We start from the raw sequence: 112619 nt of genomic DNA, 5'->3' as shown, positions 1-112619 counted from the left end.
CGTGCGCACCGCGCCTTCTCCTGCGATTGCTACGTCCTTGTCATCGAAATAGTCGGCAGGCCAGACATACATGCGTTTAGTGCCTTGCAGCACGCACATGAAGGTGCTTGCCGCGTCGGTATGAATTCCGCCCGGGGTGCGGGCATAGCGGCCGGTGAAGATATCGAGATCGATTTCGTCCATCGGCAGGCCGGTTAGCGGCAGCAGGCCATGAAGGAAATCCCGTGCCCGAAACCACAGCATCGGACTATAGCTTTGAAGATTGAAGTGGGTGAAGCAGAGCTCGTCAACATCCGGTTCGGCGATGATGCGGTCGACATAGTCTTCAACGGTGGTATCGCCATCGGCAATGAAAAAGCGCTGATACTCCAGCTCTGGCCGCCGACCATTGATCCAGATGCCGAAATTTGTCGACTCGCCGGCGCGCCATGCGCTGGCCGCTGCTTTTAATGCAGGTACGATGTCGCACGCTGCATTGGCCGGATCGGAAAAAGCGCCGTGGAAAACGCCGGGGCGCTTCTCCCAGTTATCGCGGTGAAAAGCTCGCCAGAAGTCATTTACATCTGCCTGCTCGACAACCTGGTGTCCCTGCGCACTGCCCATTACGTTTCTCCCCACCAAACGTGCCCTTATTTTAGCACACTGCAAACGATGATGCAGACGCGAACTACCGCGTTTCGGCAAATACTCAAGAAACGATGCAAGCCTCGGAGATGCCCAGCTAGCATCTTCCCCACTGGAGCTTGGGGCACCCTACACGCCGTTGCTTACGTTTGCTCCGTTCAGCAACGACATACGCTGATATGAGCCGAGGAAGAGCGAGGATATGTGCTTTTCTTGATTAATCAACTGGAACAACGATAGTTGTCTCAGATGTCCTCCGGATCGACCTCATCCAGTGCCGCCTGTATCTCCGTCAAACAGGTTCCCACGTTCGTAACCGGGAGGTCTAGTTTGACTGCGATTTCCTCTCGCGTCATGACCTTGGCATACCGCAGCCACAGAACATGGAGCAGGGTTTTCCGATCCGTTTCCGGTTTGCCTGGCCAGTCACCCAGCGGTTTGGTGTCTTCGGCAAAACAAATGTGCTGCCGTGACGTCTGCGGGATGGAGTAGATAATCGGCTGGTTGGTCATAACAAGTTCATTCCTTTGAAAGACACAGCCAAACCGCGGGCAACGATGATATGGTCATTGATCTCGATCCCCAGGGGCTTTGCAATATCAACGAGCTGGGCTGTCATTTCGATATCGGGGCGGGACGGAGTGGGGTCTCCGGATGGATGATTGTGCACCAGGATGAGGGCAGAGGCCTGGAGTATGAGCGCGCGCCGCATCAGCTCCCTCGGATAAACGGGCGTGTGGTCGACGGTCCCTTCCTGCATCACTTCATCGGCAATGACCCCGTGCTTCTTGTTGAGGAACAGGCACCGGAACTGTTCAATCTCCAGATAGCCCATCGTAGCCTGAATGTAGTCGATCACTTCGGACCAGCAGTCCAAAACACGGCGTTCGGTGATCTCGGCGCGGGCACTTCGGACAATGCATTGCCGAATTGCAGAAAGCGTGTCGGCCAGCACAGGCCCAACACCAGAAAACTCCAAAAGCCGGTGCCGCGGTGCATTGAGCAACTCGGGCAGCGATTGGAATTCGCTCAGCAATCGCTGCGCAATGGTCTCCGCATGTTCCCACCTGTAGAGCGGTACAAGAAGGAGAGTTATGATCTCTAAATCGGTCAGAGCGTCGGGGCCGACCTCCCGGCACCTGAACCGCAGCTGCTCCTTGGCATGGTTGAGATCGATGACTGGTTGTAAGGCCAAACTCCTTGAGCCGGGCTCGTTCCCCCCACTGGACACGTGACACACTCCACTCTGATTGCGACCTATGGTGGTGCTTATGCACTTTTTATTCAATTTATCGGTGTATATTGCCTCAAATTTTCAGATTAACAACCCAAAATTGTTTGCGTGGTTGCAAAGCGATGCGTCATGTTAGAGCCAACCTGTTGGGATTATCTGTGTTCACATATCTCCGGTAGGCGGGTCGAATGGAAAAGGTTTCTCCGCGCGGTATCATGCAATGATTGATCAAAAAGACGTCCGCCTGGAAAACTTCATTGTGGCTCTTAAACGTCTTCACTTGGCGCAGGTGCAGCTGGCAAACTTCCAGGACCGATCGAAGGCCGACATTCGACAGGAACGCCACAAGTCCGCGGAATACAGCATCTCCTGGCTGGAAAGGCTTGAACAGGATCTACCCAAGCTCCAGCAGGAATTGGCCGCCGCGTTTGGCGAACTGCACCCGCGGCTCCAGGCAGACCTGGAAAAGATCATCTGCGAGGACACCGGAGTGCCCCACCTCCAGCATTAACGATGCTGATATTCTATTCATGATTGCAATTATAGCCTATTTATTGACAATAGGTTGCAGTCGCGCGCCAATCAGGTTTGCGTATTCGATGAATAATTTTTGTGGGGGGCACATGTCCAACAAACTCGAGCCGGGATACATGGTCTTTGAGGTTTTTGCGCTTGAGGTCTACCGGAAGGATCCCGAGCTGTTTTCCAAGTCGTTGGAGATGGCCCGGAAGAACGTAGTTTTCGCGCTGAAGCATTGTGCGAGAGAAGAGCGCGCCGGGTTGGAGGCCCAGCTGCAGGCCGTCGACAGCCTCCATGGACTCGCGGGTCTGATGAAGCTCCTGGCCAAGGACAAGCCGGAGGATCTTCCGGATCTCGGACTGGATAATATCCGGATTTAGAGGGGCACGCCTTTGACGAAAATTGCGAACCGGACCGACGATATCGCAGATATATGTTCTGCCCTACAGGCGCTTCCGAACCGGCTTGGTCCAGGTGTTGAAAGTTGGTCCACCTGGACCACTGAGGTCCGGCGAACGCTTACCGCACTGGGGCACGCCAAGGGGTATTACGTCGCTGGTGATGTGGGGATCGGCTCAGACTGGGGTGAGTGGGGCTTCGATCTGTGTTGGAGAAACTACGGTGTCGGCTATGCCAAGGGCGCCAAGTTAAAGGGTACGTCCCTTTTGTCGGTCCCGCTCGCCTGTGAGAGTGAATGGGGCGATTGGGGCGCAGTGGAAGATGACTTTGAGAAACTGCTGCAATGCAGTGCAGATATTCGTTTGATGATCTCTGCGCCAAAAGATCAAGCCGAGATGGATAGCTGGAATGAAAATCTGATCAGGGGGATCAAAAAATACAGGCGCGGAGCCTGGTCGGATCTCTATGTACTTGGCAGCTTTCCAAGCAGTCCGTGGGGCTTTTTTTATGTGGTTGTCAATGGATCCGGGGAGGTCTTGGGGGAGGTTGCCCCAGAGAGCCTTGCCCCAGAGAGCCTTGCCGATTGTTAAGGGTGTACCCCGTTTGAACGGAAGTTGGTCCGGATAGCCGGCATCGACTGCCGATCCATAAACTGCTGACGAAACTTTTTAGGTCTCGAAGGGAGCCGTGAATGAGTGCAGACACTTCAAATGAGAAGGCCTCTCCAAGGGCAGAAGCTTTGCAAGAATATTATTTTCTACAAGGTGAAATAGGACGGTTTGATCAGATTTCACACGGGGTTAAACGTTGGAGCATCACTGTTTGTTTCGCGCTCATCGCAGCGGGTTTTTATCGCCAAACAGCTTGGTTGTTTTTAGTTTCTGCTCTCGCGGCCGTTATGTTTTGGATAACTGAGGCTCAATGGAAAAAGTATCAGCAGATACTAATTCTGCGAATTCAAAATATAGAAGAATACCTGAAATCAGGTCCTGTGGAATTGTATACAGGGCCGCGGATCAACGATCATTTTTACTCAACGCTGGAAGATCCTGGTTATGGTTGGAAATATAGTGTGAAGTTGTTGCGACTGGGAAATGTGTATCTGCCGCATGCGTTGATATTTTTGTTTGCCCTGTTGGTTTTGGTACTTTGTGTGTTTGGACATGTTGAGGCGAGTTTTTGAGCGCCCCGGTTCTCCGTGTTAGCCCATTTTGATTTTCAACCCCGTGACTTCAGTGGGAGCGGACATTGGTTCGCAATACAGCAAAAGTCGGCTCAGAGCCCAAGTTAGACATTGCATTACTCGTATACTGACGGAAATTCCAACATGTGAACTCTCGTGAAAAATAGGGTATGTTTCAACCTTTATTCGTTGGGAACAAGTTCACGCAATTGAAAATAGGATGAATTTTTATGAATATCGGGCGACGAGAATTCATGTTCGGGTTAAGCGCTTCAGTTCTATTGGGAAGCAAAATACCTGCGACAGGCTCGGAAAACTCCAACATTCACATCGTTGACTTAGCCAACGGCTTTTACCAAGATCGCGGCAAGACTCCCAATCCAAAAGAAATTGATAATAGGCACCTTCCAAACCATCCAGACCTATGCACCGTTGATGACGTACGTTTCTTGGAAAACTTACAATCCAAAGGTGTCGATACAATAATTAGGTACTATTCTGACGAAAACAATGCAGGTATAACTTGCAAAAATCTCACCGTTCGTGAGCGCGATTTGCTTCAAGATTTTGGATTTGCAATTTGTATGGTTTATCAATTCGAAGGCAGAAAACGCGGCCGTTACAGAGCTAGCACCGCCAAAAGAGATGCGAAATTTATTCTCCAGAGAGCGACCGAAGTGTTAAATCAGCCCGAAGGCTCTGCCGTATACATCGGGGTTGATGAAGACGCAGACAAGAACCCAGAGAAAGATGTTTTAGATTATTTTCGAATTTTGAATGATGAGGTCCAGGGCAGATTTGACATTGGTATATATGCCCCAGGCAGTCGCTGCAAAGCGGTCAGGGACAATGGCCTAGCCAAGTATTTTTGGGTCCCAGAAGCGCCAGCTTGGGACGGAACCACAGAGTTTATGAACTCTGGTAGCTGGACAATGTATCAAAACAAAACAGAGATGCAAAGAAGCGCCCTTGCAGTCGCAGATGCACGTGACATAAAGCTCGACACTGACCTTATGAATCCGCTGGCAGGCAACACAATTGGTGCTTTCAATAAAGACGGATCGATTAAAACCTATGCCAAGTCAAAAATTGAAATGGTTGCAGCAAAGCGTTTTTGGGTAACAGCCGGAACAGCTAATTTAAGAGAGACCCCCAATGGGAAGCCGATTGGACATATGTGCGTAGCAAGAATGGTTCACGTACTAGGATATCAAGGAAATTGGGCCAAAGTTGATATTGATGAAGATGGAATTGCTGAGGGTTACATTCATAAGAAGCTGCTGCAGCCGCTTTCGAAAAAGCCTTCATATTTTCGTTCTGGATGCAAGCCAATACAGCTATAAACTAGCATCGTTGTTTTAGCATTAAGTTGAGCCATGCTTTATGGCCGCTTTGTCCGGCACAACCGCCATTAATGCAAAGTATTGCGAACGTCCGCTGTTATTGTTTGTAAATTGAATAGAACAATAGGGGATCGGTTTCTGCGGCTGTTTTTTCACCAGTAGCCGTCTAAACTCTGCCTCAACAGCGGCCTTAGTGTCTTCCTGGCCACGGCTGATCGCGGCCTTTCCATTCACAAACCAATACCAATGTCAGCCGCCGTTCTCCGGGTATAAGCGCGCTGAGATGCCGGGCAGCGCGTCCGTTTTTGCGGTCCCGTCGTTGTCCCGATCCGGCCAAGTCTTTTGCCATGTGATGTCGATTGTGCCGGTTTCCTACTCGAAAACGGTGCCGAAACCATTGCAACAAGGTGCGGCGGGCGCGCAAAATTCTTAAGACATTTCAATGCCCGAACTTGTGCTTTTTCGCGAGGTGCGGCGGAGAAATAGCGAAATAAAACAATAAACTAACTTGTACTCCCCAGACTGGCGCCGCACTCCTTTGGACCTGCGGCGCCTTCTTTTTTGGGAAACACCCATGACATCGATCCGTTTGAATGATCCGGCCACCGAACCGGTGGCAGTCGAGGAAATGCGCGCGCATCTCAGGCTGAGTGGCAGCGAAGAGGACAGCAGCCTTTCAGGCTTTCTCAAGGCCGCGCGGACGCATATTGAACAAGCCACCCGGCGCGCTCTGATTTCCCAATCCTGGCGACTTTATCTGAATGGCTGGCCGGTTGGCCGCATTGTCCGGTTGCCCGTGTCACCGGTGCAGTCCGTTGATCAGATCACGGTCTATGATCGCGACGGCAATGCGTCCCAGCTTGGGCCTTCTGATTGGCAGCTCGACCGCTCTGCTCAGCCTGAACGGGTAAAAATCAAGCTTGGGGCCGGGCTTCCCGCCTCCGACATGATGGCAGCGGAAATTGACTTTACAGCCGGATATGGCGTGTCGGCGGCCGATGTTCCTGAAAATTTCCGGCAGGCGGTTCGCCTTCTGGCCGGGCATTGGTTCGAACACCGGGAGGCAGGAACGGACCTCGCGATTACCAGTCTGCCCCAAGGGCTCGACCGGCTGTTATCGACTGTCCGGGTGCCGCTCTTATGAGGGCCGGGGCTTACCGTGTGCCGGTTGTCCTGCAGCGGCCGCTGGAGACGCGGTCCGCTTCGGGGGAGATCACGACAACCTATGAAGCTGCCGGATCTGTCTTTGCCGCGCTTCGCCTGAAAAGCCAGAGCGAGCGTTTTGCGGAGAGCCGGACGGCAAGTTCCAAAACCTGGGAGATCCGCTTGCGGCCCTTTCCCGGATTTTCTGGCGGCTGGCGGGTCCTTTCCGGTACCCGCGTTTTCCGGGTTTTGTCGGTCTGCGATCCAACAGGCCGGAGACGGGAACTTCTGTGTGAGGCAGAGGAGGAAACCACATGAGCCTTTCTTGCGTTCAAACGGCGCTCCGGGCCGGGTTGTTTTCTCTGCTTAAAGCTGATGGCGTCCTGTCCGGTTTGCTCGGGCCGGACCGTATTTTTGAAACACCGCCGCGCGCGGATGCCTTTCCGTATCTTGTTCTTGAAAGCATGGAGACCCGGCCGCTGCTCACAGAGATCGGCGAGGGTATGGTGCATTCACTGGCCTTAAGCGTGTTCTCCCGCAAGCTCAGCCGCGATGAGGCTGCCCAAGCTGCAGGCCGTGCGGCTGAGGTCTTGATGACAGGGCCGGTATCTTTGACCGGAAACAGGCTTGTGAACCTCACCATAACGAGCGTGCTCAGCCGCAAGCTGCGCGGCGGACGGGGATATCGGGCATCGAGTTCTTTAAGGGCGGTCACCGAGCCGCTTACCTGAGATTACCATCTGACAGGAGAACGCCATGGGCGCACAGCGCGGACGCGATCTACTCTTGAAACTGGATGCTGCATCGAACGGCACGTTCGTCACCGTGGCGGGCCTTCGGGCGCGGCAGGTGGCGCTGAATGCCACTACTGTCGACATCACCACATCCGACAGCGCGGGCCGCTGGCGCGAGCTTCTGGAAGGGGCTGGCACACGAGCGGCAAGCCTGTCCGGTTCTGGCCTATTCCGGGATGCGCAAAGTGACACCGCCGTTCGCCAGCTCTTTTTCGACGGGGCGATCCGGCCCTGGCAGGTTATCGTTCCGGATTTCGGAACGCTGGAGGGCCAGTTTCAAATCACCAGCCTGGAATACGCGGGCCGTCATGACGGCGAGATGACATTCGAGTTGGCTCTCTCCTCAGCAGGGCAGGTGAGCTTTACCGCCGTCTGAGGAATGCAATTCGGGGAGGGAATAATGCCAAACAGGTTCCGCGGAGAGATTTCCGCTCAACTCGATGGCCGGACATGGACGCTGGTTCTGACGCTTGGCGCGCTGGCCGAGCTGGAAGCGGCCTATGAGTGCAAGAGCCTTGCTACTCTGCTGCAGCGGTTTTCGCCGGACAGCTTGTCTGCATCCGACATGATCGTTTTGTTGGGGGCTGGCTTGAGAGGGGCGGGCCACGATGTCACGAATGATCAGGTGGCAATGATGCAGGCGGCAGGCGGTGTTGCCGGATTTGCAGCGATCACCGCTGACCTCCTGACGGCTGCCTTTGGTGTCACCTCTACGGAAGACGACGAACTGCTGGCGGAAGTATCTTAATGCTGCCCTGGGCGGATCTCTTGCGGATAACTGCAACGCGCTGGGCTTGGACACCGTCTGAGTTCTGGATGGCAACGCCGCGGGAACTTGAGGCTGTTTTGGGTCTTGGCCACCCGGCGGATGACCTCAAACGATCCGAATTGGAGCAGCTGATCAGAACCAATCCGGACACGGAAACGTGCGGCCGTGCCGACGACCACAAGCAAAGGAGACCTCATGACAGATCGTGACATGGAACTTGATGTCCCGCTGGCGGATCTCGAGGAGTTCCGGACGAAGATGAGGGAGATCGACCGCAGTGCCCAAAACATTTCCCGCAGTCTTGTGGGCGGTCTCAAGTCGGCCCTTGTGGATGGCAAATCGCTTGAAAGCGTCTTCAAGAAGATCGCGCTGTCCGCGTCATCCCGGGTGCTGAACTCAGCGCTCGCGCCTCTGGAAAAGGCAGCAGGCAGCCTCTTCGACACAATTATCCCATTTGCCAAGGGCGGGGTCGTGGGCGCTCCGGCGCTGTTCAATATGGGAAATGGTGTGTCCGGCTTGATGGGCGAAGCCGGTCCGGAGGCGATTTTGCCACTTGCCAGAGGGGCGGATGGGCACCTGGGGGTCAGGTCCGCGGAGGGCGGCCGGTCCCCCATGCCGGCAGTACAGATAAATGTGACTGCGCAGGATGCCGAAAGTTTCCGGCGGTCAGAAGCTCAGGTCTCGGCGATGGTGGCCCGCGCCGTCGGACGGGGACGACGCGGGCTCTAACACCGGCCTGAAAAGGAGGGGCTCAGGAACCGGCGTTTGCCGCAGCCGCAAGCATGGCGGCAATCTGGTCTTTCAGGTGAAGACGCTTCTTCTTCAGGTCTTCAAGAACTTCATCGGATGCAGGTGTCACATCGGTTTCGATGCGGTGCACTTCGCGGTTGATGGTGTGATACTCTTCGGCCAGACGGGCGAAATGGGCATCGGTGGTCTTCAATGTGTGGAGCGCGTCTGCCGCGTCCGGGAATTCTTCATGCAGTTCGTGAGGAACGTGACTCATTCTATTTTGCCTCCTTTAGAGGCCCCCAAGGTGCCGCCGCCAGTTTCCAAACACCTTGAGACAGATCAATCAAAGTCCAATTTGCGACGGAGATTTTCATGGACGCCTTTCTGAATGAGAGTTTTCCGGGAAGTATCGCCTTTGGAGCACTCGGTGGACCCGAGCGGCGGACCGAAATTGTTCCGCTGGCGACCGGCTACGAGACCCGCAATGCGCGCTGGGCTGACAGCCGCCGCCGTTATGATGCGGCAACCGGAGTCCGGTCGCTTGAAGACTTGAGGGCTGTGCTCGCGTTGTTTGAGAAAGCGTGCGGCCGGCTTTACGGCTTCCGCCTGCGCGATCCTTTTGATCATGCGAGTTCAATGGCGGGCAACCCGCCTCAGCCCGTGGACCAATCACTGGGGGACGGAGACGGCAGCACGGTCCGGTTTCCGCTAATCAAGACCTACGGGAGCGGTGATCTGGCCTATCGCCGGGCCATCCGATTGCCGGTGGCAAGCAGTGTGCGGGTAGCCGTGGCCGGAGCAGAACAGACCGCCGGGACAGACTTTGAGGTCGATTCGTCGACGGGAGACATCGTGTTTTCCGCCGCGCCGTCCGTAGGGAATTCCGTCACAGCCGGTTTCCTGTTCGACGTTCCTGTCCGGTTCGACACCGACCGCCTGGACCTCAGTCTGACCCATTTTGAAGCCGGCGACATTCCCTCGATCCCTTTGGTCGAGATCCGGATGTGAGTGCCCGCACAGTTTTGCCCGATCCTATTATCCGTCAGGAGTAGGTGATCTTGTTGGTAAATATCCTGATGATTTGGTGCGGTCTAGAAAAATTTCGGCTGCGGAACCGTAGTGGTTCCGTAGAATTTAAAACGTATACTTGTGTATTTATTTGATTTTATTTGAATTCAACATGAAAATAAATTGTGAAGTCTATATTAATCAGTGTGAACATGTGGTTTAGTTCGAGAAATACTTGTTGTTTCAAGCGCATTAGTTGCGTTTGCTCCACAAAATGATCAACGGTAGTCACGGATCTGACATGAAAACTCTGCCACAGAATCTGGCCGCGCATCTTGCGGGCCGGATCACCACTCTTGCGACCTGCTGGATCGTTACGCGCGCAGATGGCGTCCGGCTCGGGTTTACCGATCACGACCGGGCCTTGAGCGTGGAAGGGGTTGTTTGCCAACCGCAAAATGGCCTTTCACCATCGGCGATGATCGATGGGCCAGAGTTTGCCACCGGGGGCGGGGATGTCTCCGGAACGCTGGAAAGCTCGGCGCTTTTGGAGACGGATCTGGAAGCCGGACTTTGGGACAATGCGGACGTTCGGGTCTTTCTGGTCAACTGGCAGGCGTCATAGGATCATGTTCTGCTGAGGCGCGCCCGCATCGGCGAGGTTGGCCGTGCAGGGTCGGTGTTCCGGGCGGAGCTCCGGGGACTGGCGCATCTGCTGGAAAGCCGGCAGGGGCGGGTGTTCGCCCGGATCTGCGATGCGGATCTTGGCGACAGCCGGTGCAAGGTCGATATGACCAACCCGGCCTATCAGGCAACGGCCACGGTGACAGTTGCCCAACGCGAATGGCTTCGCATCACCGGGCTGGAGGTCTATGCAAATGGCTGGTTCAGCCGGGGCCGGGTCAAGGTCCTGACCGGGCCGCTTGCCGGATTTGCATCGGAGGTTGCCAGTCACCGGCAGGAAGGTGCCGTGTCTGTTTTGTCCCTGTTTCAGCCTGCCCCCGAAGCGCTTTCGCCCGGAACGGAAATCGAGGTCCGTGCGGGTTGTTCCAAGGACCTGGAAACCTGCCGGGCGAAATTTTCCAATCATCTGAACTATCAGGGATTTCCTCATATGCCCGGGAGCGATTTCGCCTTGTCCCATCCAAGCCGGAACACGGGGCTCAACGATGGCAGTGCCCGTGTCGAGTGACCGGGACGAAACGCGCAGGAAGGCGGTGCTCGCTGAGGCGCGCCGCTGGATCGGCACGCCCTACCGCCATCAGTCAAGTTGCCGGGGGGCGGGCAGCGATTGTCTGGGTCTCCTGCGCGGCATCTGGCGCGCGCTTCATGGGGACGAGCCACAGGCGATGCCGCCCTATTCGGCGGACTGGGCGGAGACCGGCGGGCGCGAAACGCTGCTTGAGGCCGGACGGCGCTGGCTTTTGGAGATCGCGCTGGAGGCAGCAAAGCCCGGCGACGTTCTTGTGTTCCGCTGGCGGGACGGCATGCCGGCCAAACATGTCGGCATCCTGAGTGCACCGCTTCAAGCCGCCCCCCGTCTCATCCATGCCTATGAGCGGGTGGGGGTGATCGAAAGCCCGCTGGTGCCAAGCTGGCAACGGCGGATCGCAGCAAGTTTCACTTTCCCGGAGGTACATGACTAATGGCAACGCTCGTGCTTGCAGCTGCCGGAAAGGCCGCCGGGGCCGCCTTTGGTCTGGGCGGATTTGGCGGGGTGATCGGCAAGGCGGCAGGCTCGCTTGCCGGGAATCTGATCGACCAGTCTCTGTTCGGCGGAGGGGCCTCACGGGACATTGAAGGCAGCCGCCTGGCGGATCTGTCCGTGCAATCGTCCAGCGAGGGTGCTTCCATCCCGAAGGTTTATGGCCGGGTGCGCCTTGCAGGGCAGCTGATCTGGGCGACCAACTTTGAGGAAGTTGTCACCACGGAAGAGCAGGGCGGCAAGGCGGGCGGGAGCCGCAGCACCGCGACCGTCACCACCTACAGTTATTTTGCCAATTTCGCCGTGGGCCTGAGCGAAGGAAAAATCGCCCGGGTCGGCCGGATCTGGGCGGACGGCAAGGAGCTGGACACACGGCAAATCACCTTCCGGGTCTATTACGGGTCGGATGATCAGATGCCCGATCCGCTGATTGCCGCACTTCAGGACACGGCGCCCGCCTACCGGGGCACGGCCTATGTCGTCTTTGAACGGCTGGATCTGGAGCCCTTCGGCAACCGCTTGCCGCAATTGAGTTTTGAGGTGATCCGCCCGGTCGAGCCGCTGGAAACCCAGGTCCGGGCGATCACGATCATTCCAGGCGCGGGGGAATTTGCGTATGCGCCGGGTGTGGTGTCCGAGGTGCTGGGTCCCGGCGAACAACGGCCCATCAACCGCCATATGGTCGCGAGCACCTCTGACTGGGCCGAGTCCATCGAGGAACTGCTGGCGCTGTGCCCCAATCTCAAGCGCGTTGCGCTGGTTGTCGCCTGGTTCGGGGATGATCTGCGCGCCGGGACGTGCACTATCCGGCCGAAGGTGGAAGCCAATGGCACGGTCACAGTCGGCGATGTCTGGCGTGTTGCAGGTCTTGAACGGGACGAGGCCGACGAGGTGTCACGCATAGACGGACGGCCTGCCTATGGCGGCACGCCGTCCGACAGCAGCGTGATTGCGGCCATTCAGGATCTGAAGGCGCACGGTCTGGAGGTCCTGCTTTATCCGTTCATCATGATGGACGTGCCACCGGGCAACGGTTTGCCGGACCCTTATGGTAGCGCCGAGCAGGCACCTTACCCATGGCGGGGACGCATCGTTCAGGTGGGCCCGGTTGCGGCGGATGTTGCAAGTTTCGTCGGGACGGCCTCGGCGGCGCATTTTTCCGTCAGCAGCGGCACTGTCACCTATTCCGGGCCGGATGAATGGTCGTTCCGCCGGCATATCCTGCATTGCGCGGCGCTCGCCAAGGCGGCAGGCGGGGTGGAAAGCGTTCTGGTCGGTACGGAAATGCGTGGCCTGTCGCGCGCGCATGCCGGTGGCGGCAGTTATCCGTTTGCGGATCAGCTGCGCTTGCTTGCGTCAGATGTCCGGGCGCTTGTCGGCAGCGACGTCAAAATCTCCTATGCGGCGGACTGGTCCGAATATGGCGCGCATCAGGTCTCTGATACCGAACTGCGCTTTCCGCTCGATACGGTCTGGGCGTCGCCGGAGATCGACTATATCGGCATCGACAACTATCTGCCCTTGAGTGATCTGCGCGACGACGGCGATCCGGACGGTGGCTTCAGCGGCTATGACCTCGCGAACCTGCGCGGCGGCATCAAGGGCGGGGAATATTACGACTGGTACTATGCCAGCAGCGCGGACCGGGCCACAGGCACCCGCACCGCCATCACGGACGGGGCCTACAACAAGGCCTGGGTCTACCGCACAAAGGACATCTGGAGCTTTTGGCAAAATCTGCATTACGAGCGGGTTGGCGGAGTTGAGGACGCGGCCCCGACCGGCTGGGTGCCGCAATCCAAGCCTGTCCGGTTCACCGAGCTTGGCTTTCCGGCCATCGACCGGAGCGCCAACCAGCCGAATGTTTTCGTCGACCCGAAGTCATCGGAAAGTGCGTTTCCGTACTTTTCGCGCGGCTTTCGCGATGATGTCAGCCAGCGCCGGGCGCTCGAAGCCTCGCTCAGCTGGTGGTCGAACAGCCATCCGGAATTTGATGCGGGCGACAATCCCGTGTCTCAAGTCTATGGCGGGCCGATGGTGGATCCGGACGGGATCTATCTCTGGACCTGGGACGCGCGCCCGTTTCCGGCCTTTCCGATGTTCTCCAAGGTCTGGGCCGATGGGGGCAACTGGCGGCTCGGGCACTGGTTGTCGGGCCGGCTCGGCGGCATCTCCATTCAAGGCCTGTGCAAGGCGATGCTCGCCGACTACGGGATCTCGGACGAGGATGTAAAGGTCTTCGGTCTTGCGGGTGGTCTCGATGGATACACCTTGAGCGGCCCTGTCAGCGCCCGCGATGTACTGGAGCCCGTGCTGACAGCGTTCTCAGGTCAAGCCTCGGACCGGGGCACGCATATCGAGCTTTCGACGGTTCTGCCGGAAGCGGTGACCTCCCTTGACGCGGACGGCCTTGCCGATCCGGGGGCGGAGGACAGTCTGCTTTCGCGGACACGGGCACAGGCGAGCGAACTCTCCGCTGAAGTCCGCTTCGGGGCAGATGATCCGGTCAGCGATTTCCGCCGCCGGGTCTCCGCCTCCCGCAGACTGGAGGGCGGCAGCCGCCAGGTGGAAACGCAGATCCTGCCGGCATGCTCCATGCCCGAACCCTTGAGCATAGCGGCAGACCGTCGTCTTCACCGGATCTGGTCGGAACGCGAAAGGCTGTCGTTTGCCGTTGGTCCTGACCGGATTGATCTGGAGCCGGGCGACGTCATTGCCTTGAGCGGCACGCCGGCCGCCACATTTGACCCGCCGCTCACCGTGCGCGTGACCTCCATTGAAGATACCGGGATCCGCCGGATCGAGGCGGTTCGGATGACGGCGGAGCTGTCCCCGGCAGCAGGCGGTCCGGATGCCCCCGGCGGCGGCTACCAGAATTCCGACTTGAGCCCGCCTTATGTCGTGTTTCTGGACTTGCCAAAACTCACGGCCAGCGATCCTGACGATGCCGTGCGCCTTGCGGCCTACTCCAAACCCTGGCCGGGCGGACTGACGGTGATGCGTAGCGCCTCGGAGGCCGGTTTTGCAGCTGTGATGAGCATTCCCGCGCCTGCAAGTATCGGAACCCTGGCCGCGCCGTTGGCACCGGGCCGATGTGGGTGTTTGACCGCGCAAACACTCTGGAGGTCACGCTCCTTGACGGCCAGCTGCAAAGCCGGAGCGAGAGGCAAGTCCTGGCGGGTGCGAACGCGATGGCCGTGCGCTGTCAGTCCGGAGGCTGGGAGATCCTGCAATTTGCCACCGCCGAGCTGACCGGGCCGAAGACCTACAGGCTCAGCTTTTTATTGCGGGGGCAACGGGGGACGGAAGCCGATATGGTGACCGGGGCTGCTTTGGGTGCCGATTTGGTGCTGCTCGCAGAAGACAGGACACCGCTGGTGCCAATCTCCAGCGATCAATCCGGCCTCATCCTCAACTACCGCTTCGTGCCGGAGGGGCGGGCACTAGGCGATTCGGCTGCGGTGGCAGTGAGCCACGCGAGCGCGCAGCGCGCCGCCAGGCCCTTGGCCCCGGTTCACCTCAAGGCCCGGCGGACAGGGGCGGGGATTGTGCTCACCTGGATCCGCCAGACGCGGGGCAGCGGGCTCAGCTGGGAGCAGTCCGAAGTGCCGCTCGGCGAGGAATTTGAATCCTACGCGATCGACATCCTGACAGAGCAGGGGGCGGTTCTGTGCACGCTGACCTCCGGCAGCCCGACCGTCCTTTATCCAAACGCCGAGGAACTTGCCGACTTTGGCGGAACGCTCGGTGAAATCCATTTTGCCGTTGCCCAGCTCTCCCAACGCACCGGGCGCGGTTATGAGCGAAAGGCTGTCCGTCATGTCTGAGACCTTACGTCTTGCCCTCCCGCTTCTGGCGGCCGCCCAGGCTCAGAAGCATGTCACCCACAATGAAGCGCTCCTGACGCTCGATGCCCTCAGCCATCCGGTGGTGCAGTCCCGTGATCTGACTGCGCCGCCTGCCGCCAATGAGGGGGACCTCTTTCTTGTAGCCCCGGGCGCCACGGGAGACTGGGCGGGCCGGGACGGGGAGCTGGCCGAGTGGCGCAATGGGGCCTGGGCGTTTCATGCGCCCTTTGACGGACTCACCATCCATGTGCTGACGGAGGCGCTGGACCTGAAGTTCCTCGCCGGGACTTGGCGGGAGATGGATGGTCCGCTCTCCGAAACGCGCATTCTGGCGCGCGGTGGCTTCGGGGCGCGAAGCGAACACCGGGTGATCGAGGCAGAGCTGTCCGCGCTGTCCGGGGCCTTTGCCGAGACGAGCCTGATCATCCCGAGTCGGGCAGTTGTCTTTTGCGTCTCCACCCGCACAGTGACCGCAGTCACCGGGGCATCGTCCTACGACTGCGGATTATCAGGCGAGTCGTCCAAGTTCGGCGGGTCCTTAGGGATTGCTGCGGGCAGCAGCAATCTTGGCGTTATCGGACCAACGGCGTTTTACGCCGATACCGCTGTCCGGCTTACGGCGAACGGCGGCGGTTTTTCCGGCGGAACTGTGCGGCTTGCCGTGCACTGCTTCTTTCCCGTTGCGCCTGTAGCGTGAGCGATCACAGCAAACACATCACCGCGTCTTTGACTTGAACATCCAATCCGGGAGAAACGCATGAAAGTCAGCGATCAGGGGCTCGCCTTTCTGGCGGCACATGAGGGCTATGTTTCGCGGGGGTATCTGGATCCCGCCGGTGTGGTCACCATTGGATATGGCTTCACCATGCGCAGCCGGATCTTTGCCGGGTGGTGGCGCAAGCGTCATGGCCGCGGGCTAGCGGTCGGGGACAGGATCTCGCGTGATCAGGCCAACAAGCTGCTGCTGACACTTCTGGACGAGGAATATGCACCGCCCGTGCGACAAGATCTTCCCGGCCTGCCGCAAACCCAGTTCGATGCCTGTGTCTCGGTGGTCTACAATCTCGGCAGCCGGGCGCTCTCCTGGCGCTGGGCGCAGCAATTGAAAATGGGCAAGGTCTCTGAGGCCGCCCGCCTTCTGGCGCAAACGGGCCTGACGGCCGGCGGTCAGCGGTTGAAGGGACTGGTCAAACGCCGGACGGCGGAAGCCCGGCTCCTGGAACACGGCGACTATGGTCTTTCGGCTGCCGCAGCACCGCCAGCCCCCGGCAGCGATATCATGGAGCTGCAGCGCTCCTTGAAAATGCTCGGCTTTGATCCGGGGCCAATCGACGGGTTTTTTGGGGCTCAGACCAAGGCAGCGGTCAAAGACTTTCAAAAGGCGTATCCGCCTCTTGCCGTTGATGGCATCCCCGGGCCTGCGACGCGTTCTGCTTTGGCACGATCCATTTCCCTTCGAAACGGCACCGGCCTTGTCGGTATCCTGACACTTCTCACCGGCAGCGGGCTACTTCTGGAAGATCTGTCCGGAGCCCTAGCGGCTTTGATTCTGACCGGTATCCCCAGTCTCAGCGCCATTCTAGTGTGGCTCTGGCAACGCCGCGGCGCGATTTTTCTATGGCTCAAGGAAAACCTGAGCAGTCTTTGAAGATGCTCTAAGCGATTTTTGACAACCTCAGCGATTTTCGGGTCGTGGTCTTCCATGAGATGAGCAAAAATTCCTGAAACCTCCTGACAGGAAGCTGTCAGGAGGGGGCTGATAGGGTGCTTCCTGTAAACGCAATTCAGGAGCATTCCGATGACTTTCAAACCGCAACATTTCAATGTCTGGATGGAAATTCCCGTTTCTGATCTGGACAAGGCGATTGTCTTCTACAACAACGTCTTCCAGACAGAATTGAACCTTGTCACTGATATGGGGCCAAATCCCTTTGCCATGTTCCCGACCAGCGAAGAAAACGGAGTTGCAGGGCATCTTTACCCGGGCAAGCCGGCTGACAAGGGCACAGGTCCGACCATCCACATTGCCTGCCCGGACACTTTGGAAGAAACCATGGAGCGGTTTGCCAAGGCGGGCGGCGAGGTCATTTCCGATCCGATCCCGATTCCGGCAGGCCGGTTTGCCTACGGCATTGATCCGGACGGCAATTCCATCGGCATGTTCGCCGTCAACAGCTAAGGCGGCAACCGCATGAGACGCGCTGACCGCCTGTTTCAGATTGTTCAGTATCTGCGCGGCGGCCGCCTTGTTCGGGCGCGTCAGCTGTCCGAATGGCTGGAAGTCTCAGAGCGGACCATCTACCGCGATATCGCCGATCTTCAGGCCTCGGGCGTGCCCATCGAGGGCGCGGCCGGGGTCGGTTATATTTTGCGTGATGGCTATGATCTGCCACCTCTCATGTTCACCCGCGACGAAATTGTAGCGCTTTTGGCCGGAGCCCGGATCATCCGGGCCTGGGGCGGGGCAGCCATGGCCCGCGCCGCCGAGGAGGCCATGGTCAAGATCGACGCTGTCATCCCGGAGCGGATGCGCGTGCGCCAGAACGAGATCGAAATCCACGCCTTTGCCCCGGAAATGACCGAGGACGTCCGCGCCTTGATCGATTTTCTGGAGCTTGCCGCAGACAACCGCAAGCGCCTGTCGATTTCCTATTCGGACGCCAAGGGGCAGACCTCGGACCGTGTGCTCCGCCCGCTGGGACTGTGGTTTTGGGGCAAGGTCTGGACGCTTGTGGCCTGGTGCGAATTGCGCAATGATTTCCGAATGTTCCGGCTGGACCGCATGGCGGACGTAAAGGACACCGGCGAAAAGTTCCGGCCGGAGCCGGGCACGACCCTCAAAGACTTTTATCGCCTCATGGAAGCGGAAGGCCACGGCAAACCGGATACTTAGAAACAAGGCGTTGCTTACGCATAATCTGCCGGCAGGTTCATCGGGGTGACAATCTGGATATCACTTTCCAGCTGGGACGGCGCCTCCGCGAGCCCGTGGAAGGCGAGACACTGCCGGAACGCCGCCCGCATGTCGCATTTCAGATCATGATAGAGCACGACTGACAGTCTGCTTTGAGCCAGCAGTTCTAGATTGTCCTCGTCCAAATCATGGGCGATGAAAGTGGACGGTTGGATGCCCATGTCGCCCAAAGCGGTAAGGATTGCCCGGTTTCCTCCGCCCATGGAATACACGCCATCAATCCTTCTTTGGGTGACCACCTGCTCTGCTACTTCCTTTCCAGTCGCCGGATTGTGTCCGCCACCGCCGCTGGCATCCAGCAGCTGAATTGAGGGGCGTAATGCGCGCAGCTGCTTGCTGAACCCTTCGTAGCGGTGTTCTTCTCCCTGGAAACTGTGCTGGCTCAGTGTGGTAAGCACAGCTTCTGCGTCGTCCGGAAGCCAGTTGTGCATGAGATAGGCGGCGGTTTGTCCGGCCCGGATGTTGTTCAGGCCGGCATAGGCCAGACGCCTGGATCCAGGATTGTCAGTGAAGACGGTGACTACCGGAATACCTCTATCCGTCAGGGCGTTGATCGCGGCACGAACGAGACCGGTGTCACGGGCTTTCAGGCACACACCCTGACTTCCCCGACGGCCGATCCGTTCCAGTTCCAAAGCGCAATCTTGCGGGCTCAGGGTTTCGAACACATGAAACCTCGGGCGCAGTGCGATGGGTTTGAATTCGCTCAGAACCGCCTCGCTTGCCATTTGGATTTCTCGGCTGAACCGTTTGGGGGCCTCGACAAGTACGTCGATAAACACCCGCCGGCCCCGGGCTGCCAGTTGACCCTCCTGCCGGATCAGCTCCTCGACGGCATCTTCTACTCGGCGTCGCGTCTGGGGACTGACATGGGCCCGGTTGTTCAGGACACGATCCACGGTCGCGGTGCTCAAACCGGACTGAAGTGCAATCTCCTTCACTGGAAAGCGATGTGTCATTTGATGGATTCTTGATGGATAATTGGTCCGTTCGCAAGTCCGTTGACTGGTAAGCTCATCAAAAGATCCAGAAGAGGGAGGACGCAATGGATCAGCAGATAACCCCCACCGGTTACTTCGATGAGACAAGCTGTGATTTGGACGCCTTCGTCGCGTTAACCGGCCGCCAGCTGGATATGGCCGACGTTCCACATGCGGATCGTGTTTTGAAGAATGTTCCCGTCTATCGGATCAATGACCTTCAAAATACACTTCAGGGTGAGAGCACCCGGCGCCGGCTCATGGCGGAGTGGGCGGCAGTGCTCAAGGATCTGTCCGGTGTTCTTGTTCTGGAAGGGGCTTTCCCCGACACGGGGCCGATTGACCGGGCAACAGACGTTTACAATCAGATCATTGCGGAGGAAAAAGCGCAGAGTGGTGGAGGTGCCGACCATTTTGCTGCCGCTGGATCGAATGACCGGATTTGGAACTCGCTGCAAAAACTGTGTCTGGCTGCTCCGGATGTCTTTGCGGACTATTTTGCAAATTACGCGATTGATACGGTTTGTGAAGCCTGGCTCGGCCCGAACTATCAAATGACGGCACAGGTCAATCTGGTCCGTCCTGGTGGCTCTGCGCAACAAGCCCACCGGGATTTCCATCTCGGATTTCAGACCGCCGCCGAGTGTGCACGCTATCCGGCTCATGTGCATGACCTCTCACCGGTCATGACGCTGCAGGGGGCTGTCGCGCATACCGACATGCCGGTCGAGAGTGGACCGACGAAACTTCTACCGTTTTCGCAGCTTTATGGGCCTGGATACGCAGCTTACCGCTTGGATGCGTTTAAGGATTACTTCGAAGACGCCCATATTCAGCTCCCCCTGTCGAAGGGGGACGCGGTGTTTTTCAACCCGGCACTGTTTCATGCTGCTGGGGCCAATACGAGTTCAAACATCCACCGCATGGCAAATCTTCTGCAAATCTCCTCCGCGTTTGGCCGGGCCATGGAAAGCGTAGACCGGATTGCTATGTGCTGCGCGTTATATCCGGTGCTGCTCGACAAAGTTCTGTCTTGGGTGGCTGAAATACGGGCGTTGGAAGCAACGGTTTCTGCCTGTGCGGAGGGGTATTCGTTTCCCTCCAACCTCGATCGTGATCCGCCCGTAGGCGGGCTCGCACCAGAAACCCAGAAACAATTGATGTTGCGGGCATTGGAAGAAAAATGGTCCGGCAGCAAATTCGAGAACGCGCTGATCGAACAAGCAGGACGCCGCCAAGCATAGCTGTGGTGTGAGGTCTTGACCTAATCAGCCGACGCCAGACCATTGCCGATGATCTCGCGGATGAGCTTGCGTTTCATCGCCTCGGCATAGTCATCATACGTGCCGGCGACTTCAACAAATGCACCGGGGCCGCGGATCACCTCGGCATAGTAGTAGTCGACCGGCACTGAATCCGGTCCGGCGACCACCAGACCGTTGACTGTGACACCATCGAAATCGAACGCCTTGTAGGCGCTGTCCGGGCCGAACCCGTCATTGTTGATGCCATCACCTGCGACATCAATGACCTTCCGGCGGCAATGGGCTGGCGCGCGTTTCATCAAAACAGCCGCGTGCCCAAGAGCATAGCCGAGGGCGGTCGGAAACTCCGTGTAGCCGCGGCCGGCTTGCCGGAGAGTGTTGGAAGCGGCAGACGCGGTGGCGCCGTTATTGATAAACCGCCAGCTCAGTTGCTCGACCTGTTGATAGCGGCCGCTCCACTCGAAAGCGGTGACATATATTCCGCCGACCACTTCGATGGCGTTGACCACATCCGGGTCTAAAAACGCATCTGCGAGGCCATTGATCTGGAGTTGATGCTCCCGGGCGTCGACACTGGCGGAACTGTCCATCGCCAACACCAGCGCCACGGAACAGGCCTGCGCCGCGCTGCCAGCTGCCATTTGCATCACGCCTGCGAGGCCGCAAACAATCCCGGCCTTTAGGACCGCTTTCAAACGGTGGCGCGTCTGTCCGCGAGGCGATGCGTTTTTGCGATGAAGTTGATCCATGACCAGGGTAACTGGTTTTCCTGTCTCAAAGAACAAGCATTGTTTCATGTTGCGTTGCAAAATAAAATCCGGCTACACTTGAAGAAATCAAAACAGCCGGGGTACGCTCGGGGCATGTATGCATCCCATGGTTTCTTGAGATCCGACATCGGCGATGTCGATGTGGTCTATCACGACGGCCTATTTCATCTTTTTCATCTCGTTCTGCCCAATCACGACTTCATTGCACATGCCGTGAGCCTGGACGGGATGACCTGGCGGCGTGTGAAAAATGCGCTGTTCGTCGGGGAACCGGGCGATTGGGACGATGACATGCTGTGGACCATGCATGTGACGCCGGATCCCGAACGGCCCGGCAGCTGGCGGATGTTCTACACAGGTCTGGCGCGGTCCGAATACGGCCGGGTGCAGCGTGTTGGCCTTGCCCGATCCAAGGACCTCTATCATTGGGAACGGTCGACATCAAAAACCTACCCGATTGAGGTGCCCGGTCCGCATTACGAGAGCTCGATTGACGAGGGACGGCAATGGGTCAGCTTCCGCGATCCATTCTATTTTCAGGACCCTGAAACAAGAGAGCGGCTGCTTCTTGCTTCGGCCCGGATCAAGGACGGGCCGATCATCCGCCGGGGCTGTGTTTCGCTCGCCGTTGAGGAAGCGCCCGATCAATTCGTTTTTGAAGCACCGCTTCACTGTCCCGGTTTGTATGATGATGTGGAGGTGCCAAACCTCTTCAAGCTGGACGGCCGGTATTACCTCATGGGCTCGATCCGTGAGGACACCAAAATCCACTATTGGTATTCCGATCAACTCCGCGGGCCGTATGAAAACTTCTTCGACAATGTCTTGATGCCGTCGGGAAACTATGCGGGGCGTATTTGCAAAAACGGTGGCGATTTGCTGCTGTTCAACTTCTTCTCAAAAACGGAAGTTGTCTATGGCCGGGAGAGCGTCAAGAAGCTGCTGCCGCCGCCGAAGGAGCTTGTAACTGATGCCGCGGGCCGGTTGAAAGCGAAGTCTTTTTCAGGCTTCAACGATCTGGTGACGCGCAGCGAGAGCGTCACCGCCTCCTACCAGTGCAAGATGCTTTATGCCAATCCGTATGCTACAGTCGTTGATCGCGAAGACGGGCTGCATCTGTCCTGCAAGAGCGGGTATGAAGCTTTTCTGATGCCCGGCCTCCACCAGGATTTCCGATTGCGGGCCGAGTTGACGCTTGAAGGTGTGGGCAAGACCGGGCTTGTCTTGCGCGTCAGTGAGGAGGGGGACGGGTATTACCTGTCGCTGGATCTCGTGAACGGCATTGCACAAATGCGTGCCTGGGGCGCCAACCCGACACCGGAATTCGAGCACGCCTTCCGCTATGCGCCGCTGCAAGAAGCGCATTTTCGTGGCAATGCGCATGGGCCATGGCAGGTCGAGGTGGTCGCCCACGGAATGTATATCGAGTTTTCCGTCGACGGGTATGTGGTGCTGTCGCTGGTGGACGACAGTTTTGCCGAAGGCGGCGTTGGATTCTATACCGAGAGCGCCGCCGTTTGCCTCAGTCATTTGACAATTGAGACCTTGAGCCGTCCGGTGACCGAAGCCACCGCAGAGCAGGTTTACACCGCCACCTATCTAGCTCCCGAAGAGGAAACCTGAGGTGCGCGCGGAAAACGACAACGCGAAACCGCTTCTACTCGTGTCGGACATCGATGACACGCTGACGGGTGACCCGGCCGCACTTGATCGGCTGTGGCAGGTTCTGGAACGGCACCGCGGCCGGCTCAAGATTGCGCTCAATTCCAGCCGTCCGGCCGGCAGTGTGGATGAAACGCTCAGGTCCTATTTTCCGCAGTCCTTTGCGCCGGACGCTGTGATCACCGGTTTGGGAACAGAAATCCGGCTTCAAGGAACATTGCTATCTTCCTGGTCACGTCAGTTCGATGCCTGGCCGGATGTTCAAATCCGTGAAACCGTCCTGAAGATGGGCTACACGCAGCACGAGCCGGTGTTTCAGACACCGGGCAAGGCGAGTTTCGCCGTACCGGGGCCGCAACAGGCGGATCTGGTCATCCAGCGCCTCAATGACGCCGGGTTTTCCTTCAAACATATTTTTTCCGGCAAGAGCGATCTCGATATTCTGGCGCCAGAGGCGGGCAAGGACGCTGCCATGCGCCATCTGGCAGACCATCTCGGGATCGCCTTGCAAGACACGATTGCAGCGGGCGACTCCGGGAACGATCTGGCCCTGTTTGAAGCTGCCGGCAAAGCCATAGCTGTTGGCAACGCCCGGCCGGAACTGTTGGCTGCGATGCCGAAAGACAAGACTTATCACGCCGCAGCTCATCATGCGGCCGGTGTTCTGGAAGGATTGGCTGCATTCAATGCCATTCCACAGTCAGACGTTGAAAATTAGTTTGAGCCTTACACTTAACTCAAGAACACACGGCTAAATCAAAAGGAATTTGCCTGGGAAAGACGGAGACTTGAAACACAACAAAGGTTGGTACGACATGAACAAGCAGAACATTGGTTCGCTTCTGATGATTTCCCTGCACGGCTACGTGGCTGGAACGCCGGAACTCGGCAAGCCGGACACGGGCGGGCAAGTGGTTTTCGTCCTGGAACTGGCCAAAAGGTTCGCGCGACTTGGCTACCGCGTTGATGTGATGACCCGTCAGTTTGAAGACCAGCCGGCCGAAGACATCATCAACGACAACCTGCGCGTGGTTCGGATTCCCTTCGGCGGCAAAGACTTCATCCGCAAAGAGGACATGCACGACTGGTATGGTGATTTTGTCACCAATGCGCTGGCCATGATCCGGCATCGCGGGCTGCAGTATGACGTGATCAACTCGCATTACTGGGATGCCGGTGTTTCGGGTCAGAAGATTGCCGAAGAACTTCAGATCCCGCACATCCACACACCGCACTCGCTTGGCTGGTGGAAACAGCACGACATGGAAGGCGCAGATGCCGCCGAGATGGCCGGATACCGGTTTGATGAGCGGATCCAGAAGGAATTTGTGCTCTATCGCAACTGTGACCATGTGATTGCGACGACCGAACAGCAGGTCGATCTCATTGCCGAACACTATCAACTGCCCAAGGATCATATTTCCATGATTCCGCCAGGTATTGATGAGGCCCGCTTTACACCGGCAACGCCGTCACGCGTGGCCTCAGTCCGGCAGAAGCACGATCTTCGCGAGACTGATATTTACGTTGTCGGGCGTGCTGCGGAGAACAAGGGCTATGACCTGATTATCGAGGCGCTCCCAAGCCTCTTGAAGATGCAGCCGGAGGCCCGGCTTGTGCTGGCAGCAGGTGCAAATTCTGACAGCGACAATGCGCTTTTGGGTCAGTGGAAACAGCGGGCATCCGAGTTGGGCGTTTCGGACAAGATCAGCTGGCGCGGATATGTCGCCGATGAGGACCTCGCCGATTTCTACCGCGCGCCCGGTATTTTTGCGCTGCCGTCCCGGTACGAACCCTTCGGCATGACCGCTGTGGAAGCCATGGCCTGCGGAACACCGACGGTGGTGACCATTCATGGGGGGCTGTTTGAGCAGCTGGAGTTTGGCCGCCACGCACTCGTTGCCGATCCGAAACGCCCGGAAGAATTTGCGGCCATGTTGAACATGCCCATGCAGTATCCGTGGGTGCGGGAGACCTTGTCAGTGGAAGGGGCTCGGTTTGCCCGCCGTGTCTTCGGCTGGACCGGGATCGCGCGGCGCACACTCCAGGTGTTTGACCATTTCAAGGGGCGTTACGACGATCTTCAGACGGATGAACTCACCCTGGCGAACTGACCGGATATACCTTTAAGTCTGCGCGCAAGTTGAACTGTTTCCCTGTGATCTGAAAAACGGTTCAGCTTGCGTTCAGCTTGGTTTGGTTACACCTTGCGCATCAACTTCTGATGTCATGAGGATTCGACTTGTGAAAGTCTTTGCTACCGTCCTGTTGTTGTTTTTTGCCGCGACCGGTCTTGCCAGCGCAAACTGCTTGTCGCAGGCCGAAGCGCGTGCCGTGGTCGCCAGCGGCCAGGCGCAGCCGCTCGGCGCTGTAGCCGGTCAAGCCGGTGGCGAAATCATCAAGGCGCAGTTGTGCCGCCAGGGTGGTGGATATGTGTATGTGTTGTCTGTTTTAAAGAACGGACAGGTGACCAATGTCACAGTCAACGCCAATCGTTGACCGGTATACCCTGAGCTTATCAAGCTCCCGACGTTCCCCCAGCCAGCAAATGAAGACCCATGCGCCTGCTAATTGTTGAAGACGACAAAGACCTGAACCGCCAACTCGTGACCGCTCTGGAAGAGGCAGGCTATGTGGTAGACAGCGCGTTTGACGGCGAAGAAGGACATTTCCTCGGAGACACCGAACCGTATGACGCGGTTGTGCTCGATCTTGGACTTCCAACGCTGGATGGCCTCTCTGTCCTGGAAAAATGGCGCCGCGACGGGAAGACAATGCCTGTTCTGATCCTCACCGCCCGTGACCGCTGGTCCGACAAGGTGGCCGGAATTGATGCCGGTGCGGATGATTACGTCGCAAAGCCCTTTCACATGGAAGAAGTTCTGGCGCGCGTTCGGGCTTTGGTTCGCCGGGCTGCGGGCCACGCCTCTAACGAACTCACCTGCGGCAATGTCCGGCTGGACTTGAGAGCTGGCCGCGTCACGGTGGATGGCTCGCCGATCAAGCTCACCTCCCATGAATACCGGCTCTTGTCCTACCTCCTGCACCATCAGGGGAAAGTTATTTCCCGGACGGAGTTGACCGAGCACCTCTACGATCAGGATTTCGACCGCGATTCCAATACGGTCGAGGTTTTTGTGGGCCGTCTGCGCAAGAAGATCGGGGCTGAAATGATCGAAACCATTCGCGGCCTCGGGTACCGTCTGGGAGAGGCCCGTGACGAGTGACAGCGCGGAAGGTGCAGCTGAACCGGCTCCGAAGCCCGTAAAGCCGCAGCGATCCCTTGCCGGCCGTCTCGTTCTGGTGGCGGCCGTATGGTCGACGCTGGCACTTGCGATTGCGGGTGTGTTTCTTGTCAGCCTCTATCAACGGGCCAGCGAGCGCTCGTTTGATGCCCAGCTCGAAATCCATATCAAAGCGCTTGTTTCGGAGATGCTGGAAACAAGCGACGAGACCGTTTTGCGCGCAACGCCTCAGGTCCAACAGCCGACTTATCTGGGCGATCCGCGGTTTTCTTTGCCTCTGTCCGGCTGGTATTGGACCGTTCGCCAGGCAGATACAGGAACGGTTCTCTATGCATCTGAATCTCTGGTTGGAGATCCACTCGCAGTGCCTGCATTGGCGGAGGCCGATACTGGAGCCGGTTTTGTTGCTGGACCGACAGGCGATGAAATCCGGGTCATGCAACAGCGTATCGCCGTTGGGGAGACGCCTTACGTCATCGCTGTTGGGGCTGCGACCGCAGGCTTTTGGGCCGATATCCGCGAGTTCGCACGCCTCGCCGCACTGACGCTTCTCATCGTAGGGCTTGGACTGGTTTTGGCCACGTTTCTCCAGGTCCGTGTCGGGCTAATGCCTCTGGTACGATTGAGGTCTTCGCTAAGCGCCGTGCGCCAAGGGGAGGCAGAGCGGATCGACGAGGCTTTGCCGCGTGAGATCGCACCGCTGGCTGTGGAACTGAACTCGCTTATCGGCTCCAATAAGGAAATCGTCGAGCGGGCCCGGACCCATGTCGGCAACCTTGCACACGGTCTCAAGACGCCACTTTCCGTGATCTCCAATGAAGCCCGCGCATCGGAAGGCCCACTGGCGGAGAAGGTGATCGAACAGACCGAGGTGATGTCGACCCAGATCCAGCATCATCTGGAACGGGCCCGGATGGCGGCACAACGGCGGGTGATTGGCGTGTCTTGCGAAGTCCAGCCGGTTTTGGACAGGCTCGTGCGGGCGATGAATAAAATTTACCGGGAACGGGATGTGCGCCTTGATGGCCTTCAAGATGCCAAGTTGCGGTTCCGGGGCGAGGGGCAGGACCTTGAGGAAATGTCCGGCAACCTCATCGACAATGCCTGCAAATGGGCAAAATCTGCGGTGCAGGTGACGGCAACTCCCATCGCGGACGCATCCAGCGCCCGTGGGATGGTCGAAATCCGTGTCGAGGATGATGGCCCGGGCTTGTCTGAGGAGCAATGTGCAGAAGCCGTCAAGCGCGGCCGCCGCCTGGACGAAACGGTCCCCGGAACTGGGCTCGGCCTCTCGATTGTTGCAGATTTGGCAGCGCTTTACGGAGGACGCCTGGAACTCGGGCGGTCTTCAATGGGTGGATTGAGGGCGCGTTTGATCCTGCCCTTGCTTGGCGATAGCTGATGCCCTAACGGAATGGTTTGCAGATTTTTAAATCGCCTGTGATCACATGTGATGCAGGTCACAGGCAATGTTTCTATATCGTGGCCAAGTTCGGCCACAAAGTCACGTTACCACTGAGTCGCTTCCCGGGGACTTGGTCCACAAAGCCGATTTGGAGACTAGGTGCATGAAATTGCGCAGCGCCCTTTGTTTGCTCACAGCCACTCTTTTGGGAGGATGCTCCATCGCATCCGGTGCAAATGGTGTTGGTGGTTGGGGGTCGTCTTTCGGCGATCCGAGGGGCAGCGTCTCGGGCACGGAAGCAAGTGCCGCCATCTCCGTTTTGGTGAACAATGAATTCGGTGAAGCGCTGGAACCCTCTGACAGGCGAGCTGCGGAACAGGCACAGGACCGGGCACTGCGTGCCCGCGGTGTTGGTGTGTCGGTTGCTTGGCAAAATGACCGGACGGGCCGCAGTGGCCGTGTTCTTCCCGGGCCTGTCTATTCCGTGAATGAAACCGAATGCCGCGAATTCACCCATGAAATGGTTCTCCAGGGCCGTGTTCTCCAGGCGCGCGGCACAGCGTGTGAAATGGATCGTGGTGACTGGAAGGTTATCGGCTAAAAGCCGGGCAGTCTTTCCGAAACACACCTCTGAATTCTTTCAATAATCCTGAAATAGCAAGTGTTCGCGGCAATTCGTGTCGCGTAACGGCATCGTGTTTTCTACATACTTGTTTAAGGTTCGGCGTTTACCATCACAAAAGAAACATTGGCTGCCGTAGATCTCGTGAATGACACAGCTGGACCAGCTACAAGCTAAAATCAGGACCTATCTTAGCAGCCTCAGTCCGAAGGCGATTGAGGCGCTTGTGCGCAATCTTGAGCGTGCGAAGGCCCAGGCCGATGCGGATCCGAATATTGAGTTGGTGCTTAACTCAGCCCTTGCAATCCTGCGAAAACCGACGACACACCCTCTCGATACAGAAGGCAATGAACATCGGCGCGGTCAAATTCAACGGATGTTCTTCACCTCACTCGACGGTTTCCTGATCGACGAGTTTCTTCCAAATCGTCAGGAAGGCCGCATCCATCGCGGCATGTTGAACAAGGTTTGGAAATGGCTCGGCCGGGACGTCATGCCGACGGACGTTCAGCTCGTGCTTGAGCAGGCGGGCAATGCCGCCGTCAGCGGCGAACGGGTTGATGGTTTGGTACAAGCCCTCAGAACCCGGTCTGCGGACGCGATCGGTGAAGCCTTGAGGCGCGGTGAAATCGATGACCGCGAACACCGCCGCATGGGGATCGAGCTTGGCGGTGAGCGCGGCATTTCCGAGCTGCGCGACATTCACAAGGTCTTCTCATCCGAGCGTTGGCTCATGCCGTTTCTGGAAGCCATGCCCGACAGGATCAACGAACGGCGCTTAAAGCAGGACCACGATGTCCTGCGCATGGTTGATAAGTGTTCCGAGCGTTTTCCGGACCATCTTCCACTGGTCGCCGCCGCTCTTGTCGACCGCGCTGACAAGCCTTCGGCCTTGTGTGCGTTTGCAGGCCGGCTTGCCGGAGATGACGATCCGAAAGTGATCGCAGGGTCGCAATTCGCCCCCTTTGTTGATGTGGTGATGAGCGAGGCCGAACGCCTGAACATCCTTGCAGTGGATCACCGCAACAACAATCCCGATCCGGTGGCTTTTTCAAACGCGCTTTCCGACTACAACTCGCTGGTCCGGGGAATCGAGCGCGATGTCGATTTGACCGTGACGGGCAAGTGGCACAGCCGGCTGGCTGACACAAAACGCAGCATTTCCGATGTGGTGACCAGGGAACTGCACAATGCGCATACGGCAGTCCGCCGTGCCCTGCAGGTTCCAAAGCTGGATGATGACGGCAAGTTGATTTTGGACCAGACGGCAATCAATGACGCAGTACGGGCTGTGCGGGTTGTCAACATGGTGCGCCATGGCTCTGAGACGTTTGCAGTCAATGATATCAGCAAACGCACGCGCCAGACCGTCGAGCAGACACTCGAAATTGTGACCAGATCTTTGATTACCGATCTTGGCAAGGCAAAAAGCCCGCAACTGGAAGCGCATCAGGCAGCCGCCGATGTTGCGATCATGTTGTCGGAAATCTATTTCGGTGCGGAGTATGCCGACCAATTGCGGCGCAGCCGCCATGCGGCGCTTGCAAAGGCCAAGACGCGGGCAGGCGATGAAACCGCCGCCGCTACACCGGAGCGCCGGTTGATCAACAAGGCCCTGAAACGCGCTTGATTCCGAAGCTCTGGATGACGCGTTGAGTGCAGTTCGCAGGTTTTAGGCCGCGACCGCCAGTCACACACGCATTTACTTGCATTTCGACACATTCGGTTGTCTATATGCATCCATGATTTTTTGGATCCTAATCTCGGTTTTGACCGCGCTGGCGGCCCTTTCTGTTCTTGTTCCGCTGACGCGGTCGCGGTCCTCTGTGGAGGAAGCCGCAGCGCAAGCTGATGCAGCTGTTTACAAAGAACAATTGGCAGCAATTGATCGAGACTTGTCGGACGGCCTGATCGACGCAGAAGCGGCTGAAGCGGCCCGTACCGAAACAGCGCGCCGCTTGCTCTCCGTGCATGACCGGAAGGACGAGTCACGCCCGGTAACCGTCTCGAAACTTCGGATCCGATCCGTTCAACTCATTGCGCTCGTGGCGTTGCCGGCAGCTGCCCTTGGAACATATCTCGCTCTCGGATCGCCCGACCTTCAAGACCAGCCACTTGCTGCGCGTTTGTCGGCCCCCGCTGATGAGCAACCGGTCGAACTGCTGGTTGCCCGGGTTGAACGCCACTTGGCGGAAGACCCCGAAGACGGTCAGGGCTGGGCTGTGATTGCACCGGTCTATATGCGGATGGGCCAGCCGGATTCCGCAGCACGTGCCTATTCCAACGCGATCCGGATTCTCGGTTCAAGACCGGACTGGCTGACGGACATGGGTGAAGCCATGACCGTGTCCAATGAGGGTGTCATTACCGAACTGGCGCGGACGGCCTTTCAACAGGCCGTGGATCTGGAGCCGACGGCAGTGAAACCGAGGTTCTTTCTTGCTCTGGCGCTGACCCAGGAAGGAAAGAGGGATGAGGCCATCAATGCTTGGCAGGCCCTTCTTGAAGGGGCTGATCCTCAGGCGGCATGGGTGCCAGTCGCGCGGCGGGAATTGGCTGGTTTGACCGGAGAGACACCAGAACTGCTTCCAGCTCTGAGAGGTCCAAGTCAGGCCGATGTCGAGGCTGCCGGTGAGATGAGTGACGATGATCGCCAAAAGATGATCACGACCATGGTCCAGGGCCTTGCCGCACGGATTGATGCCAATGGCGGAACTGTTGCAGAATGGGGCCAGTTGATGCGCGCCTATATGGTCCTAGGTAAACGGGACGAAGCGTTCGACACCTATCGGCGCGCTGAAAAAATTTTCGCGGAAAGACCGGCCGAATTGGCCAGGATCAAAGACGCGGCAGTCACTCTGGGGTTGAGTGGGTCATAGACAACGCGGCAAAATCCTTGAGGGGCGGGAGCTTGCTGTCAGGCAACGTTAGACGGAACTAAAATGACTCGGAAACAACGGCGTTTTACACTGATCGGATCCGCGGGGGCCGTTCTGGCGCTTGCACTTGGATTGATCCTGTTCGCGCTGAATGATCAAATCGTTTTCTTTCAAAGCCCAAGCGATATTGCGAGCCAGCAAATCCCTGAAGGGCAGAGAATTCGGCTTGGTGGACTGGTCGAAGACGGGTCTGTCGAGCGCTCTGATGACGCAAACGTGAAATTCCGCGTGACCGATACCGCGCATTCTGTGGCGGTGACTTATCAGGGCATTCTTCCGGATCTGTTCCGTGAAGGGCAGGGCGTTGTAACCGAAGGCGTATTGACGCCAAGCGGGATTTTCGTTGCCGACAGCGTCTTGGCCAAGCACGATGAGAATTACATGCCCAAAGAAGTGGCGGAAGCTCTGAAGGATCAGGGCCATTGGCAGGGCGGAGAGGGCGCTGCCAACTAATGCTGTCAGGCTGAATGCCTATGACGCAGCCAAAGACATAACCTGAGGGATGGGACGCAGGACAATGTTGGTCGAACTCGGACATTACGCTCTGGTATTGGCGTTTGCTTTGACACTGGTTGTGTCAGTGGTGCCGTTATGGGGAGCCTTGAAAGGCGATGGCCGCCTCATGGCAGTCGCCACACCGGTCTCCGTGACCGTCTTCTTTCTGGTTCTTGTGTCGTTTGCGGTTCTGACCGTGGCTTACGTTGCTTCGGATTTTTCCGTCGTGAACGTTTATGAGAACTCGCACTCCGCAAAACCGCTTCTTTTCAAGATCACCGGTGTCTGGGGCAATCATGAAGGCTCCATGTTGCTCTGGGTGCTGATTCTGGTCTTCTTCGGAGCTCTGGTCGGGGTATTTGGCGGCAATCTTCCGGATGATCTGAGAGCCACCACGCTGGCTGTTCAGGGCTGGATTTCCGCCGGTTTCCTGCTGTTCCTGCTGGCAACGTCAAACCCGTTCAACCGTTATGAAAATCCGCCAATTGAAGGCAACGACCTCAACCCGATCCTGCAGGATATTGGCCTGGCGATCCACCCGCCGTTGCTCTATGTCGGCTATGTCGGTTTCTCGATCACCTTCTCCTTTGCTGTCGCTGCGCTCATTTTGGGACGTACGGACGCGGCCTGGGCTCGTTGGGTCCGGCCGTGGACACTGCTGGCCTGGAGCTTCCTGACACTCGGCATCGCTATGGGCTCTTATTGGGCATACTACGAGCTCGGCTGGGGCGGCTGGTGGTTCTGGGATCCGGTCGAAAATGCATCCTTTATGCCGTGGCTTGCCGGCACGGCGCTGCTCCACTCCGCGATCGTTATGGAAAAACGGGAAGCGTTGAAGGTCTGGACGGTGCTTCTGGCGATCTTCACGTTCTCGCTGTCGCTGCTGGGCGCCTTCCTGGTCCGCTCGGGTGTGCTGACATCTGTTCATGCATTTGCCACTGATCCCTCGCGTGGCGTGTTTATTCTCGGGCTCCTGTGCCTCTTTATCGGCGGCTCGCTGTCGCTGTTTGCCTGGCGTGCACCGATGCTGAAACAGGGCGGCCTGTTTGCCCCGATCAGCCGGGAAGGCGGACTGGTTCTCAACAACCTCTTCCTGACGGCGGCCACGGCCGCTGTTCTGGTCGGGACGCTGTATCCGCTGGTGCTGGACGCAATCACCGGCGAAATGATTTCGGTTGGTGAACCGTTCTTCAATCTGACCTTCGGACCGTTGATGGTGCCGCTCCTGATGGCTGTTCCGTTCGGGCCAATCCTGGCCTGGAAACGCGGGGATCTTCTGGCAGCCTCACAGCGGCTCTATGCGGCGTTCGGACTTGCGTTGCTGATGACCCTGTTCACCTTCTGGCTCTGGGGCATGGAGCGGGTTCTTGCCCCTCTCGGTGTCGGACTGGCGGTCTGGGTAATGGCCGGGGCAATTTCCGAAATCGTCACACGGGTGAAGTTCTTCGAAATCGGTCCAAAACGCGGTTTTGCGCGTCTCTATGGTCTTCCAGGCTCTGCCTGGGGAACTGCCACCGCCCATTTCGGCATCGGCGTCACCGTGCTTGGCATTGTGACATCCTCTGCGTTCCAGGAAGAGCAGGTCCGGACAATGCGGCCCGGCGATACGGTGAACGTCTCTGGATATGAGCTGACTTTTGACGGCGCGGTGCCGCGCCGCGGGCCAAACTTCGTTGAAGAGGTCGGGCACTTCACGGTTCGTGAAGGTGGTGCATTCGTTGCCGAGATGAAGCCGTCCAAACGGGTCTATACAGCGCGCCAGATGCCGACCACTGAAGCGGCAATTCATACGACTGGCTTTTCGCAGGTCTATGTCTCCCTAGGGGAACGGCGCAATGACGGTGCGGTGGATGTCCGTGCCTATTACAAGCCGCTGATCACGCTCATCTGGATCGGCTGTGTGATCATGGCGCTTGGCGCGGCCTTCTCCATGGCGGACCGCCGCTTGCGGGTTGGGGCTCCGAAACCGGCTACCAAACGCAAACAAACTGCCAGCGTTCCGGCGGAATAGGAGACTGATCCCGATGAAACGGCTCCTTGCCTGTCTTTCGCTGGTCTTGTGTGTCCTTTCAGGGCCTGCGCTTGCCATCTCACCGGATGAAATCCTGGAGGACCCGGCGCTGGAGACGCGGGCCCGGGCCTTGTCGGCCGAGCTCCGCTGCATGGTCTGTCAGAACCAGTCAATCGACGACAGCGACGCGCCGCTCGCCAAGGACCTGCGGGTTCTGGTGCGCGAGCGTCTGGTCGCCGGTGACACGGATGCGCAGGTGATTGATTTCCTGGTCGACCGGTACGGCGAATTTGTTCTTTTGAAGCCACGGTTTGCTTGGCACACGCTCTTTCTGTGGGCCGCCGGGCCCCTTGCTTTGATCGCGGGGATTGCCGCCATTGTCATCACACTGCGCCGCAGACAAACGACAGCTGCTGCGGCGGGAGAAAACCAGCCGGCGCCGAAATTGTCTGCGGAAGAAGAAAAGCGCTTGAAAGTGCTGCTGTCTTCAAAAGATCAGAGCTGATCCGAACGGCATTCGCTCGGAACATCTTGTGCGAACGCACTGGTCACGGCCTTGACACCAAGGCGTGACTTGTTTGCCTTTAAGCTCTCCTTACCTGTGCAGGGAAACAAGACTGGAGGGCCGGGCGTTGGCACAACAAGCACAAAAACTGGAATTTGAAGGATCGCAAGGCGCGCACCTTGCCGCGCGGCTTGATCTGCCGGCTGGGCCCATCCGCGCCTTTGCGCTGTTCGCCCATTGCTTCACCTGTTCGAAGGACATCGCAGCCGCGCGACACATCGCCGGCGCGTTGAGCGCAGAAGGCGTTGCCGTTTTGCGGTTCGACTTTACCGGACTTGGCGGCAGCGGCGGCGATTTTTCCTCAACCGGGTTTTCCTCCAATGTCGAAGACCTGAAGGTCGCGGCGGATTTCCTGCGCAAGAACTACGAAGCTCCGCAGCTTCTTATCGGCCATTCGCTTGGCGGCGCGGCTGTTCTGTCTGTCGCCAAAGACATCCCCGAGGTGCGTGCGGTCGTCACGATTGGTGCCCCATCTGAAGCGGGTCATGTCGTGCATAATTTTGCCCATGCGATCGATGATATTAAGGAGCAGGGCGCCCTAGAGGTTGATCTTGCCGGTCGGCCCTTCACCATCCGGCGCGAGTTTCTGGCAGACCTGGAACGCCAAGCTGTGCTCTCGCACACAGCAGAACTCGGAAAAGCACTTCTGGTCATGCATGCGCCGCTGGACGAAACGGTCGGCATCGACAATGCCGGCGAAATCTTTCTCGCCGCCAAGCACCCAAAGAGCTTTGTGTCGCTGGATAAGGCCGATCACCTGCTGTCCCGCAGTCAGGATGCCGAATACGCAGCGAAAGTTATTGCCGGATGGTCCAGCGGCTATCTGGATCCGATTGTTGAACCGGACGCCAGTGCGAAAGGCGACGGCGTGGAAGTCGTCGAAACGGGGCAGGGCAAGTTTCAGGCACTCGTCGCCAGTGGACATCACCGGCTGATTGCCGACGAACCGGAAAGCTATGGCGGTTTTGACAGCGGCCCGTCGCCCTATGGGTATCTCTCTGCAGCGCTTGGTGCGTGTACGGTCATGACGCTGCGCATGTATGCCGACCGGAAGGGGCTGGACATCGACCGGATCGGGACGACGGTGTTGCATGACAAGGTCCATGCCGCTGAATGCGAGGACTGTTCGGAGGAGCAGAAAACCCGCGGTGGCAAAATTGACCGTTTTGAGCGGTTGATCACGCTGGAGGGCGATCTCGATGCAGCAACCCGGACACGATTGCTCGAGATCGCGGACAAGTGCCCCGTTCACAGGACGCTGGAAGCCGGGGCTGCTGTCGTCACCCGCGAAGTTGAAGCCTGAGCGCTGCTATGTCATTTCAAGTTACGCCGCTTCATCGCTAAGCGTGGCCAGCCGGATTTTCATAAACGACAACAAGCGACGGGCGTCGCGCGATGACAGCGTTTGATAATCTGCTACCCAGTTGTCGACAGTGGTTGCCGGTTGCTTGTTTTGAACTGTCCTTGCTTTCGAAACCGCCCTGTACTCGGCCTCAGTCAGATCAAGTGCCTTGCAAAGAACAGCTGCGCCGGCGGCGTCGTAGCGCAGAAGCATGTTCGTCACATATTTCTGCTCAAGCCCGGCCATTTCGGACATAAGGAAACAGATCTCGAACAGATTGTTGGACAATGCCAGTTGGGTGATTGCCTTGCCCAAGGTCGATTCTTCGTCCCGGATGTCCTTGAGCATGACCTTGGCGTTGATGCGCGATGCCTTGCGCTGAAGTGTTGTTGCAGTGACAGCCCGGCTGGCTTTCTGGAAGAGCTCGTGGACAAGCTCCTCGTTCTGATGACGCAAGCCTCGAATGACGTCTTGCTGCTTTGGTGGCATGTGGCTAATGAGTTTTTCCAAATCAGCTTCCGTGATGTCCGATCGTTCGATCATGGAATCGCGGATGGTCTCATCGCTCTCGGCCAGTTTAACGAGGATACGGGCTCCCCACTTTGAAATCTCTGCACCGGAGTTGGCGGCAACGGAACGTTTGACTGGCTGCTCGCCGCGCTCCAGCAAGACATCCGTTACGTTGGACTCCAGATGGTGCCTTTGAGAGATCGCCAACAAATGATCTTGGCCCATGGTCTTGGCGAGTTTGAGAATATCATCGTTCTGAAGGGCTTCTGATGTCGTAAGCATGGGCCGGGCAATATCGATCTTCTCCCGCGCAAGCGATACCGCCAACCCGCGCGAGGCCTTGCGGACGGGCGCCAGCTTTTCTGAGATCTTTTTCTTTTGCTGCTGCTCCATCAACGGCAGCATATTTTCCAGCAGCAGATTGAAAAGGGCGATCTCTTCGACCTGATAGCTGTCGGCGCCTTTGATAAAGAGCTCGGTTACATGATGAGCGAGCTTGTGTCGTTTTTCAGGTGTGGTGTTGTTGGCAAGTTCAATAAGTTTTTCAAGCATTGGGTGCACGCCTACTGTGGGAGTAGGATAAATAACGTGCCGTGAGTTTATAGAACGCTAAGGAGCCTAAGTAATCTCGAGTGTTAATGGTGTAATTATAAATAACAATGAAAATAATTACGACTATCTATTGCTGGCGGGCAAGCAGTGGAACTTAACCGCCCGGAACCGGCCAATATAGATGCTCTGCAAAGGAAGACTGGAACTGAAGCAGGTCAGGCAGCTTCGGCGCGTTCGGTTGCCTTGAGCTTGATTTTCATCAGGTTCAACAGCCGGCGGGCATCGGTATCATCCAACATGTGGTAATTGGTCAGCCATTTGCTGCCGGTGCTCTCCGGAAACTTCAGATGCTTGCAACGCTCCTTGCAGATTGCCTGGAACTCCTTGGCACCAAGGCCCGTTGCCCGGCAGATGGTCGCAATCCCGGTGCTGTCGAACCGGACCATAAGGTTGTGGACATACTTCAACTGCATGCCGGAGAAGAAGGAAAGCAAGGCGACCACATCGAAGAGATTGTGTTCCACACTGCACTGGTAGACAGCCTTGTTGAGCGTGGTCTTGCCCATCTTGATGCCCATGACCCAGGCTTTCGGGCTGATTTTGGACGGGCGGCGTTGAAGTTCACTGCCGGCGGCAATTTCACCATCGTCCTTGAAGAGGTCTTCCAGAAGCTCTTCGTTGGACTTGCGCAGGTGGCGGATCCGGTCGCCCATCTGTTTGGGCATGTCTTTGACCAATGCCTCAAACTCCGGCATCTCGATCTCTGCGCCAAGATTGCAGGCAACGGTTTGCTTGACGTCCTTGTCTCCGCGCGAAATCAGGATCTTGGTCACGTCTTTACTGACGTGATCGCGTTTGGCGAGCGCGAGGAGAAAATCCTGGCCCTTGGTTTGGGCCAGCTTGACGATGTCTGCTTCGGAAAGCGAGGTGGAGCGCTCCAGAACAGCCTGGGCGATCGGGATTTCCTCGTTCGCAAGGGCTGCAGCAAGGGTTGAGGACATGGCAGAGACGTCTGCCAGCTTGTCTGACATCTCCTGCTTGGCGTCGTCGCCAAGAGACGTATAAACGCCTTCCAGCATGGAATTCAGCAACTTGGTTTCTTCGGAGGAGGTGGTAGCGTCATCACGCACCGCGAGCAGCCCGGTCATATGAGCTGCCAACTCGTGCTTTTTCTGCGAAGAGCTTGCCTTTGCAAGTTTAAGAAGCGAATCGTCCATAACAAATCCTACCAACAGCAATTATTGCTGGAAGTTGTAAAAAAAGATCTAAGCAAGGCGTTCCCCAAGGGCAGATACGCGGGCTGCTTGACCGCGGAGAGCGGATGCGCGATGGGAACGTTATGACCGACCAGCCAATACTCTATTCTTTCCGGCGCTGCCCTTACGCGATGCGGGCAAGGCTCGCATTAATGTCCAGCGGATTGACCGTGGAATTGCGGGAAATTGTTCTGCGCGACAAGGCACCTGAATTTCTGGAAACATCTCCTTCTGCAACGGTTCCGTGCCTGAAGTCGGGTACGCAGGTGATTGATGAAAGCCTCGACATCATGGTCTGGGCATTGGAGCAATCTGACCCGGACAATTGGCTTAAACCGGAAACGGGGAGTCTGAACGAGATGCGTACCTTGATCGCAACTTGTGACGGGCCGTTTAAAACCAATCTGGATCGATACAAATACGATACGCGGTATGCTGATGCGGACAAGACGTCCGAGCGGTCAGCGGCCTCTGAGTTCCTGAAAGAGCTGGACCGGCGGCTCGATGGCTCCGCTTGGCTGTTTGGAGCGCGGCCTTGTTTGGCAGACTTTGCGATTCTGCCCTTCGTCAGACAGTTTGCGAATGCGGACCGCGACTGGTTCGATTCTCAAGACTGGGAAAACCTGAAAACGTGGCTGGTGACTTTCGAGAAATCCGACAGGTTCGCGGCCATCATGCCGAAGTTTTCCAAGTGGGAAAACGGTGATACGCCAATCTTTTTTCCGTGATTTGTCAGATATTTAAGCTGTTGTCCGGCTGAGCCCCAAGCAACCTTACAAAAACGTAATCCATCCGACAGGCGCCTGTAAGGGAGCCTTTCCTATCTTCAGTTTCGACCAGGAAACGCACGACCCCGCGTGTTCCTGAATGAATTGACCTCCAGTCAAACTGTCGAAAAAGGAAGAATAGATGGAAAATCGTCGGTCAAGCTCCCCTTTGCGGTCTCGCCGCGCCAAACTGCTGGCCGGTGCAGTCGTACTCGGTGCGGCCGGTCTCATGACCGTGCAGACCATTGTGCCGGCGCAACTGGCGCAAGCAACGCCAGTCCGTATCGATAACGCCGCACCTGCTGATTTCTCTGATGTCGTCGGAGCCGTGAGCCCGGCTGTTGTCAGTGTGCAGGTCAAACAGGCTGCTGAGCCCCGGATGATGAATTTCAACGGCGGCAACAACTTCCGTGATTTCTTCGAGGATCTGCCAAACGGGCACCCGTTCGAGCGTTTCTTTCGTGACTTCGGCGAACGTGGCGGCGAAGAAGGCCGGCCGCAACGCCCCACGCCGCGGCAATACGGCATGTCCCAGGGTTCCGGTTTCTTTATCTCCGCTGATGGATTTGTTGTGACGAACCAGCACGTGATCGACAAGGGCACTGAATTCACAGTAATCGATCATGAAGGCGAAGAGTATGACGCCGTCCTGATCGGAGCCGACAAGCGCACGGATCTTGCGCTTCTGAAAATCGACGGCGGCAAGGATTTCACCTATGTCGACTTTGCCGACGAGGCGCCGGAAGTTGGCGAGTGGACCGTTGCCATCGGCAACCCGTTCGGTCTCGGTGGATCGGTAACCGCAGGTATCGTGTCTGCACGTGGCCGTGACATCGGCGCAGGTCCCTATGACGACTTCATCCAGATCGATGCTCCGGTGAACCGTGGCAACTCCGGTGGTCCGGCGTTCAACATGAACGGTGAGGTCATCGGCGTGAACGCTGCGATCTTCTCGCCGTCCGGCGGCAACGTCGGCATCGCATTCGCCATCCCGGCCTCCACGGCTCAGGATGTCATTATGGAACTGAAGGACGATGGCACGGTCGTGCGCGGCTGGCTCGGTGTTCAGATCCAGAACGTGACCGATGACATTGCCGAAAGCCTTGGTCTTGATGAAGCGCATGGCGCGATCGTCTCTGAAGCCCAGGAAGGCAGCCCCGCCGCCAAGGCAGGTCTGCGGTCCGGTGACACGATCCTCGAAGTTGAAGGTGCAAAGGTCGATGGCCCGCGTGATCTGTCCAAGATCATCGCCGCATATGATCCGGATACCTCAGTGGAAATCACCGTTTGGCGCGATGGCAAGGAGCAGGACATCGATGTGACCCTCGGTCGCCTGCAGGATCAGCAGCAAGCTGCTGCCGAGCCGGAAGCCGTGGAGCAGCAAAAAACCAGCCTGGACGACATGGGTCTTGTCCTGACGTCCAAGGCAGATGCTGGTCTTGACGGTAACGGCGTCCTGATCGCCGACATTGATCCGGACAGCCCGGCCTCCGAAAAGCGCTTGAGCCGCGGTGATGTGATCCTTGAAGTTGCCGGCATGCCGGTCAACTCGCCGGAAGACGTTATCAAGGCGGTGAAGAAGGCGGAAGAAGATGGCCGCAAGGCAGTCTTGTTCCGGGTTGAAAGCAACGACAACACCCGGTTTGTGGCTCTGCCCATGAACCTGGCCTGATCAGGGCCGGTCCTGCACCGGCATCTGAGAGCAAGACCGGTCTGCCCTCTGCCCCCAACCCCGACGGGCCGGTCTTGCGAATTGATGGCTGGCAACAGTGTTCACATCCACATTGTTGCCAGCCCATTTCTTTCTTATCTCACTCGCGGTAAAACAGAGCCATGTTGCAGATTCTTGTGATTGAAGACGACCACGAAGCAGCCAACTACCTTGCGAAGGGTTTGAGCGAGCTTGGTCACAGGGCGGACAAGGCGGACGACGGTGAGACCGGTCTGCAAATGGCGCTTGATCGCGACTACGACATCCTGATCGTCGATCGCATGTTGCCCAAACGCGATGGCCTCGCCGTAATCGAGGAACTGCGGAAGAGCGGCAATCATACGCCGGTTCTGATCCTGTCAGCGCTCGGTCAGGTCGATGACCGCGTCACGGGTTTAAAGGCCGGGGGCGATGATTATCTGCCCAAACCCTATGCTTTCACAGAATTGCAGGCACGCGTCGAAGCTTTGGCGCGGCGGCCTAAATCTGCCAGTCAAGTAGAAACCACCTACACAGTCGGCGACCTGACGCTGGACAGGATGGCCCACTCCTGCCGTCGCGGTGACATGGAAATCCCGCTGCAACCGCGCGAATTCCGTTTGCTGGAATATCTGATGCAGCATGCGGGACAGGTTGTGACCCGGACAATGCTCCTGGAAAATGTCTGGGAGTATCATTTTGACCCTCAGACAAACGTTATTGATGTCCACATCTCGCGTTTGCGCGGCAAGATCGACAAAGGGTTCGACGTCCCGCTGCTCCATACGATCCGCGGTGCCGGATACACCATCCGTGACACGGCTCACTAGGTTTACCCGGACAACAGCGTTCAAGCTGTCACTGCTGTACATCGCAGTGTTCACGCTGTTGTCGGGTTTCCTGCTCATCTACATTTCCGAAAATACCGACCACCTGATGTCGGAACAGGTGGTTCAGACCATCGACGCCGAACTCAAGGGGCTGTCGGATATTTATGTACGCGGCGGTGTGCGCGATCTGGTGGAGACCATCGACCGGCGGTCACGCCATCCGGACGCCAGCCTCTACCTTCTTGTTGATTTTTCGGGCAATGCCCTGGTTGGCAACATCGCCCGCCTGCCAACAACTGTTCTGGAGGAGGCCGATGGCGGTATCCGCCGCGTTCACTACACCCGCATTGGGCAGGACAGTCCGGATACGCAACGCCAGGCAATGGTCCGGACCTTTGAGCTGCGCGGCGGGTTTCGCCTGCTGGTTGGGCGTGACCTTGGCGAACAGCTGCGCTTTTCTCACCTTCTCGGCAATGCACTTCGCTTGTGGCTGATCGTTGTCGTCGTCATGGGTGCGATCACCTGGCTCTTTGTCAGCCGGCGCGTGATGAAGCGGATCGACGAGATCACGGACACCAGCCGCACGATCATGACCGGAGATCTGACCGGACGATTGCCGATTGCCGGCAATGATGATGAATTCGACCGGTTGGCCGTTAGCCTGAATACGATGCTCGACCGGATCGAGCTTCTGATGCGGTCCATGAAGGATGTGACCGACAACATCGCGCATGATCTGAAGACGCCTCTGACGCGTTTGCAAACCCGCGTGGAAACCGCCTTGCGTCAGGCGGAAGGGCAAAACCGCTACAAAGAGGCGCTTGAAGAAACGCTGAGCGAAACCGATCACTTGCTGAGGATCTTTAACGCGCTGTTGCGGATTGCGCGGATCGAATCCATGGCACCTGGAGAGGTTATGGAGCGCGTTGATATCAACAACCTCATCAATGAAGTGTCAGAGCTCTACGAGCCGCTGGTTGAAGATGAAGGGGGCGTTTTGGAGACCCAAGTGTCCGGCGGTCTCGAAGCGGTCTGCCAAAAAGATCTGGTGTTCCAGGGGCTGGTCAACCTTATCGAGAATGCTCTGAAATACGGACGCCCAAAGGATGGAGAGTTCCGGATTAGAATCTCTGCGAGCGAGCATGAGGGCCGGGTGGTGTTAAATGTCTCCGACACAGGCCCTGGAATCCCGGAAAAGGATCAGGATCGGGTCAAAGACCGGTTTGTCCGTCTTGATGAAAGCCGCTCGGAGCCGGGAACCGGTTTGGGATTGAGCTTGGTCAAGGCCGTTGCCCGCTTGCATGGTGGAGAGTTGCAGCTCACAAATGGGGACCCGGGCCTTGTCGCCCGGATCGATCTTACCCGGGCCAGACCGGGAAGCAGCGGGAGCAGCAATGGGCACGGCGGGCAATCAGACGGGGCAAACCCAAAACCGGAATGAGCAGGGGCAACACCAGCCGCTTATGGCGCGGATTTCGATCATCCCGCCCGTTGCAGACCCTGATCACGCGCAGCTTTTCCTAAACGATATCCTAGCCCAGCCCGAGGCTGGTGCAGATGTCAATGCGCTGCTTGAGGACAAGCCCGATCTTGCGCGGATGCTGCTTGGCGTCATTGGAAACTCGCCGTATCTCAGAGATCTCATGACGGCCAATGCCGCGCGATTGTTGAGCATCCTCACCGATTCGCCTGAACGGCGGCTTGCAGATTTGCTGGAAACGGCCCGGGAAACGACCGCCGAAGATGAGGCAGGGATCACACGGGCGCTCCGCCTGTTGAAACAGGATCTGGCCTTGACGCTCGGATTGGCCGACATCGGCGGTGCGATGGATCTTGATCAAGTTACTCATGCGCTTGCAGGCTTTGCCGATGCGTCGCTGACCGCGTCAATCCGGTTCTGCCTCAATGATTTGACCCGGCGCGGCAAGTTTGAGCCGAAGGATCCGGAAAAACCGGAAGTCGACTCAGGCCTAATTGTGCTCGCCATGGGCAAGCATGGTGCAAGTGAGCTGAACTACTCCTCCGACATTGATCTGATTGTGCTGTACGAGCCGGACAAGGCGCCCATGGCCGGATCCGCCGAGGCCCCGGTAGAGTTTGTGCGGCTGACCCGGCGTCTTGTGAAAATCATGCAGGACCGGACGGCGGACGGGTATGTGTTTCGCACAGACCTGCGTTTGCGGCCGGACCCGGGTGCCACTCCGCTCGCCATGTCGGTTCCCGCTGCTCTCGTTTATTACGAGTCCCTCGGGCAGAACTGGGAGCGCGCGGCCCTCATAAAGGCACGGCCTTGTGCCGGTGACATTCCTGCCGGTGAGGCTTTCTTGAAGGAAATTGTGCCGTTCATCTGGCGCAAATATCTCGATTTTGCAGCGATTGCGGACGTGCAAGCGATCAAGCGCCAGATCCACATGCACAAGGGCCATGGCGCAATTGCCGTTGCTGGCCATAACGTCAAACTTGGCCGTGGCGGCATTCGCGAGGTCGAGTTTTTCGTTCAAACCCAACAATTGATCGCCGGGGGGCGCAACCCGGAGCTTCGCGGACGCCGGACTCTCGACATGTTGCAAGGGCTGACCCAGGCCGACTGGATCCGCCCAAAGGCACGGGATGAACTCACCAGCGCCTACCGGTTCCTAAGAACCGTCGAACACCGTATCCAGATGCTCAACGACGAGCAGACCCAGCTCTTGCCCAAAGACACTGAAGGTTTGAACCGGATCGCGTCCTTGATGGGATACGAAACGCTGGATGCTTTCAAAACGGATCTGCTTGGTCATTTCCAGAACGTTCAGCATCACTATGCGGAGCTGTTTGAAGATGAGCCGGGGCTTTCGTCCGAGACCGGCAACCTGGTGTTCACAGGCGATGATCACGATCCGGACACGCTGGAGACCCTGTCAAAGCTCGGCTTCCAGCAACCGGCTGAAGCAGCCGCCATCGTCAAGGCGTGGCATTTCGGACGGTATCCGTGTACCCGTTCGACAAAGGCCCGTGAACGTCTGACAGAGATGCATCCGGCGCTTTTGAGTTCGCTGGCTGCCACAGACAATGCGGACGCAGCGCTCCGGGCCTTTGACAGTTTTATGGCCAAACTGCCGGCCGGGGTGCAGCTCTTTTCGCTGCTTCGCTCCAATCCGCAACTTCTCACACTGCTCGCGACAACCATGGGCGCGGCGCCGCGCATGGCGGACACGGTGTCCAAACGGGTGCATGTCCTGGACGCGGTTCTGGACCCGGCGTTTTTCGGAGCCATGCCAAGCGTTGACGAGTTCCGGTCAGGCTTGGACCGGACACTGTCGCAGTCGCAGTTCTATGAAGAGGCTCTTGATCGGGCTCGGATCTTTGCGCAGGAACAGCAGTTCCTCATCGGTCTGCGCTTGATCTCCGACACGCTGTCTGCGGACCGGGTGGGCTTTGCGTTGGCGCGTCTTGCCGAGGTGGTGGTCGACCGGATCATGACGCAAGTGATCGCCCATGTTGGCGAGACCCATGGAACCGTGCATGGCGGAGAGGTGGCTGTTCTTGCCATGGGCAAGCTCGGCGGTCGTGAAATGACAGCAGCCTCTGATCTGGACCTGATCCTGCTTTATGAAGCTCCTGAGGGCGTCAAACAGTCTGACGGAAAACGCCCGCTCGCCATCAGCCAATATTACACGCGCCTGACCCAGCGCCTGGTCACGGCCTTGTCTGCACCGACAGCCGAAGGGTCACTCTATGAAGTTGATTTCCGCCTGCGCCCGTCCGGCAATGCGGGACCGCTTGCCACCAACTTGGACGGCTTCCTTGCTTATCAGGAAAAGGATGCTTGGACCTGGGAACACATGGCCCTGACGCGAGGGCGGGTAATTGCATCGACCTCCGATGCCTTCAAGAAAAAGATCCAGGACAGCATCTGCGGGACCTTAGTTCAGCCAAGAGATCTGAAAAGTCTGGCCGATGATGTCCGCTCCATGCGGGCAAAAATTGAAAAGGAAAAGGGGACCAAGGACATCTGGGACTTGAAACAGGTCGCCGGCGGTCTGGTCGACATTGAGTTCATGGCACAGTTCCTGCTGCTCGCAAACGCAGATGAGAGCCGAAGTGTTCTGGCGCAAGGAACCGAACAGGCTTTGGAAAACTTGCGGGACGGGGGCTTTTTGGACAGTGGAGATGCCGGAAACCTTTTGGAGGCCTTGCGGCTCTATCACCGGCTAACCCAGGTCCTGCGCTTGGCTTTGTCTGGGAAATTTGTTCCTGCGGATGCTCCGCGCGGAGTGCTCGATCTGCTGCTTCAAGCTTCGGGCAGTCCGACCTTTGAGCGCCTTGAGGCTGAGTTGAATGAGATGCAGCAAGGCGTCCGGGCTATCTTTGAACGGCTAGTTGGCCCGGTCGAAATCATCGAGGCCGCGCCAACATCGCAGTAAGTAATTGCCCCTTTGCTTGATCGCTGGTCATGTGCCGCGCGCGAGAGCAAAGGGGCGGAAATTTTTATCCGCGGCCAGCGTTCATGCCGCCGTCGTGTTCCTGACCGAAGAAAGTGCCCCCCAGTTGACCGCCGGTGCTTGAGTTTTCCGCGACTTTCTTGATGCGCTCGGCTTCTTTTTTGATTTCAGCTTTGCGTTTTTCACGGTCTGTCATCATGTCTCCTTTCAGTGTCATGCATTGAACAAACGCGGGAAGCCGAACTTCGTTCCATAAAAAATCCACGACGGTGGCCTGTAGATACCTTTTAGTGGTGGTTGCATCTGGCACACCTAAGGCTTGTTTGCGCATGTGCGCTGGTGTAGGGACAGCATCGTCCGGCGGCCTCAGTCTCTTCGCGCATTTATCAATTTGCGCGACCATTTGTATTTCCCGGAGTATTTCAATTGACTTTCCCGACATCTGACGCGATCCGCAATCCGGAGCGCACAGCGAAGCTTTCTTTGCAAAACGGCCGCAGACTGGCCTGGTACGAGTGGGGGCCGGAGACCGGTCAGCCGATCCTGTTCATTTCTGGTGCAGGAACTGCTGGGTCGCTTGGCTTTGGTGCTGATTGTCTCGATGAACTGAACATTCGCCTGATTGCTCCCGACCGGCCGGGCCTTGGCGGGTCTGACCCGGATCCCAGCAAAACCCTGCAAAGTGTGGCTGATGATTTTGCCGAAATGATCGGATATCTCGGCGCTGGTGCAATCCCTGTTGCCGCCGTCTCGCAGGGCGTGCCTTTCGCACTGGCGCTTTCGGCCGACGGACCGGTCAGTCGGTTGGCAGTTGTCTCGGGGCAGGACGAACTGTCCCGGCCGGAGTTCTTCAGTGGCTTGCCGGACCAGCTTCAGCAGATGGTTCGGGATGCCAAGCACAATCCCGATGCATTGATCATAATGCTCGAAGGCTTTTTCGATCCGGATAGCTTTTTGGAGTTCATCATCTCAACCAGTTCCGAGTTGGATCAGGCGGTCTATCTGTCCGAACCGTTTCACTCGGCCTTCAAATCCGCTCTGGAACGCGGGTTTGCGCAAAGGCCAGCCGGCTATGCCCTCGATACGGTTGCCGCGATGGGACCATGGACGTTCACTTGGGACGCAATCACCTGTCCGGTGGATCTTTGGTACGGCGGCAAGGATGCAAGCCCGGTGCATTCGCCTGATGGCGGGGCACTGATGGCATCCCGCCTCAAGCATGCGAACCGGCACTTCTTTGAGGACGAGGGCGGGTCGCTGCTCTGGACGCGATCACGGGACATTCTGACTTCATTGGTTGGGAAAGCCTGACAACCATTCGCGCTTTCCTGTCAGAGGTTCCATCTGAAAAAGGGGCAAAAAAAACATCCCAAGCGTGACGCCTGGGATGTTTTTTGACTGTCGATATGGTCACACGCGCCTTGAGCACGACGAGGTTTATGCTGCGGCGACGTCCTCCAAAAACCGGTCAACGGCCAGTTTCAAGGCCTCGGTCTTGGTGTTCAGATCATCTGATGCGGTCACAACTTCGCCGGCCGAGGCATTGGTCCGGGTCACCGCCTCGGTCAGTTCCGTAACGTTGTCCGTCACCACCTTTGTGCCTTCAGAGGTTTGCTGGATGTTCCGGGAGATCTCGGAGGTAGCTGAGCCTTGTTGCTCAACTGCGGCTGCTATCGCACTGGTGTAGCTGTTGACCTCGTCCATGGTCTCGGTGATCGAGCCGATGGCATCGGCGGATTCCTGGGTCGCAATCTGGATCGCAGCAATTTGCGAGGAGATTTCTTCAGTCGCCTTTGACGTCTGTGTCGCCAGTTCCTTGACCTCGGCGGCGACAACGGCAAAACCTTTGCCCGCTTCGCCAGCTCGTGCCGCCTCGATGGTTGCATTGAGCGCGAGCAGATTGGTCTGTTCGGCGATCGCTTGGATGAGAGTGACCACCTCGCCAATCTTGGATGCAGAGGCAGATAAGCCTTCAACTTTTTGATTTGTGGTCCGAGTACCTTCGGTTGCCTTGGCAACCACTTGAGTTGTGCGGGAAACCTGCACGGTAATTTCGCCGATGGATGCGGCCAGTTCTTCTGCAGCTGAAGCAACTGTCTGTACGTTTTGTGCTGCATCGCTGGAGGCTGTCAGTGTGTTGTTGGCGCTCGACGCACTGTCCTGGGCAATCCCTGTCAGGTTTTGCGCCGTCTGATCGAGCGTTTCAGCTGTTGCTCCGACAGACTCCAGAAGATCCTGTGCCGTTGCGCGGAAGTCGTTGATCAAGGTGTCGATCTGTTGCTGGCGGCTTTGCCGCGTTTTTTGATCTGCTTCCTGATCCGCCCGAAGGCGGGCGCGCTCTTGTGCGTTCGTTTTAAAGACTTCAACGGTCCGGCTCATTTCGCCGATTTCATCGAGACGGTCGGTGTCCGGGATCTCCATATCGCGTTCACCGCCTGCAAGACGCGCCATCACCTGAGTGAGGGAGCCGATCGGCCGTGTAATGGCAAGGCTCAAGACATAAACCAGAAGAAAACCAGCACTGATCGCGACGGCGAGCGCGACGCCGATTTGATACAGCGCGTTTTGGCTCGCCGCGCGTGTCAGTGTGGACTGACCGGCTGCAATTGCCGTGATTTCAGATCCGACGTCGTTGGACAAGGACTGCATTTGTGCCGGAAGCGTGTCCCGCTCTGCCTTCGCCGCTACGATTTCATCGAAGGCATCAGCGAAAGCCAGCGTCGCATCGCGAACCGAAGAAATGCTTTCAGTGGCTTCCGGAATGGTCTCGCCAGCCTCCTCCATGGCTGTGGAGATTGTTTGAAACTCATCCGCTACGTCGCGGATTTCGTCCGCGGTAACAGTGCCAAGGCCGGTCGCAAACTCCACAGTCCCCGCCCGGGTCGTCGTTGTGGCCTGTGCGAGGGCGATTGCTTGCCGGCTGATGCCTGCCAATGCGGCCAATCTTGATTGGTTTTCGGTGGCATTTTCCAGTTCCTCACCGAAGGTTTCATAGATTGTAATCCGCGCATTCAGACTGCCGTCCTGAAGGACGGTGACGAGGTCAGCGACGGTCTTTTTCTTGCCTGCCCGGTTAAAGAGATTGGTTTCCCCAAGCAGATCTTAAAGTGCGACAGGGAAGGCCCTTGCACTGTCTGCGAGAAGTTTGGTGTCTTCCGGTTTCAGTGTTGCAAGGCTCGCAGTTTCCAAACGTTCTGCGGCTGCAATCATTTTCGAAATGCCGTCATTGATTTCAGCCATCACGTCGTCGGTCAGATCTTTGGCCTTGTATTGACCGCCGTGGCCAAAACGCGGCGCCAGGGATTTGGCTTGTGTTTCCACTTCTGCTGCCGCAATCCCGTAGAGGCGCGCGGCGTCTTGTGTGGCCTTGGCGACTTGAGCTGCTGCAACAGCGGACTGTTGTTCCTTGGTGACTGCTTCGCCGATAAGATGCGTCAAGTCTGAAAGCTTCGCGCTCGTCGACATCACGGTCTCAAGCGCTGCTAATTGTGCAGACATTGCCGAAGTGAGGCGCTTGAACGTTCCCTCCAGTTCCTCCACCTTTTGTCTGGCCGAACCTAACTTGTCAGTTGCCGGCGTCCCGTCCGCAACAGCCTTGTGCAAAGGCATAACCAACTCGCGAAGGTCATCCAGCCTCTGTGTGGCTTCTTCCGCGTTTCGAGTGCTCGGCGCCTTGAGATAGGCTTCTCGCGCATTGGCAGCTTGGTTTAGGCCGGCCATCGCCGCTGAGGTCTTGTCCGACACTTGTGTTCTTTCCGCCAATCCAAGTATGGCGAAAGTCGCAACCCCTCCGACAATCAAGGTGAGAAGCAAAATCGCTGCGAAGCCGCTCCAAACCTTGTATGAAAATTTCAAATTACTGAAGAATTTAACAAGAGAATTCATCTTGATGACCTAGCGTAAGCGTGTTCATTCGAAAGGGTGAACGCTCCTGATCATTGTTTCGATGGATGAATCTTGTGTAAATAGGATAGTGTAATACGAAAATAAAACCAGAAGTTTAGTCGGCTTTTTGGTTTTGGGAAGGTGATTACTTGGGAATGAGACAAGAGTTTGCTTCTGTAAATTAAGGGAAAACTGTTTGTCGGGCTAAGTATATCTTGTGTGGAAAAATTGTGCACTGCGATATGGAGTTTTATCGGCAGGAGGCAGTTTCACCGTGTGAGGCCAGCGAAGATCCGGGGCGACGGGTAAAAATGGCTTGGCTCAGGCTGACTGAGCGATCTGAGTGCTGTCGGTGCGGGCCAGTGGCAGCGAGAAGCTGACGACCGTCCCTTTCTTGACCTCAGATTCAATGGCAAGTTTTCCGCCATGCAATTCCACCAGGGAACGGGCAATTGCAAGGCCCAGTCCGGACCCCTGGTGGGTCTTGGTGAACTGGTTTTCCACCTGAACAAATGGCTTGGCCAACCGCTCTATATCGCGCTCCGAAATACCAATCCCGGTATCGGTCACTTCAAACCGGACTTTGTCGCCGCGCGGGCGGGCCTTCAATGTCACGGTCCCATGGTCCGGGGTGAACTTGACAGCATTGGCGAGAAGATTGAGGAGCACCTGTTTCAATGCCCGTTTGTCGACATCGACATGGAGGTTGTCGGCGACATCTGCAGAGATAACGATGTTCTTTTCAGAAGCGGCTCCCGTGATGATCCGCGCTGCATCTTCTGCGGCCTCGCTGGCGTTGACCACCTCGGTTTCGATCGACATCCGGCCGGCCTCGATCTTCGACATGTCGAGGATGTCGTTGATCACATTCAAAAGGTAGGTGCCGGAAGAGTAGATGTCCTTGCAATAATCGGCATATCTGTCTGTGCCGAGCGGACCGAACATTTCCTGCGTCATGATGTCGGAAAAGCCGATGATGGCGTTCAGCGGTGTCCGCAGCTCGTGAGAGATATTGGCGAGGAATTCAGACTTCGCCTGGTTGGCGGCTTCTGCGCGTGTCTTTTCTTCCTGATACTTCTCGGCCATTTCGGAAAGCTGGCGCGTCTGGACTTCCAGGATCTTGCGGGACCGCTGCAGGTCTGTGACCGTTGCTTTCAAGCGCTTCTCAGATTCCGTCAGGCGCTCTTCGTGCTTCTTCAGCGCGGTGATGTCGGTGCCCACTGAAACGAAGCCGCCGTCCTTGGTCCGGCGTTCCGAGATTTGCAGCCAGCGTCCATCTTCCAGCTGAGCTTCATATGATCCTTCCGGTCCGCCCTGACGCTTGCTGAGTTGGACCGGCTGCGGAGACGCCGGGCCATTTTCGGCTGCGGCGAGAACATCCTTGTAGGGGGTTCCGGGCTTGACGGCGCTCGGTGGCAGGTTGTGCAGGGACTGATAGTTGGAGTTGCAAATCACCAATTCGTTGCGGGTGTTCCAAAGGACAAACGCCTCGGAGATGGTCTCGATCGCATCGCGCAGGCGCAAGTCCGCCATCTGGCTTTGCTCTGCAAGCAAATGCTGCTCGGTTATGTCGAGGCAAATACCGATAAGGTGCGGCTCGGCCCGGCCCGGATCGACCTGGATTTCGCCGCGGGCCCGCAGCCAAATCCAGCTGCCGTCGGCGTGGCGCATGCGGAATGTTTCGTCGACCAGTGTTTCGCCGCTTTCAAGGAGGTGTTCGGCAAGCCCGAGAAGGTCGATGTCATCCGGGTGCGTAAGGTCGGAGACTTCCGAAAAGCTCAAGATGTCATCCTTGGGTTCCCGGCCAAGGAGTTCATAAAGAGACGAGGACCAGAACATGCGCCCGCGGGAGAGATCCCAATCGAAGAGACCGCAACGGCCATGGGTGAGGGCGGTGTCAATGCGGGCCCGGGTCGCCGCATAGTTCTCGTCAGCCTGTTCGGCCCGCGAGGCTTGGCTGAAAAATCCATAGATAATGGCCAGAAGCACCAGCGACACGCCGACATACAAGGTGACATTCGCAGAAAGTGCACTGCGCCAGTCTGCAAATACGACTGACTCTGGTTGCACGACCGCAATCATACCAAGCTGACCGTCAAGATGGCGAACGGTAGCAAGCACGGGCTCCGGGCCGTCACGGCCGGTCAGGTTCACCGGAATGGAAAGGACACCTGCGCGTTCGCCGAACACGGTCAGGGGTTGTGCCGGGCCGAGGAGGTCGGTCAGCGGGCGGCCTTCCAGAGAAGGTTGAAGCGGCGCGGACGCTGCGATCTTGCCGTTCGTGTCGGAGATCAGGAAAATGCGGCCCTTGCTGGTCGCGCCGGTGGGCAGGCTGTCTGCAAGGATGCGCTTCAGCGTCGTCCGGTAGCCCGCCGCCGGAAGGTCTTTGCCGGATGCATTGAGGGGGGCTGCAACAACCGACGCCATGAGGCTGAGGGTGGTCTCTGCGTCTGAACGGGCTGATTCGTGTTGCCCGACAAGTTCGCCTGTCCGATACATGGCAAGGAAAACGAGAAACAAGATGGCGAGAGCCGGGATCAGCCGCCGCATCAGGCTGTCAGAGCGTTCAAGGTGATTATGGGCGGAAGACACGAAGTTGCGCCAGAGCGCTCTTTGCGCGCCCGCGCTGGTTTTACGTCCTGAATCCTTAGCGCTGCGCCGCCCGGTAGCGGAGCCCGCAAATGCTCTTGACATAGGAAGTGTGCCTCAATTCCGCCGCTCCGAAGCCGAGCTCCGAATCACTTCCATTTGAATCAAATCGTCAGTATTTGTCTAGAGTCGCAGAAGAAGAAAATGGTTAACAAGGCGCGCTTTTACCAGAGCTCTTGTTAACGTTTCCAAATATAGAGACTTACTGCAATGTCCTGTCGACAATGTCACGGCAGTCTCTCGACAGTTCTTCGCTTGAAGAAACCCTCAAGAGGGCAGATTCAGCAAGGGATGATCTCCGCCCCTCCAAAGCTCTCCAGGAGCGGAAGCTTGTCAATAATCGCGAGGCGACCTGCGGATTTCTTTTGTCAATCTGCAGAACTGATTCGGCAATAAGATTGAAACCCTTGCCGTCAGCGCGTGAAAACTGCGTCGGGTTCCCGGTGGCAAAGGAGTGCAGCACGGCGCGGACGCGGTTCGGATTGCTGGGCTCATAAAGCGGGTCGGCGATCAAATCCTGCACCACTTGTAGTGTTTCATCGCGCGGGGCTGTGGCGCGTGCGGCGAACCATTTGTCCATGGCAAGGGCGCTGGTCGCATGACGGGAGCGGAACGCTTGAAGGGCGTCCATTGCGCCTTCAAAGCCGTGGTGCACGAGTAAGGTCAGCGCCATGATCCTGTCGGTCATGTTGTTTGCGTTTTCGAACCGGTCATTGACCAGGGCAACGGCGCCCGGATTGCTTGAGTGGGCATGATAGTGCAGGGCCCGGTTGGACAGAGCGCGTTTTCCTGCCGAGGCTGCGTCCGGGGAAAAGGCGCTGTCTTTCGCGTAATCCCGCGCTAATGGCAACAGCAGGGGTTGCAGCTCATCCGCGATTTCCGCAATCAGGCGGGTGCGGGCAGTATGAATAGCATCCGGATCAACGTTGTTGCCGATGTCCTGAGCAGTGTCTGTTTCGCTCGGCAGCGTCAGTGCCTGGGCTTTGAGCGCAGGATCGAGACGGTCATCCTCCAGCACGGTTTGCAGAACGGCGACAAGATCTGCGGCGCTTGCAAACGCCACTTTGCGGCGAACCGCTTCAGTACGCGCAAGAAGGGTTTGAGTGGCCAGCGTCTGAACGGCTTGCCAGCGGTTGTAGGGATCGCTGTCGTGCTTGGCAAGGAACGCCAGGTCGTCAGCCGACTGGTCCTGGGTGAGACGGACCGGGGCGGAGAAGCCGCGTAACAGGGAGACCTTCGGGGCGTCAGGCACATTCTGGAAGGTGATTGTCTGGGCTGGTCTTTTGAGAAGAATGACGTCGCCGGTCACCTTCGTGCTGTCCCCCGTTGTGATCTCAAGATCCTGACCATCGGGTCCAAGAAGGCCAAATCTCAGCGGGATCACGGCCGCCTTTGCCGATTGTTGTCCCGGCAATGGCGGGATCTCCTGGGAGAGGGTCAGTTTGAAGCTGTTGTCTTTCGGGTTGTGGGCGGTATTGACCGATACCAACGGCGTCCCGGCCTGTTCGTACCAGAGTGCAAACTGGTCCAGATCCGAGCCGGTGGCATCTTCGAAACACTTCAGGAATGCTTCAATCGTGGTGGCTTCGCCGTCGTGCCGGTCGAAGTACAGGTCCAATCCGGACCGGAAGCCGTCTTCGCCAAGTAGCGTTTGCAGCATCCGGACGACTTCGGCCCCTTTTTCGTAGATCGTCGCGGTGTAGAAGTTGTTGATTTCCTGATAAGAGCGCGGTCTCACCGGATGGGCCAGCGGGCCGGCATCTTCAGGAAACTGGTGCATTTTCAAGAGCTTCACATCCGCGATCCGTTTCACCGGGCGCGAGCGCATGTCGGCTGAAAACTCCTGGTCCCGGAAAACGGTGAGGCCTTCCTTCAGGCACAGCTGGAACCAGTCCCGGCAGGTGATCCGGTTGCCGGTCCAGTTGTGAAAATACTCGTGGGCGATCACGGCCTCGATATTGGCGTAATCCTGATCGGTGGCCGTCTCCGGATCGGCAAGCACGTACTTGTCGTTGAAGATGTTGAGGCCCTTGTTCTCCATCGCGCCCATGTTGAAGTCCGACACGGCAACAATGTTGAAGACATCAAGATCATATTCGCGGCCGAAAGCCTCTTCATCCCAGCGCATGGACCGTTTGAGCGAATCCATGGCCCAGTCGCAAAGCGCTTCCTTGCCATGTTCAACGAAGATGTTGAGCTCGACGGGGTTGCCGGACGCGGTGGTAAAGTTGTCCGTGATCTTGGCAAGATCACCCGCCACCAAAGCAAACAGATAGGCCGGTTTGGGATGCGGGTCGTGCCAGATGGCAAAATGCCGATCGGTGTCTGGAACCAAGCCCGTCTTAATCAGGTTTCCATTTGAAAGCAGGACCGGGCAGGCATCGCGCGGGGCTTCCAGCCGGACTGTGTAGACACTGAGGACATCCGGGCGGTCCGGAAAATAGGTAATGCGGCGGAACCCGTCAGCTTCGCACTGGGTGCAGTAGGTTCCGGATGACCTGTAGAGTCCCATCAATTGCGTGTTCGCATCCGGATTGAGTTCGGTGGTTATGGTCAGTGTGAACGTGTCACCGGTTGGCGGTGTCAGCTCAAGCGCAGATGGTGTTACGTCATACGCGTTGCTCTGCAGAGGCGCGCCATCAACCGCAATCGACAACAGTTTGAGGTTATCGCCATCCAGGATGAGAGGAGCGCCGGGTTTCGTATCCGGTTGGCGGACGACTTTCAGCTCAGCAATGACCAGCGTAGCCGTGGGGTCCAGGAGAACATTGAGGTTTGCGGTTTCAATGCGATAGGCCGGCGGCTGGTAGTCTTCCAGCTTGATGGTTGTCGGCGTTTCAGATGGCATTCATGTCTCCGCGTGCGTCTCGCCTGTAAGAGGCAATCAGGGCCGCTGCTTGCAGGGTTCGGAACGGTTCGTCAATCGCCTTGCATCCAAATATCGATGGATGGCAGTTATCCAGCATGTTAAAAATTGGTAATACTGGTTCATTTTCAATGCCTTCATGGCCATCTTCATATCAAACATAAGCGGCATGGCATAATGGGATTGCCCACGTGACGATCTCCGTGCCATCGTTTCCGCGGGCTGATCCTTTGCTGGGAGGTGTGTGGTGTCAGACGAAAACACAAACGATTCAGGATCTGGCTCGCAGATCGATTACAACACCAAGCACGTCTACTTTTATCTGCCCAAAGTGCCGACAGAAGATGGGGAAGTTGCCGACAACATCGACCTTGGGGCAATGTTACGCCTCGGCGGCTACTGCGATCTGGAGCAGCAAGCTCACAAGCTTCCGGCAGACGAGCTTCATTATTACCCTCAAAAATATATCGATACGCAAGGGGCTGGCAGCGAAAACATCTTCAAGAAATCCGCCGGCAGCAGCACCGAGTCCAGTCACGGCATTCTGATGGCCTGTGACGGGCATTTTCTTTTGAAAGCTGCCGAAAAGATGTTTGTCGAAACCGGGGACCACCATCTGCAGGTCAATGGCGATTATGAGCACGACACCACCGGCAGCGTGAATGTTCAGTCCGGCGACATCATGAATCTCAAGAGCGGCACCAACAAGACACTGACGCTCAACGCAGGCGATAAAACCGGCGATATGGAATTGCTCGCCAACAACAAGACGGAAACGGTGCAGGGCGACAACAACAACAATACGTCGGGCAATAAAACCGACTCTACGAAAGGAAATAATACGATTACCACTTGGGGGTTGACGATGACTTACAGCCTCGATGTGGCTTATTCCGCGTTTGCAGCGGGGCAGATCGTTACGTCCTCCTGGGGGCTCCAGCTTTATCTCGCAACCCTCGTCAAGGTTTATCCGGTTTCCGAAGTTGTACTTGCCGGCATGCGGTTTCAGGCAACTGGTCTTAACATGGCAAGTGTCCAAACCCAGGTCGGCTATAAGGCATTGTCGGTCGAAAGCCGTATCGCTAACTTGCGCAGTGACCTGACCAGTCTCGACGGGATTGGTATCAAAATTCAGGAAACGAACATCAATGCCGCTGATAACGCGATCCGTCTTGCTGCCCAGCAGGTTGAACTGAACAACGGTGATGTACAGGCCAACACAAAGGGCGTTGTAGTGTTTCTGTAGCCCGAGGTTCCAATCGGGATACGCAAGTATGATTGTTTTGGGATGGGGCAACAGCCACTGTTGGCCGTGAAAAGCTCGTAGTGTTTCCGTCGGCGCCGTCGGTTCCAGCCGCACTTCACGCCTATCGGGTCGGTGTCAGTTTTTAGCCCGGATTTTTCTCTGGGCCAGGTTATGTTTCCAATATCTATCCAACTTGAATGCAAACATAGGCTGTATTGAATCGTTGGATTGCTCGCATAACGATGCCTGTGCCATCGTTGCGGCGGGCTGATTCTTAGCTGGGGGGGTGTATGGTGTCTGACGCAAACACAAACGATTCAGGATCTGGCTCGCAGATCGATTACAACACCAAGCACGTCTACTTTTATCTGCCCAAAGTGCCGACAGAAGATGGGGAAGTTGCCGACAACATCGACCTTGGTGCGATGTTACGGCTTGGCGGATATAGCGACTTGGAGCAGCAAGCTCAGAACGTTCCTGCAGATCAACAACATTACTATCCGCAAAAACACATCGAATCTCAGGGCACGGGCAGCGAAAACATCTTCAAAAATTCAGCAGGCAGCAGCGATCAGTCCAGCCATGGCATTCTGATGGCCTGTGACGGGCATTTCCTTCTGAAGGCCGCAGAAAACATGTTCGTCGAAACCGGGGATCACCATCTTCAAGTCAATGGCGATTATGAGCACGAAACAACCGGCAGCGTGAACGTTCAGTCCGGCGATATCATGAGCCTCAAGAGCGGCACCAACAAGACGCTGACGCTCAACGCTGGCGACAAAACCGGCGACATGGAGCTGTTCGCCAATAACAAAACGGAAACGGTGCAGGGCGACAGTACTGACAACACCACTGGCGACAGTTCCAGCAGCACGAGTGGCAACAGCAACTGGTTCACCAAATTGTTTAAGACCAGTTTCGTCGGGAAGATCAGCCTTTCCGGAATGCTTGGTGGTCAGATCGTTCTATCAACATGGGGGCTCCAAGTTTACGGCGTTACGCTGATAAAGGTCTATCCGGTTTCTGAAGTTGTCCTCGCGGGAATGCGGTTTCAGGCGACCGGCCTGAATGTCGCGAGTGTTCAGACACAGGTTGGCTACAAGGCATTGTCCGCTGACACCTTCGCGGCAAAGGTCAGTAACGTTCTTACTGGCTTGGTCGATCAGCAGATTCAGATCACTCAGGCGACGTTAACAACGCAGCAGCGAGCAGTGCAGGCCAACGTGGACGAGCTTCAAGCCAGGCAAGTCGAAATGGACGCGAACATAGTCGGTATCGTTTCGTTCCTTTAGGCCTCGGTATCCGAACCAAGGCGTCCAGCCGCAAACAAGTCTGCCCGTTCAGCTTTGACCTTGCTCGCCTGCCGGTCTATGCAGTGCAAACACTTTGCACAGTCAGGACTTTTTGCATGAGCCGCTTGGACAGTTTTATCCGCCGGATGACCTCCCAGAAGATCATTCTTGAATCCCTTATAGACAAAGTGAACGAGGTTGACGGGCCAATCTTGGAGTTGGGGCTGGGCAACGGCCGGACATACGATCACCTGCGGGAAATCTATCCGAACAAAGAGATTTTCGTTTTCGATCATGCCTTGACCTGCCACCCGAGTTGCGCCCCGGACGCGGAGCACATGATCCAGGGCGACATTCGGGACACGCTGGCCTTCTGCGGGCCACGGGTCGGCGGCAAGGCGTCTTTTGCACATATCGACATTGGATCCGGGGATCCGACCACGGATCTGGCCACCGTGCATTGGCTCGCGCCGATGATTGACGAGCGGATGGCCGTGGGCGGTTACATATTGACCGGCCTGGAGCTCAAACTTCCCAATTTTGAGCATCTGCCAAATCCTGAGGGCATCAAGGCAGACCGGAATTTCATCTACCGCAAGACTTCCGAAGCCTGACGCGCTGACAATCAAGGAAATACCAAATGACAGCGCCGCTCAAAGGCATCAAAGTCGTTGAATTGGCCCGGATCCTGGCAGGCCCATGGATCGGCCAAACCCTCTCTGATCTCGGCGCCGATGTGATCAAGGTCGAAGCGCCACAGGGCGACGATACGCGAGGATGGGGCCCGCCGTTCCTAAACACCGAGGGCGGTGAGGCGGGCGATGCGGCTTATTTTCATTCCTGCAACCGCGGCAAGCGGTCGATTACGGTCGATTTCCGCACCGAAGAAGGGCAGGAAATTGTCCGCAGACTGGTGGCGGATGCCGATGTGCTGGTTGAAAACTTCAAGGTTGGCGGACTGGCCAAATACGGCCTTGATTATGAGAGCCTGTCAAAGGTCAATCCGAAGCTAATCTATTGCTCCGTAACTGGCTTTGGTCAGGATGGACCTTATGCCCATCGTGCTGGATATGACTTTATGATCCAGGGTATGGGCGGCATCATGGACCTGACCGGCGATCCGGATGGCGCTCCGCAAAAGATTGGCGTCGCCTTCGCGGATATCTTTACTGGTCTTTACGGAGTGATCGGCGTTTTGGCCGCGCTCCGCCGCCGTGATGAGACCGGGGAGGGTGAATGGGTCGACATGGCGCTTCTGGACGCCCAGGTCGGTGTTCTGGCAAATCAGGCGCTCAACTATTTCGTGACCGGCAAAACCCCAAAGCGTTTGGGCAATGCGCACCCCAACATTGTGCCGTATCAGGTCTTTTCTGCCAGTGATGGCCACCTCATCATCGCGGTGGGCAATGACGGGCAATACAAGCGCTTGTGCGGAGTGCTGGGCCGACCGGAGCTAGCAGACGATCCGAAGTTTGCCACGAATGCCGCCCGGGTTGCGTCCAGAACGGAACTGGTTGCAATCCTGACAGAAGAGACCGCGGCACGGGCGCGGGACGATCTCCTTGCAGCTCTGGAAATGGAGGGTGTTCCGGCTGGTCCGATCAATTCGGTAGAAGATGTCTTTGAAGACAAGCAGATCAATCACCGGGAGATGAAAGTCGACTTGCCGGCAACGGATGTGGATGGCGGGTCTGTGACTTCGGTCCGGACGCCAATCCGGTTCAAGAATGGATCGCTTGTTCTGGAGCGGGCAGCGCCTGCACTTGGCGAACACACCGCCGAGATCCTGGCTGAGCTTGGTTTGACAGACGAGGGTTGATCTCTATGAGCGCGCCGGTGAAGGAGACTGACTTCCTCAAGATCCTGAACGAAGAGCTTTTGTCGGACAATTGGGGCAAGGTCACCAAATACACGCTTGATTACCGGCGCCGGGATGGGACCTGGCAGCGGCAGACCCGCGAGGTCTATGACCGGGGCCATGGCGCGGCGTGCTTGTTGCACAATCCGGAAACAGGCTGTGTTCTTCTAACACGTCAATTCCGCTTGCCCGTTTGGCTCACTGATGGGTCCGCAGCGTTCATCGAGGCGCCGGCTGGCCTGCTTGAAGGTGCGCGACCAGACGAGCGGATGCGTGCGGAGTTGATGGAAGAAACCGGCTTTGAAGTATCGGAGCTGGAGCATCTCTTCGATCTGCAAATGAGCCCCGGGTCCATCACGGAGGTCTTGTCCTATTTCCGCGGCAGCTATCAGGAGCGCCAGCGTACGGGCGAGGGCGGCGGTGCGGAAAGTGAAGGAGAGGACATCGAAGTGCTTCATGTTCCACTGGAAGAGGCGCTTCTGATGGTGTCCGATAGCCGTATCCGGGATGCCAAAACGGTGATTCTCCTGCAGGATCTGGCGCTACGTGAACTTCAGGCCGCAAAAGACTGAAGCCGCAGGGGAAACAATCGGATGGTATTCTTCGCGGCGGCTGCCTTAATTTGAAGGCAACTGTCAGGCATTACGATTTTTAGGCAAACTCAGGACGGAGCCAGATGGCGCTGAATTTTCGCAAACCCCGGCGTGTCCGGCTTCAGCTGACGACGATTGTCGGGCTCGGCTTCGGCGGGTTTGTGGCTTTGGCCATCGGATTGGTCCTGGCCCTTTCAGTGACCGCGAATTTCCAGAACACCTTCTCCTTGTTGAACGACAAGACGATCTTGAGCACGCAGTCGCTTGAGACCCAAGTGCGCACCCATTTCCAGTCAGTTGAGAATGCGGTGATTGGCCTGAAGCCTTTCTTTGAAGACGGCACCTTGTCGATCGAGGACCGAAACCGGATTTACGAAGATTTTTCAATCGCGCTCCAGACCAACACGGACCTGACCACGCTTGCCATCACCTATGCAGACGGCCGCCGTCTCGGGGTCTACCGGGCGAAAAACGGCAAGCTGTGGCGGATCAATTCGGACGCGCCGCCGCCGGGCATGAGAGACGAAGTCGTCCCGGTGCTCTCGGCCGATAGCCCTCCGACATGGGGCCCGATCATGCGGCATGAAGTGGGGCTTTTTGCCAACGTCTCCGCGCCGCTTGTTCATGATGGCGAAATGTTTGCCGTATTGACGGCGGCAACCACGATGGAAAACCTGTCCATCATCGTTGCCAGCCAGGATGAGGGCGTCAACAACACGGTGTTCATCCTCGATGGCAACGGAGACGTCTTGATGCACTCCGACGCGGACTGGATTCAGACCGGCGGCAGCATTGCCGAAAACCTACCGGGGTCATGGGACACAATTGGTGACCCGGTCTTGGCCGCCATGGGCGATGAAACAAAACTCGAAGAGTTTGAGCGCGCCTCGGAGCTTGGCATCGATGTCTCGATCATCGACGCAGCCGACGATGAATATCTGATGATGCGCCGGGTCGTCCCCGGCTTCAGTGATCAGCCTCTGACCGTTGGGCAATATTACCTTGGTGCGACTGTCTCGCGGGAGGTCCGGCGCTTGGCGGGGTCAGGCTTTGTAGGTCTAGGGGCCTTGGTTATTTCCGTTCTGGTAGCGATCTGGATCGGGCGCCGCGTAGCTCGCCCGTTGCGCAATCTGGCGCGCCAGTCCGAGCGGGTTGCGACCTTGTCTCTGCAAGACGTTGAGCCACTGCCGCGCAGCCGCGTCGTGGAGATGGATCAGGTTGCCTCTGCCTTTAATGCGATGGTGGAAGGCCTCAAGGCCATGAACACCTACGTTCCACGGTCATTGTTCATCAAGCTCATGCGCCTTGGCGGGCAAAAGGCAGCCGAGGCCCGCAAGGCGGAGCTGACGATCCTGTTCACGGACATTGTCGGTTTCACGGCTCTTTCTGAAAACATGAGCGCGGAACAAGCGGCCGCGCTTCTCAATCAGCATTTTGCGATTCTGGTGGAAGCTGTTGAAAGCGAAGGCGGTACGGTCGACAAATTCATGGGTGATGGAATGCTGGCCTTCTTCGGCGCGCCGGACGACCAGCCGGATCACGCAGAAGCAGCGGTTCGGACAGCCCGGCGCATTGCAGCCGCCCAAATGCAGGCAAACGAAACGGCCAAAGCCGAAGGTGGCGTGACGCTGAGGATGCGGATCGGGATCCACACAGGACCGGTGCTGGTTGGCAATGTTGGCGCTCTGGACCGCTGGAACTACACGGTGGTCGGCGATACAGTGAACGCTGCAGAACGGCTGCAGCATTTGGGCCGCGAAGTGGCCGGTGAGCCGGAGATAACAATTCTGGCAAGCGCAGAGACCGTATGCCGATTGCCGAATGAACACAGCCAGACACAGGTCGGCGAACATTACCTGCGCGGCCGGTCCGGGCGGATGGAAGTATACTGGCTGGCGCCAACCGCAATCGACGTTTTGCCCGTAGATGAAGCATCGGAAGCGCCGGTTTCCGCAGCGGAGTAATTGCCTTCAATTCGTAACGTGTGTGTAAGTTGCGCATATGATAGGCATTATTAGGTTGGCGTGATCTAGATCACAGCACCGCTTCCGGATTATTGCGTTGCTAATACAGCGTAAATTTGGTTGTCTTTGTTTCGCAACACAGGCTGGGTAAGCATCAGTGTAATAACCTTTGCCCGGGAGGAAATTGACGGTGAATGTTCTCTCCATCGAGGGATTGACGGTAGAGTTTAATACGGCCGAGGGACGGACCAAGGCGGTCAACGATGTTTCCTTCGTGGTCCCGGAGAACAAGACCGTTGCACTTGTTGGAGAATCGGGCTCCGGCAAGACGGTCATCTCCCAAACCATCATGGGTTTGCTGCCGCCGTCCGCTTCGGTGGCATCCGGAAAAGTGATCCTGTCCGATCCGACAGGCGCAGAACCGCCGGTCGACATTGCTGCGCTGGACCGCAAGGGTGCTCAGATGCGCCATCTGCGTGGCAACCGGGTGGCGATTATTTTTCAGGAACCTATGACCTCTTTGTCGCCGCTGCATACGATTGGCGATCAGATCGGCGAGGCGGCTAAACTCCACCGCAATGTCACCGCGCCCGAAGCGCGCGAATTGACCCAGGAAATGTTGCGTCTGGTTCAGTTTCCGGATCCTGCGAGAGCGCTGGACACATATCCGTTCGAGTTGTCCGGCGGTTTGCGCCAGCGTGCCATGATCTCCATGGCGATGATCTGCAATCCGGCGCTGTTGATTGCCGATGAGCCAACCACCGCATTGGATGTGACGATCCAGGCTGAAATTCTCAAACTTATCAAGGATGTGCAGTCCGAACTTCGGATGTCGGTTTTGATGATCACCCACGATTTCGGGGTGGTTGCCAACATGGCCGACGAGATCGCCGTAATCTATCATGGCCGGATCATGGAAAAAGGCACGGCTGAGCAGCTTTTCGGAAACCCACAGCACGATTACCTGAAGGCGCTTCTCAATGCGGTTCCCGGGTTTCACATGGACAAGTCGGAGCGGCTGGTTCCCATCCGGCCGATCGAGGTGAAATCCGACGATCTGACAAAAAACCGGCCGAAATGCGATGTCCTACCGGGCGAAACTCTTATGGAAATGCGGAACGTGACAAAGGAATTCACGCTTCGCAAGGGATCATTCTTCGGCGGAAAACCAAAGACACTCAAAGCGCTTGATTGTATCAATATGACCATCAAGCGTGGCGAATGTCTTGGTCTTGTCGGAGAATCTGGATCAGGCAAAACCACGGCCGCCAAGGCGATCCTGCGTGCACTTCATTTAGAGCATGGCGAGGTTGTCTATAACCGGGGTAACGGGCTCGAAAACATAGCCACTCTCAAAGGTGAAGACCTGATGGACTACCGGCGGCGGGTCCAGCTGATATTCCAGGATCCGTTCTCGTCCCTCAATCCACGCATGACCATCAACGACATTTTGACGGAGCCGTTTGAAGTTCACGGAATTGGCACAGCGGAAGAGCGCGCAGAACGTGTGCGCGGCCTTATAAGCCTCGTGGGACTCGATCCACGGTTTCTGCGGCGCTATCCGCATTCGTTTTCTGGTGGTCAGCGGCAGCGGATTGGCATCGCCCGGGCGCTGGCGCTCAATCCGGAGTTCATCCTGTGCGATGAACCGACATCGGCTCTGGATGTGTCAGTGCAGGCGCAGATCCTGAACCTGCTTCAGGATCTGAAGCGCGATCTCAATCTGACATACTTGTTTGTCAGCCATAACCTTGCAGTCGTCGACTATATTGCCGACCGTATCGCCGTAATGTGCCGTGGACGGTTGGTGGAGCTCGGAGAAACCCGCGAGGTCGTTTCCAATCCGCTTCACCCATACACAAAGGCCTTGTTGTCTGCGGTCCCGGAACCGGATCTCGACACACCGCTAGATTTTTCGGCGCTGGATGCCAACCGCGCATCCGAACCGCATCTGTGGCCGGAGCCGTTCCGTGTCACCAATGACGATGTTCCGTCGCTTTTCGAGATGGAACCAGAACATTTTGTTTGTGCACCCGGTCTTAAGAATGCCGGAGCACTTGAGGGGACTGCAGCATGAAACTGAAACGCATTCTTGGTGGGGGGGCCTTTCTTGCCGCTTTTGCGCTGGCCGGGCCATCGTCCGCATTGGATCTTAAGGAAACTCCGGGCCTTGATACCAAACTTCCGCCTGTGGCGGAACGGGTTCCGTCCGAGCCGTTGATCGTGGACCTTGAAGCCAAGGGGCGCACCGTTGGCGAACACGGCGGCAAGCTGAACACACTGATCGGCCGATCCAAAGATGTGCGCCTCATCAACGTGTGGGGGTATGCGCGCCTGATGGGGTACAACGAAGACTTGGAACTGGTACCGGACCTTCTCGAAAGCGTTGATGTGGAAGAGGGTCGTATCTTCACGCTGCACACCCGAGAGGGTCATAAATGGTCCGATGGCCATCCTTTTGGTGCGGAAGACATCCGGTATTATTTTGAAGACGTTGTCAGTAATCCGGAGCTGACACCGTCGGGCCTGCCGCCGTTCTTGCTGGCTGATGGCAAGGGACCGAAGTTCGAAGTGCTTGACGAGACGACCGTCCGGTTTACCTGGGATGCGCCGAACCCGCTCTTCCTGACAGAGCTCGCCAAGGCCCGCCCGCCGTTTATCTACCGGCCTGCGCATTATCTGAAACAATTCCATGAAAAGTACGGCGATCCGGAGACCATCGCGGCGGAAGCTGAGAAGGTAAAGGCCCGCAGTTGGGCACCGCTGCACAACAAGAAGGATGACATGTACAGCGCGCGCAATGTCGACCTTCCCAGCCTTCAGCCCTGGATCCGCAGGGACGACAAAAGCGATCTTCGTTTCATTCTCGTTCGGAACCCGTTCTATCACCGCGTCGATTCCGCGGGTCAGCAGCTTCCCTATATCGACGAAATCATCATGACGGTTGCTGACGGAAAGCTCATTCCGGCCAAGACACAGGCCGGGGAGACCAATCTTCAGGCACGGAACCTCAACTTCTCAGACATCACGGTGCTGAAAAAGGGCGAGAAGCTGAACGACTACATCACGGCTCTTTGGTCCAACGCCAAAGGCTCGGAGATGTCGATCCTGCCGAATCTCACGGTCAAGGACCCTGTTTGGCGGAAATTGATGCGCGATACCCGGTTCCGCCATGCCTTGTCGCTCGGTATTGACCGTACGCTTTTGAACCGGGTGCTGTTTTTTGGTCTTGGAACACCAGGCAATGACACCGTGTTGAGCAGGAGCCCGCTGCATCAGCCGGAGTTCACCACCAAGTGGGCCGAATACGATGTCGATAAAGCCAACGCACTGCTCGATGAAATCGGTCTGACCGAGCGCGATGATGACGGCATCCGGCTGATGAGCGATGGCCGTCCACTTGAGATTATTGTGGAGACATCCGGCGAAGATGAAACCCAGTTGGATGCGTTGGAGCTCATTGCAGAAAACTGGGCTGAAATCGGCGTCAAATTGTTTTCCAAGCCGAGCCAGCGTGACAACCTGCGGGAGCGGGCCATCACCGGCGATCTGGTCATGTCGGTCTGGTGGGGCATGGAAAATGGCATCCCGACCGCGGACATGAGCCCGAATGATCTGGCACCTGTTCAGTCGGAGAGCCTGACCTGGCATGCTTGGGGCGATCACTACGAAACCAAGGGCACAGGCGGGGAGCCGTTGGATTGGGCGCCTGCACAACGGTTGATGGAGCTTTATCAGGCCTGGCTAGTGTCCGAAACGACAGAAGAACGCGAAAAAATCTGGCAGGAAATGCTGCAGATCCATGCGGATGAAACCATCCGGATCGGCCTCGTATCTGGCGTGCGCCAACCTGTCGTGATCAAGGACGTAAAGAACGTTCCGCTCGAAGGCATCTACGGGTGGGATCCGGGCGCACACTACGGCATTCATCGCATGGATGAATTCTACATGGACGACTAAGGTTTGCTACGAGATTCCGGGCCGGTTCGCCGGAGCCGGTACGGGCAGGAACAACACGGGATTAGAGCGTTGGTCCGATAGTTGTAGGCGGCAAGAGAGCCAGCGGTGTTGTTGCAGCACCGTTGTCAACGCGCCGCCTCAAAAACCGGCAGTGTGGCTTTCTGCCGGTATGGCATTTGGATCTTCAGCGTCGCCCGGCTCCCGGAACTTTTCGGGGCCGTGATGCAGAAGCTCCGAGGCTGAGGGGAAATTAGGTGCTGTATTACATTGTGCGCCGGATCTTGATGATGATTCCGACCTTGTTCGTGATCAGTTTTCTGGTGTTCTTCATCATCGAGTTGCCGACAGGCGATTACATTTCAAACCAGATCGCCGCGCTGAAAACGTCCGGCGAGCAATCGTCTATTGCGAAGCTGGAGTTCCTCCGCAAGGAGTTTTCCCTCGATCGTCCGTTTTTCGAGCGGTACCTGATCTGGGTGGGTCTTTGGCCGGGGCCGCATGGGCTGGATGGGTTGCTGCAGGGCAACTGGGGCTGGTCGTTTGAATTTGACAAGCCGGTGGCGGAAGTCGTTGGACCAACTTTGCCGCTGACAATTGTGCTCAATTTCGCGACCATTCTGTTCGTCTACGTGATGTCCTTTCCAATCGGCATTTACTCAGCGACGCGCCAATACTCTTGGGGCGATTATGGTTTCACCTTCATCGGATATGTGGGCCTTGCCACACCAAACTTTCTGCTCGCATTGATCCTCCTGTATTTCTTCAATCAGTGGTTCGGCCTGGCTGTCGGCGGGTTGATGGCCCCGGAGTACATCGACCAGCCCTGGAGTTTCGACAAGGCGATGTCAGTCCTCGCACACCTTATTGTCCCGACCATCGTGATCGGGACGTCGGGGACGGCAGGTATGATCAGACGCCTCAGGGCCAACCTGCTCGATGAATTGCACAAGCAGTATGTAACAACAGGCCGGGCAAAGGGCCTGAAAGAAGGCCAGCTTCTGATCAAATATCCGTTGCGGATGGCCATCAATCCGTTCATCGCAGACATCGGCAATCTTATTCCCTCTCTCGTCTCGGGCTCGGTGATCGTATCGGTCGTCATGAGCTTGCCGACTGTCGGCCCGGTTCTCTTGTCCGCGCTGCAATCGCAGGATCAGTTCCTTGCCGGTTTTGTGCTTCTCTTTGTGGCTGTTCTGACCCTGATCGGGATGTTGATTTCTGATCTGCTGCTGGCCGTGCTTGACCCAAGAATTCGTCTCGGCGGGAGGGCTTCGTGATGAGCGACGACCTGAAGAACAAGACACCGGTGCGGGAAGTCGAGCATTATGTGGATCCCGAACCGTTCAATCCGGCTGTCGTCGAAGAACTCAGCCCCGAGCAGGAGCAGTTCTACCAGGCCTCCCAGTGGCAAATCATGTGGTGGAAGTTCAAGCGCCACAAACTGGCTGTTTGGTCCGGCGTTGTCCTTTTGATTTTCTACCTTTGTGTGCCCTTTGCAGAGATAATAGCGCCTTATGCGCCGGATACGCGGGACAGCTATCACCTCTATGCCCCGCCGCAGCCGGTGCATCTTTTCCATGACGGTTCGTTTGTTGGCCCCTTCGTTTACGGTTTGAAATCTGAAATCAACATGGAAACGCTCCAGTGGGAGTACGCTCCAGATCTGGATAAGGTGCAGCCACTCCGGTTCTTCTGTTCCGGCGATGATTACGAGTTCTGGGGTTTGTTCCCGGCCACGGTCCATCTGTTTTGTCCTGCAGAGGGCGGTACCGCATTTCTTCTTGGGACCGATCGATTGGGCCGGGACCAGTTCTCAGGGTTGGTTTACGGTGCCCGGCTGTCGCTGACGATTGGTTTGGTTGGCGTTACGATCTCCATTGTGTTGGGGCTGTTTTTTGGCGGCATTGCCGGCTACTTCGGCGGCATCGCGGACACGCTCATTCAGCGGTTGATCGAGATCATGCGTTCTCTGCCGGAATTGCCACTCTGGATGGCGTTGTCCGCTGCCTTGCCCGTGACCTGGAGCCCCGTCTGGGTCTATTTTGGCCTGACGATTATCCTCGGACTGCTCGATTGGCCGGGGCTAGCACGTGCCGTCCGGTCAAAGCTCCTGTCTCTCCGCGAAGAAGAGTACGCCAAGGCGGCGGTCATGATGGGGGCGAAGCCAAAGCGGGTCATCACTCGTCACCTTCTGCCTGGCTTCACCAGTCACATCATAGCCTCGGCCAGCCTGTCGATCCCGGCAATGATCCTTGGCGAGACGGCTCTGTCGTTCCTCAACCTCGGACTTCGAAGACCGGCCATCTCCTGGGGCGTCCTTCTGAACGAGGCGCAAAACATTTCCGTCGTCACGGTCTATCCCTGGCTGATGGCACCGGTGATCCCGATCATCATTGTGGTTTTGGCCTTCAATTTCCTCGGTGATGGTTTGCGCGATGCGGCTGATCCCTATAAGTGATCACGAGATCAAAAAATAAGTAGCGGGCCGGCCGTGTCCGCTTCGTCCAATGGAGCAATCATGTCGAACAATGCGAGCACCGCCGAAGGCTGGGATGAAGAATACGTCGCCGGGCGCTGGGCCTTTTTGCGATCACTTCCCGAAAGCGGCCGGTACGGCATTATCGGCATGTGGCTCAACCTGACCAACTCGATTGAAGAGGTGCTGGACATCGGCTGCGGTGAGGGGCTGCTCTATGAACGGCTCCAGCCGATGGGCGTCAAGCGTTACGTCGGCATGGATCTGTCTCCGGCGTCTCTCAAGATTGCCAATGTCGATCCGGAAATCGCGTCCTTGCGCGCTGGCGACATGCACACCTTTGAACCGGAGGCAAATGAACGGTTCTCAGCCATCGTCTTCAATGAGGTTCTTCATTTTGCTGAAGATCCGGCGGCTGTTGTTGAGCGTTACCTGCCGTTTCTCAAGGACGACGGCGTGATCGCGCTTTCGATGTACTCGCCGAACAAACCGAAATCCGGTGCCAACAAGCTTATTGAGAAGCTGTGGGATGCTACGGATGATGCGAACAAGTGGGATGTGCTGGACGATTACCGGCTGACATCCGACAAAAAGGGCAGCGTGACCTGGCGTATGCGGCTGGTTAAACCGGTCGTCTGATCCGGACCCCATGTATTGAGAAAGGAGAGCCGCTCTTGGAGAACGGGGCGGCTTTTCTGCTATCCGGAGATCCGGATCTGCACCTCGTTGCGCCGGAAGGGCGGCGGGGTCAACGGGTCATTGAAAAACGCAAAGGTCGGCGGCCCCAAGGCCGTGAGCCCTTCCTCTTGCAAGAACGCTTCAAGTCTTGCCTGATGCTCTTTCAGATTTTGCGGAGACCATCTCCCGGAAAACCGGATTGCCGCAACGGTCGCATCCGAAATCGGGACTATGGAAACCCTGGTGTCCTCCGGCTGCGGCGCAGTTTCTGGTGAAAAATCGGATGGCAGATAGAACGCGACAGTCCAGCTCTCCGCATCCGTAGGGCTTTGGATGACGGGTGCTGTCATGGAAATCTTGTCGGTCGCTCCATTGTTTCCTGAAATATAGCCGAACAGGATCCGGAACGCGTCACGGGCCGCTTCATCCCGGTCACCCATGACTGTGACCTCTGCAGCGGCCGCTGATTTGTATTGCCGGATTTCGATCGGGCCGTGGGACGCAACCAGTGTGAATTGCGGCTGCTCCAGAAACCTTGACATGTTGGACCAGAGCAGTGTTCCGATACCACCGAGTAGAAGGAGCGCGCCAAACGTGATTGCAAAATACTTCAGCATGAAACGTCTACGAGCCGCGCGGCGGAAAGGACCACTTATTGACTGGTGCCGATCTGGCAATCCGCTCGGAACGAGTAGAAACGGTCCCATTCTCAGTCCGGAGGTGACCATCCGGCCTGCTTGAGGTAGCCCGCCACTCGGTCCGGGTGGGCTGGGTCCCGCATGAAACGCGCAATGACCTCGTCGATCGGAATGGGCCAAGTGTCCATCAGGATCTTGGCATGTCTTTGAGCCGTCTCGGTATGGCCCAAGGCTTGGTGCGCGGCAATCTTGAAGGCCAGCATGCCAGAGCTAACGGGCTCCCCCTGTTCGGCTGCTATCTTAAGTGCCTGAAGGGTCTCAGCGTAGTTGCCAAGAAAGAAATTCGCGACTGCATAGACGTTCCGGTTCGCGGTGCGGTGCAGTTTCTCTTGAGCCTCAATGAGTGGCCGCGACAGGTTCAGCGCCAGCTGGAAGTCACCGTTTGCAAGGGCCACCGTGCCATAAATCTCCAGGACATGAAGGTCCGTTGGTGCCATCGCGTTTGCCCGCGTGGACAGCCGGCTTGCTTCCGCATAGTCCCCGTTCGCCATGGCGGCCCAAGAGGCGGCAGACTGCGACCAGGGATCGGTCGGATCCAGCGCCACGGCCTTCTCTGCATAGGAGCGCGCTTGGGTTTTGAGAGTTTCCTTCTGATCGCCGGCCGGGCTCAACAAAGCAAGCGTCCCGGTGGTCTGGGCCGCGCCCGCATACCCGCCCGCGTAGTCCGGGTCGAGGCGGATAGCTTCTTTGAAAAAACCGAGCGACAGCCGCTGCCGCTCAACGTCGAATATCGGAAAAATGAGATCGCGCGCCTGCTCTGCCATATTGACGGCTTGCAGCGCAGCCGGAGATTTCTCCAGAATGGCTTGTCTTTCAACCAACCTGCCCGAAGACGCGCTGATCTCGCTCGAATGGGTATGAAACCCATAGATGGAAAACGTTGCACCGAAGGCAGTCACGATAAAGAGCGCTGCTCCTGCCACCCAGTATGGCAGTGTGCGGTGGTGTTTCGGTTGATCGGGGAGGGGAGGACCGGGAGCGGATGAAGGTTCATCGATTTCGGCAGCCTCTGCATCGGAGACTGTTTCGAACCGCGGCGTGTATCCGCCGCTGTCAATATGGATGCGCACCTTCGCATCGCGGCCTTCATCCTCATAATATTCGCTAAGGCGCCGACGGAGCCGGCGTGCGTCGACCCTTACAACATTTTCGGGGTCCCCGTCCGTCTCGGCACGCCGCCCGTAAACATCCTGGGCGATGGTTTTCCCCCGGATGCCATCGCCGCGCCCGTGAACGGTTTCAAGGACGACATATTCCAGGAAACTCTTGAGTCGATCCGCGTTCCAAAAGGTGGCGCTCGCCAAGATCTCCGATAAAGCTGACAGTACCTGCGCCGAGTCACCGTGAAATTCACTGGAAACAATTGTGGGGTCGAGTTTTGCCATTATAGCGGTAAGTTTGCATCAAACAGCGTTGAATAACAACCAAAAATGACGCTGCGGCAGTTTCGCGTCACGGTTTATGTCACCGTGTGTCACTTGTCTTTTGGGTTGTACACCGCGATCTTGCTCCACACAGGAGATTCCGGCGGCTCATGTCATATGCGGAGCAGATCAAATCGTTATTTCCCGAAGATTGGCCCATTGTTTTGGAAAACTGTGCGGCTGATCCGGAGATCGAGGAGATTTGTTCGGACCTTGCCCGGCTAGCACAGGACCTTGAAACGGCGGAAGACAACATTGCATTCATGTCGAGCAACCTGAAACAGGATGTGCTGAAGACTATGAAAGCTCTGGCTCAGGAAATTAGGCAAAAACTAGACCTGAGCTGAAAAACAAAAAAAGTGCGATTGTGGCCCCATCCTGACAAACGCATTCCTCCTGAGATGACTGCCGGGCATCTGCGTCATTGCAGATGCCCGGCTTTTCTTTCTTGTTTCCAGGCTCTCTAGTTCGGGATCACGACGATTGTTGATCTGCCACCCTCGTTCCGCAGGGCATGCACATCGGCGAGATCGGGGTCGTTGATCCATGCTTTTGCTGCATCCGCGTCTGGAAACGACAAAAGCGCGGCGACATTGGGTGCGTCTCCAGCGGACTCAAGGACGATCGGTTCCGGATCAACCGTTACCAGAGCGCCACCATGTCTGGCGAGGGCCGCGGGGGCCTTTTCGCGATAGGCGCCAAGGAGTTCCCGGTCAGTGATTGTGATCATGGCAAGGGCGTGCGTGGTCATGAGAAAGTCTCCGTTGATTGCGACACGCACAACATAAGGTCCATCGGTCATGATAAAAATTCTTCAATTGCAGACGCATCATGTGCAAAAATGCACACTATGGAAAAGTGGGACGATCTGAAATTTGTTCTGGCGATTGCCAAGGCCGGGAACATCACCAAAGCAGCGCGCGGTTTGAAGGTCACCCATTCGACCGTTTCGCGGCGCCTTGCAAGTCTGGAAGCAGAGCTTGGAACGCGGTTGTTTGAGCGGATACCCGAGGGGTTCCTGCCGACAGCCGCCGGGCAGGAGGCTTTGAATGTTGCTGGACGTGTGGAGCGCGAAATGCTGGCGCTTGATACCAGCATCACAGCGCAAGACGCGGAACTGGAAGGACCGCTTCGCATCACCGCGCCGCAGTTGATGTTCCAGGTACAGCTCGCTGACATCATGAAGGCCTTTGCCGAGAAACATCCCCGGATCCAGATGGAAATGATTGCGGCCAACGAGATCCTGAGCCTTCACCGGCGCGAGGCTGATGTGGCGGTCCGGGTGACCAACAGGCCGGACGAAGCCTTGTTTGGCCGGCTCGCAACCCGTCAAAAGCGGACCTATTACATCTCAAGGGACCATGCGCGCCAATTCGGAGATTCGCTTGCGGCCAATCCGTCAAATGCCGAGATTGGATGTCTCGTCTTTAAATGGGCCTCGCAAAGCGTGCCCAAGCGCATTCTCGCCCGATTTCCGAATGCCTATGTGAGTGTCATGGCTGACGACATGATCGCGGCCCACGCAGCCGCCCGCTCAGGCCTCGGCATGGTCCACATGCCATGCTTTATGGGCGATCCGGATCCCGAATTGATGCGTGTTCCAGGCCTGGAGCCGGAGCATTATCTCGATATCTGGCTGTTGACCCACCCGGAGCTGAAGAACGTTGCCCGCATCCGTACCTTCATGCGGTTTGCCGCTGATACGTTCGCCAAAAAGAGCCACTTCTATGCAGGTAGCTCATGACCGGGTCAGTGAGCCCGCGCAAGAAACCAGGATCGTGTCGCATCATCCGCCGGTAAAAGTGTTTCGATGCGGATGTCATCGAGAGCCGCATCGGAACTCATTCCGATGGTCGCGATCATGGAAAACAGGCTGAGCTCCACGCCGTCAACGCCGATCTTGAGGGCAAGAACCGGCTCGGGCGGACCATCTGGAACCGCCTCCATCGCGTCTCGGACACCTGGCAAGTCCAACAGGTCCTTGAGGAGGTCTTGGGCTTCCTGATCATTCGGCCGCCGGGCGGCTTCCATCTCGACGATGCGCATTAGCGCCCGGGCGCTGTCCGTCCAATTGCGCAGGCGGTCCCTGACCGGCCCGGGGCTTAGAATGACCCGCAGGATGTTCAATTCGGTGGTATTTCCGAGAAATGCAAAAAAGGTCTGCGCCGCGTGATTGGCCTTTTGCACCGTCCAGATGCGGTCGACACTGAAAGCAGGAAAAGGTTCGTGCCCTGTCAGGACATGATCGATGGAGGCCTGGACTGCCGCACGGGTTTCTGCGCTCCACCTCTGGTCCATCGAGGGGGCGGCGTATCCGGCAGACACCAGCATCGTGTCCACCTCCGCGACGGGCATGCCAAGCGCCAGACCGAGTTGCGAGATGGCCATCCGGCTGGGTTTTGACCGGCCGGTTTCCAGAAAACTGATGTGCCGCTGGGAAAGCCCGGCTTCCAGAGCAAGGTCAAGTTGGCTGAGCCGCCGCCGTGATCGCCAGGTTTTCAGGAGTTCGGGAAACTTCGAGGCTGTCTGTGTCATGGACTGACTATTCCGATATGTCAGCGGCTTGTCCATTACCTCCAAGGTAATTGAGATCAGTCACGGCTTCGGCATCCTTTGGGGCGTACACGCTCACAGGAGACCTGAAAAATGACTGCAGAACAATTTGGAAAACGTGTTTTGACCGCCAATGCCCTTTTTTGCGCGGCCTGCGGCTTTGCCCTGATCATGTTGCCGGGCGTCTTGACAGAATTGATGTTCGTCACTTCCGGCAGCTGGTTGTTTACCGGAGCACTTGGCCTTGGGGCCGGTTTGGTGACGACTGCTGCGGTTGTTCTTTGGGCCAGCCGTGACACGGCGCGAATGGCTCAACGGCTCAATATTCTCGCTGCCCTGGATGCGGCATGGGTGCTTGCAAGTGCCATCGTGCTTTTGGAGTTTGCGGCGGCATTCACGGCAACAGGCTGGTACATCGTTGCAGGTATCGCATTGATCGTTGCCGATTTTGCTGTGGCTGAGTTTCTGGCGGCGCGCAAACTCTCAACACCAGCGCATCGCCATCAACGCGCCGAAGCATGACGTGCTCTAAACAATTTGACCGGGCCGCGGATCCCTGCGGCCTTTATCAGATCCAGCGGCGGACCTTGGTGAGATAGTCCAGATAGTCTTCCCCGAACTTGTCTGCGAGCCGCGTTTCTTCCGGTTTGATCTGAAACTCGGTCATGTACCAGATGAAAAGAGGGCCGACCACAATCAGGGTCAAGGTGCCCCAATAGATCCCGGCTGCAAGCAGAAACAGCAGAAGTCCCAGATACATCGGGTTCCGGCTGATGCGGTAAAATCCGCTGGTCACAAGAGCCGATGCTTCTTCCGGGTGCATTGGATGCACGGTGGTCTTGGCTTTTATAAACGCCAGGACAGCTTGGGCGCCCAGGAGGCCGCCGATCAAGATAATGATCAGAGCAATCGGTGTGTTGAACGGCGGTGCGACGGAGGCAAACGGCAAGACGATGTGTCCGGCGTAAAGGAGTCCGAGGCAGACAAGGAAAACGATCGGCGGTGGGACTTTCAGTTCCAAGGCACTCACCTCTTCAGCTCGATGGGTTCGCCATGTGGCGTGGCCCGCGCAGCCTGGTCCCAGGCATCCCGCAACCCTTGCAGCTGTCCAGCCGCAGCGACACCTTTTCGGCTCAGCAGCGCTTCAAAAGCGTTCAGCCAGTGATCGTAGTAGCCAAGGCAAGCGCCATCGCCGTCCTTTGCCAGCTCCGCGCCAAGCGTCTCGGCCCATTCACTCCAGGAAAACACTCCGTTTTCATGCGCTTTCACTGTCATAGCAAAGACACGGGCTTCCCAAGGCTCGGAAAAGACCGGGCCGCCGTCCTGATCGAGCGGCAGTTTCGGCGTCGCAAGCACGGGATCAGGCAAGGTCAAGATAGGGCTCCCACAGATCGATGCGCAGGGAGAGGCTCGGATCGCTGTCCGGTCCCCATATGTCGGTTCCCTTGAACAGCACCCCGTAGAGCCAGGTCGGCTGTTCGCCGTGCCCATGGGCGTTGGCGTCCGGGAAAACGTGCACACCGTGCATGGCCTCGATGACGCCAGTGGCGTCGCGCGCGTAGCGGGGCAGGCGGGTGTGGCCTTCCGGGTGCATCCGTTTGGTGCGGATCTTGTCACCGACTTTGAACCGGGCAGGTTGCTGTTCCGGCCTGTCTGCTGGGCCGCCCCTGGCAAGGGCAGCAGCCACTTTATCCGCCGTAAGCACCTGTTTGACAGGTTTTGCCGGCACTTCCATGTGGCCGGTCTTCAGCTCGGCTTCGGTGATCAGTTCCTTGTCGAGACAGAGCTTTTCAAGGCCCCGTGTCCAGATCTCGTAATAGCTAGAGGTGAGGTAGATCGGCGGCGGCAGGGTTTCGCGGGCATGGCGTGAAGTGTCGATGTTCCAACTCCCGGTCCCGCCCATGGCAAGCGTGATCGCAAAGGCGCGCTCTTCCCACTTGGCATGAAAGTTTGGTTCGTTGTCCTCCAGCTCGATCGGGCCGAACCCCATCTGTCCGCCAAGATCCTGAGCGCCGTTCATTTGGCCGCCTCCAGTTGGGAGGGCTGAAGGGCAAGCCCGGTGCCGATCATGCTGTCGCGGGTGACGAGTTCTGCCAGTTGCTCTTCGGACCAGCCGTCGGTTCCAGACGGGCGTTCGGGGATCACCAGGTAGCGGATTTCGGCTGTGGAGTCCCAGACCCGGATGTCCTTGGTCTCCGGCAGGCTGACGCCGAATTCCTGAAGAACGCCCCGCGGATCGCGCACCGCGCGGGAGCGGTAGGGCGCGGATTTGTACCAGACCGGCGGCAGGCCGAGCACCGTCCACGGATAACAGGAGCACAAGGTGCAGACGACCATGTTGTGGGTGTTTGCCGTGTTTTCGACCACGATCATGTGTTCACCCTGCCGGCCGGTGAAGCCGAACTCCGCAATCGCGGCGGTCGCATCCGCGCGCAAGCGCTCCAGATACGCCGGATCCGACCACGCTCTCGCAACCACCTGCGCGCCATTCTTTGGGCCGATCTTTGTCTCGTAGGTCTCGATCAGCTCATCCAGCGCAGGTGGGTCAACATATCCCTTTTCTGTCAGAAGCGTTTCCAGCGCCCGCACCCGGAGCTCGATTTCCGAGAGTTCGGAATGGTCGTGATCGTGGTCATGGTCGTGATTGTGCGCCATGAAGGCTCCGTTGCAGGTGTGGTGATTTACCGTTGAGAAGTTCCGGCGTTGGATCCTGAGCTTAAGGCGGTAGACGGAGAGCGCCAAGAGGCCTTCAATCAAAAATCGAGGATCTGGATTGGGGGCAACTTCGTCACGGCGTTTTGTATTTCTCCTTTTCCCCGGCAAAGTGGCCGTCATGCGGGAGACGGAACCATTGCAGAAACTTGGGAGACCTCGATGAAACTCGGGCTCGGCGGCGGGTGCCACTGGTGCACCGAGGCCGTTTTTCAGACGCTTGCCGGGATTTCGAATGTCGAGCAGGGCTTCGTTCGCTCCGACCCGCCCAACCATGCCTGGTCGGAAGCTGTCTTAGTCACCTTTGACCCAGTAGCGTTGCCGATGGAGGTGCTGATCGAGGTTCATCTGCGCACCCATTCGGCAACATCACACCACAAGATGCGCGGCAAATACCGCAGCGCTGTCTATACCTATGATGCGGGCACCGGCGTCCGCGTTGCCCAAATCCTGCACGACCTTCAAAAGCACTTTGACGAACCGCTAGTCACCAAGGTGTTCACTTTGTCCGCCTTCAAGCCGTCTGACGAGCGGTTTCAGAACTACTACCTGAACGGCCCCGAGCGCCCGTTCTGCAAGACGTACATCGACCCGAAACTCAATCTTTTGAGACGCGACTACGCCGCCATCCTGCGCAGGGACGGCGAGGCCGCGGAGTAGGGATATGGATTGATAAAGCTGGGGGCGCTTTCGTCCCTCCAAATGCCGACAGGTTGATCGCATTTCCTGAGTGTCTGAGTGAGGCCCAAAAATACCAGCAGCCGTTACGGCATGGATTGCCACCCGGTCAAACCGGGGGCAGGCTCCTCAAGTCGGGCAATGACGAAGGAACTGTTGGCACAGTGTCTCTCCATACGCTCCGTCTTCCCCGGACCTTGATCGGAGGGCACGACGGTTCATTTCCGCTCGGAAGTCCGGGCCTCATGGCAAAGGTCACGGCATGGATTGCCCGGTCGAGCCGGGCAATGACGAAGGAAGTTGGTTTTAGGGTGTATAAAACTTTATGTGAGTATTCACGGTTGGTTTTTTCGCAAGAAACCCGCCACAACCTCCGTCATCACCGGGCTTGACCCGGTGATCTATGCCGTTTTCTATCTACGGATAAGGCGGTTTTGGGTTTACATCCTGGCAGGCCAAAAAAACGGGACGCTGTATACGGGCGTAACCAACAATTTGTCCCGTAGACTATATCAGCATCAACAGGGAACCGGGTCCAAGTTCACGCAGAAGTACAGTGTGAAGCGATTGGTCTGGTATGAAGAACATGCGACCGCTGAGCGGGCAATTTCGCGTGAAAAGGCGATCAAACACTGGTCACGTGCTTGGAAAATCGAGCTGATCGAAGCAACCAATCCCGAATGGTTTGATTTGGGTAAGGATCTCAATCGATAGGCAGGGTGAGAATTAAGCGTCCATCGCCGCTTGGTTTGCCACATTCCCTGGACAGCCTTTGTTCCTTGCTGCTGTAACGGCATGGATTGCCACCTGGTCAAGCCCGGGACAGGCTCCTCAAGTCCGGCAATGACGGCTGTGGTGGGGTTTTGGGAAAAACCATCATGGGCTGAATATTCAGTGTTGGTCATGTCGCTAGAAACTCGCCACCAGCTCCGTCATCACCGGGCTTGACCCGGTGACCTATGCCGTTTCCTTTCGGCAAAAAAAGCTCTGGTCAGACGAAAGCCAGGCTTCAAGGATGGCGGAAGGGATAGCCGTGGCGCTTGGTGAGGGGTTCGAGGATGGCGTCCTTGTCGTCGATGAACCCGCCATCCGACAGCACCAGAACCGGAAGGCTCTGGTGGTCTTCGCCGAGAAGCTCAACGAGGTCCACTCTCTGGCGGGGCCAGGCGATGCGTTTGACATTCAAGTCTGCGCCGAGATCCGGAAAGGACGTCAAAACACCTTCCATCAAGGCGCAGTGCCAGCAGTAGAAGGTCATGTCCGGATAGGTCGGATCTTTAGGGCGGGTCGCGTTTAATCGGAAATATTTGATGGTCGTACTGAGTTCGCTCGGCGAGGCGCGTCGTGATGAGCGATGCGGTGCATCGGTCAAGCGGTGCAACGCCGTCGATGGGCTGAGGTCGACCACCCGAAGGGCCGGATGCTTTTTGGTTCTGGCGTCGTTGGGCTTCGTTTATGGTACTTGCACCACCGCACAAAGCCCGCCTGACCTGAACCCAAAATCATCTCGGTCAAATGCCTCCGATTAAACGCGACACGCCCTAGAGCCGGGTTTCAACAGGTACAGCGTGTCGGTCATGCGGCAGTGCTTTTGGATGGATCAGCTACAGGAGTGCAGCCAAACAGGTCTTTCACTTCAGGCCATTCTGCCCCCGGGTGATGCGCGGCGATTGTGAGGAACTCTTGCAGAAATTCCCAGCAGCCCACGTCATGGACAAGGTGGTGGGTCAGGAGACCGAGGGGCTCGTCAGGGTTGTTGCGGCGGCGGCAGAGCTCCAGGTCGAACTTGCGCAACGCACTGCCCCAGCCGATGAACCGGACGTCCCGTTTCCACTTGATGATGTCGACGTGGCACTGAACCTGATGGGCCTTTGGGAAATTGTGCCAGGTAAACGTGGACAGGCCCGGCAGACCGAGGCCGGGCAGGGCGCGTGAGACGTCCGGGGCGATCCGGTTCCAGGGCGGGACGATCGCGGGAATGAATTTCTCACCAAAGAGCTCGTCCAGCTTGGCCTTGCCTTCGGTCAGTTGAGCGCCGAGTTCCTCAAGATCACGGCGGAATCCCAGTTCGGCGGCCCGTTCGCCCAAATCCTTGCGCTGAAAATTCTTGTGCTGCCAGCCATGTTGCAGAACCGGGGCGTGGCGCTCGTCTTTCAGCCGGTCCGCCAGGGCTGCAGTTGCCTGTTTCGGGATCACCGCAAGGGCGACATCGACATCATGGTTATTGGCAAGGGAGAGTAGTTTTTCCAGCTGCGGTGTGGGCTCGATCGCATCATCGTCGCGCCACCAGAACCGGACCTTTTGGCCACGGTCGGCAAACCAGTCGAGGTGAGCGGTCAAAGATGCCTTGAAGCGATCAAGATCGCTGGGTGTAGAGGGAGCTGTCACAGGGTTTCCAAGTAGACTCACGGCGCATCGGCGGTGAACAGAAAATAGCTGATGGTCGCAAAGATTGCATTCCGCGCCTTGAGGTCATCAAGTTCGGTTTGCCAGGCCTCGTTTTCGCTGGTCGTTATCTTGCTGGACTTAAGAGCATTGACGGCAAGGCTTGAGAAATAGCTGGCCGCCAGGTCCTGCGGGAAGATTAGCGCGCGCGAGGAAATCTCGATGTTAGCGAAACCGAGATCTTTAAGCGCCAAAACCAGCGGTCCTGGCAAAAAGCTGTTTTCAACGGCGGTCTCGATCTCATGGTCCAGAACGCGGCGGGCGAGCGTCCGGTCCGAGATGTTGATCGTGTTGGTGGAGAAATCCGGTTCGATCAGGGCGATCTTTCCGGAGGGTTTGAGAACCCGGCGCATTTCGCAAAGCGCGGCCCTGAAATCGGTCAGATAGATCAGGATCCGTTCGGCGCGGGCACAGTCAAAGCTTCCGTCGCCATAGGGCAGCGCGGCCGCATCGCCGGTTTGATAGTCGATTGACTGACCTCCAGCTTCGGCGCGCCGCTGCGCTTCCTTGATGAAGTCGGCGCTCTTGTCGAGGCCGCAAGCACTACCTTGGGCGCCGGCCGCTTCTGCAAGGCGCCGGGTCTCCAGACCGAACCCGCAACCGACATCGAGAATGGATTTTCCTGCAGCGACACCGCCGCGGGTGCGGGCAAGGTCCTTGAGTTCCTGAAGCTCGGCGATCCCGTCGAAGGCTTCTAAGGCGGAGATATAGGCGTTTACGCTGTCAACATCGTTCAAGGCCTTGAACTTGCTCAATTCCATGACCTGTTCTCCACTGGGTGCCGATGCTTTCGAAAGGTGACCGGTTCACACTGTGATGGTCAAGCCGCCCGTGCCTTGAGCAAGTCCATCAGAATGTCCGCGCTGCGGTCCGCGCCGCCCAGAAGCACCTTGTGGTGACTGCGCGGCAGGGCCAGCGCATCGTCGGCGGCCGCAGCCAGGCGTTCCGGTGTCAGCATGTCCTCGCTGGCGACGACAACGCGGCCATGGTTGGCCAACGCCTTCGCGCGCTGCTCCTGTTCGGTTTCCGTTGCGAGCGCAAACGGCACGATCACGGATGGAACCCCGGCTTCCAGAACATCCAGAACGGTGTTGTAGCCGCCCTGGCTGATGGAAAGCCGGGCCCGGTTCAAAAGACCCGGAAAATCGGGACGGGCCCGTTCCACGATGACCCCTTCGCCCGCACGGGCCTTGTACGCCTGGAACTCGTCTTCCGGCACATTGTGACCGGCGAGCACCCGCCAAGTGCAGTCTTCGGCGCGCCGGGACAGGGGACGGGCATCAATGGCCGCGCTCAAGAGGCTTTCGGACATGGCCCCGCCGCCACAGGAGACAACAACCTCGTCCTCGCCGTCGCCTTCCGGCGGCTCCGGCCGGTCGCCTTCGCGAACCACATAGCCGGTGTAGGCCAGAAGATCCTCAATCTTGTGGGCGAACGGAAAGCTGTCGGCCAGAGTGATGAAATCCGGGTCGGCGTGAATCAGCACCTTGTCGAAATAATCGCGCGCCTTGTCGGCCATCCATTCCTCTTTCCAGAGCTGCTGCTTGGGTACGAGAATGTCGCGGATGGAGCTTGCGATGATTGGCGGGTTGGCTCTCGCCTTGGCCGTATCCATAAGAACCGAGAGCTCGAACTCGAATTGCCGGCGCCCGAAAGGATAAGTCTCGGTCAGGAGAAGATCGTAGGGCTTGGCGGCGAAGGCATTCAGCGTTTCGGCTGTGCGCATGGCACGCCACTCATCATCCAGATCCTTGCCGTCCAGTGTGATCAGACGGGAAAACTCCGCGTTTGCCGTCTTGGCGCCGGGAAGTTCCAGAACCTCCAGCCCTTCCACATCCAGTGTCGGCGGGATCTGGTTGCCGGAGGCGAGCGTCACGTTAACGCCGCGTTCCGCGAGTTTCTTGCCGATCGCCGTTGCCCGGACCACATGGCCCGTCCCCAGAAGATGTTGGACATAGATGAAAGCGGTCAGCGACATGATGATCAGCGATCCTTGGGTTGATCGGACAAGCGTTTGTAGTGGTCTAGTGCGCAATTCAGAAAGGCGTCAAGGCGGCGGGCACCTGCATCCAGAGAATGTAATGCAAACATGCGGGCTCTTGCAGCTTCTCCAAACGACCGGACGCGCTGCGGATCGGTGAGCAGCTGGCGCAATCTTTCAGCAAAGGCTGGCGCGTCTCCCTCGGGCGCGAGCAGGCCAGTCGTGCCGTTTGCGACGATTTCCGGTACACCGAGCGCATCGCCGGCAACAACGCCAAGGCTGGAGGCCTGGGCTTCCAAAAGCACAAAGCCGAAGCTCTCGCGGATCGCCGGCCAAACGAAGAGGTCGTGCTTCGGGTATTCGGCAATGACCTGCTCGGGCGGTAGGGCTCCCAGCCAGGCAATTCGGTCCTTGGGTAACTGGCCCAAAATCGCGTCGCGGTTGGGGCCGTCGCCAACAATTGTGAGATGCCACGGCAAGTCGGATAGCTGGCCGAGGGCCGCTGCCAGAACTTCGTAGGACGCCGTTTTGTCGCCCTCGCGCATCATGCCGACCGTGAGCAGTCTAAAAGGTGGTTCCGGCACTGGCCGCGATGATTGGGGCTTTGCAAATGCCGAAAGATCCAGAAAGGGGAGAACGGTGCGCAGGCGCTGCGCCGGGTCGGTGCCGGTTTCTTCGAAGAAAGGCAGCAGCCGGTCCCGGTCCCAGTCATGAAGTGCGGCGATCCCGTCGGCACGCGTCAGGGCGTCATCAGCGCCCTGAAACCCGATCGCCCAGGGACCTGTGCGCCGTTTGCGTGCGCGGCTCGCCTCGATTACCGCAAAGGGGATGTTGAACCGGTCCGCCAGCGCTGGCCCGATCCAGTCGGGAGCCTTGTGATAGAGGTGATAGGTCAGAAAAATGTCCGGCTGGTAGCCTTCTTGCTCCCAAACATCCCCAACGCGCTCTGCTTCTTGCAGGGCTGCCGATTTGACGGACAAAAGTTCGGCATCGCCGCCGTTCTTGCGCCAGGCCTGGAAGCGGGTTGCCGTGTGAACCTCATGGCCGCCGAACTCCAGCGCTTTCACGATCAGACGGCCCATGGTGCGGTCTCCGGACGGGGTTGGGTCGTCCAGCGGCTTCATTGGAGCTGTGAAGGCGATCTTCACCGCAAGACCTCGATTCTCATGAGCTGCTACAACAGTTTGCGGAACTTCTCCGCCAGATGATCCAGGCCCGGCTCGGTCGCAAAGTTTGTCCGGACATTTTCGGCAGAGGCTTTGCCAAGCCGGTCCCGCTCACCCGGGTTTTTAATCAGGTCTTCCAGCGACTTGGCAAGGGTCTTGGGGTCGGCGGGCGGCACAAGGCGGCCTGTCTCGCCATCGGTAATCAGCTCAGGGATGGCCGAAACGCTTGTCGACAGGCAGCAAATGCCCATCGATTGGGCTTCCACCAGCACGTTCGGAATGCCGTCCCGGTCACCGGATTTGGTGAGTTTGGAGGGTAGAACAAAAAGGTCCGCCTTCTGGCAAGAGCTGATGACTTCCTCACGCGGTTGCGCTCCGCGCCAGGTGATCTTATCGGACAACCCCAGACGGTCCGCGCGTTCCTTCAGTTTTTCTGAGAGCGCGCCGCCGCCGATGTGGGTGAAATGCCAGTTGAGGTCTTCGGGCAGTTTCGAAAGGGCTGTCAATAGATCATTGTAGCCTTTCTTTTCCACCGCACGGCCCACGGAAATCAATTGAACCGGTGCACCGCTGCCGTCCTTGGTGGACGGTTTCTCGGACGGCATTGGAAAGCAGCAAAAATCCAGGCCGTGATAAACAAGCTCAACCTTGTCCGGATTGCTGCAAAGGCTTTTCAGGTACTTCGCGTTGACGCCGGTACAAGTCACACCCCATTCTGCGTCGTCGAGTTTCGTGCGCAGATCCCACTCCGGGCTGGTCCAGATGTCCTTGGCGTGGGCGGAAAAGGACCAGCGGCGGCCGGACAGATGCGCCGCATAGCGCGAAGCCGAGCAGGGTGTGTGCAGATAATGGGTGTGGATCCAGGTTATGTCCTCGGGCAGTTCATGCGCAAATACGCAGCCCTGCGCCCAGCGGCGCTGCCGGTTGGCGTTGCTTTCGTGGGAGAAATCTGCATCGAACAAGGCCTTCGCCGCTTCATAGGTCGGTTGCGCCTCGGCCCACTTTTTCGCGCGGGCAACACGCGCCGGATCGTCCTTCACATACTCCGGCAAGTACATGACCTCCGCCGAGATCTGACGGTGCAGGTCGTGAATGTAAGGGTCGTACGGCTGGCGAAGTGCGACGATCAGAAAGTCGATGCCCCGCCGTTCCAGGCCAAGAATTTCCTGGGCAATAAAGGTTTCGGAAAGGCGTGGATAGCCTTTCATCACAACAGCAATTCGGGACATTTGGTTGACTTCGGATCGACGGGGTAAAACGGGGCGTGGGCAGCGGTTAGAAGTTTACCAGCTTGGGGGCAAGCGTTTCCTGCCGTTCAGCGAAAATGTCTCCAACTCGTTGGCCGATGACATCGAGACCGCCAAGCAGATTGTCGACACCGGCTGTGCTGGGTGGTGCCATTTGCGGCAACTCCGACAAGGCTTCGGCCATCAGGTCGACATCCGGATACCGCTCAATCGGTAGAACCTTCAACAAATTACTCTGTTCGGCGCGCTCTGCCCGGATGGCCTGTTCGCGGCGTGGCACGACACGCGGGACCATCAAAGTCGGTTTGTCGAAGGAGAGGATCTCGCAGAAGGTGTTGTAGCCGCCCATGCCAACAATGGCCGTTGCATTCGCAAGGTACGGTTCGATTTGCGGGGTAAACCGCAAAACTTCCACATCGCGAAGGTGCTCAGCACGTTCGGTGAAATCAGCCGCTGCCGCGGCGGGCATAAACGGGCCAAGCACAATCAGCGCAGGGAACAGAGGGCGTTGCCGCGCTTCATAGGCGCGCATGACCCAATCAACCATTTCCACGCCGTCGCCACCGCCGCCGGGTGTCACAAGGATATAAGGCTCTTCTTCAAACGGCGCCGGTGCAGGCTGGTCTTCCGCCGATTTGGGCAAGCTGCGCCGCAGATAGCCGGTGTAGCGGAGCTTGTCTGTGATCTTTGGCGACACGTCAATGCCGTCGAGGGGATCACAAATTCCCTCAGGCCCATAGACCCAGATCTCGTCGTAGAGATCTTCCAGCGCCGGGTAGACGTTCTTGCGATCCCATTCTTCGGTGAGAGTTTCCGGATCGTCCATGACGTCGCGCAAACCGAGCACGAGGCGTGTATCCGTTTTTTTCAAAGCTTCCAGGGTGCCGAGCACTTCACCGCGCAGGCCTGTTGGCTCCTTGTCGACAATAAAGATGTCCGGATCAAAAACCTCAGCTGTGTGTTCAATGATTGACGAGCGGATTGCGAGGGTCTGATCGATATTGATGTGCAGGGAAAGGGGCGTGTATTCGCCATTCCGCAGTTTAATGACACCGGGAATACGGACGAAATCGACGCGGGAGCGGAATTCAAAACTGCCGATGATTGGCGAGCCGGACAAGATCAGGACAGACAGGGTGCTGAAGTCACCGACGAGGGATTGTGCAATTGCGCGGCAGCGTCGGAGATGTCCCAGCCCAAACGAGTCGTGGCTGTAAATCAGGATCTTCGGTGTCGTGGAACTCATACTGCCCCTGGAATTGTAATGCGGCCCCGCAGGCTTTATGTCTCATAAGAGCCGCGGTTGTCACGTCCAGATATCAGATCATCGGATGACTATCGACAGGAAGCGGCTCAAAGATTTAAAGATTGAGTTGCAGGGACCGATCAGGGTTGGCGCGTTTATTTGATGTTTTTTGATGTATCCACATCAAAGCGCCTGCCATAATGTTGTGCCGGACCGAGTCGGATAAGCTGATGGAAAAAAGCCTTTTTAGCTTCATTTGGAAGTACAGCTCACGTCAGCAAATCTACATTCTCATGGTCACGGTGCTGACCTATCCCGTCATTTACATCCTTCTCGAACTGCCGAAACTGATCATCAATGACGCCGTGGAAGGGGACAATTTTCCGCGGACGTTTTTCGGTTTCGACTTCGACCAGATCCCGTATCTGTTCCTTTTGTGCTGCATATTTCTGTTTCTGGTTGTTGTTTCCAACGGTCTGAAATTTTACCTCAACGTCTACAAGGGACGGCTTGGCGAGCGGATGCTGCGCCGATTGCGCTTTGAACTGTTTCAGCGCGTTCTCAGGTTTCGGCTGCCGCACTTTCGAAAGGTGAGCTCCGGCGAGATCATTCCGATGATCACGTCAGAGGTGGAAGACGTCGGCGGGTTCGTCGGTGAGGCGTTTGCTCTGCCCGCTTACCAGGGCGGCATGCTGATTGTGCAGCTCGGCTTTATTTTCATGCAGGATCCCCTGCTGGGTTTGGCTGCCGTCGCCTCATATCCGGTGCAGGGCTACATCATCCCGATCCTCCAGCGGAAGGTGGCTGAGCTCTCCCGCAAGCGCGTAAAAAACATCCGGGTCATTGCCGACAAGGTGGGTGAGGGGATCACGGGTGTTGCGGAAATTCATGCCAACGACGCATCCGCCTGGCATTCTGCAGACCTCTCCGACCGCCTCTACGAGAACTTCAAGATCCGGTACGAGATTTATAACCGGAAGTATTTCATTAAGTTTCTCAATAACTTCATGAACCAGCTGACGCCGTTCTTTTTCTATATGATCGGCGGCTATCTTGTGATCCAGGGCGACCTCAGCATGGGTGCTTTGCTCGCGGTGATCGCGGCCTACAAGGACCTCGCGGGCCCCTGGAAAGAGCTGCTCGCCTACTACCAGATGACGGTTGACGTTGGCATCAAGTATCAGACCGTCGTCGAGAACTTCGATCCCGCCGACATTCACGACACCGATCGGCTGACCAATGATGAAACCGTTGATCTAAAAGGCGACGTGAAGTTCGAAAGCGTCACGTTCTCCGGTGGTGCGGCTGGCCAGGAGGTGACGGATATCACCTTGAAGGTGTTGGACGGAACGGCTTGCGCGGTGATGGGGCCGGATGGTTCCGGACGGGCGGAAGTGTTACAGCTCGCGGCCGGATTGGTCTCTCCCTTGAGCGGAAAGGTCTATATTGGCGAACACGATCTGGACAAGCTGACGGACTCCACACTTGGCCGCGAGATCGCCTATGTCGGTGGCGCGGTACATGTGTGGACCGGGACGATCCGCGAAAACCTCTATTACGGTCTGCGTCACCGGCCGTTGACGAATGTCGAGCGCACGGGTGAGCAACTGAAGGTCTATAAACGCAGTCTGAGCGAGGCCGCCGAAACCAAAAACCCATCTTACGACCTCGCCGCCGATTGGCATGATCTCAAAAAGGCCGGCGTCACCGATATCGACGCGCTCGATTTGAAGGCACTGGAGCTGCTGGGGGCGGTCCAGCTGGATGCCGATATCTACCGTCTCGGTCTTCAGTCGCGTTTTGATCCGTCCATGAACGACACGTTCGCCGGGCGCATCTTGAATGTCCGCAAGGAACTGGTCGCACGGATTGCTGCCGACCCGACCCTCGCTGGCCTTGTGGAGCTGTGGGATCCGTCCACCTTTAATGCCAGCGCCAGCCTTGCTGACAACCTGTTTTTTGCTGTGCCGTCCGATGCCGACATCACGATGGATCAAGTACCTGATTTGCCGGTGGTGAAAAGCTTCCTGTCGAGTAACGGTTTCGATAAAAAGCTACAGGATATCGGGGTCCAGATTGCAGAAACCATGCTGGAGCTCTTCTCCAACGTGTCGGGCAGCAGCGGCCTGCTTGGGTCGTATTCATTCATCACGCAGGAGGAGCTGCCGGACTTTGAGCGCATGGTGCGGATTGCCCGGTCTGGACAAACCCGGCCTGGTCTCTCAGACAACGACAAGTCACGGCTGACGGGCCTCGCGTTCAAACTGGTGCCGGCCCGCCACCGCTTGGGTGTGATGACGGATGAGCTCAAGGCCGAAATCATTGCAGCGCGTTCGAAATTCCTGGAGACCGTCGTCAAGGACAACGATGAGTTCCTGGCCTTCGATCCGGAGGTCTATCTGCCGCCGCTGACGATTGAAGACAATCTTCTCTTCGGTCGTCCACGTGTCGACCGGCGCGACGCCCGCAGGCGCATCGACGCCGTTATCCGGTCAATCGTGGAAGAGACGGGTCTGCGCCAACCGATCATTTTTGCAGGCTTTGGGTTCCATGTCGGCGTTTCAGGGTCGCGGCTGTCCGCGGGCCAGCGCCGGCGGATCGCGCTTGTTCGCGGCCTTCTGAAAAACGCGCCGACAACCATCCTCGATGATGTTGCGACCGGCATGACGGAAGAAGACAAGGCCTTGCGCGAAAACCTCAGGAGCATATTGTCCGGAAGGACGCTTCTGTTCGGGACTTCCAATGCAGATATCGCCGCTGAATTCGAGCATCGCTACACCCTGGAACAGGGGCGGCTGTCGGAGAGTGAAACATAATAATAAGCCGAACAGGCAGTCATTCGGCTGAACAGGCCGGTACCAAGGGGAATAACACGAAAAGAGCCGATCAACCGGCTCATGGAGACAAATGTGACGCTGGAAACCGAAGTCGAAGCACTGCGTAAGGTGCCTTTGTTTCACGGCATTGATGACACGAAACTGCGTTTGCTGGCTTTCATCAGCGACCGGACCGAGTTTCAAACCGGTGAGCGCCTCTGCACACAAGGTGAAGAGGGCGACAGCGCCTTTATTATCTTGTCCGGAGACGCGGACGTTCTCGTCAACACACCTGCGGGGGAGAAAAAAGTGGCCCAGGTGTCGGAGAACTCGATCGTCGGCGAGATCGCCATTCTCTGCGACGTTCCGCGGACGGCAACCCTGGTTGCCGCCAGCAGCATGGACGTCCTGATGGTATCCAAAGACGATTTCTTAAAGCTTTTAAATGAGTTTCCGGATATTTCTCTTGAGGTGATGCGGACCCTGGCGATGCGTCTGGAACGGACGACCCGGGATCTGGCTGAAGCCCGCCAAGGAAACAGTGGCGGGTAGGGAGTAGCAGGTTGGCAGAGAATTTTTCGCTTCGTTGTTGGGGAGTCCGCGGGTCCACACCGACACCCGGCCAGAAGACTCTGCGGTATGGCGGTGAAACTTCCTGCTTTGAATTGCGGGCAGGAGATGCGCTGGTTCTGATCGATTGCGGCTCCGGCGCCCGAAACCTTGGAATGGACCTGTGCTCTGCTGGCACCAGATCCTTCGATCTTCTGTTTACGCACACGCATTTGGATCACATCTGCGGATTGCCATTCTTCAAGCCCGCCTATGATCCGAATTTTTCTGTCACTGCTTGGGCCGGTCACTTTCAGGACGACACATGCCTGATGGATATCGTCAGCCGCATCATGTCGCCGCCGATTTTCCCGGTGGCTGCCAAGACCTTGAAAGCAGTGGAGTTCAAGACGTTCCGGGCAGGAGATGTGCTGCCGCGCCGCGATGAGCTTGTGATCCGGACGATCCGGTTGAATCATCCTGGTGGAGCCTGCGGCTATCGATTTGATTTCAAAGGCAAGTCCATATGCATCATCACGGACCATGAGCATGGCGATCCGGATGTTGATGCCGCTCTGCCTGCCTTCGTCGAAGGCGCAGATATCATGATCTATGATGCCATGTACACCGACGCCGAATATGAGAAGTTCAAGGGATGGGGCCATTCGACCTGGCAGAAGGCTGTGGAACTGGCAAAGACTGCGAACGTCAAAACACCGGTTCTCTTCCATCATGATCCGACTCGCTCCGACGAAGCTCTTGATGAAATCGGCCTTGCGGCAAAAGCAGTCCACCCAGGCACGCTTGTCGCCCGCCAGGGTATGATTTTAGCCCCATAAACTTAGGCGCTCTTATTGTTCGTTTCCGAAAAAAAATGGCGGCCAAAAAGGCCGCCAACTTCTCAATATGATTTACAAGTAAGTGATCCGTACTTTTCAGATTTCGTGCCTGTGGGAGCACGAGTGAAATCCGGGACCACGAAACCTCGGGAAATGCCCCTTCAACAGCTACATGATCAACGAGATCATCTTCAATTTATACAACTGTAGATGTGACGGCATGACCCAAATGGGCTATGCAATAGGATAATTGTCATTGATAATATCGCGGCAGTCACGTGTGTGATGAGGGGATGAACGGCAGGTGTCTGTCACGGTTGAGCAGTTCGCAAACTTGTCCAATCTGGTCATCGCGGCAGCGATGGAGCCAAGGCGTTGGCAAGATGTTGCTGATGCCTTGGGCAGGGCAGTGGGACCACAGGTGTGCACTCAGATTATCGGCTATGATACGCACACCAATTCAGCTCCCTTGGCCGTGGCCTCCGGCTATGATCCGGACATCTTGAAGCTCTATCAAGAGCACTATCAGCTTCAAAATCCATACGCCGTCCGTTTTGATGACATGCGCGTCGGAGATGTGGTTCCAGCCGCTCATCTCTGCAATCCGAACGACATGATCCGGACAGCGTTTTATTCAGACCTTCTGCGTCCGATGGAGGATATTTACTGCGGTGGCGGTACTCTTCTCTTCCGCGAGAAAGGACGGGCGTTTGTTTTTGGCGGCAACATGCGCGCCAAGGATCAGGACCGTTATGAGGACACCTGGTTGACCTTGTGCGCCAACATTGCACCGGTCATGCGCCAGTCTCTGGAAGTTAACAGGATGATCTCCGGATTGTCCTTTGAAAACTGGGCCTTGAGACAGCACAATCTCGGATCGCAAACTGCACTCGTTCTCATAGATCCGAACTGCCGGATCCATTATGCCAGCGCTGAAGCCGAACGCTTGCTCCAATTGGGTGAGGTAATGAAAACCGGCTTGTCTGGCAAATTGCGGTTTGCATGCGAAGAGGTGCACCACGCAATTGCCCTGCAAACAGGATCGCAAACAGCGCGCTGTGGTTCTGCCGTGCGCAGCCTGGCGTTCGAGACGGAGCAGGGAAACCGTTGGATATGCCAGAGCGCTGGTGTGGACCTCAGCAAACTGGATTGGGCTCCGTTTGGCAAAGTTTTCAACCAGCAAGGCCCGGCACTTCTAATTGCTCTCAGACAAGAGACCTGCCGCGTGGACGTCAACAAGATGATCCAGAACGCACTCGGATTGAGTGAGATGGAAGCAGACACGGCGCTTTATCTGGCCGAAGGGATGACAGCTGCAGAAATCGCAGAAAGCCGCGAAGTGAGCATCCACACTGTCCGAAATCAGATCAAGGCGGCTTTATCCAAATGCGGGTGCCGACGTCAGGCCGACCTGGTCATGGCGGTCGACCGTCTCCGGACAGCTGGTGCTCACACTTCGCCGCTATGAGCGATCACATAAGCTCACAATCCAGCGGTCACTGCTTGCCATCCTGACTGCCAACGGCAACATTCAGGCCAGATACAATCGGACCGCTCATGGCAAGACTCAGAGAAACGATCAGATACATCCTGCGCGGTGGGCCGCCGATTGATGGCCTGCCTGATCGGGTGCAAGCAGAAATCCGTGCCCGGGAGGCCGCATCGGAGCGGCTGATCGGCTGGGTTCAGCTGGCATTGGTGTTGTTTTTTGCGTCGCTCTATTTGCTCGCACCGAGAGCAGAAGGGTCTGCAGGATTTAACTTCGTACCGATCGCACTCGGCGCCTACTTCCTGTTCACAGTCACCCGTCTGGCGCTTTCCTACCGATTCGAGTTGCCCGAATGGTTTTTGCTGATCTCGATTTGCGTCGACATGGCGCTTCTGGTTGGACTGATTTTCTCCTTCCACATCCAGTATGATCAGCATCCGACATTTTATCTGAAGACCCCAACCTTGATGTATGTGTTCCTGTTCATCGGGTTGCGGGCACTGCGGTTCGATCCGAGATTTGTTTTGACGACCGGCATGGTGGCCGTCATCGGTTGGATCGGGCTCGTGGCCTACGCGATTTTCTCCGACATGGGCGGGATGCGGGTCACCCGCAACTATGTTGAATACCTCACCGGCAACAGCATTTTGCTCGGGGCCGAGCTCGATAAGACGATGGTCATCCTGGCGGTGACGGTTTTGCTGTCCGCAGCGCTCTATCGCGGAAGGTCGATGTTGTTTGAGGCAACACGGGATCACAGCGCGGCCATGGATCTGAAACGTTTCTTTTCCCCGGAAGTGGCGTCATCCATCACCGAAGCCCACCAGGCTCTGGAAGCGGGTGAGGGAAGCCTGCGGGATGCGGCGATCCTTTACGCTGATATCCGCTCCTTCACGTCGACATCGGCGGTTCTACCGCCTGAGACGGTGCTCGCGGTTCTGGCCGAGTACCAGAACCTTGCGGTTGAGGTGATCACCCGGGAAGGCGGACAGGTAGACAAGTTTTTGGGTGATGGCATTCTGGCAACCTTTGGCGCCGTGTCACCGTCTGAAACCTATGCAGCCGATGCCTTGCGTGCAGCGCAAGCCCTTGTTGTGGCGATGACGGAAGCCCAGGACCGGTTCAAAACGGCGGGGTGGCCTTCAGACCTTAGGGTCGGAACCGCCGTCGCCGCAGGACCCGTTACCGTTGGGGTGATTGGGTCAAAGAACCGGCTGGAGTTCACTGTAATCGGCGATGCCGTCAATCGGGCCGCCAAGCTGGAAGACGCAAACAAGGCCCAGCAGAGCAGCGCCTTGACCGACTGTATGTCGCTGGATCTTGCCCGGTCGCAAGGCTATTCCGGGGATGCCGTCGACATTCGTCCATCCAGCAACGTGGGCGGTGTTTCCGGACCGGTCGACCTTGCCGTCCTGGCAAGATAACCCGAAGCTCTGCCACCGGCTTAGCGCTGCTTCCCCAGTCTTTGAGCGCAAATCCGCTTGACGGGCCGTTTAAACTCAGACACTTTGCCTTCCAAATTGACGTTTTCGTCAATCAAAGTAAATAAATCTATTGAAAAACAATAGATTAGAGAATTGGAGGGCTTTGATGAAGCTGGATCAGTCTATGGCAGCGGTCGTCACCGGCGGCGCATCCGGTCTTGGTGCGGCCACTGCACGCATGTTGGCGGCCGAGGGCGTGAAGGTGAGCTTGTTCGACCGCAATGGTGAGCAGGGCGCACAGGTCGCGAAGGAAATCGGCGGTGTTTTTGCTGATGTCGACGTGACCGATCAGGCAAGTGTTGAAGCAGGCTTCGAAGCTGCCCGCGCCGCACACGGCCAGGAGCGTATTCTGGTCAATTGCGCCGGGATCGCGCCGGTTGGCAAGACAACATCGCGCGGCGAACCGCACCCGATGGACATGTTTGAAAAGGTCATCTCGGTCAACCTGATCGGCTCGTTCCGGTGTATCGCACTGGCGTCGACCGGCATGTCCTCGCTGGACCCGGTGACCGCTGACGGTGGACGCGGTGTTATCGTCTCCACGGCCTCTGTCGCAGCTTTTGACGGCCAGATCGGTCAGGTGGCTTATGCTGCGTCCAAAGCCGGTGTTGCCGGAATGACGTTGCCCGTTGCCCGGGATCTGTCCAAGCTTGGCATCCGGGTCATGACCATCGCGCCGGGGATCTTTGAAACGCCGATGCTGCTCGGGTTGTCTCAAGACGTTCAGGACTCGCTTGGGCAACAAGTGCCGTTTCCATCCCGTCTGGGCCGGGCGACGGAATATGCCCAGCTGGTCAAGTCGATCTGCGAAAACGACATGCTCAACGGCGAGACCATCCGCCTCGATGGTGCCATCCGAATGGCGCCGCGGTAAGCGGTCTGGCAAGCAAGCAAAGCGAGAGGTCACAGCTCTGAACGACGGAGCTGTGACAGTCTCAAGAGGTGAAGGGCCTTGGCTTGCTGGCCAAGTGTCAGCAGGCAGCCCCGGCACGTCAGATCCGGCGCACCTTTTTGAAGAATGCGCCGAACAAGCTGGCCAAGGCCGCAGGGCCATGGCCACCAAATCTTGCCCGGATGGTCTGAGAATTCACCAGGTGGGGAACGAGATCACGGCGGATCTGTCCGTCTTCGAGAAACCCATCGGCCCGCAAGGCCGAGTAGGTTTCAGGTGATAACGCCCGCGGCACCGATGGTCCGAGCATTTGCCGGTCAAGTTCACTCCGCATAGCTGACCACCTCGAACTCGATTCCATCATCATCATCGAAGTAAAACCGGTGGCCAGGCTCATAATCGGCGTGGTTCTTGGTATCGTAGCCCCCCGCCTTGATCAAGGCTTCGGTGGCATCCAGATCGTCGACCACGACCGCGATGTGATTGAGCCCGCCACGGATACCGTAGCTTTCGCCCGGCATGGCAGCCGTTTCTTTTGGCGGGTTGTACGCTGCGATGTAACTTGTCTCGTTGCCGATGTGGTAGGTGATGCCGCCTCCGAGGCTATCCCCCTTCCAGCGAACCTCCCAACCGAACCAGTCCTTCAGCCGTTGTGCGGTGGCCTCCGGGTCACTCACGGTGACATTCACGTGTTCCAGAAATGCGCCTGACATGGTGTGTCCTTTCACGTTGACTTGTGATGGACACCAGAGATAATTCCTCAAGTTAAGTTGAGGTCAAGAGCAAAAAATCATTTTTTTGGAGAGGCTTGTGAAAGGCACAGATACGCTTTCCATCGGGGAGCTGGCAGAGCGGACCGGATTGGCAGTTTCCGCAATCCGGTTTTATGAAACCAAGGGCCTGGTTGCGCCGGTCCGGACCGAGAGCGGGCAACGCCGGTTTATGCGGGCCGATATCCGGCGGCTGTCCTTTGTGCTGGTGGCGCAGGAATTCGGGTTTTCGATTTCCGAGATCGCGGCGCAAATGGAGAAGCTGCCAGACAACCGGGCGCCAACCAAGGCCGACTGGACCCGGATCAGCCGGGAGTTTCGAAAACACCTTGATGCCCGGATCGAGGGGCTTGCCGCGTTGCGGGACAAGCTGGACGGCTGCATTGGCTGTGGCTGCTTGTCCATGAAAAAATGTCAGCTCTATAATGCCGGAGACGCTGCCAACAGGCATGGCCGAGGACCGCGTTACCTCATGGGAGACCGTCCGGACGTGCCGAAGGAGCTCTGAGCTCTTGTGGCTGACTTTTAAGCAGGTTTATCAATGATGGCAGGCTGTCCCGGATGTGATCCGGGACCTGCCTTGGGCTGGAGAATTGGCCCCGGCGCTGAGGCCGGGGCGGTGAGGGGAGCGATTACCGGTTGTCGAGCTGAGACCTGACCCGCTTGAGGCCGAGGTTCGTGATCCGGTAGGGGCCGCTGTTTTTGGAAGAGATAAGGCGCCGGTACTTCAGCTTCTGGAAGAGATGCTGCGAGCAGCCGCCCCATAACCAGCCGTCGCGTGTGATCGTCTCGTATTTCAAGATACGGCCGTCCTCGTCCTTCTCGGCAAGTATATAGCCGCCCTGAGCCAGCAGGTGCAGCACCCGCTGTTCGGCTTTGGAAATGTCCATTGGTGTTGATTTTCAGTCTTTGAGCAAAAGAAACCTGTCACCGCAGCAAGCGCATGCGGTGTGGTGCTTTTGTTGTCCCGGCTGGTTGGGAGCCTTCTGGTGAAAGTCGAAGGTCCTGAAACGAGCCGGGTTTACCGGGACTCGCGAGTTCCGCGCATAAAACCTCTCAAAGATTGCGCTTCGTCGATATCACGATGAAAATGCCGCAACAAGACACTGGAAGAGGCCGGTCGACAGATGCCTTTCGGGTGTTGCAATCCTGCAAGCAGAGGAGATTGGTCAGCTGCGTTCCGCCGGCCAGTAGCCGGTCTGATCATCCCGCTCAACTGCGACAGCCTCAACCTCCTCCGAACCGCAGCGGGAACACTTGAGGGATCTGGTGAGTGAGGAGAGTGTGTCTTCCAGCGCGTAGTTGGTCAGTTTCAGATAGCGAAACCGGGCGCAATGCGAACACATGATGCCAAGCCGCCGATCGCTGGTCTCCAGCATCTCGATCGTTTCATCTGGGTTGGCATTTTCGGAAGGAAAGGTCATTAAAGCGCTGTGATTCCATTGGAGCCGGGCAATCAAACGGACCCAGGCAGGAGCGTAGGATGAAGTACGTAGCGGCTTTTGGTCGTTTGTAAAGCTTTAGCCCAGTTTTCGGCAGTTTGCGCGCGGGCTGGAAAAGCTTGGCTGCGACGCAATTGCACTCGCTTTTTTGCGGCCGCGCCGCTAAGACAGCGCCATGATGACGCTTTCTGATACATGGATCGATCTGTTCACGCTGTCCGGGCTCTTGAACCCGTTTGCGCTGTTGATCGGGATTTACCTTGGCTGGCGCGCGGATCAACCGGTGAAGCTCTGGATCGCCGGGTTTGCGGCCGCTGCCCTGTCGCTGATGTTTGAGACTGCGGTGGGTTTGCTGCAGTTGCCGCAACCGATCTCCCAGGATGCAGGCGCCCTTGCCATGTTCCCGTTCCGGTTTATAGGCGGGGCGGCGGCAGGCGCGGTTGCCTATTGGCTCAACCGCCGGCGCCGGTCGGCCGGATAAGTCCGGGCGACAGGTCCCGGCTCAGGGCCGGGACGGCGGAGATCGTTACTCTCAGCCTTTGGAATAGAATGCGCCCGTGCGCCCGACACCCACTTGGCGCCTCCCCGGACTTGATACGCGGCCATGCTAAAGCCGGTCGCGGCCCGGGCGCGGGACGGAATTAGTCGTCGCGTTGTCTTGTGAGACAGATCTCAGTTGTTGGGGCTGACTTCGGGTATGGTGGCCTGTGTCACTGATGTGGCCTGAAGCGTGTAGTTTGCCGTTGCCAGGTGTGTCTTGGCCCGTTCGCGCCGCAACACGCCTGTCACCCAGACAGGGTCGGCATTCACGTCCAAACCGTCTGGAAAACGCACCGAAATCACCTGGTCCGGCAGGGGCGGCGGTGGATGTGTGCAATCCTGCCGAAGGGGCGGAATGAGCAGAAACTCCTTCACATCCTTGAACTGAAACTCCAGTGGATGTGCATATCCGGCAATGCGAACGGTTTTCCCGTCAAGGTCAGCCGATCCGGGCGCGCATTTTTCGTACTGGCGTGAGAGCAGTCGGGCGGAGGCCGCTTGCTGCGTGCATTTCTGCTGAGTCAGATAGTTTTCCAGCAATGCGCTGCAGGATGATGGCCGGTCTGTCCGCAGTTCATCCCAAGTGACGGTCATAGGCTCTGCCACGGCAGAGCCGCACCAAAGCCCAAGCAGAAAAGCTCCGGTCATGAGACGGCGATCAGTTCTCACCTTGCCCATGCGTGACCGTAAGCGGGCTGAGATAATGCGGTTCGGTAAGGCCTTGTTTGCGCATGGCAATGCCGGTCAGACATTCCCGGATCACCCGGTTGGCGTTCAGTGCCGAGACGTAAGTCGGGTCCATCAAGGGAGCGAGCTCAACAAGCTCGAAGCCGACGACATTCGATTCTGCGCACAGCCGTCGAACGATCGGGAACACCTCGCGCGGCATAAGCCCACCGGGTTCCGGTGTTCCGGTTCCGGGAACGAAGGCCGGATCCAGTGTATCGATGTCGAAGGAGACAAAGATGTATTCCGGGCCGTCATTTGCCTCTTTGATCACGTCTTCCATGACGGCATCGAACCCGCGGCGTTCAATTTCGGCCATGGTGTGATAGCGGAAGCCGTTGTCGCGCATCCATTCGAACGCTTTTTCATCCGGATAGTAGCCTCGCAGGGCGACCTGGATGAAGTTCTTGCCCTCAACGAGGCCCTCTTCGATCAATCTGTAGACCGGCATCCCGTGATTGATCAGATGGCCCATGCCGTATTTGCCGGCATCGTAGTGTGCATCAAAATGCACAACACCGACATTGCCTTTGCCATAAACATCGGTGAGCGCTGCAACATCGGGATACATCAGCGAATGATCGCCGCCGATGATGAAGGGAATGACCCGGCTGCCACCCTCATGTTGAACCTCAGCCGCTTGGCGAACGAAGGACCGGACCGCATGGATCGTGCGCTCCGTACTCATCATGTCGTTCGGCGCGTTGCCGTAATCGACCACCGTCATGTCCTGGAGCGGATCGACCATCACATGCATGTGCGGCTGGCGTGCGCCGTAACCAAGATAGATCGACGAGTTCCGAACAGCATTCGGGCCACGGGAGGCGCCGCGGGCGCCACCGCCCATATCGGTAAATGCGCCCATGATCGCCACATCAACTTCACCGGCGGCAAGATCCTCAGGGGTGAAAGCCAACGGTTGATGCAGGAACGTCGGAAGCTGCATGTATCCTTGGCCAAAGAAACGCTGCGGGTCGACCAGTCCGGGTTCGCGATTTTCTTTTTGGCCCTCATAACTTGGAAGAGGCGTCCGCCAGGCGTTGAAGCTCGGGTCCTGTGTGTCCAGTGGGACGACCGGCTGTTCGCCGTCCCGAATGGGGGCCGCATTTTCCTCGTATTCATGGCCATAGACCTGAGCCAAAGCTGGCCCGACCAAAAGCGGCAGAATGACGAGGCTTGAAAGTAAAGACAGTCCTTTGCCCATGATGCAGCACCTCCCAGATAGCTGACGAAGCGTAACACGCTGATAACACAGCGCCAGTCGCCAAAAAATCCAAGGTGCAGCCAGATCTATCCGGTGAAAGATCCTTGTCGTTGGGTAGCTGGATTGAAAGCGTGCGGTTCGTTCAGACTTTCAGCCAGCTTTCAAAGAGAATAGCGTTGGCGCAGTCCTTGAGCGGAGCTTCGGCCCCGTCTTCGTGATGCTCCAGCCATTGGCGGCACTTTTCGGTTTCCTGGCAGCTCATGCAACGGCGGGCAGCCGTTTCCATGTCCACATCGGCTTGCACACCACCCGGCAAGCCTTTCATCGCGCCGATGGTGTCCAGCATGCGGCCCATCAATTCGGCGCGTTCGTTCAATCGGTCCATCCAGTTCACAGGGAACTCCTCTGTCCTCTGGGCCCGGCAGCTCAAACTGCATGGCAGGCCCGTGAAGTTTTTGGCGGGATCCCGTCCTGATCCGATCCATTCTGCGAGCGAGGATGGAGACATCTCGCAGTCCCTGCCTTGATCAGGGTCAACTCTCGCCAAGCTTTAAGAAAGCAGCCATACTCGGCACGTTAGAGTCGGTGTGCTCAGACTGACCCTGGAGACGGTGTCATGGTGGAAACGGTCAGCGCACAGCCGCTGCCAGCAAATACCCAAGGTGGAACCGCCTCCCAGGCCCTGGAGCCGGGCACCGAACTGCGTGCCAAGGTGGAGGCCAATCTTCCGGGCGGTGTCGTCCGGTTGTCGTCTGACGCCAAATCGATCGATCTTCGCGTACCGTCTCCCTTGCCGGTCGGAAGCAATGTCACGCTCACGGTTTCCGGCACCCGGCAACAGCCCGCTGTTGTTCTGACGCCCGACAGCGCCGCTGCGAAACCTGCAAGTTCCGCGCCGCCGCAAAACACCGGTCAGACGGTCGCGGCCCAGCCGACTGCGGCAAATCCGCAAACTCCGGCGACCCAACCCGTGACAACTGCGCCACCGCCTCAGGCAAACCCACAGGGACCGCCCCAACCGCAACAACCGGCGCAGCAGACTGGCCAGCAGTTGCCGCAACAGGCGCCTCCACCAACCGGGCAGCCGTCCGGACAGCCTCAGCCCGCGCAGCAGCCAGCCGGGCAGCCGACCTTGCTGCGGCCCGCACCTGTTTTGGCTCAGTTTCTTCAGGCAACTGGCGTGCTGCCGCAACCGGTCCAACCGGGCGGCGCTGCGCAGCCGCAACTCCCCGGCCAGATCCTGACCCAGCCTGCCGTACCGGGCCAACCCGCTGTACCAAATCAGGCTCAGGTTCCCGGGCAATTGCCGGCAGGTTCGGTTCTCCCCCAACCGGTGCAACCCGCACCTCCTTCGGGCAGCGGACAAGCTCCTCTGCCGGCACAAGGGGCAGGAACCGGTGGTCCGGTTGCCGGTGCGCCAATCATAAACACTGGGCAGGGCACCGTCGTTCCGCCGCTGCCCTCCGGCGGTCCGGCACCTGGAACCCCGGGCGCTCCAGTCAGCGTTCAATCCGGCCTACAGTCCACGGTCTCCGTGCCTTCTGGGACCGGTGGACCGATCCCTTCGCAAGGGACCAGTGTGCCACTGCCAGGAGGGCTGGTGTCCGGGGCGCAGGCGGCAGGGGCGCAAGTTTCTGGCCCACAAGCTGGTGCTTCTCCGTCAATCCAGGTGCCAGCAACAGGTTCAGCACCGGCCGCAGCACAGGCTGGGACCCCGGCTCCGGCCACCGGCGCGGCACCACTGCAATCGCCTGGCACGGGACCGATACCGACCGCACCGGCAACAACGCAGACCGGGCAGCCGTTGCCCGCCGGGTCACCAGCTGGGGCGCCAACCGGTACAGGGGCGCCCGGCGCTGCACCCGCCTTGGGCCAGCCTTCCGCAGGTCAAGCGATCCCGCAAACTGGGGCTTCTCCAGCATCTGTAACATCAGCATCAGGGCAAGCGCTTCCGGCGCAAGGGGCTCCAAGTACTGCAGTGGGAGCACCAGCGAGCCTCGCCTCCGTGGCACAAGCCTCATCCCCGCAAGGAGTGCCACTGAGTGCGGTGATCTCCCAAACAGCATCAGCTGCAGGGCAGGGGTCTGCCGTTGCAACCGGAGCTGTTCCGCCTCCCGCCGCGGGAGGGCCACAGATCGCGGTGCAGCCGGGCGGGCAGGCTTTGCCTCAGCCCGCAGTCAATCAAACTGTCGTCACGGCTCAGCAAAGTTCAACGCCCGCAGCTGGGACAGCGGCCCAGAGCGCCAATGGTCAAGCAGGCCCACCTCTGCCGGTCAGCGCCAGTGCGCAATCGCAGGTACAGGCTTATGTCGCGGCAAAACCTGGCATGGCAACGCCCGGTCAGCCGTCCAATGCCTCTCAAGGGGGCGGTCCGGCAGCTTCAACCCCGGTCCAGCAGGCGGCGGCAGCCTTGCGCCAGCCTTTGGCAGAACAACAGGCCAGCCTCGGCAATCTGTTTGCCCAAATCGGATCCTTGATGTCGGCGCAGGCGGCCGGAAAGGCCTCCGTTCCGGACGCTGTGCAAAAGGCCATGCAGCAGATTTTGGGACTGCGCCTGAACTCCGGACAACCGATAACCGGACAGTCCTTGCAGCAGGCCGTGCGCTTGTCCGGTCAGGGTGGGGAGGGACGGTTGCCGTCACCCACAGGCGCGCAACAGTCTCCCGTGCCCGACCTCAAGACCGCCTTGTTGGCGTTTCGTGGCTTGCTGCAAAGCCTCGGCGCGGAACCTGCCGTCCGGTTTCCCGCGCGCCAGCCGGCCCCGGCCTCCCGCTCATCTGGTCCCCAAGGCCAGGCCCCGCAAACCTCAAGCGGTTTTTGGGCCGGGTCTGCGCCGCAGAACCTGCAGTCCTTGCTCCAGGAGACAGACGCTGCGCTTGCGCGCATGCGGCTCACTCAATTGACCAACGCTGGTCTTGCAGGAGATGACGGCCCGCAGGCAACGGCGGCCAAGCCCATGGACAGCGTTCTGGAACTGCCACTGGCGCTCGGCCAGGACACGGCGGTCATGCAAATGCAGATCGGCCGCGATGGCGGCGGCAACAGTGTAGACGAGGACGAAGAACCGGCTTGGCGGCTGCGTTTTGCACTGGATCTCACCGCAACCGGTCCGCTGGAGGCGGCCGTGAGCCTCCGGGGCGGCGGGACTTACATATCCCTTTGGGTGGACCGCAAGGAGACACTCGATCTCCTGTCCGGTCTTCAGGAAACGATGGAGGCGGCGTTCGCTGATGCCGGGCTGGATCTTCAGGAACTGCGCTTCATCCGCGGCCTTCCGCCGAAAACCGCTGCCAAATATGGCGCCCTCATCAACCGCCAATCGTGAGGGCAGGTATGACTACGCCGACGAAACCTGAAAAAATTGCCGTTGCACTGGAGTATGAAGATGGCGGCGCGCCGGTTGTCAGTGCCAAAGGAACGGGCTCGGCGGCCAAGCGGATCGAGGAAATTGCCCGGGAGGCCGGGGTGCCGATCGAGCAGAACCCGATGATGGCCGAGGCCCTGTCGCAGATTGAAGTCGATCATGAAATCCCGATGGAGCTTTATCAGGCCGTCGCCGTCCTGGTCGGCTTCATCATGCGCACCGGTCAGGCGCAGCACCCCAAGGCGTCTGAGTCGGAAGAATGACGCTTGCCTGAAGGAGGCCGAAGGCCGGGTTGCAGCAACCAGTGCCCACTCACACCGAACTTGCGGTGACGTCGTGCCAAAAACTGCCGTTTGAACAAGCTACGGCACCTGAGTGGTCTTGATAAGCCTGCTTTTAAGAACCTTGCTCCGGCAAGCCTTCAGAGCAGGCTCAAAAATCCCAGCAGACGTGATCAGGGCCACTCCTGCAATTTCCCGTATGCCAAAGGTTCGTTCGCCCAATATGCTGCCGTGAGTGTGCCCGCGCTGATCTCCGTCATGAACAGGATCGCGAGCACGCCGGGGCTCAGAACGGTTGCGCCCCACATTACCGCAAGAGCGGGGGGGATAACCAGAAGCAGGATGACAGGGACGATCCATGGCAGAACCGCACGTATTGTCTGCCAATCAGGAGGGGGCGTTGAACCGCCGTGCGGCAGCAAAGTCAGTGCAAGTGCGGCAACGCTGCCCCAGATGAAATAGGACAGGGCGAAATCCAGGCCGTTGCCATTCGTATCCGACTTCATCCAGACCGCCGCGATGGCCCAGACGAGGCCGGATGCAAGTCCCATCCAGTCGCCAGGCCGGAGCGCTCCGCCGGATCCGGCATCGATTCTCAGAATGAGCAGCAGACCAATCAACGCCAGGCCGATTGTTCCCCAGCGTGCACGGGTGATGGCTTCTCCGATCACGATCCGGGCCAGCAATGTGCTCCAAAGTGGCGTCAGATAGTAAAACAACAAGGCGCGGACAATGTCCGTGAACACAAGCGAGCCCGCATACAGAACAAGAGCCACCCCGGCGAACATGCCGGCAATGTGTAGTGACCATCCACCTTGCAACAGGTGCCGCGTGCGCAGCAGGATAACGGGCATCAGCAACAAGGTTGGCAGTAGATAGAATAGTACGATCGCCCAAACGCCGGAAATCCCATGATCATCCAAGGCTCGAAGAGGTATCCAGAACAATCCCCAGGCGAGCCCGGACATCGCGACGGCCACCATTGCCAAGTGTTCGGTGTTGAATTTTGTCACTACGGCACCTCCACGGATCATCAACCAATGCGCTAATGCCGGTGTGATCGCATGGAAGCCCAGATCGTTCTGGCGGTTTTCGGACATCGAAATCGTTATCTTTTCGACAAGTTGCCGCTGATCGGATAGCTAAGTTTCATGTTGGAATTTCAGACCTGTGAAGCTGCGCGGCTCTCCCGTGATCCTCGTTTTGACGGGGTGTTTTTTGTCGGGGTCAAAACCTCCAGAATCTATTGCCGAACCATTTGCCCGGTCAGGCAGCCGCTGTCGAAGAATATCATCTATTTCACGACGGCGGCCGCCGCCGAGGCAGGCGGTTACAGACCTTGTCTGAGATGCCGCCCGGAAACAGCCCCGAAATCAGCGGCCTGGAACGGCACCTTGTCGACCGTCTCCAGGGCCATGAAGCTGATTGAGGAGGGCGCGCTGGATACGGCAAGTCTCCCGGAGCTTGCGGAGCGGTTGGGTATCGGAGAGCGGCATCTGTCCCGGCTATTCAAGAAACACGTGGGCGCGACGCCTCTTCAAACGGCCAAGACGATTCGGTTGCAGCGCGCCAAGCGATTGCTGGACGAAAGTGATCTCAAGGTTGCCGAGATTGCATTTCAGTCCGGGTTCGGCAGTGTCCGGCAATTTAATGCTGCATTCTCACAAGCCTACCCCTATGCGCCTTCTGACTACCGGGACAAGCGCCGGAAGGCATCTGGCACTGGGTGAAATCGATCCTAATCAATTACCACCCATCGGCCCCTAAATTCATTCGAGCCCCTTGCAGGGGCGAAAATTCCCAGTTAGGCGCAAGCCAAAGATTGTATTGCCCGCCACGTGCTTCTATACGGAAGCAAACGGCCCGTCCGGGCGACTTGCTAGCGAATAGGAAGAAAGACGTATGACGATTGTCGACGCACGCACTCCCGACCCGAAGAAATTCATCAAGGGCGCGACCGGCGACTGGGAAATCGTGATCGGCATGGAAGTCCATGCCCAGGTCACGTCCGACGCCAAGCTCTTTTCCGGTGCCTCGACCGAATTCGGCCAGGATCCGAACAACAATGTTTCCCTCGTCGATGCGGCCATGCCGGGCATGCTGCCGGTGATCAACGAGGAGTGCGTGCGCCAGGCAATCCGCACCGGCCTCGGCCTGAAGGCGGAGATCAACCTGAAATCCGTTTTTGACCGCAAGAACTATTTTTATCCGGATCTGCCGCAGGGCTACCAGATCTCCCAGTTCAAGCAGCCGATTGTCGGCGAGGGCGAGATCCTTCTGGATATGCCGGATGAGCAGGTCGAGATCGGCGTTGAGCGTCTGCACCTGGAACAGGATGCCGGCAAGTCCCTGCACGACCAGCACCCGTCCATGTCGTTTGTCGATCTGAACCGGTCTGGCGTTGCCTTGATGGAAATCGTATCCAAACCGGACCTGCGCTCGGCCGATGAGGCAAAAGCGTATCTCACCAAGCTGCGCACCATCCTGCGTTATCTCGGCACTTGTGACGGCAACATGGACCAGGGTTCCATGCGCGCGGACGTCAACGTGTCGGTCCGCCGTCCGGGCGGCGAATTCGGCACGCGCTGCGAGATCAAGAACGTCAACTCCATCCGCTTTGTCGGCCAGGCGATCGAATATGAAGCTCGCCGTCAGATGGCGATCCTGGAAGATGGCGGCAGCATTGATCAGGAAACACGCTTGTTCGACAGCGTGAAGGGCGAGACCCGCTCCATGCGCTCCAAGGAAGAAGCGCACGACTACCGCTATTTCCCGGACCCCGACCTTCTGCCGCTGGAATTCACGCAGAGCTTTGTCGATGAACTGGCCGCTGACCTGCCAGAACTGCCGGACGACAAGAAGGCCCGGTTCGTCAAGGACTTCGGCTTGACAGCCTATGATGCGGACGTTCTGGTCGCTGAAAAAGCCTCTGCCGATTTCTTCGAGGAGGTTGCGAAGGGCCGCGACGCCAAACTGGCTGCGAACTGGCTGATCAACGAGCTGTTCGGCCGCCTGAACAAGGAAGGTAAGGATCTGGAGACATCTCCGGTCTCAGCTGCTCAACTCGGCGGGATCATTGATTTGATCAAGGCGGGCACCATCTCCGGCAAGATCGCCAAGGACGTCTTTGAGATCGTCTGGACTGAAGGTGGCGACCCGGCTCAGATTGTTGAAGACCGCGGTATGAAGCAGGTCACGGACCTAGGTGCGATCGAGGCGATCGTCGACGAAATCATCACGGCCAACCCGGACAAAGTCGAGCAAGCCAAGGACAAGCCGAACCTCGTCGGCTGGTTCGTCGGCCAGGTCATGAAAGCCTCCAAGGGCAAGGCCAACCCGCAAGCGGTGAACGATCTTCTGAAGCAGAAGATCGGCCTGGAATAAGGCTTTTTGCTTTTCTAGAATTCATATGATCCCGGCAATGAGCCGGGATCGTAAAGCTGTCGGCAAGTGACAACCTGATCCCGGATATCCGATTTTCGTTCACCCGGGTTGGGTCCTTTGGGCTGAGCCGTTACACATTTAATCCCCGAGATCCAAGTCGTCCTCATGGACCCGATCAGCGCTTCACTTGCTGTCGGACGCCAGTTTGCGAGTACCTGACTAGTTTGAGCGGTTCTGCGTGCGCGATATATGTATGCAACTCAGTCCAGAATATCAGGACGATAGTTCATGAGATTGTATGCAAAGTGCTCATGTTCTGCCTAACAAGTAGGCTATGACATCTGGTCTGCGGCCGATCCGGCTGCCGGGTGCTAAAAATCGCAGCGAAACCGCCTTGTCCGGCTGGTGGCACAAGTCTTGCGAACCGTTCCGTGACATCCACAGGGGCGCTCGATGGTTTTGAGGAACGACAGGTTGGGCCTGGGTCATGTTTGATCTCAGGTTTTTCGAAATCTATCGCAATCCGGAATACCTTCTGCTTTTGGGGGAAGGCGCCGCGGTCAGCGCATTCTTGACGGTTATCGGCGGCGCGCTCGGCTTTGTTCTGGCCACGAACCTGTCCGCGTTGCGTCATTACAAGGTCCCAATCCTGGCGCCGATCGCGACCATCTATGTTGAGTTCATCCGCAACACCCCGTTGATCGTGCAGATGTTTTTTGTAGCGTTCGGCCTGCCGTTACTGTTGGGCTACCAGTGGCCTTTCTGGGCGCATGCGCTCTTGGCACTGTCGCTCAATTTCTCGGCCTACTTCGCTGAGATCCTGCGTGCCGGACTGGCCGGGATCGGCACGGGGCAGAGCGAGGCGGCGGCCGCGCTCGGACTTCCCACATGGCTAGGCTTCTCCAAAATCCTGTTTCCGCAGGCCGTTGCAGCCATGTTCCCGTCCTTGAACAGCCAGTTCATCTTCCTGTTCCTGACCACCGGTGTGATTTCGGAAATTGGTGTTACCGATCTGACCTGGGCGGGTCTGTACATCGACAGCCGCAGCTTTCGGTCGTTCGAGGTCTTTTTCACATTGACCGTCATCTACGTCCTGATGGCGCTGTCTTTCAAAGCCCTGCTGGGTCTGGCCCATGACCAGTTGTTCAAATGGAAGGCCGTGCGGTGAAGGATCTGTTTGTCTCCCTTTTGGGAAAGCCATTCGGCATTGTGGTTTTCCAGCTTCTGGAAGCGACCCAGTTCACCATCTACCTGTCGCTGATTGCTTTTTTAGGTGGCGGCTTGATCGGAGTTTGCGTAACGGCCATCCGCGTCTCTCCAATGTCCTGGCTCCGAACCGTGTTTGCCGCCTACACTTGGCTGTTCCAATCCGTTCCCTTGTTGATGTTGCTGTTTCTGCTGGGACTTGGCATGCCGCGCCTGTTCGCCATCCAGGTTGACCCGTGGTTTGCTGCGGGACTGGCTCTGACACTCTACACCAGTGCCTATCTGTCGGAAGTCTGGCGGGGAGCGATCACCTCGGTCCCGCTGGGGCAGCACGAAGGCGGCCGGGCATTGGGATTGGCCTTCGCGCAGATCATGATCCTGATCATCCTGCCGCAAGCGTTTCGTTTGGCCATTGCTCCGACTGTCGGGTTCATGGTGCAGATCATCAAGGGCACGTCTCTGGCCTACATCATCGGGTTTCATGATCTCATGGCGATCGGCAAACGCTGGGCCAATTCGCCGGTGCCAGGCACGCAGCCGTTCGTCATCTATCCGATGATGGCGATGATCTACTTCTCTCTTTGTTATCCGCTGTCCTTGTGGGCCAGGCATCTGGAAAAACGCCTCGGATCCACATCGTCCAAAGGCGGGGCAGCTGCCGCCGCCTGATTGTCTCCAATTGAACGTTGAATCCAGGGAGTGTTTGGAAAATGCTGAAGAGATTTGCAGGACTTGCCGGCGCCGCGATGGCGGCGGTGATGTTGTTGGCCGCGCCGGCATCGGCGGAGTTGAAGGATATTTTGGCCGCTGGAAAAATAAAGATTGCAACGCCGGAGAATTTTCCGCCGTTCGGCGCACTTGGCGCTGACGGTGAGTATGAAGGCTATGACATCGATGTCGCCAAGATGATCGCAGAAGACCTTGGGGTCGAGCTCGAGCTTGTGCCGGTGACCTCCAAGCAGCGCATTCCGTTTCTAGAAACGGATCGGGTCGATCTTGTGATCGCGACGCTCGGCGCAAATCCGGAACGGGCGAAGTCCATCTGGTTTTCCCATGCCTACGCCCCGTTCTTCTCAGGCGCGTTTGCCAAACCTGATGTGGCTGTCTCTTCAATCGCCGATTTTGCTGGCAAGAAGATTGCCGTGACCGGGGGAACTCTTGAAGATCTTGCAATTACCGAAGATGCTCCCGACGGTGCCGAAATCATTCGCTTTGGCGACAACGCGGCCACCATCGCAGCCTATGTCTCCGGACAGGCGGACGTGATTGTCACCGGCAACATGGTTGCGCTCGGAATTTCCAACGACAATCCGGAATTCAATCTTGAGCCCAAGTTCATCATTGCCAACTCACCGTCCTTCATCGGCGTGAAAACCGGCAACATGGACCTGCTTCAATGGGTTAACGTGTTCGTGCTGCACAAGAAACTCAATGGAAAGTTGAATGGACTTTCCGTGAAATGGCTGAAGACGCCTCTGCCGCCGCTTCCGGCACTCTAAGTATGCGGATGACATTAGTAGAACGCGCGTGGAAAGTGCGCGTTCTATTATGGGCGCGGTGTGTTCGGCGCAATCGAATTCAATCGGAGGCCGGTAGACGGGTCACTAGCCCGTATTTCTTCGAAGTCCTGTTGAACTTCTGTGCGACCGCGGCGCCGAGATCGATGCCCATCTGATCGGCGAGCAGATCCAACGCGATGATAGCGTCGGCCATTTCGTCAGCGACATCCTGAAGGTCTGCAGTGGAGCCCTTGATGCCACGGGTCCCGCGCAGATATTTCTTCAAGGCTTCCGCCACCTCGCCAAATTCGCCGGCAACTTCCAGCCCGCGAAACGCGATGTCGGCCTGATCATTGCCCGGCCACTCTTTCTGGCGGGTAATGTTGGCCTCGCGCAGATCGGAAAACTTCATGGGTAGGGCTCCAAGATTGCGGGGGAAGGACTATCAGCAGCGGCGCACACCCTTTCGCAAGGCATGCGCGACTTGTCAATTTTCGGGACAGGGGAATCGGGGTACCAACGCCGCAGGTCCTCCTGCCAACCGCCAGCGAAACCCATGATCAAAATTGAAAAAGCCACCCACAGCCACTTGGCCGATATTGTTGCCATTATCAATGCCGGGGCGACCAGCGTGCGTAAGGGCAAGGAATTCGGCAGTTTTGAGGAGTATCGCCCGGCGTTCGAGGCCATGCTGGCGGCGCCCGAAATGGATATCTATGTCGCTCTGGACCCGTCAGGAGAGGTGATCGGCACCTACCAGATCCATTTTCTGAAAGGTCTTGCGTTTCAGGGCCGGCCGCGGGTGGAATTGGAAAGCGTTCATGTGCGCGCGGATCAGCGGGGCTCCGGCGTTGGCAAGCTCATGATGGCCCATGCCGAGCAGCTTGCTGTCGAGGCTGGTGCATGTCTGGTGCAGCTCACGTCAAACAAGGAGCGTGAAGGCTCCCATCAATTCTACAAACGTCTCGGCTATGACCAAAGCCACTTGGGCTACAAGAAAATGCTTGTCTGACCGGCTTCGGACAAAAATGCCCGCCGCCCGGTCCGAAAATGCGCCACACATTCAAAAGCGGACAGAGCAAGCGGGCTGTGGCCAAACCTTTAAGCTTGGCAAAGCGATAAGCGTCTTACTTCACGCGGCTCCAGGTCTCGCCTTTACAGATCAGACCGCCCATGACGCAGCCCTCCAGTTTTAACTTGTTGGCAGACGTCAGTTTGATGAAACCGGTATAGGTCTTGCCGTCTTCCGCGTTGTAGACCTTGCCTTTCCACTGGCCATCCGTACCGGTCGGCTTCATGGATTGAACGATCTGAACGCCAAGCAGCGGGCGGCTGCGTTTGGAAGTGTCGGGATTTTGCGTGTCGTTGCGAGGATCACGCAGCCAGATGAGCTTGCCACACAGCGCTCCGCCACAGGAACTGATCCGGATTTTTGATGCGCCGTTCGGGCGTTCCCAGTCGCCCTTTGCATCGGCGGCAAAAGACGGTGCGGTCGTGGCTGCGAGCAGTCCGGCAGCCAGAAGTGCGGCTGCGGCGTTGAATTTCAGCATATGTTCCTCCCAAAGCGGAATAACTTCCGTTTACGGAAAGGGAATGTATCGTGGTGTGGCCTGGTTGCATACCCGTAACGTAACGTCATATGCGCGATTTTTTGCGCGTGCCGGTGTTCGAACACGCACCATATTGTTCCGAGACGCGAGGGCGAAGAGTTTGGGATCCCTGTTGCGACGTCCTGCTGATTTTTAAACTGGCTAATTTTAGCAGGATTGAAAACCGGGTGCCGGGGCCATGTAATAGGGTATCAAACGTCCTCCGTAATATGGGCAGGCAGCTTGTACATTCGAAATGCCGCCGGTCTTGTTGTCATTGGCCTGACCCTCTTCGGGGCCAGCACAAAACCCTTGCAGGCCGATGCAATCCGGGCCGCCACCGACGATTGGCCCCCGTTCCGAATCTTGACTGACGAAGGGTTCACCGGGTTGGACCTTGATCTCATCCACGAAGTCGGGAAGCGGGTTGGAACAGATATCGACGTGGTGAGAATGCCGTGGGGGCGGGGGTTGGCGTCCATGCAAACCGGGGCGGTCGATGTCATGACCGGTCTGGCCTACCGCAAGGAGCGGGCCGAATACATCGCTTACACGGACACTCCCTATTACGCATGCGAGACGGCTTTTTATACGCCCGCGTCACGCCCGGTCAGCATCACATCTTATGAGGACTTGCAGGAACATACCGTTGGGTTCGTCTTGCATTCCGCTTATTTCGAACAGTTTGATCAGGACACAACGCTCGATAAGTTAGGTGTTGCGGCGGAAAACATTCTCATCGATATGACCAAGCGCGGACGCCTGGATGTGATGATCGGCACCGATTGCCAGGTGGACTATTACCTCAAGACCCAAGGGCTCGGAGACCTGATCGTCAAAACGGAGTATCGCCCGGGCAATACGGTCAATCTGTTTCTGGGCGTTTCCCGGCAGTCTGAGTGGGCCGAGCGGGTGGAAGAGCTGAATACGATTGTGAAAGACCTGGTCGATGAAGGCGTTGTTGATGCGTTTGCCCGCCGGTACTACGACAATCCGTCCTAAGTCTTTCCCGTGATCACCGTCACAACCTGACCCAACAGTGTCTTTTCCAGCGTTCGGGGCGAACCCGTTGTGCCTGAAAGACCGCTCCCAGCGGGGCTTTTGTTTTTCCTGTTCTTGGTTGAAAAAAATGCTCAATCGATCTTTTGGTGAATCCAATATGAATCCATCCTGTCAAATTTTGCGATAATGTTATTGAAAACACACAGCAATTCGTAACGCTATGGTTGTCATCCGGTAAATTTCAGACTTACTTAAACTATTGTTCGGATTTCATTAAATCTGTTTTTTAACTGCCTCTTTAAGCGCTCCTGATGAAGTAACCCTCATGAAACGGCGGGAAAAGCTTCAGATAAGCTTTCGTTTCTAGGGAAGTCTTTTAGACAAAAAGGGGAGAGCGTTATGGCTCGCTATGAAATACATTCCGACGACATGGCCATCATGGGTGAAAAGCCGATGACGGCTGAAATTCTGTTCCAGATGGGTCTGGACAGCGCCTGTGGCCGTCACGGCACGACAGACCTCGTGACAGCGCACAAGTGGTTCAATATTGCGGCTTTGAAGGGCAACCAGGAAGCTGTGCGCTATCGCAAGGAAATCTCCGGTGAAATGAGTTTCTCCGAGATCGCAGAAGCGCAGCGCTCTGCGCGCGAATGGCTGTCGATGCATTGATCGCGTGCAAGGCTGCCGGCCAAACGGCACCTGCACCCAACGGTCTATCCTGACGCGGCGCAGATATTATCGCCGCGTCACCACTTTTCAGCACTCAATGAACTGCAGCCAGTCCGAGATTATCCCAAAGGTTTCCGGGGATCGGCGGACCGAGGACAAATTGAAAGTCCATCACCCGATCGCCCGCCTTATTCAACTGGCATCGGTAGGCGAGTTCATACCAGTTTCCCTGGCTGCGCAGAGCGCCCGCCGGAGCGTAGAGTTCCAGGCCGCGTTGAACCGTCGCCTGAAGGGCATAGGGCACCAGCCGGTCTGGTCGAAGCCCTTGCGAATTCGCCCCCACTTGCTCCATCGCTTCCAGAGCGCAAAGCTGCTCTCTCCGATCACGACCAGTCACCGTCTGCAAGGCCGCACGCGCCTGGGCCGAACGCCGGTCCTGCAAAACCAGTGCGCTTCGAAGCTCCGCAGCGGGAACCCAATTTTCCGCAGCGCGCCAATCGGGCCGGGCTTGGAGGGAGGCCGTTTCTTCCGCTGCCCGGGCATCATCTTGCGGTTTCACCAACGTCTCTTCCTGGCTAGGCGCTCTCTTTCCGCCAGAAGGGGACAGGGTGGCTGCCTGGGATGGGGCTGCCTTGGGCAGGAGGACCAACTCAACATCAACCGGCAGCGGCGTGCCTGGGCGCTGCTGGTTCGCAGGGGGCAAGCTAGCGAGAATGACAAACACTGCAAGATGAAGCCACAGCGCCACGACGCTGGAAATATGGTCGGTGATCAGCCGGTCGAGAACCGGAAGGGACGACGTGGTTATGGGGGCGGTGTCCAAAAAATCGAAAGATCATCCAATGTAGTCCTGCGATTGCGGCACAGGTGAGGCCGGTGCCGCCAGAGGCCACAAAAACCAAACGGTAACCCTGTTTTGAGTTGGTCCGGCATTTTCCCTTTGCAGGCTGCTGCACTGGTTGACTGTAAAAGAATGCAATTTATGAAGAGTGTTTTTCTCTAGGACGCGCAAAAGTAGCGTTTTTTTCTGCGCAGGAGTGAGGTTGAGAATGCATCCTGAAATCAATTTGATCCGATTTGCCGTGATTTATGTGAGTGTTCTGATCGGTACGTTTGTATTGAGCACGGCAGTTTTGATCGCCGCAGATATTGATATTTCCAGCGGAACTCAGTTTTTGCCTGTAATTGCAGCGACACTGGATGCCGGCCACCGGTATTTCAAAAAATATCAGTCACTTCCAGAAAGTGGATTTGCCTGGTCAGCTGCGTTCAAGATGACCGTCGTTGAGATCATCATTTCCGTACCGGTTGCTTTCGCCTTCATCCTACTCGCGACAGAGATTGATTTCTTCAGTGGTTTTTTCATCGCGATTTTCCTAGGTGCCCTTGCGTTCGTGTTTCTGGTCTCTTTTCTATTCAAGCGGTTTTTGTTCATGAGCGCCGCAAAGGGAGCGCAGAAGGCTTTCTTGAAACACAAAGCAAAAGCCAGCCTGGCCGGCTGAATGGGGTGCGGTTAAAGGCCGCCGCGTAATATTGGGAGCCTCTGGTCTTGGGGGAAAAGAACTGGCGCTTACGGGCCAGGCTCTCAATTCATGACCCGGTGCCGGTTGAGGATCTGCTCATAAGTGCCATCCGCTTTGATTGCCTTAAGG

General features: G+C 57.4%; 114 protein-coding genes and 2 pseudogenes (2 of these 116 only partly in view). 76 read left to right on the top strand and 40 right to left on the bottom strand.

Annotated elements, in window-relative coordinates:
• The 3 genes from SADFL11_RS09935 to radC form a co-directional block, all read right to left on the bottom strand.
• Nucleotides 1-603, bottom strand: partial view of a hypothetical protein gene (locus SADFL11_RS09935; protein WP_008191884.1) — the 5' end (the start) only. 690 nt of this gene lie to the left of the window's left edge; only the first 603 of its 1293 coding nucleotides appear in the window; the start codon lies at nt 601-603; its stop codon lies off the left edge, out of view.
• A gap of 266 nt (nt 604-869) precedes the next feature.
• On the bottom strand, nt 870-1136 hold the full coding sequence (locus SADFL11_RS09930; RefSeq protein ID WP_008193924.1) for an RNA polymerase sigma factor: 267 nt from the start codon (nt 1134-1136) through the stop codon (nt 870-872).
• The gene (gene radC / locus SADFL11_RS09925; RefSeq protein ID WP_407690687.1) at nt 1133-1855 is read right to left on the bottom strand and encodes a RadC family protein; all 723 of its coding nucleotides are present in this window, start codon (nt 1853-1855) and stop codon (nt 1133-1135) included. Before radC ends, SADFL11_RS09930 begins: the two co-directional genes overlap by 4 nt.
• 223 nt (nt 1856-2078) lie before the next feature.
• Between radC and SADFL11_RS09920 the strand changes: the two genes are divergently transcribed.
• From SADFL11_RS09920 to SADFL11_RS09860, 12 genes are all read left to right on the top strand, one after another.
• Nucleotides 2079-2369 carry a hypothetical protein gene (locus tag SADFL11_RS09920; RefSeq protein ID WP_008194194.1) on the top strand — a complete coding sequence of 97 codons (291 nt, stop codon included), beginning with the start codon at nt 2079-2081 and terminating at the stop codon, nt 2367-2369.
• A 112-nt stretch (nt 2370-2481) separates the two neighbouring features.
• Nucleotides 2482-2757: a hypothetical protein gene (locus SADFL11_RS09915; RefSeq protein WP_008192251.1), complete on the top strand. Its 276-nt coding sequence runs from the start codon at nt 2482-2484 to the stop codon at nt 2755-2757.
• A gap of 12 nt (nt 2758-2769) precedes the next feature.
• A complete protein-coding gene (locus SADFL11_RS09910; RefSeq protein ID WP_008189701.1) occupies nt 2770-3366 on the top strand; it encodes a hypothetical protein in 597 nt (198 codons plus the stop codon).
• Between the two features lie 101 nt (nt 3367-3467).
• Entirely contained in the window at nt 3468-3959 is a 492-nt protein-coding gene (locus SADFL11_RS09905) for a hypothetical protein (RefSeq protein WP_050776083.1), read from the top strand.
• Between the two features lie 230 nt (nt 3960-4189).
• Nucleotides 4190-5302, top strand: a complete 1113-nt coding sequence (locus tag SADFL11_RS09900) for a glycoside hydrolase domain-containing protein (protein ID WP_008195411.1) — start codon at nt 4190-4192, stop codon at nt 5300-5302.
• A gap of 574 nt (nt 5303-5876) precedes the next feature.
• Nucleotides 5877-6446: a head-tail connector protein gene (locus SADFL11_RS09890; RefSeq protein ID WP_008192962.1), complete on the top strand. Its 570-nt coding sequence runs from the start codon at nt 5877-5879 to the stop codon at nt 6444-6446.
• The gene (locus SADFL11_RS09885; RefSeq protein ID WP_008189676.1) at nt 6443-6763 is read left to right on the top strand and encodes a head-tail adaptor protein; all 321 of its coding nucleotides are present in this window, start codon (nt 6443-6445) and stop codon (nt 6761-6763) included. Before SADFL11_RS09890 ends, SADFL11_RS09885 begins: the two co-directional genes overlap by 4 nt.
• Nucleotides 6760-7176, top strand: a complete 417-nt coding sequence (locus SADFL11_RS09880; RefSeq protein ID WP_008194662.1) for a DUF3168 domain-containing protein — start codon at nt 6760-6762, stop codon at nt 7174-7176. The genes SADFL11_RS09885 and SADFL11_RS09880 overlap by 4 nt, the downstream gene beginning before the upstream one ends.
• A gap of 25 nt (nt 7177-7201) precedes the next feature.
• Nucleotides 7202-7615: a phage major tail protein, TP901-1 family gene (locus SADFL11_RS09875; protein WP_008196314.1), complete on the top strand. Its 414-nt coding sequence runs from the start codon at nt 7202-7204 to the stop codon at nt 7613-7615.
• Between the two features lie 24 nt (nt 7616-7639).
• Complete coding sequence (locus SADFL11_RS09870; RefSeq protein WP_008191120.1) at nt 7640-7987, top strand: gene transfer agent family protein; 348 nt, start codon at nt 7640-7642, stop codon at nt 7985-7987.
• Nucleotides 7987-8217: a phage tail assembly chaperone gene (locus SADFL11_RS09865; protein WP_008189012.1), complete on the top strand. Its 231-nt coding sequence runs from the start codon at nt 7987-7989 to the stop codon at nt 8215-8217. Before SADFL11_RS09870 ends, SADFL11_RS09865 begins: the two co-directional genes overlap by 1 nt.
• Nucleotides 8204-8737, top strand: a complete 534-nt coding sequence (locus SADFL11_RS09860) for a phage tail tape measure protein (protein ID WP_040451741.1) — start codon at nt 8204-8206, stop codon at nt 8735-8737. Before SADFL11_RS09865 ends, SADFL11_RS09860 begins: the two co-directional genes overlap by 14 nt.
• 22 nt (nt 8738-8759) lie before the next feature.
• Here the strand turns inward: SADFL11_RS09860 and SADFL11_RS09855 are convergent, their stop codons facing one another.
• Nucleotides 8760-9014, bottom strand: coding sequence for an HP1242/YdcH family protein (locus SADFL11_RS09855; RefSeq protein WP_040451743.1), 255 nt, complete (start codon nt 9012-9014; stop codon nt 8760-8762).
• A gap of 98 nt (nt 9015-9112) precedes the next feature.
• Between SADFL11_RS09855 and SADFL11_RS09850 the strand changes: the two genes are divergently transcribed.
• From SADFL11_RS09850 to SADFL11_RS09810, 9 genes and pseudogenes are all read left to right on the top strand, one after another.
• Nucleotides 9113-9748, top strand: a complete 636-nt coding sequence (locus SADFL11_RS09850; RefSeq protein ID WP_008196030.1) for a DUF2460 domain-containing protein — start codon at nt 9113-9115, stop codon at nt 9746-9748.
• A 274-nt stretch (nt 9749-10022) separates the two neighbouring features.
• Nucleotides 10023-10940 (top strand): annotated as a pseudogene (locus SADFL11_RS25585) (DUF2163 domain-containing protein).
• Nucleotides 10918-11394, top strand: a complete 477-nt coding sequence (locus tag SADFL11_RS09840) for a C40 family peptidase (protein ID WP_050776084.1) — start codon at nt 10918-10920, stop codon at nt 11392-11394. Before SADFL11_RS25585 ends, SADFL11_RS09840 begins: the two are co-directional and overlap by 23 nt.
• Nucleotides 11394-14501: pseudogene (locus tag SADFL11_RS09835) on the top strand (baseplate multidomain protein megatron); the annotation flags it as partial. The gene SADFL11_RS09840 and the pseudogene SADFL11_RS09835, both read left to right, overlap by 1 nt.
• 44 nt (nt 14502-14545) lie before the next feature.
• Nucleotides 14546-15280 (top strand): GTA baseplate fiber-binding domain-containing protein, encoded by a 735-nt coding sequence (locus tag SADFL11_RS09830; protein WP_456114971.1) that lies wholly within the window; start codon nt 14546-14548, stop codon nt 15278-15280.
• The gene (locus tag SADFL11_RS09825) at nt 15273-15998 is read left to right on the top strand and encodes a DUF2793 domain-containing protein (protein ID WP_008194851.1); all 726 of its coding nucleotides are present in this window, start codon (nt 15273-15275) and stop codon (nt 15996-15998) included. The genes SADFL11_RS09830 and SADFL11_RS09825 overlap by 8 nt, the downstream gene beginning before the upstream one ends.
• A gap of 60 nt (nt 15999-16058) precedes the next feature.
• Nucleotides 16059-16949, top strand: coding sequence for a glycoside hydrolase family protein (locus SADFL11_RS09820; protein ID WP_008192277.1), 891 nt, complete (start codon nt 16059-16061; stop codon nt 16947-16949).
• A 150-nt stretch (nt 16950-17099) separates the two neighbouring features.
• Nucleotides 17100-17480, top strand: coding sequence for a VOC family protein (locus tag SADFL11_RS09815; protein ID WP_008191221.1), 381 nt, complete (start codon nt 17100-17102; stop codon nt 17478-17480).
• Between the two features lie 12 nt (nt 17481-17492).
• On the top strand, nt 17493-18194 hold the full coding sequence (locus SADFL11_RS09810) for a helix-turn-helix transcriptional regulator (protein WP_008194425.1): 702 nt from the start codon (nt 17493-17495) through the stop codon (nt 18192-18194).
• 14 nt (nt 18195-18208) lie between these two features.
• Here SADFL11_RS09810 and SADFL11_RS09805 read toward each other — a convergent pair whose 3' ends face one another.
• Complete coding sequence (locus SADFL11_RS09805; RefSeq protein WP_008192008.1) at nt 18209-19234, bottom strand: LacI family DNA-binding transcriptional regulator; 1026 nt, start codon at nt 19232-19234, stop codon at nt 18209-18211.
• 86 nt (nt 19235-19320) lie between these two features.
• Between SADFL11_RS09805 and SADFL11_RS09800 the strand changes: the two genes are divergently transcribed.
• On the top strand, nt 19321-20499 hold the full coding sequence (locus SADFL11_RS09800) for a phytanoyl-CoA dioxygenase family protein (protein ID WP_008196389.1): 1179 nt from the start codon (nt 19321-19323) through the stop codon (nt 20497-20499).
• Between the two features lie 20 nt (nt 20500-20519).
• Here the strand turns inward: SADFL11_RS09800 and SADFL11_RS09795 are convergent, their stop codons facing one another.
• Nucleotides 20520-21317: a DUF1194 domain-containing protein gene (locus tag SADFL11_RS09795; protein ID WP_008190586.1), complete on the bottom strand. Its 798-nt coding sequence runs from the start codon at nt 21315-21317 to the stop codon at nt 20520-20522.
• Between the two features lie 66 nt (nt 21318-21383).
• Here SADFL11_RS09795 and SADFL11_RS09790 point away from each other — a divergent pair, with 66 nt between their 5' ends.
• From SADFL11_RS09790 to SADFL11_RS09730, 13 genes are all read left to right on the top strand, one after another.
• The gene (locus SADFL11_RS09790; RefSeq protein WP_040453169.1) at nt 21384-22913 is read left to right on the top strand and encodes a glycoside hydrolase family protein; all 1530 of its coding nucleotides are present in this window, start codon (nt 21384-21386) and stop codon (nt 22911-22913) included.
• Between the two features lies 1 nt (nt 22914).
• Entirely contained in the window at nt 22915-23670 is a 756-nt protein-coding gene (locus SADFL11_RS09785) for an HAD-IIB family hydrolase (RefSeq protein ID WP_134852970.1), read from the top strand.
• Nucleotides 23671-23740: 70 nt separating this feature from the next.
• A complete protein-coding gene (locus SADFL11_RS09780; protein ID WP_208981192.1) occupies nt 23741-25066 on the top strand; it encodes a glycosyltransferase in 1326 nt (441 codons plus the stop codon).
• 130 nt (nt 25067-25196) lie between these two features.
• Complete coding sequence (locus SADFL11_RS09775; RefSeq protein WP_008188822.1) at nt 25197-25451, top strand: PepSY domain-containing protein; 255 nt, start codon at nt 25197-25199, stop codon at nt 25449-25451.
• 59 nt (nt 25452-25510) lie between these two features.
• Nucleotides 25511-26179: a response regulator gene (locus SADFL11_RS09770; protein WP_008191570.1), complete on the top strand. Its 669-nt coding sequence runs from the start codon at nt 25511-25513 to the stop codon at nt 26177-26179.
• Nucleotides 26169-27599, top strand: a complete 1431-nt coding sequence (locus tag SADFL11_RS09765; protein ID WP_008192676.1) for an ATP-binding protein — start codon at nt 26169-26171, stop codon at nt 27597-27599. Before SADFL11_RS09770 ends, SADFL11_RS09765 begins: the two co-directional genes overlap by 11 nt.
• Nucleotides 27600-27765: 166 nt before the next feature.
• Nucleotides 27766-28203: an RT0821/Lpp0805 family surface protein gene (locus tag SADFL11_RS09760; protein WP_008190530.1), complete on the top strand. Its 438-nt coding sequence runs from the start codon at nt 27766-27768 to the stop codon at nt 28201-28203.
• A gap of 169 nt (nt 28204-28372) precedes the next feature.
• Nucleotides 28373-29854, top strand: coding sequence for a hypothetical protein (locus tag SADFL11_RS09755; protein ID WP_008195528.1), 1482 nt, complete (start codon nt 28373-28375; stop codon nt 29852-29854).
• 112 nt (nt 29855-29966) lie between these two features.
• A complete protein-coding gene (ccmI, locus tag SADFL11_RS09750) occupies nt 29967-31103 on the top strand; it encodes a c-type cytochrome biogenesis protein CcmI (RefSeq protein WP_008191412.1) in 1137 nt (378 codons plus the stop codon).
• A gap of 63 nt (nt 31104-31166) precedes the next feature.
• Nucleotides 31167-31616, top strand: coding sequence for a cytochrome c maturation protein CcmE (gene ccmE / locus SADFL11_RS09745; protein WP_008189241.1), 450 nt, complete (start codon nt 31167-31169; stop codon nt 31614-31616).
• Nucleotides 31617-31680: 64 nt separating this feature from the next.
• Nucleotides 31681-33669 carry a heme lyase CcmF/NrfE family subunit gene (locus SADFL11_RS09740; RefSeq protein WP_008191036.1) on the top strand — a complete coding sequence of 663 codons (1989 nt, stop codon included), beginning with the start codon at nt 31681-31683 and terminating at the stop codon, nt 33667-33669.
• Between the two features lie 13 nt (nt 33670-33682).
• Nucleotides 33683-34174 carry a cytochrome c-type biogenesis protein gene (locus tag SADFL11_RS09735; protein ID WP_008193622.1) on the top strand — a complete coding sequence of 164 codons (492 nt, stop codon included), beginning with the start codon at nt 33683-33685 and terminating at the stop codon, nt 34172-34174.
• Between the two features lie 127 nt (nt 34175-34301).
• Nucleotides 34302-35537, top strand: a complete 1236-nt coding sequence (locus SADFL11_RS09730) for a bifunctional alpha/beta hydrolase/OsmC family protein (RefSeq protein WP_040451746.1) — start codon at nt 34302-34304, stop codon at nt 35535-35537.
• 21 nt (nt 35538-35558) lie between these two features.
• Here SADFL11_RS09730 and SADFL11_RS09725 read toward each other — a convergent pair whose 3' ends face one another.
• The gene (locus SADFL11_RS09725; protein WP_008192692.1) at nt 35559-36638 is read right to left on the bottom strand and encodes a DUF2336 domain-containing protein; all 1080 of its coding nucleotides are present in this window, start codon (nt 36636-36638) and stop codon (nt 35559-35561) included.
• Nucleotides 36639-36853: 215 nt separating this feature from the next.
• On the bottom strand, nt 36854-37855 hold the full coding sequence (locus SADFL11_RS09720) for a DUF2336 domain-containing protein (RefSeq protein WP_040451747.1): 1002 nt from the start codon (nt 37853-37855) through the stop codon (nt 36854-36856).
• Between the two features lie 104 nt (nt 37856-37959).
• Here SADFL11_RS09720 and SADFL11_RS09715 point away from each other — a divergent pair, with 104 nt between their 5' ends.
• From SADFL11_RS09715 to SADFL11_RS09695, 5 genes are all read left to right on the top strand, one after another.
• A complete protein-coding gene (locus SADFL11_RS09715; RefSeq protein WP_209002777.1) occupies nt 37960-38622 on the top strand; it encodes a glutathione S-transferase in 663 nt (220 codons plus the stop codon).
• A gap of 181 nt (nt 38623-38803) precedes the next feature.
• Nucleotides 38804-40333: a Do family serine endopeptidase gene (locus SADFL11_RS09710; RefSeq protein WP_040451748.1), complete on the top strand. Its 1530-nt coding sequence runs from the start codon at nt 38804-38806 to the stop codon at nt 40331-40333.
• A gap of 161 nt (nt 40334-40494) precedes the next feature.
• The gene (locus SADFL11_RS09705) at nt 40495-41181 is read left to right on the top strand and encodes a response regulator transcription factor (protein ID WP_008190545.1); all 687 of its coding nucleotides are present in this window, start codon (nt 40495-40497) and stop codon (nt 41179-41181) included.
• The gene (locus tag SADFL11_RS09700; RefSeq protein WP_050776210.1) at nt 41165-42622 is read left to right on the top strand and encodes a sensor histidine kinase; all 1458 of its coding nucleotides are present in this window, start codon (nt 41165-41167) and stop codon (nt 42620-42622) included. Before SADFL11_RS09705 ends, SADFL11_RS09700 begins: the two co-directional genes overlap by 17 nt.
• The gene (locus tag SADFL11_RS09695) at nt 42576-45587 is read left to right on the top strand and encodes a bifunctional [glutamine synthetase] adenylyltransferase/[glutamine synthetase]-adenylyl-L-tyrosine phosphorylase (protein WP_081450575.1); all 3012 of its coding nucleotides are present in this window, start codon (nt 42576-42578) and stop codon (nt 45585-45587) included. The genes SADFL11_RS09700 and SADFL11_RS09695 overlap by 47 nt, the downstream gene beginning before the upstream one ends.
• Nucleotides 45588-45651: 64 nt before the next feature.
• On the opposite strand, the gene SADFL11_RS09690 is transcribed toward SADFL11_RS09695, so the two are convergent.
• A complete protein-coding gene (locus SADFL11_RS09690; RefSeq protein WP_134852969.1) occupies nt 45652-46008 on the bottom strand; it encodes a hypothetical protein in 357 nt (118 codons plus the stop codon).
• A gap of 23 nt (nt 46009-46031) precedes the next feature.
• On the opposite strand from SADFL11_RS09690, the gene SADFL11_RS09685 reads away from it, so the two are divergent.
• Nucleotides 46032-46916 (top strand): alpha/beta fold hydrolase, encoded by an 885-nt coding sequence (locus SADFL11_RS09685; RefSeq protein ID WP_008194349.1) that lies wholly within the window; start codon nt 46032-46034, stop codon nt 46914-46916.
• A 126-nt stretch (nt 46917-47042) separates the two neighbouring features.
• Here the strand turns inward: SADFL11_RS09685 and SADFL11_RS09680 are convergent, their stop codons facing one another.
• From SADFL11_RS09680 to pepN, 4 genes are all read right to left on the bottom strand, one after another.
• A complete protein-coding gene (locus SADFL11_RS09680) occupies nt 47043-48548 on the bottom strand; it encodes a methyl-accepting chemotaxis protein (protein WP_008194908.1) in 1506 nt (501 codons plus the stop codon).
• A 159-nt stretch (nt 48549-48707) separates the two neighbouring features.
• Complete coding sequence (locus SADFL11_RS09675; protein WP_134852968.1) at nt 48708-49349, bottom strand: hypothetical protein; 642 nt, start codon at nt 49347-49349, stop codon at nt 48708-48710.
• 462 nt (nt 49350-49811) lie between these two features.
• Nucleotides 49812-52184 carry a PAS domain-containing sensor histidine kinase gene (locus SADFL11_RS09670; RefSeq protein WP_040451750.1) on the bottom strand — a complete coding sequence of 791 codons (2373 nt, stop codon included), beginning with the start codon at nt 52182-52184 and terminating at the stop codon, nt 49812-49814.
• Between the two features lie 157 nt (nt 52185-52341).
• Nucleotides 52342-54987 carry an aminopeptidase N gene (gene pepN, locus SADFL11_RS09665; protein WP_008197112.1) on the bottom strand — a complete coding sequence of 882 codons (2646 nt, stop codon included), beginning with the start codon at nt 54985-54987 and terminating at the stop codon, nt 52342-52344.
• A 265-nt stretch (nt 54988-55252) separates the two neighbouring features.
• On the opposite strand from pepN, the gene SADFL11_RS09660 reads away from it, so the two are divergent.
• From SADFL11_RS09660 to SADFL11_RS09610, 11 genes are all read left to right on the top strand, one after another.
• Nucleotides 55253-56251, top strand: coding sequence for a hypothetical protein (locus SADFL11_RS09660; RefSeq protein WP_040451751.1), 999 nt, complete (start codon nt 55253-55255; stop codon nt 56249-56251).
• Nucleotides 56252-56541: 290 nt separating this feature from the next.
• Entirely contained in the window at nt 56542-57543 is a 1002-nt protein-coding gene (locus SADFL11_RS09655) for a hypothetical protein (protein WP_008194463.1), read from the top strand.
• Nucleotides 57544-57659: 116 nt separating this feature from the next.
• A complete protein-coding gene (locus tag SADFL11_RS09650; protein WP_040451752.1) occupies nt 57660-58157 on the top strand; it encodes a class I SAM-dependent methyltransferase in 498 nt (165 codons plus the stop codon).
• 26 nt (nt 58158-58183) lie between these two features.
• On the top strand, nt 58184-59362 hold the full coding sequence (locus SADFL11_RS09645) for a CaiB/BaiF CoA transferase family protein (RefSeq protein WP_008192441.1): 1179 nt from the start codon (nt 58184-58186) through the stop codon (nt 59360-59362).
• A 5-nt stretch (nt 59363-59367) separates the two neighbouring features.
• Nucleotides 59368-59973 carry an NUDIX domain-containing protein gene (locus SADFL11_RS09640; protein ID WP_008196577.1) on the top strand — a complete coding sequence of 202 codons (606 nt, stop codon included), beginning with the start codon at nt 59368-59370 and terminating at the stop codon, nt 59971-59973.
• Between the two features lie 104 nt (nt 59974-60077).
• Nucleotides 60078-61958, top strand: a complete 1881-nt coding sequence (locus SADFL11_RS09635; RefSeq protein WP_008194673.1) for an adenylate/guanylate cyclase domain-containing protein — start codon at nt 60078-60080, stop codon at nt 61956-61958.
• A 190-nt stretch (nt 61959-62148) separates the two neighbouring features.
• Nucleotides 62149-64035, top strand: a complete 1887-nt coding sequence (locus SADFL11_RS09630; RefSeq protein ID WP_040451753.1) for an ABC transporter ATP-binding protein — start codon at nt 62149-62151, stop codon at nt 64033-64035.
• A complete protein-coding gene (locus tag SADFL11_RS09625; RefSeq protein ID WP_008191147.1) occupies nt 64032-65918 on the top strand; it encodes an ABC transporter substrate-binding protein in 1887 nt (628 codons plus the stop codon). Before SADFL11_RS09630 ends, SADFL11_RS09625 begins: the two co-directional genes overlap by 4 nt.
• Before the next feature lie 254 nt (nt 65919-66172).
• Nucleotides 66173-67195: an ABC transporter permease gene (locus SADFL11_RS09620; protein WP_040451754.1), complete on the top strand. Its 1023-nt coding sequence runs from the start codon at nt 66173-66175 to the stop codon at nt 67193-67195.
• Nucleotides 67195-68376 (top strand): ABC transporter permease, encoded by a 1182-nt coding sequence (locus SADFL11_RS09615; RefSeq protein ID WP_008192674.1) that lies wholly within the window; start codon nt 67195-67197, stop codon nt 68374-68376. Before SADFL11_RS09620 ends, SADFL11_RS09615 begins: the two co-directional genes overlap by 1 nt.
• 60 nt (nt 68377-68436) lie before the next feature.
• Nucleotides 68437-69033, top strand: coding sequence for a class I SAM-dependent methyltransferase (locus SADFL11_RS09610; protein ID WP_008192114.1), 597 nt, complete (start codon nt 68437-68439; stop codon nt 69031-69033).
• A 59-nt stretch (nt 69034-69092) separates the two neighbouring features.
• Here SADFL11_RS09610 and SADFL11_RS09605 read toward each other — a convergent pair whose 3' ends face one another.
• Together SADFL11_RS09605 and SADFL11_RS09600 are read right to left on the bottom strand one after the other, a co-directional pair.
• Nucleotides 69093-69689 carry an SOUL family heme-binding protein gene (locus SADFL11_RS09605; protein ID WP_008194345.1) on the bottom strand — a complete coding sequence of 199 codons (597 nt, stop codon included), beginning with the start codon at nt 69687-69689 and terminating at the stop codon, nt 69093-69095.
• Nucleotides 69690-69781: 92 nt separating this feature from the next.
• Nucleotides 69782-71074, bottom strand: a complete 1293-nt coding sequence (locus SADFL11_RS09600; RefSeq protein WP_008190734.1) for a tetratricopeptide repeat protein — start codon at nt 71072-71074, stop codon at nt 69782-69784.
• A 230-nt stretch (nt 71075-71304) separates the two neighbouring features.
• Between SADFL11_RS09600 and SADFL11_RS09595 the strand changes: the two genes are divergently transcribed.
• Entirely contained in the window at nt 71305-71541 is a 237-nt protein-coding gene (locus SADFL11_RS09595; RefSeq protein WP_008188914.1) for a hypothetical protein, read from the top strand.
• A gap of 116 nt (nt 71542-71657) precedes the next feature.
• On the opposite strand, the gene SADFL11_RS09590 is transcribed toward SADFL11_RS09595, so the two are convergent.
• A complete protein-coding gene (locus SADFL11_RS09590) occupies nt 71658-71996 on the bottom strand; it encodes a DUF1330 domain-containing protein (protein WP_008195354.1) in 339 nt (112 codons plus the stop codon).
• Between the two features lie 39 nt (nt 71997-72035).
• Between SADFL11_RS09590 and SADFL11_RS09585 the strand changes: the two genes are divergently transcribed.
• Complete coding sequence (locus SADFL11_RS09585) at nt 72036-72938, top strand: LysR family transcriptional regulator (protein WP_209002776.1); 903 nt, start codon at nt 72036-72038, stop codon at nt 72936-72938.
• A 5-nt stretch (nt 72939-72943) separates the two neighbouring features.
• Here SADFL11_RS09585 and SADFL11_RS09580 read toward each other — a convergent pair whose 3' ends face one another.
• Nucleotides 72944-73729 carry a helix-turn-helix domain-containing protein gene (locus tag SADFL11_RS09580; RefSeq protein ID WP_008192021.1) on the bottom strand — a complete coding sequence of 262 codons (786 nt, stop codon included), beginning with the start codon at nt 73727-73729 and terminating at the stop codon, nt 72944-72946.
• A gap of 111 nt (nt 73730-73840) precedes the next feature.
• Here SADFL11_RS09580 and SADFL11_RS09575 point away from each other — a divergent pair, with 111 nt between their 5' ends.
• Nucleotides 73841-74269 carry a hypothetical protein gene (locus tag SADFL11_RS09575; protein WP_008195586.1) on the top strand — a complete coding sequence of 143 codons (429 nt, stop codon included), beginning with the start codon at nt 73841-73843 and terminating at the stop codon, nt 74267-74269.
• A gap of 46 nt (nt 74270-74315) precedes the next feature.
• Here the strand turns inward: SADFL11_RS09575 and SADFL11_RS09570 are convergent, their stop codons facing one another.
• From SADFL11_RS09570 to nthA, 4 genes are read right to left on the bottom strand one after another with little or no spacing between them, the layout of a single operon-like run.
• On the bottom strand, nt 74316-74777 hold the full coding sequence (locus tag SADFL11_RS09570; RefSeq protein ID WP_008192670.1) for a methyltransferase family protein: 462 nt from the start codon (nt 74775-74777) through the stop codon (nt 74316-74318).
• Entirely contained in the window at nt 74774-75115 is a 342-nt protein-coding gene (locus tag SADFL11_RS09565; protein ID WP_040453186.1) for a nitrile hydratase accessory protein, read from the bottom strand. Before SADFL11_RS09565 ends, SADFL11_RS09570 begins: the two co-directional genes overlap by 4 nt.
• Nucleotides 75108-75767 carry a nitrile hydratase subunit beta gene (gene nthB, locus SADFL11_RS09560; RefSeq protein ID WP_008193620.1) on the bottom strand — a complete coding sequence of 220 codons (660 nt, stop codon included), beginning with the start codon at nt 75765-75767 and terminating at the stop codon, nt 75108-75110. The genes SADFL11_RS09565 and nthB overlap by 8 nt, the downstream gene beginning before the upstream one ends.
• A complete protein-coding gene (nthA, locus tag SADFL11_RS09555) occupies nt 75764-76402 on the bottom strand; it encodes a nitrile hydratase subunit alpha (protein WP_008196541.1) in 639 nt (212 codons plus the stop codon). The genes nthB and nthA overlap by 4 nt, the downstream gene beginning before the upstream one ends.
• A gap of 219 nt (nt 76403-76621) precedes the next feature.
• On the opposite strand from nthA, the gene SADFL11_RS09550 reads away from it, so the two are divergent.
• Entirely contained in the window at nt 76622-77119 is a 498-nt protein-coding gene (locus SADFL11_RS09550) for a peptide-methionine (S)-S-oxide reductase (RefSeq protein WP_040451761.1), read from the top strand.
• A 441-nt stretch (nt 77120-77560) separates the two neighbouring features.
• Nucleotides 77561-77851, top strand: a complete 291-nt coding sequence (locus SADFL11_RS09545) for a GIY-YIG nuclease family protein (RefSeq protein WP_040453189.1) — start codon at nt 77561-77563, stop codon at nt 77849-77851.
• Nucleotides 77852-78146: 295 nt separating this feature from the next.
• Here the strand turns inward: SADFL11_RS09545 and SADFL11_RS09540 are convergent, their stop codons facing one another.
• The 7 genes from SADFL11_RS09540 to SADFL11_RS09510 form a co-directional block, all read right to left on the bottom strand.
• Nucleotides 78147-78449: a DUF3088 family protein gene (locus SADFL11_RS09540; RefSeq protein ID WP_265936780.1), complete on the bottom strand. Its 303-nt coding sequence runs from the start codon at nt 78447-78449 to the stop codon at nt 78147-78149.
• A gap of 263 nt (nt 78450-78712) precedes the next feature.
• Entirely contained in the window at nt 78713-79525 is an 813-nt protein-coding gene (locus SADFL11_RS09535) for a polysaccharide deacetylase family protein (RefSeq protein WP_008189580.1), read from the bottom strand.
• 17 nt (nt 79526-79542) lie between these two features.
• The gene (locus SADFL11_RS09530) at nt 79543-80343 is read right to left on the bottom strand and encodes a methyltransferase domain-containing protein (RefSeq protein WP_008188912.1); all 801 of its coding nucleotides are present in this window, start codon (nt 80341-80343) and stop codon (nt 79543-79545) included.
• 59 nt (nt 80344-80402) lie between these two features.
• Nucleotides 80403-81560 carry a glycosyltransferase family protein gene (locus tag SADFL11_RS09525; protein ID WP_008190584.1) on the bottom strand — a complete coding sequence of 386 codons (1158 nt, stop codon included), beginning with the start codon at nt 81558-81560 and terminating at the stop codon, nt 80403-80405.
• A 5-nt stretch (nt 81561-81565) separates the two neighbouring features.
• Entirely contained in the window at nt 81566-82711 is a 1146-nt protein-coding gene (locus SADFL11_RS09520) for a glycosyltransferase family 4 protein (protein ID WP_040451762.1), read from the bottom strand.
• 26 nt (nt 82712-82737) lie between these two features.
• Entirely contained in the window at nt 82738-83958 is a 1221-nt protein-coding gene (locus SADFL11_RS09515; protein ID WP_008191496.1) for a glycosyltransferase family 4 protein, read from the bottom strand.
• A gap of 46 nt (nt 83959-84004) precedes the next feature.
• On the bottom strand, nt 84005-85222 hold the full coding sequence (locus SADFL11_RS09510; RefSeq protein WP_008191650.1) for a glycosyltransferase family protein: 1218 nt from the start codon (nt 85220-85222) through the stop codon (nt 84005-84007).
• 230 nt (nt 85223-85452) lie between these two features.
• Between SADFL11_RS09510 and SADFL11_RS09505 the strand changes: the two genes are divergently transcribed.
• The 6 genes from SADFL11_RS09505 to SADFL11_RS09480 all read left to right on the top strand — a co-directional run bounded on the left by SADFL11_RS09505 (nt 85453) and on the right by SADFL11_RS09480 (nt 93273).
• On the top strand, nt 85453-88038 hold the full coding sequence (locus SADFL11_RS09505; protein WP_040453195.1) for an ABC transporter transmembrane domain-containing protein: 2586 nt from the start codon (nt 85453-85455) through the stop codon (nt 88036-88038).
• Nucleotides 88039-88131: 93 nt separating this feature from the next.
• Entirely contained in the window at nt 88132-88590 is a 459-nt protein-coding gene (locus tag SADFL11_RS09500) for a cyclic nucleotide-binding domain-containing protein (protein ID WP_040453197.1), read from the top strand.
• A gap of 11 nt (nt 88591-88601) precedes the next feature.
• Nucleotides 88602-89426, top strand: a complete 825-nt coding sequence (locus SADFL11_RS09495; RefSeq protein ID WP_040451764.1) for an MBL fold metallo-hydrolase — start codon at nt 88602-88604, stop codon at nt 89424-89426.
• A 304-nt stretch (nt 89427-89730) separates the two neighbouring features.
• Nucleotides 89731-90894, top strand: a complete 1164-nt coding sequence (locus SADFL11_RS09490; protein WP_008193808.1) for a helix-turn-helix transcriptional regulator — start codon at nt 89731-89733, stop codon at nt 90892-90894.
• A gap of 89 nt (nt 90895-90983) precedes the next feature.
• A complete protein-coding gene (locus SADFL11_RS09485; protein ID WP_008189191.1) occupies nt 90984-92339 on the top strand; it encodes an adenylate/guanylate cyclase domain-containing protein in 1356 nt (451 codons plus the stop codon).
• A 166-nt stretch (nt 92340-92505) separates the two neighbouring features.
• Nucleotides 92506-93273 (top strand): SDR family NAD(P)-dependent oxidoreductase, encoded by a 768-nt coding sequence (locus tag SADFL11_RS09480; protein WP_008196102.1) that lies wholly within the window; start codon nt 92506-92508, stop codon nt 93271-93273.
• Between the two features lie 118 nt (nt 93274-93391).
• Here SADFL11_RS09480 and SADFL11_RS09475 read toward each other — a convergent pair whose 3' ends face one another.
• Nucleotides 93392-93625, bottom strand: coding sequence for a hypothetical protein (locus SADFL11_RS09475; RefSeq protein ID WP_008196806.1), 234 nt, complete (start codon nt 93623-93625; stop codon nt 93392-93394).
• A complete protein-coding gene (locus tag SADFL11_RS09470) occupies nt 93615-94004 on the bottom strand; it encodes a VOC family protein (protein WP_040453198.1) in 390 nt (129 codons plus the stop codon). The genes SADFL11_RS09475 and SADFL11_RS09470 overlap by 11 nt, the downstream gene beginning before the upstream one ends.
• Before the next feature lie 97 nt (nt 94005-94101).
• Here SADFL11_RS09470 and soxR point away from each other — a divergent pair, with 97 nt between their 5' ends.
• On the top strand, nt 94102-94569 hold the full coding sequence (soxR, locus tag SADFL11_RS09465) for a redox-sensitive transcriptional activator SoxR (protein WP_008195049.1): 468 nt from the start codon (nt 94102-94104) through the stop codon (nt 94567-94569).
• 124 nt (nt 94570-94693) lie between these two features.
• Here the strand turns inward: soxR and SADFL11_RS09460 are convergent, their stop codons facing one another.
• Entirely contained in the window at nt 94694-94951 is a 258-nt protein-coding gene (locus SADFL11_RS09460) for a YjhX family toxin (RefSeq protein ID WP_008192788.1), read from the bottom strand.
• Between the two features lie 279 nt (nt 94952-95230).
• The gene (locus tag SADFL11_RS09455; protein ID WP_008196464.1) at nt 95231-95485 is read right to left on the bottom strand and encodes a hypothetical protein; all 255 of its coding nucleotides are present in this window, start codon (nt 95483-95485) and stop codon (nt 95231-95233) included.
• 193 nt (nt 95486-95678) lie between these two features.
• On the opposite strand from SADFL11_RS09455, the gene SADFL11_RS09450 reads away from it, so the two are divergent.
• The gene (locus SADFL11_RS09450) at nt 95679-95984 is read left to right on the top strand and encodes a hypothetical protein (RefSeq protein WP_008192647.1); all 306 of its coding nucleotides are present in this window, start codon (nt 95679-95681) and stop codon (nt 95982-95984) included.
• Nucleotides 95985-96175: 191 nt separating this feature from the next.
• Here SADFL11_RS09450 and SADFL11_RS09445 read toward each other — a convergent pair whose 3' ends face one another.
• The 3 genes from SADFL11_RS09445 to SADFL11_RS09435 all read right to left on the bottom strand — a co-directional run bounded on the left by SADFL11_RS09445 (nt 96176) and on the right by SADFL11_RS09435 (nt 98358).
• Nucleotides 96176-96637 (bottom strand): DUF3299 domain-containing protein, encoded by a 462-nt coding sequence (locus SADFL11_RS09445; protein WP_167578971.1) that lies wholly within the window; start codon nt 96635-96637, stop codon nt 96176-96178.
• Between the two features lie 64 nt (nt 96638-96701).
• The gene (locus SADFL11_RS09440) at nt 96702-97973 is read right to left on the bottom strand and encodes an agmatinase family protein (protein WP_134852965.1); all 1272 of its coding nucleotides are present in this window, start codon (nt 97971-97973) and stop codon (nt 96702-96704) included.
• Between the two features lie 142 nt (nt 97974-98115).
• Entirely contained in the window at nt 98116-98358 is a 243-nt protein-coding gene (locus tag SADFL11_RS09435; RefSeq protein WP_040451766.1) for a DUF6455 family protein, read from the bottom strand.
• Between the two features lie 231 nt (nt 98359-98589).
• Here SADFL11_RS09435 and SADFL11_RS09430 point away from each other — a divergent pair, with 231 nt between their 5' ends.
• Together SADFL11_RS09430 and SADFL11_RS09425 are read left to right on the top strand one after the other, a co-directional pair.
• Nucleotides 98590-101298 carry a flagellar hook-length control protein FliK gene (locus SADFL11_RS09430; RefSeq protein ID WP_085955877.1) on the top strand — a complete coding sequence of 903 codons (2709 nt, stop codon included), beginning with the start codon at nt 98590-98592 and terminating at the stop codon, nt 101296-101298.
• A gap of 8 nt (nt 101299-101306) precedes the next feature.
• Nucleotides 101307-101600: an EscU/YscU/HrcU family type III secretion system export apparatus switch protein gene (locus SADFL11_RS09425; protein WP_008191953.1), complete on the top strand. Its 294-nt coding sequence runs from the start codon at nt 101307-101309 to the stop codon at nt 101598-101600.
• Nucleotides 101601-101791: 191 nt separating this feature from the next.
• On the opposite strand, the gene SADFL11_RS09420 is transcribed toward SADFL11_RS09425, so the two are convergent.
• Complete coding sequence (locus SADFL11_RS09420) at nt 101792-102718, bottom strand: DMT family transporter (protein WP_008196954.1); 927 nt, start codon at nt 102716-102718, stop codon at nt 101792-101794.
• A gap of 51 nt (nt 102719-102769) precedes the next feature.
• On the opposite strand from SADFL11_RS09420, the gene SADFL11_RS09415 reads away from it, so the two are divergent.
• The 5 genes from SADFL11_RS09415 (at nt 102770) to SADFL11_RS09395 (ending at nt 107707) form a co-directional block, all read left to right on the top strand.
• A complete protein-coding gene (locus SADFL11_RS09415) occupies nt 102770-103348 on the top strand; it encodes a bifunctional transcriptional activator/DNA repair enzyme AdaA (RefSeq protein ID WP_008196201.1) in 579 nt (192 codons plus the stop codon).
• A gap of 172 nt (nt 103349-103520) precedes the next feature.
• A complete protein-coding gene (gene gatB / locus SADFL11_RS09410; protein WP_008197075.1) occupies nt 103521-105002 on the top strand; it encodes an Asp-tRNA(Asn)/Glu-tRNA(Gln) amidotransferase subunit GatB in 1482 nt (493 codons plus the stop codon).
• 487 nt (nt 105003-105489) lie between these two features.
• Nucleotides 105490-106170, top strand: coding sequence for an amino acid ABC transporter permease (locus SADFL11_RS09405; protein ID WP_008188927.1), 681 nt, complete (start codon nt 105490-105492; stop codon nt 106168-106170).
• The gene (locus SADFL11_RS09400; RefSeq protein WP_209002775.1) at nt 106167-106877 is read left to right on the top strand and encodes an amino acid ABC transporter permease; all 711 of its coding nucleotides are present in this window, start codon (nt 106167-106169) and stop codon (nt 106875-106877) included. The genes SADFL11_RS09405 and SADFL11_RS09400 overlap by 4 nt, the downstream gene beginning before the upstream one ends.
• A 41-nt stretch (nt 106878-106918) precedes the next feature.
• Entirely contained in the window at nt 106919-107707 is a 789-nt protein-coding gene (locus SADFL11_RS09395) for a transporter substrate-binding domain-containing protein (protein WP_008196566.1), read from the top strand.
• Between the two features lie 79 nt (nt 107708-107786).
• Here the strand turns inward: SADFL11_RS09395 and SADFL11_RS09390 are convergent, their stop codons facing one another.
• Nucleotides 107787-108119 (bottom strand): MazG-like family protein, encoded by a 333-nt coding sequence (locus SADFL11_RS09390; protein ID WP_008189487.1) that lies wholly within the window; start codon nt 108117-108119, stop codon nt 107787-107789.
• 144 nt (nt 108120-108263) lie between these two features.
• Here SADFL11_RS09390 and SADFL11_RS09385 point away from each other — a divergent pair, with 144 nt between their 5' ends.
• Nucleotides 108264-108719 (top strand): GNAT family N-acetyltransferase, encoded by a 456-nt coding sequence (locus SADFL11_RS09385; RefSeq protein ID WP_008193420.1) that lies wholly within the window; start codon nt 108264-108266, stop codon nt 108717-108719.
• A gap of 115 nt (nt 108720-108834) precedes the next feature.
• Here the strand turns inward: SADFL11_RS09385 and SADFL11_RS09380 are convergent, their stop codons facing one another.
• Nucleotides 108835-109257 (bottom strand): DUF2147 domain-containing protein, encoded by a 423-nt coding sequence (locus SADFL11_RS09380; RefSeq protein WP_008194484.1) that lies wholly within the window; start codon nt 109255-109257, stop codon nt 108835-108837.
• Nucleotides 109258-109539: 282 nt separating this feature from the next.
• On the opposite strand from SADFL11_RS09380, the gene SADFL11_RS09375 reads away from it, so the two are divergent.
• On the top strand, nt 109540-110298 hold the full coding sequence (locus SADFL11_RS09375) for a substrate-binding periplasmic protein (RefSeq protein WP_008193556.1): 759 nt from the start codon (nt 109540-109542) through the stop codon (nt 110296-110298).
• A gap of 429 nt (nt 110299-110727) precedes the next feature.
• Nucleotides 110728-110967, top strand: a complete 240-nt coding sequence (locus SADFL11_RS09370) for a hypothetical protein (protein ID WP_008196287.1) — start codon at nt 110728-110730, stop codon at nt 110965-110967.
• Nucleotides 110968-111061: 94 nt separating this feature from the next.
• Here the strand turns inward: SADFL11_RS09370 and SADFL11_RS09365 are convergent, their stop codons facing one another.
• Nucleotides 111062-111790 (bottom strand): DUF930 domain-containing protein, encoded by a 729-nt coding sequence (locus SADFL11_RS09365; protein WP_050776087.1) that lies wholly within the window; start codon nt 111788-111790, stop codon nt 111062-111064.
• Between the two features lie 226 nt (nt 111791-112016).
• Between SADFL11_RS09365 and SADFL11_RS09360 the strand changes: the two genes are divergently transcribed.
• Nucleotides 112017-112469 carry an ABZJ_00895 family protein gene (locus SADFL11_RS09360; protein WP_008189373.1) on the top strand — a complete coding sequence of 151 codons (453 nt, stop codon included), beginning with the start codon at nt 112017-112019 and terminating at the stop codon, nt 112467-112469.
• 83 nt (nt 112470-112552) lie between these two features.
• Here SADFL11_RS09360 and SADFL11_RS09355 read toward each other — a convergent pair whose 3' ends face one another.
• Nucleotides 112553-112619: the 3' portion of a substrate-binding periplasmic protein gene (locus tag SADFL11_RS09355; protein WP_050776088.1), read on the bottom strand. 695 nt of this gene lie beyond the right edge of the window; only the last 67 of its 762 coding nucleotides appear in the window; the start codon falls outside the window, past its right edge; it ends in the stop codon at nt 112553-112555.

It is taken from the genome of Roseibium alexandrii DFL-11 (genome assembly GCF_000158095.2).
Taxonomy (GTDB): domain Bacteria; phylum Pseudomonadota; class Alphaproteobacteria; order Rhizobiales; family Stappiaceae; genus Roseibium; species Roseibium alexandrii.
The sequence above is the reverse complement of the archived record's forward strand: the minus strand, read 5'-3'. Positions and strand labels throughout refer to the sequence as shown.

Excerpts from the sequence above, each read along its gene's own strand:
- SADFL11_RS09530 (WP_008188912.1), bottom strand. The coding sequence starts at position 80,343 with ATGGAATTGAGCAAGTTCAAGGCCTTGAACGATGTTGACAGCGTAAAC.
- SADFL11_RS09855 (WP_040451743.1), bottom strand. The coding sequence starts at position 9,014 with ATGAGTCACGTTCCTCACGAACTGCATGAAGAATTCCCGGACGCGGCA.
- SADFL11_RS09595 (WP_008188914.1), top strand. The coding sequence starts at position 71,305 with ATGTCATATGCGGAGCAGATCAAATCGTTATTTCCCGAAGATTGGCCC.
- pepN (WP_008197112.1), bottom strand. The coding sequence starts at position 54,987 with ATGCCATCTGAAACGCCGACAACCATCAAGCTGGAAGACTACCAGCCG.
- SADFL11_RS09450 (WP_008192647.1), top strand. The coding sequence starts at position 95,679 with ATGATGACGCTTTCTGATACATGGATCGATCTGTTCACGCTGTCCGGG.
- SADFL11_RS09715 (WP_209002777.1), top strand. The coding sequence starts at position 37,960 with ATGCGCGATGGGAACGTTATGACCGACCAGCCAATACTCTATTCTTTC.
- SADFL11_RS09890 (WP_008192962.1), top strand. The coding sequence starts at position 5,877 with ATGACATCGATCCGTTTGAATGATCCGGCCACCGAACCGGTGGCAGTC.
- SADFL11_RS09460 (WP_008192788.1), bottom strand. The coding sequence starts at position 94,951 with ATGGACATTTCCAAAGCCGAACAGCGGGTGCTGCACCTGCTGGCTCAG.
- SADFL11_RS09585 (WP_209002776.1), top strand. The coding sequence starts at position 72,036 with ATGCACACTATGGAAAAGTGGGACGATCTGAAATTTGTTCTGGCGATT.
- SADFL11_RS09475 (WP_008196806.1), bottom strand. The coding sequence starts at position 93,625 with ATGCGGAGTGAACTTGACCGGCAAATGCTCGGACCATCGGTGCCGCGG.
- SADFL11_RS09650 (WP_040451752.1), top strand. The coding sequence starts at position 57,660 with ATGAGCCGCTTGGACAGTTTTATCCGCCGGATGACCTCCCAGAAGATC.
- SADFL11_RS09525 (WP_008190584.1), bottom strand. The coding sequence starts at position 81,560 with ATGTCGCTGACCGCTTTCATCTATGTCCAACATCTTCTGGGGACGGGC.
- nthB (WP_008193620.1), bottom strand. The coding sequence starts at position 75,767 with ATGAACGGCGCTCAGGATCTTGGCGGACAGATGGGGTTCGGCCCGATC.
- SADFL11_RS09705 (WP_008190545.1), top strand. The coding sequence starts at position 40,495 with ATGTTGCAGATTCTTGTGATTGAAGACGACCACGAAGCAGCCAACTAC.
- SADFL11_RS09860 (WP_040451741.1), top strand. The coding sequence starts at position 8,204 with ATGACAGATCGTGACATGGAACTTGATGTCCCGCTGGCGGATCTCGAG.
- SADFL11_RS09915 (WP_008192251.1), top strand. The coding sequence starts at position 2,482 with ATGTCCAACAAACTCGAGCCGGGATACATGGTCTTTGAGGTTTTTGCG.
- SADFL11_RS09625 (WP_008191147.1), top strand. The coding sequence starts at position 64,032 with ATGAAACTGAAACGCATTCTTGGTGGGGGGGCCTTTCTTGCCGCTTTT.
- SADFL11_RS09380 (WP_008194484.1), bottom strand. The coding sequence starts at position 109,257 with ATGCTGAAATTCAACGCCGCAGCCGCACTTCTGGCTGCCGGACTGCTC.
- SADFL11_RS09875 (WP_008196314.1), top strand. The coding sequence starts at position 7,202 with ATGGGCGCACAGCGCGGACGCGATCTACTCTTGAAACTGGATGCTGCA.
- SADFL11_RS09395 (WP_008196566.1), top strand. The coding sequence starts at position 106,919 with ATGCTGAAGAGATTTGCAGGACTTGCCGGCGCCGCGATGGCGGCGGTG.
- SADFL11_RS09790 (WP_040453169.1), top strand. The coding sequence starts at position 21,384 with ATGTATGCATCCCATGGTTTCTTGAGATCCGACATCGGCGATGTCGAT.
- SADFL11_RS09655 (WP_008194463.1), top strand. The coding sequence starts at position 56,542 with ATGGTGTCTGACGCAAACACAAACGATTCAGGATCTGGCTCGCAGATC.
- SADFL11_RS09615 (WP_008192674.1), top strand. The coding sequence starts at position 67,195 with ATGAGCGACGACCTGAAGAACAAGACACCGGTGCGGGAAGTCGAGCAT.
- SADFL11_RS09370 (WP_008196287.1), top strand. The coding sequence starts at position 110,728 with ATGGCCATCATGGGTGAAAAGCCGATGACGGCTGAAATTCTGTTCCAG.
- SADFL11_RS09645 (WP_008192441.1), top strand. The coding sequence starts at position 58,184 with ATGACAGCGCCGCTCAAAGGCATCAAAGTCGTTGAATTGGCCCGGATC.
- SADFL11_RS09405 (WP_008188927.1), top strand. The coding sequence starts at position 105,490 with ATGTTTGATCTCAGGTTTTTCGAAATCTATCGCAATCCGGAATACCTT.
- SADFL11_RS09635 (WP_008194673.1), top strand. The coding sequence starts at position 60,078 with ATGGCGCTGAATTTTCGCAAACCCCGGCGTGTCCGGCTTCAGCTGACG.
- SADFL11_RS09420 (WP_008196954.1), bottom strand. The coding sequence starts at position 102,718 with ATGTCCGAAAACCGCCAGAACGATCTGGGCTTCCATGCGATCACACCG.
- ccmE (WP_008189241.1), top strand. The coding sequence starts at position 31,167 with ATGACTCGGAAACAACGGCGTTTTACACTGATCGGATCCGCGGGGGCC.
- SADFL11_RS09725 (WP_008192692.1), bottom strand. The coding sequence starts at position 36,638 with ATGCTTGAAAAACTTATTGAACTTGCCAACAACACCACACCTGAAAAA.
- SADFL11_RS09430 (WP_085955877.1), top strand. The coding sequence starts at position 98,590 with ATGGTGGAAACGGTCAGCGCACAGCCGCTGCCAGCAAATACCCAAGGT.
- SADFL11_RS09480 (WP_008196102.1), top strand. The coding sequence starts at position 92,506 with ATGAAGCTGGATCAGTCTATGGCAGCGGTCGTCACCGGCGGCGCATCC.
- SADFL11_RS09880 (WP_008194662.1), top strand. The coding sequence starts at position 6,760 with ATGAGCCTTTCTTGCGTTCAAACGGCGCTCCGGGCCGGGTTGTTTTCT.
- SADFL11_RS09690 (WP_134852969.1), bottom strand. The coding sequence starts at position 46,008 with ATGGTCGCGCAAATTGATAAATGCGCGAAGAGACTGAGGCCGCCGGAC.
- SADFL11_RS09815 (WP_008191221.1), top strand. The coding sequence starts at position 17,100 with ATGACTTTCAAACCGCAACATTTCAATGTCTGGATGGAAATTCCCGTT.
- SADFL11_RS09930 (WP_008193924.1), bottom strand. The coding sequence starts at position 1,136 with ATGACCAACCAGCCGATTATCTACTCCATCCCGCAGACGTCACGGCAG.
- SADFL11_RS09670 (WP_040451750.1), bottom strand. The coding sequence starts at position 52,184 with ATGTCAAGAGCATTTGCGGGCTCCGCTACCGGGCGGCGCAGCGCTAAG.
- SADFL11_RS09830 (WP_456114971.1), top strand. The coding sequence starts at position 14,546 with ATGTGGGTGTTTGACCGCGCAAACACTCTGGAGGTCACGCTCCTTGAC.
- gatB (WP_008197075.1), top strand. The coding sequence starts at position 103,521 with ATGACGATTGTCGACGCACGCACTCCCGACCCGAAGAAATTCATCAAG.
- SADFL11_RS09695 (WP_081450575.1), top strand. The coding sequence starts at position 42,576 with ATGGGCACGGCGGGCAATCAGACGGGGCAAACCCAAAACCGGAATGAG.
- SADFL11_RS09805 (WP_008192008.1), bottom strand. The coding sequence starts at position 19,234 with ATGACACATCGCTTTCCAGTGAAGGAGATTGCACTTCAGTCCGGTTTG.
- SADFL11_RS09425 (WP_008191953.1), top strand. The coding sequence starts at position 101,307 with ATGACTACGCCGACGAAACCTGAAAAAATTGCCGTTGCACTGGAGTAT.
- SADFL11_RS09610 (WP_008192114.1), top strand. The coding sequence starts at position 68,437 with ATGTCGAACAATGCGAGCACCGCCGAAGGCTGGGATGAAGAATACGTC.
- SADFL11_RS09515 (WP_008191496.1), bottom strand. The coding sequence starts at position 83,958 with ATGTCCCGAATTGCTGTTGTGATGAAAGGCTATCCACGCCTTTCCGAA.
- SADFL11_RS09360 (WP_008189373.1), top strand. The coding sequence starts at position 112,017 with ATGCATCCTGAAATCAATTTGATCCGATTTGCCGTGATTTATGTGAGT.
- nthA (WP_008196541.1), bottom strand. The coding sequence starts at position 76,402 with ATGGCGCACAATCACGACCATGACCACGATCACGACCATTCCGAACTC.
- SADFL11_RS09580 (WP_008192021.1), bottom strand. The coding sequence starts at position 73,729 with ATGACACAGACAGCCTCGAAGTTTCCCGAACTCCTGAAAACCTGGCGA.
- SADFL11_RS09390 (WP_008189487.1), bottom strand. The coding sequence starts at position 108,119 with ATGAAGTTTTCCGATCTGCGCGAGGCCAACATTACCCGCCAGAAAGAG.
- SADFL11_RS09885 (WP_008189676.1), top strand. The coding sequence starts at position 6,443 with ATGAGGGCCGGGGCTTACCGTGTGCCGGTTGTCCTGCAGCGGCCGCTG.
- SADFL11_RS09435 (WP_040451766.1), bottom strand. The coding sequence starts at position 98,358 with ATGGACCGATTGAACGAACGCGCCGAATTGATGGGCCGCATGCTGGAC.
- SADFL11_RS09505 (WP_040453195.1), top strand. The coding sequence starts at position 85,453 with ATGGAAAAAAGCCTTTTTAGCTTCATTTGGAAGTACAGCTCACGTCAG.
- SADFL11_RS09800 (WP_008196389.1), top strand. The coding sequence starts at position 19,321 with ATGGATCAGCAGATAACCCCCACCGGTTACTTCGATGAGACAAGCTGT.
- SADFL11_RS09810 (WP_008194425.1), top strand. The coding sequence starts at position 17,493 with ATGAGACGCGCTGACCGCCTGTTTCAGATTGTTCAGTATCTGCGCGGC.
- SADFL11_RS09550 (WP_040451761.1), top strand. The coding sequence starts at position 76,622 with ATGAAACTCGGGCTCGGCGGCGGGTGCCACTGGTGCACCGAGGCCGTT.
- SADFL11_RS09415 (WP_008196201.1), top strand. The coding sequence starts at position 102,770 with ATGTTGGAATTTCAGACCTGTGAAGCTGCGCGGCTCTCCCGTGATCCT.
- SADFL11_RS09720 (WP_040451747.1), bottom strand. The coding sequence starts at position 37,855 with ATGGACGATTCGCTTCTTAAACTTGCAAAGGCAAGCTCTTCGCAGAAA.
- SADFL11_RS09575 (WP_008195586.1), top strand. The coding sequence starts at position 73,841 with ATGACTGCAGAACAATTTGGAAAACGTGTTTTGACCGCCAATGCCCTT.
- SADFL11_RS09865 (WP_008189012.1), top strand. The coding sequence starts at position 7,987 with ATGCTGCCCTGGGCGGATCTCTTGCGGATAACTGCAACGCGCTGGGCT.
- SADFL11_RS09605 (WP_008194345.1), bottom strand. The coding sequence starts at position 69,689 with ATGCTGAAGTATTTTGCAATCACGTTTGGCGCGCTCCTTCTACTCGGT.
- SADFL11_RS09770 (WP_008191570.1), top strand. The coding sequence starts at position 25,511 with ATGCGCCTGCTAATTGTTGAAGACGACAAAGACCTGAACCGCCAACTC.
- SADFL11_RS09825 (WP_008194851.1), top strand. The coding sequence starts at position 15,273 with ATGTCTGAGACCTTACGTCTTGCCCTCCCGCTTCTGGCGGCCGCCCAG.
- SADFL11_RS09755 (WP_008195528.1), top strand. The coding sequence starts at position 28,373 with ATGACACAGCTGGACCAGCTACAAGCTAAAATCAGGACCTATCTTAGC.
- SADFL11_RS09850 (WP_008196030.1), top strand. The coding sequence starts at position 9,113 with ATGGACGCCTTTCTGAATGAGAGTTTTCCGGGAAGTATCGCCTTTGGA.
- SADFL11_RS09590 (WP_008195354.1), bottom strand. The coding sequence starts at position 71,996 with ATGACCGATGGACCTTATGTTGTGCGTGTCGCAATCAACGGAGACTTT.
- SADFL11_RS09795 (WP_008190586.1), bottom strand. The coding sequence starts at position 21,317 with ATGAAACAATGCTTGTTCTTTGAGACAGGAAAACCAGTTACCCTGGTC.
- SADFL11_RS09440 (WP_134852965.1), bottom strand. The coding sequence starts at position 97,973 with ATGGGCAAAGGACTGTCTTTACTTTCAAGCCTCGTCATTCTGCCGCTT.
- SADFL11_RS09920 (WP_008194194.1), top strand. The coding sequence starts at position 2,079 with ATGATTGATCAAAAAGACGTCCGCCTGGAAAACTTCATTGTGGCTCTT.
- SADFL11_RS09905 (WP_050776083.1), top strand. The coding sequence starts at position 3,468 with ATGAGTGCAGACACTTCAAATGAGAAGGCCTCTCCAAGGGCAGAAGCT.
- SADFL11_RS09740 (WP_008191036.1), top strand. The coding sequence starts at position 31,681 with ATGTTGGTCGAACTCGGACATTACGCTCTGGTATTGGCGTTTGCTTTG.
- SADFL11_RS09455 (WP_008196464.1), bottom strand. The coding sequence starts at position 95,485 with ATGACCTTTCCTTCCGAAAATGCCAACCCAGATGAAACGATCGAGATG.
- SADFL11_RS09710 (WP_040451748.1), top strand. The coding sequence starts at position 38,804 with ATGGAAAATCGTCGGTCAAGCTCCCCTTTGCGGTCTCGCCGCGCCAAA.
- ccmI (WP_008191412.1), top strand. The coding sequence starts at position 29,967 with ATGATTTTTTGGATCCTAATCTCGGTTTTGACCGCGCTGGCGGCCCTT.
- SADFL11_RS09760 (WP_008190530.1), top strand. The coding sequence starts at position 27,766 with ATGAAATTGCGCAGCGCCCTTTGTTTGCTCACAGCCACTCTTTTGGGA.
- SADFL11_RS09385 (WP_008193420.1), top strand. The coding sequence starts at position 108,264 with ATGATCAAAATTGAAAAAGCCACCCACAGCCACTTGGCCGATATTGTT.
- SADFL11_RS09900 (WP_008195411.1), top strand. The coding sequence starts at position 4,190 with ATGAATATCGGGCGACGAGAATTCATGTTCGGGTTAAGCGCTTCAGTT.
- SADFL11_RS09840 (WP_050776084.1), top strand. The coding sequence starts at position 10,918 with ATGGCAGTGCCCGTGTCGAGTGACCGGGACGAAACGCGCAGGAAGGCG.
- SADFL11_RS09870 (WP_008191120.1), top strand. The coding sequence starts at position 7,640 with ATGCCAAACAGGTTCCGCGGAGAGATTTCCGCTCAACTCGATGGCCGG.
- SADFL11_RS09470 (WP_040453198.1), bottom strand. The coding sequence starts at position 94,004 with ATGTCAGGCGCATTTCTGGAACACGTGAATGTCACCGTGAGTGACCCG.
- SADFL11_RS09485 (WP_008189191.1), top strand. The coding sequence starts at position 90,984 with ATGGCAAGACTCAGAGAAACGATCAGATACATCCTGCGCGGTGGGCCG.
- SADFL11_RS09445 (WP_167578971.1), bottom strand. The coding sequence starts at position 96,637 with ATGACCGTCACTTGGGATGAACTGCGGACAGACCGGCCATCATCCTGC.
- SADFL11_RS09735 (WP_008193622.1), top strand. The coding sequence starts at position 33,683 with ATGAAACGGCTCCTTGCCTGTCTTTCGCTGGTCTTGTGTGTCCTTTCA.
- SADFL11_RS09820 (WP_008192277.1), top strand. The coding sequence starts at position 16,059 with ATGAAAGTCAGCGATCAGGGGCTCGCCTTTCTGGCGGCACATGAGGGC.
- SADFL11_RS09510 (WP_008191650.1), bottom strand. The coding sequence starts at position 85,222 with ATGAGTTCCACGACACCGAAGATCCTGATTTACAGCCACGACTCGTTT.
- SADFL11_RS09640 (WP_008196577.1), top strand. The coding sequence starts at position 59,368 with ATGAGCGCGCCGGTGAAGGAGACTGACTTCCTCAAGATCCTGAACGAA.